Annotated in this window: 79 protein-coding genes and 1 tRNA gene (1 of these 80 cut by a window edge); 17 read left to right on the top strand and 63 right to left on the bottom strand. The window is 61.0% G+C overall.

The features are described from left to right. Together MAMT_RS05870 and MAMT_RS05865 are read right to left on the bottom strand one after the other, a co-directional pair. On the bottom strand, positions 1 to 1298 hold a 1298-nt coding region (locus tag MAMT_RS05870; protein ID WP_142660047.1), incomplete at its 3' end, for a 3-deoxy-D-manno-octulosonic acid transferase. 61 nt (positions 1299 to 1359) lie between these two features. Continuing rightward, the gene (locus MAMT_RS05865) at positions 1360 to 2367 is read right to left on the bottom strand and encodes a tyrosine recombinase XerC (protein ID WP_246186559.1); all 1008 of its coding nucleotides are present in this window, start codon (positions 2365 to 2367) and stop codon (positions 1360 to 1362) included. A 165-nt stretch (positions 2368 to 2532) separates the two neighbouring features. Between MAMT_RS05865 and ppc the strand changes: the two genes are divergently transcribed. Beyond that, on the top strand, positions 2533 to 5304 hold the full coding sequence (ppc, locus tag MAMT_RS05860; protein ID WP_142660046.1) for a phosphoenolpyruvate carboxylase: 2772 nt from the start codon (positions 2533 to 2535) through the stop codon (positions 5302 to 5304). Between the two features lie 98 nt (positions 5305 to 5402). Here the strand turns inward: ppc and MAMT_RS11335 are convergent, their stop codons facing one another. The 9 genes from MAMT_RS11335 to rsmA all read right to left on the bottom strand — a co-directional run bounded on the left by MAMT_RS11335 (position 5403) and on the right by rsmA (position 12614). Continuing rightward, positions 5403 to 5540 (bottom strand): hypothetical protein, encoded by a 138-nt coding sequence (locus tag MAMT_RS11335; protein WP_178086937.1) that lies wholly within the window; start codon positions 5538 to 5540, stop codon positions 5403 to 5405. A 252-nt stretch (positions 5541 to 5792) separates the two neighbouring features. Further along, positions 5793 to 7403: a 2-isopropylmalate synthase gene (locus tag MAMT_RS05855; RefSeq protein WP_142660045.1), complete on the bottom strand. Its 1611-nt coding sequence runs from the start codon at positions 7401 to 7403 to the stop codon at positions 5793 to 5795. Further along, positions 7404 to 8453 carry a ketol-acid reductoisomerase gene (gene ilvC / locus MAMT_RS05850; protein WP_142660044.1) on the bottom strand — a complete coding sequence of 350 codons (1050 nt, stop codon included), beginning with the start codon at positions 8451 to 8453 and terminating at the stop codon, positions 7404 to 7406. A gap of 7 nt (positions 8454 to 8460) precedes the next feature. Further along, positions 8461 to 8955: an acetolactate synthase small subunit gene (gene ilvN / locus MAMT_RS05845; protein WP_142660043.1), complete on the bottom strand. Its 495-nt coding sequence runs from the start codon at positions 8953 to 8955 to the stop codon at positions 8461 to 8463. A gap of 251 nt (positions 8956 to 9206) precedes the next feature. After that, positions 9207 to 9389, bottom strand: coding sequence for a broad-spectrum mercury transporter MerE (gene merE, locus MAMT_RS05840; RefSeq protein WP_246186560.1), 183 nt, complete (start codon positions 9387 to 9389; stop codon positions 9207 to 9209). A 53-nt stretch (positions 9390 to 9442) separates the two neighbouring features. After that, on the bottom strand, positions 9443 to 11059 hold the full coding sequence (gene merA / locus MAMT_RS05835; RefSeq protein WP_142660042.1) for a mercury(II) reductase: 1617 nt from the start codon (positions 11057 to 11059) through the stop codon (positions 9443 to 9445). Further along, positions 11056 to 11364, bottom strand: coding sequence for a mercury resistance system periplasmic binding protein MerP (gene merP, locus MAMT_RS05830; RefSeq protein ID WP_246186558.1), 309 nt, complete (start codon positions 11362 to 11364; stop codon positions 11056 to 11058). Before merP ends, merA begins: the two co-directional genes overlap by 4 nt. A gap of 7 nt (positions 11365 to 11371) precedes the next feature. Then, a complete protein-coding gene (gene merT / locus MAMT_RS05825) occupies positions 11372 to 11752 on the bottom strand; it encodes a mercuric ion transporter MerT (protein WP_142660041.1) in 381 nt (126 codons plus the stop codon). An 85-nt stretch (positions 11753 to 11837) separates the two neighbouring features. Next, positions 11838 to 12614: a 16S rRNA (adenine(1518)-N(6)/adenine(1519)-N(6))-dimethyltransferase RsmA gene (gene rsmA / locus MAMT_RS05820; protein ID WP_142660040.1), complete on the bottom strand. Its 777-nt coding sequence runs from the start codon at positions 12612 to 12614 to the stop codon at positions 11838 to 11840. A gap of 117 nt (positions 12615 to 12731) precedes the next feature. On the opposite strand from rsmA, the gene metE reads away from it, so the two are divergent. After that, positions 12732 to 15056 carry a 5-methyltetrahydropteroyltriglutamate--homocysteine S-methyltransferase gene (gene metE, locus MAMT_RS05815; protein ID WP_142660039.1) on the top strand — a complete coding sequence of 775 codons (2325 nt, stop codon included), beginning with the start codon at positions 12732 to 12734 and terminating at the stop codon, positions 15054 to 15056. Here the strand turns inward: metE and MAMT_RS05810 are convergent. Continuing rightward, on the bottom strand, positions 15045 to 15386 hold the full coding sequence (locus tag MAMT_RS05810; RefSeq protein ID WP_142660038.1) for an acylphosphatase: 342 nt from the start codon (positions 15384 to 15386) through the stop codon (positions 15045 to 15047). The genes metE and MAMT_RS05810 overlap by 12 nt on opposite strands. 69 nt (positions 15387 to 15455) lie before the next feature. Between MAMT_RS05810 and MAMT_RS05805 the strand changes: the two genes are divergently transcribed. After that, positions 15456 to 16562 carry a glycoside hydrolase family 3 N-terminal domain-containing protein gene (locus MAMT_RS05805; protein ID WP_142660037.1) on the top strand — a complete coding sequence of 369 codons (1107 nt, stop codon included), beginning with the start codon at positions 15456 to 15458 and terminating at the stop codon, positions 16560 to 16562. A gap of 151 nt (positions 16563 to 16713) precedes the next feature. Next, positions 16714 to 18843: an AMP-binding protein gene (locus tag MAMT_RS05800; protein WP_142660036.1), complete on the top strand. Its 2130-nt coding sequence runs from the start codon at positions 16714 to 16716 to the stop codon at positions 18841 to 18843. A gap of 21 nt (positions 18844 to 18864) precedes the next feature. Here MAMT_RS05800 and recO read toward each other — a convergent pair whose 3' ends face one another. The 4 genes from recO to MAMT_RS05780 form a co-directional block, all read right to left on the bottom strand. After that, positions 18865 to 19416, bottom strand: a complete 552-nt coding sequence (recO, locus tag MAMT_RS05795; protein WP_142660035.1) for a DNA repair protein RecO — start codon at positions 19414 to 19416, stop codon at positions 18865 to 18867. A 3-nt stretch (positions 19417 to 19419) separates the two neighbouring features. Then, entirely contained in the window at positions 19420 to 19719 is a 300-nt protein-coding gene (gene ybeY / locus MAMT_RS05790) for an rRNA maturation RNase YbeY (RefSeq protein ID WP_246186557.1), read from the bottom strand. A gap of 25 nt (positions 19720 to 19744) precedes the next feature. After that, a complete protein-coding gene (locus tag MAMT_RS05785; protein WP_246186556.1) occupies positions 19745 to 21322 on the bottom strand; it encodes an HD family phosphohydrolase in 1578 nt (525 codons plus the stop codon). Between the two features lie 62 nt (positions 21323 to 21384). Continuing rightward, a complete protein-coding gene (locus tag MAMT_RS05780; RefSeq protein WP_142660032.1) occupies positions 21385 to 22359 on the bottom strand; it encodes a PhoH family protein in 975 nt (324 codons plus the stop codon). 423 nt (positions 22360 to 22782) lie between these two features. On the opposite strand from MAMT_RS05780, the gene glgA reads away from it, so the two are divergent. Further along, a complete protein-coding gene (gene glgA / locus MAMT_RS05770; protein WP_142660031.1) occupies positions 22783 to 24216 on the top strand; it encodes a glycogen synthase GlgA in 1434 nt (477 codons plus the stop codon). Between the two features lie 178 nt (positions 24217 to 24394). Here the strand turns inward: glgA and MAMT_RS05760 are convergent, their stop codons facing one another. Then, positions 24395 to 24943 (bottom strand): NADPH-dependent FMN reductase, encoded by a 549-nt coding sequence (locus MAMT_RS05760; protein WP_178086936.1) that lies wholly within the window; start codon positions 24941 to 24943, stop codon positions 24395 to 24397. Positions 24944 to 25088: 145 nt separating this feature from the next. Between MAMT_RS05760 and ald the strand changes: the two genes are divergently transcribed. Next, on the top strand, positions 25089 to 26198 hold the full coding sequence (gene ald, locus MAMT_RS05755; RefSeq protein ID WP_142660029.1) for an alanine dehydrogenase: 1110 nt from the start codon (positions 25089 to 25091) through the stop codon (positions 26196 to 26198). Positions 26199 to 26264: 66 nt separating this feature from the next. On the opposite strand, the gene MAMT_RS05750 is transcribed toward ald, so the two are convergent. The 8 genes from MAMT_RS05750 to MAMT_RS05715 form a co-directional block, all read right to left on the bottom strand. Then, on the bottom strand, positions 26265 to 26963 hold the full coding sequence (locus MAMT_RS05750) for a lipoate--protein ligase family protein (protein ID WP_142660028.1): 699 nt from the start codon (positions 26961 to 26963) through the stop codon (positions 26265 to 26267). After that, entirely contained in the window at positions 26960 to 27712 is a 753-nt protein-coding gene (locus MAMT_RS05745) for a dienelactone hydrolase family protein (RefSeq protein ID WP_246186555.1), read from the bottom strand. The genes MAMT_RS05750 and MAMT_RS05745 overlap by 4 nt, the downstream gene beginning before the upstream one ends. 236 nt (positions 27713 to 27948) lie before the next feature. Beyond that, positions 27949 to 29205, bottom strand: coding sequence for a Glu/Leu/Phe/Val family dehydrogenase (locus MAMT_RS05740; protein ID WP_142660026.1), 1257 nt, complete (start codon positions 29203 to 29205; stop codon positions 27949 to 27951). A gap of 18 nt (positions 29206 to 29223) precedes the next feature. Further along, on the bottom strand, positions 29224 to 29826 hold the full coding sequence (locus MAMT_RS05735; protein ID WP_142660025.1) for an anthranilate synthase component II: 603 nt from the start codon (positions 29824 to 29826) through the stop codon (positions 29224 to 29226). An 18-nt stretch (positions 29827 to 29844) separates the two neighbouring features. Beyond that, entirely contained in the window at positions 29845 to 31326 is a 1482-nt protein-coding gene (gene trpE / locus MAMT_RS05730) for an anthranilate synthase component I (protein ID WP_142660024.1), read from the bottom strand. A 58-nt stretch (positions 31327 to 31384) separates the two neighbouring features. Then, positions 31385 to 32005, bottom strand: coding sequence for an energy transducer TonB (locus tag MAMT_RS05725; RefSeq protein WP_142660023.1), 621 nt, complete (start codon positions 32003 to 32005; stop codon positions 31385 to 31387). Then, on the bottom strand, positions 31992 to 32492 hold the full coding sequence (locus MAMT_RS05720; RefSeq protein ID WP_142660022.1) for an ExbD/TolR family protein: 501 nt from the start codon (positions 32490 to 32492) through the stop codon (positions 31992 to 31994). The genes MAMT_RS05725 and MAMT_RS05720 overlap by 14 nt, the downstream gene beginning before the upstream one ends. Positions 32493 to 32522: 30 nt before the next feature. After that, the gene (locus MAMT_RS05715) at positions 32523 to 33050 is read right to left on the bottom strand and encodes a MotA/TolQ/ExbB proton channel family protein (RefSeq protein ID WP_246186554.1); all 528 of its coding nucleotides are present in this window, start codon (positions 33048 to 33050) and stop codon (positions 32523 to 32525) included. A 7-nt stretch (positions 33051 to 33057) separates the two neighbouring features. Between MAMT_RS05715 and MAMT_RS11330 the strand changes: the two genes are divergently transcribed. Then, entirely contained in the window at positions 33058 to 33282 is a 225-nt protein-coding gene (locus MAMT_RS11330) for a hypothetical protein (protein WP_178086927.1), read from the top strand. A 215-nt stretch (positions 33283 to 33497) separates the two neighbouring features. Then, positions 33498 to 34271 carry an HAD family hydrolase gene (locus MAMT_RS05710; protein ID WP_142660020.1) on the top strand — a complete coding sequence of 258 codons (774 nt, stop codon included), beginning with the start codon at positions 33498 to 33500 and terminating at the stop codon, positions 34269 to 34271. Positions 34272 to 34284: 13 nt separating this feature from the next. Here MAMT_RS05710 and MAMT_RS05705 read toward each other — a convergent pair whose 3' ends face one another. The 4 genes from MAMT_RS05705 to MAMT_RS05690 form a co-directional block, all read right to left on the bottom strand. Beyond that, a complete protein-coding gene (locus MAMT_RS05705) occupies positions 34285 to 35433 on the bottom strand; it encodes a glycosyltransferase family 4 protein (protein WP_142660019.1) in 1149 nt (382 codons plus the stop codon). A gap of 52 nt (positions 35434 to 35485) precedes the next feature. Further along, positions 35486 to 36220 carry a class I SAM-dependent methyltransferase gene (locus MAMT_RS05700; RefSeq protein ID WP_142660018.1) on the bottom strand — a complete coding sequence of 245 codons (735 nt, stop codon included), beginning with the start codon at positions 36218 to 36220 and terminating at the stop codon, positions 35486 to 35488. Continuing rightward, positions 36217 to 36912 (bottom strand): class I SAM-dependent methyltransferase, encoded by a 696-nt coding sequence (locus tag MAMT_RS05695; protein WP_142660017.1) that lies wholly within the window; start codon positions 36910 to 36912, stop codon positions 36217 to 36219. Before MAMT_RS05695 ends, MAMT_RS05700 begins: the two co-directional genes overlap by 4 nt. 64 nt (positions 36913 to 36976) lie before the next feature. After that, on the bottom strand, positions 36977 to 38299 hold the full coding sequence (locus MAMT_RS05690) for a mechanosensitive ion channel family protein (protein ID WP_246186553.1): 1323 nt from the start codon (positions 38297 to 38299) through the stop codon (positions 36977 to 36979). Between the two features lie 299 nt (positions 38300 to 38598). Between MAMT_RS05690 and MAMT_RS05685 the strand changes: the two genes are divergently transcribed. Further along, positions 38599 to 39489 (top strand): bestrophin family protein, encoded by an 891-nt coding sequence (locus MAMT_RS05685; protein ID WP_142660016.1) that lies wholly within the window; start codon positions 38599 to 38601, stop codon positions 39487 to 39489. Between the two features lie 93 nt (positions 39490 to 39582). On the opposite strand, the gene MAMT_RS05680 is transcribed toward MAMT_RS05685, so the two are convergent. The 4 genes from MAMT_RS05680 to MAMT_RS05665 form a co-directional block, all read right to left on the bottom strand. Beyond that, a complete protein-coding gene (locus tag MAMT_RS05680; protein ID WP_142660015.1) occupies positions 39583 to 41049 on the bottom strand; it encodes a tetratricopeptide repeat protein in 1467 nt (488 codons plus the stop codon). Positions 41050 to 41106: 57 nt separating this feature from the next. Next, positions 41107 to 41182 (bottom strand) — tRNA-Lys (locus MAMT_RS05675). 82 nt (positions 41183 to 41264) lie between these two features. Further along, a complete protein-coding gene (locus tag MAMT_RS05670; RefSeq protein WP_142660014.1) occupies positions 41265 to 41843 on the bottom strand; it encodes a rhodanese-like domain-containing protein in 579 nt (192 codons plus the stop codon). After that, entirely contained in the window at positions 41840 to 42256 is a 417-nt protein-coding gene (locus MAMT_RS05665; protein WP_142660013.1) for a secondary thiamine-phosphate synthase enzyme YjbQ, read from the bottom strand. The genes MAMT_RS05670 and MAMT_RS05665 overlap by 4 nt, the downstream gene beginning before the upstream one ends. A 191-nt stretch (positions 42257 to 42447) precedes the next feature. Between MAMT_RS05665 and MAMT_RS05660 the strand changes: the two genes are divergently transcribed. Both MAMT_RS05660 and MAMT_RS05655 read left to right on the top strand, forming a co-directional pair. Further along, complete coding sequence (locus tag MAMT_RS05660) at positions 42448 to 43755, top strand: APC family permease (RefSeq protein WP_142660012.1); 1308 nt, start codon at positions 42448 to 42450, stop codon at positions 43753 to 43755. Beyond that, complete coding sequence (locus MAMT_RS05655) at positions 43752 to 44861, top strand: hypothetical protein (protein WP_142660011.1); 1110 nt, start codon at positions 43752 to 43754, stop codon at positions 44859 to 44861. Before MAMT_RS05660 ends, MAMT_RS05655 begins: the two co-directional genes overlap by 4 nt. Here the strand turns inward: MAMT_RS05655 and MAMT_RS05650 are convergent. The 9 genes from MAMT_RS05650 to dapF all read right to left on the bottom strand — a co-directional run bounded on the left by MAMT_RS05650 (position 44818) and on the right by dapF (position 52324). After that, on the bottom strand, positions 44818 to 45903 hold the full coding sequence (locus MAMT_RS05650; protein WP_246186552.1) for a serine hydrolase domain-containing protein: 1086 nt from the start codon (positions 45901 to 45903) through the stop codon (positions 44818 to 44820). The genes MAMT_RS05655 and MAMT_RS05650 overlap by 44 nt on opposite strands. A 56-nt stretch (positions 45904 to 45959) precedes the next feature. Next, on the bottom strand, positions 45960 to 46988 hold the full coding sequence (gene ruvB / locus MAMT_RS05645; protein ID WP_142660009.1) for a Holliday junction branch migration DNA helicase RuvB: 1029 nt from the start codon (positions 46986 to 46988) through the stop codon (positions 45960 to 45962). Next, positions 46985 to 47596, bottom strand: a complete 612-nt coding sequence (gene ruvA, locus MAMT_RS05640; protein ID WP_178086935.1) for a Holliday junction branch migration protein RuvA — start codon at positions 47594 to 47596, stop codon at positions 46985 to 46987. Before ruvA ends, ruvB begins: the two co-directional genes overlap by 4 nt. Then, positions 47593 to 48087, bottom strand: coding sequence for a crossover junction endodeoxyribonuclease RuvC (gene ruvC / locus MAMT_RS05635; protein WP_142660007.1), 495 nt, complete (start codon positions 48085 to 48087; stop codon positions 47593 to 47595). The genes ruvA and ruvC overlap by 4 nt, the downstream gene beginning before the upstream one ends. Before the next feature lie 66 nt (positions 48088 to 48153). Then, positions 48154 to 49386 (bottom strand): MFS transporter, encoded by a 1233-nt coding sequence (locus tag MAMT_RS05630; RefSeq protein ID WP_142660006.1) that lies wholly within the window; start codon positions 49384 to 49386, stop codon positions 48154 to 48156. A 12-nt stretch (positions 49387 to 49398) separates the two neighbouring features. Then, entirely contained in the window at positions 49399 to 49767 is a 369-nt protein-coding gene (locus MAMT_RS05625; protein ID WP_142660005.1) for a HesB/IscA family protein, read from the bottom strand. A gap of 113 nt (positions 49768 to 49880) precedes the next feature. Then, complete coding sequence (gene dapB / locus MAMT_RS05620) at positions 49881 to 50615, bottom strand: 4-hydroxy-tetrahydrodipicolinate reductase (RefSeq protein WP_142660004.1); 735 nt, start codon at positions 50613 to 50615, stop codon at positions 49881 to 49883. 15 nt (positions 50616 to 50630) lie between these two features. Next, positions 50631 to 51509, bottom strand: a complete 879-nt coding sequence (gene dapA, locus MAMT_RS05615) for a 4-hydroxy-tetrahydrodipicolinate synthase (protein WP_142660003.1) — start codon at positions 51507 to 51509, stop codon at positions 50631 to 50633. Beyond that, entirely contained in the window at positions 51506 to 52324 is an 819-nt protein-coding gene (gene dapF, locus MAMT_RS05610; protein ID WP_142660002.1) for a diaminopimelate epimerase, read from the bottom strand. Before dapF ends, dapA begins: the two co-directional genes overlap by 4 nt. Before the next feature lie 59 nt (positions 52325 to 52383). On the opposite strand from dapF, the gene hisH reads away from it, so the two are divergent. After that, positions 52384 to 53067 (top strand): imidazole glycerol phosphate synthase subunit HisH, encoded by a 684-nt coding sequence (gene hisH / locus MAMT_RS05605; RefSeq protein ID WP_246186551.1) that lies wholly within the window; start codon positions 52384 to 52386, stop codon positions 53065 to 53067. After that, on the top strand, positions 53064 to 53855 hold the full coding sequence (gene hisA / locus MAMT_RS05600) for a 1-(5-phosphoribosyl)-5-[(5-phosphoribosylamino)methylideneamino]imidazole-4-carboxamide isomerase (protein WP_142660001.1): 792 nt from the start codon (positions 53064 to 53066) through the stop codon (positions 53853 to 53855). Before hisH ends, hisA begins: the two co-directional genes overlap by 4 nt. Here the strand turns inward: hisA and MAMT_RS05595 are convergent. The 8 genes from MAMT_RS05595 to tgt all read right to left on the bottom strand — a co-directional run bounded on the left by MAMT_RS05595 (position 53807) and on the right by tgt (position 66280). Next, positions 53807 to 54997: a metallophosphoesterase gene (locus MAMT_RS05595; RefSeq protein WP_178086934.1), complete on the bottom strand. Its 1191-nt coding sequence runs from the start codon at positions 54995 to 54997 to the stop codon at positions 53807 to 53809. The two genes, hisA and MAMT_RS05595, sit on opposite strands and share 49 nt — an antisense overlap. Positions 54998 to 55016: 19 nt before the next feature. Next, a complete protein-coding gene (gene carB / locus MAMT_RS05590; RefSeq protein WP_142659999.1) occupies positions 55017 to 58250 on the bottom strand; it encodes a carbamoyl-phosphate synthase large subunit in 3234 nt (1077 codons plus the stop codon). Positions 58251 to 58304: 54 nt separating this feature from the next. After that, entirely contained in the window at positions 58305 to 59378 is a 1074-nt protein-coding gene (gene mqnC / locus MAMT_RS05585; RefSeq protein ID WP_246186550.1) for a cyclic dehypoxanthinyl futalosine synthase, read from the bottom strand. A 14-nt stretch (positions 59379 to 59392) separates the two neighbouring features. Then, positions 59393 to 60139, bottom strand: coding sequence for a menaquinone biosynthesis protein (locus MAMT_RS05580; protein WP_142659997.1), 747 nt, complete (start codon positions 60137 to 60139; stop codon positions 59393 to 59395). A 250-nt stretch (positions 60140 to 60389) separates the two neighbouring features. After that, positions 60390 to 62117: a single-stranded-DNA-specific exonuclease RecJ gene (gene recJ / locus MAMT_RS05575; RefSeq protein WP_142659996.1), complete on the bottom strand. Its 1728-nt coding sequence runs from the start codon at positions 62115 to 62117 to the stop codon at positions 60390 to 60392. 236 nt (positions 62118 to 62353) lie between these two features. Next, on the bottom strand, positions 62354 to 64648 hold the full coding sequence (secD, locus tag MAMT_RS05570) for a protein translocase subunit SecD (RefSeq protein ID WP_142659995.1): 2295 nt from the start codon (positions 64646 to 64648) through the stop codon (positions 62354 to 62356). 31 nt (positions 64649 to 64679) lie between these two features. Continuing rightward, positions 64680 to 65033 carry a preprotein translocase subunit YajC gene (gene yajC / locus MAMT_RS05565; protein WP_246186549.1) on the bottom strand — a complete coding sequence of 118 codons (354 nt, stop codon included), beginning with the start codon at positions 65031 to 65033 and terminating at the stop codon, positions 64680 to 64682. 2 nt (positions 65034 to 65035) lie between these two features. Further along, positions 65036 to 66280 (bottom strand): tRNA guanosine(34) transglycosylase Tgt, encoded by a 1245-nt coding sequence (tgt, locus tag MAMT_RS05560; RefSeq protein WP_342799824.1) that lies wholly within the window; start codon positions 66278 to 66280, stop codon positions 65036 to 65038. A gap of 90 nt (positions 66281 to 66370) precedes the next feature. On the opposite strand from tgt, the gene MAMT_RS05555 reads away from it, so the two are divergent. The 4 genes from MAMT_RS05555 to MAMT_RS05540 all read left to right on the top strand — a co-directional run bounded on the left by MAMT_RS05555 (position 66371) and on the right by MAMT_RS05540 (position 72133). Continuing rightward, positions 66371 to 67396 (top strand): galactose-1-phosphate uridylyltransferase, encoded by a 1026-nt coding sequence (locus tag MAMT_RS05555; RefSeq protein ID WP_142659993.1) that lies wholly within the window; start codon positions 66371 to 66373, stop codon positions 67394 to 67396. Between the two features lie 81 nt (positions 67397 to 67477). Further along, positions 67478 to 69637, top strand: a complete 2160-nt coding sequence (locus MAMT_RS05550; protein WP_142659992.1) for a glycoside hydrolase family 57 protein — start codon at positions 67478 to 67480, stop codon at positions 69635 to 69637. Between the two features lie 5 nt (positions 69638 to 69642). Continuing rightward, positions 69643 to 71661, top strand: coding sequence for an alpha-amylase/4-alpha-glucanotransferase domain-containing protein (locus MAMT_RS05545; RefSeq protein ID WP_178086933.1), 2019 nt, complete (start codon positions 69643 to 69645; stop codon positions 71659 to 71661). Between the two features lie 148 nt (positions 71662 to 71809). After that, positions 71810 to 72133: a hypothetical protein gene (locus tag MAMT_RS05540; RefSeq protein ID WP_246186548.1), complete on the top strand. Its 324-nt coding sequence runs from the start codon at positions 71810 to 71812 to the stop codon at positions 72131 to 72133. 536 nt (positions 72134 to 72669) lie between these two features. Here the strand turns inward: MAMT_RS05540 and MAMT_RS05530 are convergent. From MAMT_RS05530 to MAMT_RS05470, 13 genes are all read right to left on the bottom strand, one after another. Continuing rightward, positions 72670 to 73419, bottom strand: coding sequence for a cytochrome c oxidase subunit II (locus MAMT_RS05530; RefSeq protein ID WP_246186547.1), 750 nt, complete (start codon positions 73417 to 73419; stop codon positions 72670 to 72672). Between the two features lie 320 nt (positions 73420 to 73739). Further along, complete coding sequence (locus MAMT_RS05525) at positions 73740 to 74036, bottom strand: hypothetical protein (RefSeq protein WP_246186546.1); 297 nt, start codon at positions 74034 to 74036, stop codon at positions 73740 to 73742. 8 nt (positions 74037 to 74044) lie between these two features. Then, positions 74045 to 74254 carry a hypothetical protein gene (locus MAMT_RS05520; protein WP_142659987.1) on the bottom strand — a complete coding sequence of 70 codons (210 nt, stop codon included), beginning with the start codon at positions 74252 to 74254 and terminating at the stop codon, positions 74045 to 74047. Between the two features lie 7 nt (positions 74255 to 74261). Beyond that, positions 74262 to 74573, bottom strand: a complete 312-nt coding sequence (locus MAMT_RS05515) for a cytochrome C oxidase subunit IV family protein (protein WP_142659986.1) — start codon at positions 74571 to 74573, stop codon at positions 74262 to 74264. A gap of 27 nt (positions 74574 to 74600) precedes the next feature. Beyond that, positions 74601 to 75401 carry a cytochrome c oxidase subunit 3 gene (locus MAMT_RS05510; RefSeq protein ID WP_246186545.1) on the bottom strand — a complete coding sequence of 267 codons (801 nt, stop codon included), beginning with the start codon at positions 75399 to 75401 and terminating at the stop codon, positions 74601 to 74603. Positions 75402 to 75419: 18 nt separating this feature from the next. Then, positions 75420 to 77291 (bottom strand): cytochrome c oxidase subunit I, encoded by a 1872-nt coding sequence (locus tag MAMT_RS05505; RefSeq protein ID WP_178086938.1) that lies wholly within the window; start codon positions 77289 to 77291, stop codon positions 75420 to 75422. A 269-nt stretch (positions 77292 to 77560) separates the two neighbouring features. After that, a complete protein-coding gene (locus tag MAMT_RS05500; RefSeq protein WP_142659984.1) occupies positions 77561 to 78208 on the bottom strand; it encodes a c-type cytochrome in 648 nt (215 codons plus the stop codon). After that, positions 78205 to 78798: a cbb3-type cytochrome c oxidase subunit II gene (locus MAMT_RS05495; RefSeq protein WP_142659983.1), complete on the bottom strand. Its 594-nt coding sequence runs from the start codon at positions 78796 to 78798 to the stop codon at positions 78205 to 78207. The genes MAMT_RS05500 and MAMT_RS05495 overlap by 4 nt, the downstream gene beginning before the upstream one ends. Beyond that, positions 78795 to 80252, bottom strand: a complete 1458-nt coding sequence (locus tag MAMT_RS05490) for a cbb3-type cytochrome c oxidase subunit I (protein WP_178086931.1) — start codon at positions 80250 to 80252, stop codon at positions 78795 to 78797. The genes MAMT_RS05495 and MAMT_RS05490 overlap by 4 nt, the downstream gene beginning before the upstream one ends. Positions 80253 to 80272: 20 nt before the next feature. After that, positions 80273 to 80686: a hypothetical protein gene (locus MAMT_RS05485; RefSeq protein ID WP_142659981.1), complete on the bottom strand. Its 414-nt coding sequence runs from the start codon at positions 80684 to 80686 to the stop codon at positions 80273 to 80275. Positions 80687 to 80700: 14 nt separating this feature from the next. Beyond that, the gene (locus MAMT_RS05480) at positions 80701 to 81909 is read right to left on the bottom strand and encodes a hypothetical protein (protein WP_142659980.1); all 1209 of its coding nucleotides are present in this window, start codon (positions 81907 to 81909) and stop codon (positions 80701 to 80703) included. A gap of 2 nt (positions 81910 to 81911) precedes the next feature. Next, complete coding sequence (locus MAMT_RS05475) at positions 81912 to 82523, bottom strand: c-type cytochrome (RefSeq protein ID WP_142659979.1); 612 nt, start codon at positions 82521 to 82523, stop codon at positions 81912 to 81914. Positions 82524 to 82536: 13 nt separating this feature from the next. After that, positions 82537 to 83230, bottom strand: the 3' portion of a protein-coding gene (locus MAMT_RS05470) for a quinol:electron acceptor oxidoreductase subunit ActD (protein ID WP_142659978.1). 1319 nt of this gene lie beyond the right edge of the window; 694 of the gene's 2013 nt are visible here — the last part of the coding sequence; its start codon lies off the right edge, out of view; it ends in the stop codon at positions 82537 to 82539.

Genomic DNA, 83230 nt, shown 5'->3' with positions numbered 1-83230 from the left:
CCCAAGATGTCTCCCGCTGCGCGGGCGGCGGCACCCACATTCTTCGAAAAGACTGCGCGCGCTCTCTTTCCGAATTCCGATCGCATCGCCTCGGAGGTGAGAAGCTCTTCTAGGAGAGCGCCTAGCTCCGCCCGATCGCCTGCTTGGAGAATGGCTCTCTCCCGCCGGAACTCCCGAACCAGCATTTCGAAATTCTGCATGTTCGGACCGACGAGAATCGGCTTTCCGGCGGAAGCAGCCTCCAAAAAATTTTGCCCGCCGTGGGCGCGGAGGCTCTTCCCGATAAAGACAATGGTTGCTTTCTCATAGAGGAAACGTAGTTCTCCCGTCGTATCCAGAAGCAGCACGTCTGAAGGCACATCCTGCACCATGCCCTTCCCTAATTCCGTGCGCGACACGACGGATAATCCGGATTTCCGACAGAGCGCCCGGATTTCCGCACTCCTCTCCACATGTCTCGGCGCAAGAATCAGGCGCAACTTCGGATGGCGATGCCGCGACTCACGATAGAGATCGACCATGACCTCCTCTTCGCCCGGATGCGTGCTGCCCGCCAACAAAATGAGAGCGTCGACAGGCCATCCGCACCACTCCCACCAGGCGCAGGGAAGGGCCTCCCCACCACTCCCCAGGTTGGCGACATCGTACTTGAGATTGCCCGTCACAAAGATCGCCTCCGGCGGAAAACCGGCTCCGATCAAGCGATCCACGTCCTCGGGAGCCTGAGCCAATACCAAGGAAAGTCCGCGCAAAATCGGTCGGAAGATCTCAGGGAAGCGTCGATACCAACGCTCCGTCCGAGGCGAAAGCCGCGCGTTGAGTAAAAACACCGGAACTCGGCGCCTCTTCGCTTCCCAGAGATAGTTGGGCCAAACCTCTGTCTCCACGAGGATCAGAGCCCGAGGACGCAACAGCGCGAATGCCCGCCTCACGACGCCGGAGAAGTCGACTGGGCTCCAGAGAACGATGGTTCCTGGATCTGCAGCGCTCATCGCCACTCTCCGTCCCGTGATCGTCGTCACCGTCAAGGCGACTCGGAGCTCGGGAGACTTCCGCCTCAACTCCCGTAGCAGCGCAAGCGCCACAAGCACTTCTCCCACGCTCACAGCGTGGATCCAGAGGTCCACCCCACTGCCGACCATCTCTCGGGTCGAAGGCGCATAGAACGCCATCCGTTCGGAGAGCCCCTCTCGGGGGCTTCCCCGCTTGGAGAGTCGGTGGACATAATACGGACTGATTAGACCGGCAATCACCGGGAAGGTCACCCGGTAACACCAACGTAGCAGAGGAACTTTCACGAGAGTGCGTCAACCGGGCACGCTCGGCCCGCCGAGGAAAAAGGCTTGGGAGACATGTAGGCTAGGCCCGGGGATGGGCCGCTCGATAGACTTCCTGCAACCGCTGGGTGGACACCCCCGTATAAATCTGAGTCGTCGAAAGGCGTGCGTGACCCAGCAGTTCCTGCACGCTCCGCAGATCGGCTCCGTGATTGAGCAGGTGCGTGGCAAAGCTATGCCGCAGCTTGTGCGGGCTAAACTCACCCTCCAGGCCCGATTCCGTCAGATAGAGCCGAAACGCCGATTCGATAAAGCGAGGAGAGAGAGGTTTCCCCCGCCCAGAAACAAAGAGCGCATCGGCCTGATAGGGACAAAGCTCCCCATACCGGAGGATCGCCTCGGTGGCGGCGGGGCCCAGCGGGCAGAGGCGCTCCTTGCCGCCCTTTCCCAGCACGCGGACCAACTGCTGCTCTGGGTCGAAGTCCTTGCGACGCAATCCTGTCAATTCTCGGAGGCGCAGTCCGGCACCATAGAGCACCTCAAGCCAAGCCTTATCCCGCCACATCTGCCATTCCTTCCACGCCGGACCGCGAACCGATCGCCGTTGGTTTCGTTCCGCCCACTTTCTTCGCGGCGCCTCCAGAAACCACAAGACTTGCTCCTCCGTGAAGAAGATTGGCAGACGCCGGGCCAGCCGAGGGAGCCTCATCGCGCGAGCCGGGTTGTCCGCCATCTGTTTCTGTCTGACTGCTCGGGCAAAGAACGAGCGAAGCGCCGCAAACCGCACGCGGATGGAAGCCGCTCCCAGCTCCGGTCGGCGACAGAGCTCGTAAAGATAGTCGCGCAACTCCTGCGGCTCCACCGTCCACCAGGACTTCCCTTTCCGACGGCCGGCAAACTCCCGCAAGGCTTGACCGTAATTCCGAATAGTGAAGGAAGAATACCCTTTCTGGTTCCGAAGAGCGGCGAGGAAGCTCCGAATCTCCCGCTCCTCGTCCGCCGGCCACTCGGTTTCCGGTCGACCAGCCCGCCCCTCTTCGGCTCTCGTTTCGTTCCCGCTTCTGCGGAGGATCTGACCCCGTGTGTTCACTTCCCTATTGACCGGCAGTAGAGCTTACCCCTCGCTGTGGGAATCCGGCCATAAGAAAACGTCTGAGCATATCTGGATGCCCTCCGCGCAAACCGCCTGAGGAAGCAATGCTTCGGTTTGGCATGGACGAAAAAGCGTGTAGACTCCTTCGATTTCTACTGTCCCATGAGAGCGACTCCTCCGCCGTCCGACCACGATTTCGACCGCCTCTCCCGAGCGATCCACCTCCTCGGAGATGCTTTGGGCCGCGTGATTTCCAATCTGGAGGGAGAAGAGGTGCTTTCGGTCGAGGAGGAGATCCGATCCCTCGCCAAGGCGAGTCGGGCGGGAGAAACGAGCGCCTCCGACTCCCTCGCCGAGGCGGTAGGCCGACTTTCTGCGCCGCTCGCCTATGAAATCGCCATGGCTTTCACCAGCTACTTCGAACTAGTGAATCTTGCTGAGGAAGATTATCGGATTCATCTGCTACGAAGCCGCCGGCGGCGGCAGCTGGAATCCGGCGCATTCCCGCGTACCTCGATCGAGGCAGCCTTCGTAGAGCTCAAGACCAAGGGAGTCGAGCCGGAAGAGATCCAGAGGATCGTCGACAAGCTTCAGATCACCCTCGTGGTGACAGCCCACCCCACGGAAGCCAAGCGTCGCACCATCCTCGAGAAACTGAGCCGACTAGCGCGACTGCTTCGTGAGCAAGAGGAAGGCGCTCCCGCCCAAAGGGCGGATTGGTCTGCCACCCTGGAGCGAGAGATCGCCTCTCTATGGCTTACGGATCGCAACCGCACCGAACGGCCGCAGGTCCTGGACGAGGTTCGGACCGGACTCTGGTTCTTCGATTCTACGCTCTGGGAGGTTCTTCCCGATCTTCAGGCAGAGATGGAAAGATCCTTGTCGCGGCACTATCCGACCGTACGGCCGCCGCAGCACTGGATCTCGTTCGGCTCCTGGATCGGGGGAGATCGAGACGGTCACCCATCGGTCACCTTCGAGGTGACCGCGGAAAGCCTCGTTCTGCATCGCAGACTCGCTCTGGCAAAGATCGCCGATACGCTGAATCGACTCTCTCGTTTTTTGACCATTTCCACCCGGCGGGATCCGTCCGCGTCCCATCTGCTCGATCAGTTCTCGCAACGCGAACACCGCATCCTGGATCGCAGCCATCTGGCTCTCCGCTATCCGAACGAACCCTATCGCCTGCTGTTGGCGGCGCTTGGTGAGGAAGTGCTCGAGGCACGCGACCGCACCCTTCCCTCCGCCCTGCTCGATTTCTTCAGCCCCTTGCCGGAGCCCGATCTCACGCTAGGCAGCCTTTCGCGCGAATTCGACTCCATCGCCGAAACGCTCGGGAAAGGTTGCGCGCCCCTGCTGGCCGACGGCGACCTCCTGCGACTCCGCCGGGAACTCAACACTTTCGGCCTGCACACGGCACCACTCGACCTCCGGCAACACTCCCGTGTTCATGAAGAAACGCTCGACGAGCTTTTGCCACTCCTCGGCCGCGTCGAGAGCTACACCCACCTGGGCGAAGCAGAAAGGCAAGCCGTTCTCTCCTCTCTCCTCCAACGACCTCCGCCTTCCGACCTCCGAACGCTCTGGGAGCGCTGTCGCGGGGCAGGCCACGATGTCCTGGGCGCCCTTTTCACCGTCTCGCGGGCTCGGGCACTCTACGGGAAAGAGTGCATGGGCGCCTATGTGATCAGCATGACCCGAGAGCTCTCGGATGTCCTGGAAGTGCTTCTTCTCTGCCGCATCGCACAGGTCGATCTCGCCATCGCGCCTCTAGTGGAGACTCTGGATGATCTCGCCGCGGCCCCCGCGATCCTCCGGAACCTGTTTACCCATCCGGCTTATCGGTTGCACCTCGAGCAGCAGGGGAACGAGCAGATCGTGATGTTGGGCTATTCCGACAGCAACAAGGACTGCGGATATCTCGCCGCGAGCTGGGCGCTCTACAAGGCGCAGGATGCCATCATCGAAGTTTGCCACCAACATGGAGTGATCCCCGCACTCTTTCACGGTCGCGGGGGCACGATCGCCCGAGGAGGAGGGCCGGCGGCGCAAGCCATTCTTGCTCAGCCGTGCGGGCTCATTGAAGGCAAGGTTCGCATCACCGAACAAGGCGAAGTGCTCTCCACGCGCTACCACGATCCGGACATCGCCTTTCGCATCCTCCAGCAGATCTCCTACGGAGCTCTGGTCGGAACCCATGCCTCTCGGGCCCCGTCGCCTATCCCCGCTCGTTGGGTCGACGCGATGGACGAGATCGCGGCGCAAAGCGTGCTCTTTTATCACGGGCTCATACGCGAGGATCCCGATTTTCTGCAATTTTGGCGGGAGGCGACTCCGATCGACGAACTGCGTCAACTCAACCTCGGCTCCCGGCCCGCCGTTCGCTCCCGTATCGACAGCCTCGAAGAGCTGCGGGCCATTCCATGGGTTTTCTCTTGGATTCAGAGCCGCTTTGTCTTGCCCGCATGGTATGGCATGGGCGCCTTGGCCTCCTTTTGCGAGCGCTCCTCCGAGGCGCTCGGGCTGCTTCGCGAAATGTATGAGGAATGGCCTTTCTTTCGCACCACCTTGGACAATGCGCAGCAATCCCTAGCCAAGGCGGACATGAGCATTGCCGCTCGCTACGCATCGCTGGTGCGCGATTCGGAAATCCGCGAGCGAGTCTTTTCGAAGATTCGGGCCGAATACGACCGTTCCGTCTCTTCCGTACTGGCGATCTCCCAGGTCGCCACCTTGCTCGATCGCGAACCGGTGCTGCAGCGTTCGATCCGGCTGCGGAATCCCTACGTCGATCCGCTCAATTATATCCAAGTCGAGATGATCCGCCGCCTTCGCTCACTCGAGGCGGGACACGACGAAGAGGAGCATGCTCTGCGCCGGGTGATCCAACTGACGGTGAACGGGATTAGCGCCGGGCTGCGAAATACGGGATAGCCGCCGCCTCGTCGGTCCCGGAAAACTCCGCTTATGCACCGTTAAATGTCTTTGCAATTAAGTCAGGACGGTGCATTAATGGTAATATGGTGGCGAAATTACACCGCGTAAGGCCGCCAGAAATCGGCGAATCCCACGATCCGCTTCGCGCTCACCACCGCAGAGACCTGACGATGAGCCTGATCCTGATCATTGTGATCGGGTATCTGTTTCTGATGGTCTTCGTGACCTTCCACGAGCTTCTTACTCTTATGCTGCCGGAGCCTCCCCCTCCTTCCCCCATCTCCCCTTCCGTGCCTCTTTTTTAGCCTGCATCTCTCACGAAGTTGGGAGGCGCCGGCCGCGATGGACTTAGAGGCAAGGCCGGAGCGCAGGTTTTCCTCCGAAGCTGGTTGACGACAACCTGCGAAGAGAGCCAAAACGCCAGTCCCAACGAAGCAGCCGGGTCCAGTTCGCAAACCGCAGGAGAACGCTGGGGACTAGGCAGGCTAAGGAGCGGCCGCGATCGGCACGCTTGTCTTTGGATCGACGTCGCCTCCCCGGGACGAGGCAGTCTGTGCCTTCGTCGGAGCGTCACCCCGGGAGAGAAAGGAGCGGTTGACCGCATTGAGATAGGCCCGGACACTCGCCTCGACTACGTCGGTCGACGCCGCTTTCCCGGTGAGGAGCCTCCCTTCGCCGAAGTCGACCCGTACGGTCACCTCGCCGATCGCATCCTTTCCCTCGGTAACCGCTTCCACGCTATACTCGACCAGGTGTCCGTGCCGTCCGCTGATCCGATCGATCGCCTTCATCGCTGCGTCTACCGAGCCACCGCCGACACCAGCGTCGGTCAAGACCTCGTCTCCCTTGCGCAAGCGGACTGCGGCGGTGGGAACTCCGTGGAACGCCGTCGAGACGGTCCAGTAGACGAGCTCGAAGGTCTCCTGGATCCGCGTGATCTGTCCTTCAGCGAGCGCGACCAGATCATCGTCGTAGACAAATTTCTTCTTGTCTCCGATCTCCTTGAATTTCCCGAAAAGCGCTTCGATCTCCTCCCGGCTCAGCCCGAACCCAAGGGCGATGAGCCTCTTTTCCAAAGCGGCCCTTCCGCTATGCTTGGTCAGAGGCAGTTCGGTCTCGCCCCACCCGATCGCCATCGGATCCATGATCTCGTAGGTTTCCCTCTTTTTGAGCACCCCGTCCTGATGAATGCCGGCGCTATGCGCAAACGCGTTTTCTCCGACCACCGCCTTGTTCCGTTGGACGTGGAGACCCGACATGCGAGCCACCAATCGGCTGGTCCGAACGATCTCCTTGGCATGAATGCCCGTTTCGAGCCCGCCGAAAACATCACGGCGCGTCTGGAGCGCCATCACGATCTCCTCGAGCGCGGCATTGCCCGCTCGCTCTCCGATCCCGTTGATCGTTCCTTCGACCTGTCGCGCTCCGGCCTGAATCGCAGCCAGAGAATTGGCGACCGCCAAGCCGAGGTCGTCGTGGCAATGGACGCTCAATACGGCTTCCCCGAGGTTGGAAACCCCTTCCCGAAGCATCCGGATCCGCTCCGCAAACTCTCCGGGCGTCGTGTACCCCACCGTGTCGGGGATGTTGATCGTCGTCGCTCCTGCGGCGATGGCCTCCGTCACGATCCGAAGCAGAAAATCGGGCTCCGTCCGTGTCGCATCCTCCGGAGAAAATTCGACATCCTCCACAAAGCTGCGAGCATGGCGAATCGCCTCGACGGCGAGACGGATAATCTCCTCCCGGCTCTTCACCAGCTTGTGCTCGCGGTGAATGGTAGAGGTCGCCAGGAAAACATGGATCCGACCGCGCTTGCCGGCTGGCCGCAGCGCTTCTCCCGCCGCCTGGATATCTCCGGGAAGACAACGAGCCAGTCCGCAGATCTTTGGCCCGTCGATCTGCTCGGCGATTTCCCGAACCGAGGCGAAGTCGCCTTGGCTGATCACCGGAAAGCCCGCCTCGATCACATCCACGCCCAGCCGCGCCAACTGCCGCGCGACCTCGAGCTTCTGCCGAGGCGCCATGCTTGCTCCGGGACACTGCTCTCCATCCCGCAATGTCGTGTCGAAGACGATCACTCGATTGGAAGATTTCATCTAGATCGGCTTTCCGCCACCCGCCTCGAAGGCCGCCTGTGCTCCCGAGACATCCCGCTTTTTCAACCACGGCATGAGGGAGCGCATTCGCGCGCCCACCTTTTCGATCGGATGATCCGCCCCTTGTTGCAACAGTTCCTTATAACGCTTCTTCCCGCCTTCGGTCTCTGCGATCCATTCCCGCGCGAAGCTTCCGTCCTGGATGCGGCCTAGGACCTTCCGCATCGTTTCGCGCACATGCTCGTCGATGATTTGCGGACCGACCGTGACATCGCCCCACTTCGCGGTCTCGGAGATCGAGAAACGCATTCCCGAGATCCCCGCTTCCTGCATCAGGTCCACGATCAGCTTCAACTCGTGGAGGCATTCGAAGTAGGCCATTTCCGGCTGGTATCCGGCGTTGACCAGGGTTTCAAAGCCCGCCTGCACCAGCGCCGTGACTCCGCCGCAGAGCACCGCCTGCTCCCCGAAGAGATCGGTCTCCGTCTCCTCACGGAAGGTCGTCTCGATCACCCCGGCTCGCGTCGCTCCGATGCCGGCGGCCCAAGCGAGTCCAGTTGCCAACGCGTTCCCGGAGGGGTTCTGGCCGACGGCAACCAGGGCGGGAACCCCTCTCCCCAAGGTGAACTCCCGGCGCACCAAGTGGCCGGGACCCTTGGGAGCAACCAGAATGACATCCACGTTTTCCGGCGGAGCAATCGTCCGGTAGTGGACAGCAAAACCGTGAGCAAAGCCCAGCGTCTGCCCTGGGCGGAGATGCGGAGCGATCTCGGTCGCGAATAAATGGGGAATCACGAGATCGGGCGTCGCGAGGAAGAGCACGTCAGCTCTCGCTGCCACCTCTGCGCTCCGCTGGACCGCGAAACCCAGTTCCTGCGCAACACCCACTGAACGGCTCTTCTCCGGAAGACCCACGATGACCTCGACTCCGGAGTCGCGCAGATTGAGCGCATGCGCGTGGCCCTGCGATCCGAACCCAATGACCCCAAACACTCGCCCCTGCAACGGCGCGAGACTCGCCTCTTTTTCCGTATAGATCTGTGCAGCCATAAAATTCCTAAGCCCCCCCGTCGTATTTTCCTTGCCGCGGCAGAGCAATCTTGCCCGTTCGGGAGATGTCCAGAATCCCGAACGCCCCCATCAGGTAAAGAAACTTCTCCACCTTGCTCTGGTCACCGGTGATCTCAATGGTTAAATCCCCAGGCTCCACGTTCACGATCTTCGCGCGAAAGATGTCACAAATCTGCATGAGCTCGGCCCGAGAGCGCTCGGTGCTTTTGACCTTGACCAGGATCAGTTGACGATCGATGTATTCGCCCTCTCGAAAATCCTGCACCGCGATCACATCCACCAGCTTATTGAGCTGTCGGGTAACCTGATCCAAAACCTTGTCGTCCCCTTTGACGACGATCGTCATTCGCGAAACCTTCTCATCGTGTGTCGGACCGACATTCAAGGTGTCGATATTATATCCCCGTCCACTAAATAAGCCCGCGACTCGGGTCAGCACGCCGAACCGGTTCGCCACCAGCACCGAGATGGTGTGCCGCATGGATACCTCCGGTTCCTTCACGGGGACATTGGCCTGTTCCATAAACAAAAAACCCACTCAGAGAAGAGGGAGAAACGGGAAGTCGATCTGGACGCCGACGCTACCGAACCAGCACCTCCCTAGGAGGTTGCTAGCTTGCCTACTAACGTCAGCATCGTCATAACCTCACTTTTCCCATAAACCTTTGCAGGCTTAGGGTCAAACCAAAAGATTGACTCTTCGCCTGTCGCCGTTCCCCACCGGCGGAGAGATTACGATCCTCTGCGGAACGCTCGCCATGCCTGCAGCACGCAGAGCAGAAAGAGGCCGCTCAATCCGAGTGCGGCGATCCCCTCGTGATCCCAGAGAAATGCACCAAAGGTCGTTCCCGCCAAAGCAAGGGCCAGGATCGGCAAATGGCAAGGGCAGGTCATCACGGCCAGTGCCGCCCACAGCTAGCCGGTGAAGCACTGTCGTTCGGACGGATTCGCGCTCATCTTCCCCAACTTTAGCCGGCGCAGCAGGACAACTGCTTTACGTCCTGGCGAAACGCCTGCGCGGCAAGCTTCAGCCCCTCGACCATGGTCAGGTACGGGAAGAGCTGCTCCGCCAGCTCCTCCGCGGTCATTCTGTGGTGGATCGCCAGCGCCGCCGCCTGGATCAACTCCCCGGCTTCCGGCGCCACCGCTTGCACGCCGATCAGCCGGCGAGAGTCTTCCTCGATCACGAGCTTGATGAAACCCCGTGTGTCGAAGTTGACGAGGGCGCGCGGCACGTTGTCGAGGGTAAGCGTGCGGCTGTCGGTCTCGATGCCGGCGACATAAGCTTCCTGTTCGCTTAGACCCACGGTGGCGACCTGTGGATCGGTAAACACCACGACCGGCATGGCAGTGAGGTCCAGCGACGCGTCCCCACCCGTCATATGGATCGCCGCGCGGGTTCCGGCGGCGGCCGCCACGTAGACGAACTGCGGCCGGTCGGTGCAGTCGCCGGCCGCGTAGATGCCTGGGGCACTGGTGCGCATGCTGGCATCGATGACGATGGCCGCTTGTGAATTCCGAGCCACGCCGGCCGCCTCCAGGTTGAGCCTCTCTGTGTTCGGTTTGCGGCCGGTCGTGATCAGCAGCCGGTCAGCGACCAGTTCGCCATCGGGAAGCGTGAGCACGAACTCGTCGTTCCTATAGGCAACCTGGCTCGCCTGGGTATGCTCCCGCACCTCGATGCCTTCGTCTCGGAAAACGGCGCTCAGCGCCTCGCCGATGGCCGGGTCCTCACGAAAGAGCAGCGTGTGGCGAGCAAGGATGGTCACCCGGCTACCCAAACGGGCAAAGGCTTGAGCCAACTCCACCGCCACCACCGACGAGCCGATTATGGCCAGACGCTCGGGGAAGGTGTCGGTCGCCAGCGCCTCGGTCGAGGTCCAGTACGGTGTGTCCCGGAGGCCGGGGATGGGCGGCACCGCTGGACTCGCCCCGGTGGCGATCAGGCAGCGATCGAACGTCACCATCTGCTCACCGCCTTCGTTGAGTCGAACGATCAAGCTGTGACCGTCCTGGAAGCGCGCTTCGCCATGCAGCACCCGGATGGCCGGATTGTCGGCCAGGATGCTTTCGTATTTGGCGTGGCGCAGTTCCTCGACCCGCCCTTGCTGTTGAGCCAGCAGCCGTTCTCGCATGACCACCGCCGGGGTGGGTGGCAGGCCCTCGTCAAACGGGCTTTCGCGGCGGACGTGAGCGATCCGGGCGGTCTGAATCATAATCTTCGAAGGCACGCAGCCAATGTTGACGCAGGTGCCGCCGATGGTGGCGCGCTCAATCAGCGTGACGTGCGCCCCTCGCTCGACCGCTTTCCGAGCCGCCGCCATCGCCGCGCTCCCGCTTCCGATCACTGCCACGCTCAAAGTTCCCGCCCGGTATCCGAGGCTGGCCACTGCGGCCATCAATGCTTGCCGAGTCTCCGCTCCATCCGCCACAACTTCCGCCCGTTGCTGCGGATAGGAGACCGACACCGAGCGGACACCAGGCACCTTTTCCAAAGCCTGCCGTATCCGCTCGGCACACAAGTCGCAACTCATCCCTTCGATTGGGAGGGTGAGGCGGAGGGAAGGAGCCACCGAGTCGGTCATTTCTTCTCCGTGTCGGCGGCAGGGTAACCTGCATTCTTGGCCGCTCGTTTCAGCCCGTCCACGTTAGTCTTTTGATCGTCGTAGGTGACGGTCACGCTCTTTTTAGCTGGATCGACGGCCACTTTTTCCACGCCGGGCACCCGTTTGAGAGCGGTACGCACTGTCGTCGGGCAGGCCCCGCAGGACATCCCGGGGATATACATCGTCGTGCTCTGCGTCGACGCCCAGGCCAGGGAAATCATGACTACGGCCAAGGAGGCGATGGCGATCAGCATTTTCTTATTCATTTCGAGGTTCATCTTCATCTCCTTTTCATGGAAGGAGCGGCAGAACGTAAGGAAACCCGAGGGCAACCAAAACAAGGGCGGCCACGAGCCAAAAGAGGATCTTGTAGACCTTAGTGGCACGCGGTGCCGCGCAAACTTCCTCGGCCTTACAGGAGGCTCCCGAACCGAAGATGGCCCGCCAGGCAAAGAAAAGCGCCACCAGAGCCATGCCGATGAAGATCGGCCGATACGGCTCCAGCACGGTCAAGTTGCCGATCCAGGCACTGGAGAAACCAAGCGCCACCAGCACCAGCGGTCCAAGGCAGCAGCCCGAGGCGAGGAGGGCGGCGAGGCCCGCCGCCGCCAACGCACCGCGACCTCTCTTCTCTTCCGAAACGGCTTTCTCCTTTCCGGCCTCCTTCCTCATCCTCTCAACCCTAACTCCGTACTCAACTACGGCGTCAAGGATCATGGAGTCGGATGCGGAGGGACTGAGGACCGAGCTTCACCCTTCAGCCTCGAAGCGATTGCCAGATCTCCACCCATTCGTCGACACCCAATTCCTCCGGACGCCTTCTCTCCTCGTATCCCAACTTCTTCCCTAAGCATTTCCGACGATGCAAAAAGCCCCGGCGCACGAAGGCACAGAACCCTTCTCGATCCTCCCCGGACACCAGCACCGTCTCGAGCGGCTCCAGGCAGACGACCGCAGAGTCGACCTTCGGCATGGGATAGAATACCGACGGAGGTAATCGCTTTCGGATCTCTATGCGAAAAGAGGTCTGTCCCATGACGGAAAGGCTGCCGAAGGAGGAGTGCCCCGGAGTGGCCACGAGCCGCTCGGCTACCTCTAGCTGGAGCGTCACCACGATGCGCCGGAAGGAAGCCCGACGGCGGAAGAGGGAAGCGAGAAACGGTCCGGAAATCGAATAAGGAAGATTGCCGACCAGCACCCAGTCCAAGGCGGGTTCCGGCCATTCCGCCCGGAGTACATCCCCTTCGAAGAGATGAAAGCGATCCTCCCCCCGGAAGCGATCGCGCAGGATTCCCGCAAGGCCCCGGTCGATTTCGATCGCTCGCACCTCCGCCCCTTTCCCCAGGAGAAGCTGCGTTAAAACCCCCAAACCAGGCCCGACCTCCCAAATGTGCCAAGGGAAAGAGAGTCCTCCAAGGGCGGAGTCGACGATCCAACGGGCCATGTTCCGGTCGTGGAGAAAATTCTGACCAAGCCGCCGAAGCGGCCGCAACCCTTCCCGAGCCAGTATCTCCCGGATCTCCCGAATGCTCATCGTTCCTCGCGCCTCCGATTTCCCGGGAGGACCATGCTTTCCTTCGCGCTTCTTCCCGCCCAAAGAAACGAAAACCTTCCTTGCGCTTCTCCACCCGCTCTGTTAAGGGCCATCCTCATGGAGCTGTGTACCCACAACTTAGGTTATCCCAGGATCGGTCCCAACCGCGAGCTCAAGCGGGCGCTCGAGTCGTACTGGAAAGGAGAGGCGACGCTCGATGCCCTCTTGCAGACGGCCTCCGACCTTCGCCGGCAGGCATGGACCCGACAAAAGGCCGCGGGGATCCGTTGGATCCCGACCGGCGACTTCAGCCTCTACGACCATGTCCTGGACACCTCGGCGCTCCTCGGGGCGGTTCCTCCCCGATTCGGCTCCTTCGGCGAAGAGGTTCCCGTCGATCTGCTTTTCGCCATGGCGCGCGGCCTGCTGGAACGCGAGCATGGGCACGGCTCCCATGGCCTGGCTCCCATGGAGATGACGAAGTGGTTCGACACGAACTACCACTATATCGTGCCGGAACTCAAACCGGGTCAGAGCTTCCATCTTTCCTCTCAAAAACCATTCACCGAATTCCTCGAGGCCCGGCAGGCCGGATTTTCGGCGAAGCCGGTCTTGCTGGGACCGATCAGCTTCCTGCGGCTTTCCAAGGTCGAAGGGAACGGGGATGCCGCAACCCTCCTTCCCGCCCTTCTCCCAGTCTATCAGGAAATCCTCCGCCGATTTGCCGAGTTGGGATGTGAATGGCTTCAAATCGATGAACCCGCGCTGGTTCTCGATCTCTCACCTTCCTTCCAGAAAGCTCTGACCGTTGCCTACCAGGAACTCCGGTCGGCGGCCCCGAATCTCAAGCTGCTTTTAGCCACCTACTTCGGCCCGCTGCGGGATAACCTCGAGGCAGCCTTCTCCCTGCCGGTCGACGCCCTGCACTGGGACGCAACGCGGGGGGGCTCGGAGCTGGAAAGCGTCCTGAACACGATTCCACCCAACATGATCTTGTCGTTGGGAGTCGTCGACGGCCGAAACGTCTGGCGAAACAACTTTTCCGAATCACTCCGCTCCCTCGAGCGCGCTCTCGCCGCCGTAGGTCCGGACCGCCTCTGGGTCGCACCGTCTTGCTCCCTGCTTCACGTCCCCGTGAGCCTGGAAGGAGAAAAGCGCCTCGATCCGGAATTGCGTAGCTGGCTTGCCTTCGCTTACGAAAAACTGCGCGAAGTCGACCTTTTGGCCCGGCTCGCCCTTCGAGATCCAGTCGCCTTGCCGGCTCTCGAAGAAAACCGGCAGGCCCTGGAGTCTCGTCGACAGAGCAGTCGGGTACACGATTCCGCCGTCGCGCAGCGGGTGAGTTCGGTAGGCCCCCTGGATCTCCAGCGGAAGAGCGCCTATCCGGCGCGAAGAAAGGCGCAGCGAACCCGAAATCCGCTGCCCCTGCTTCCCACCACCACGATCGGTTCTTTCCCCCAGACCGCCGAAGTGCGGAAGGCCCGAGCGCGATGGCGAGCAGGCGGGCTGACGACGGCGGAATACGAGTCCTTCCTGGAAGGAGAGATCCGGCGAGTCGTCGATCTGCAGGAAGAGGTCGGTCTCGACGTTCTCGTGCATGGCGAATTCGAGCGCAACGACATGGTGGAATACTTCGGAGAGCAGTTGGCCGGTTTCGCCTTCACGGAGGGCGGATGGGTTCAGAGCTATGGTTCGCGCTGCACCAAGCCGCCCATTATCTTCGGCGACGTTTCCCGTCCGAAGCCGATGACCGTCCGCTGGTCGCAGTTTGCTCAGTCGCTGACGCAAAAACCGATGAAGGGAATGCTGACCGGACCGATCACGATTCTCCAATGGAGTTTCGTTCGCGACGATCAGCCCCGTGCGACCACGGCCCGGCAGATCGCTCTTGCCATTCGCGACGAGGTTGCCGATTTGGAAAAAGCCGGCCTTTCGGCCATTCAAATCGACGAACCGGCCCTGCGGGAAGGGCTTCCGCTGCGACGGGCCGATTGGCCCTCCTATCTCACCTGGGCGGTCGAGGCCTTCCGCCTTAGCGCGAGCGTCGTCGCCGACTCGACGACCATCCACACGCACATGTGCTATTCGGAGTTCAACGACATCATCGATGCAATCGCCGCTTTGGATGCCGACGTGATTTCGATCGAGGCCAGCCGCTCCAGCATGGAGCTGCTCCACGCCTTCGTTCACTTCCGTTATCCCAACGAGATCGGGCCTGGGGTCTGGGACATCCATTCTCCGCGCATTCCCTCGGTGGAGGAGCTCGTCGAAGGGATTCGGCGTGCCTTGACGGTACTTCCCGCCGCTGCCCTTTGGGTCAATCCCGACTGTGGACTCAAGACGAGGAATGCCGCGGAAGTGGTCCCCTCCTTGCGTCACATGGTGGAAGCGGCCAGGAGGGTCCGGAAAGAGTTGTCGGAAAAGGGGGAATCAGCCTCCTGAGAGGAACTCTTCCTCCAAGTGGATGACAAAGCCGCGAAGCTTTCCCGTGGGCTCTTCCCAAGCAGAGTCGAACGATTCGATTCGCGGAGCAAGGTGAGTCGCCCTTATCTCCTCGAGCAGTTGCGTAATCGCACTTTCCTCTCCCTCGACGACCAGTTCTACTCGGCCATCCCGCCGGTTCCAGACCGCCCCTTCCACGGGAAGGTTTCTTGCGAGATGAGCCACCGTCGCTCGGAACCCGACACCTTGAACCCTACCGGAGTAGATGATGCGCAACCGTTTCCTCATACCGGAAAAGCCGAGGCGGACGACAGCCTCCTGGCGAACCACGCTTCGTCCTCCAATCTATCGCCCTGGATGCGCAAAGAGCAATGTTTCCCATAGGAGGATCAACAGCCCATGCCTCATTCGTTAGCCGACGGGGGGAAGTTTCTCGTCCTGGGGATACCAGGCCCGGAAGTCGATTTGGCCACGCGGGAACTCATCGAGGCCGTTCGGCCTTCGGGTTTTATTCTTTTCGCCCGGAATCTCCGCTCTGCCGAACAGCTCCGTGCTCTCCTCGACGAACTGCGTGGGCTTTCCTCCTTTCCTCCCTTCCTCGCGATGGATCAGGAAGGAGGACGCGTCTCGCGGCTGCGGCGGATCGGAAACGAACCACCCAGTGCTCGCGATCTGCGCGAACGAGGGGATTCCTCGCTCATTCTTCGGCACGGGACCCTTACGGGTCAGCTCTTCCGGCTTTTCGGACTCAACTGGAACCTCGCGCCGGTTCTGGATCTCGCCGTCGACGAAGAGGCGGACAACTCCCTCCGCAATCGATGCTATGGCCGGAGTCCCGATGAAGTATCCCGCTTTGCCTCCGCGTTCTTGGAAGGCATGCAGGCTGAGGGAATTCTCTCCTGCGGCAAGCATTTTCCTGGATATACCTTCGTGCATGTCGATCCGCACCAAACTCTCCCCACTCTGGACCGGACTCTTCGTGAACTCGAGGCGACGGAGTGGAAGCCCTTTCGCGAGCTTCTTGCGGCGTGCGACTCGCTCATGGTCGGCCACGTGCGCTGTCCGAACCTTGATTCTTCCGGTGCTCCCAGCTCTCTTTCCCCGGCTGTCGTGGAGGGGATTCTCCGCCGGAAGTGGGGCTATTCCGGACTTGTGGTGACCGATGACCTCGATATGGGCGCGATCGCCAATCAATACTCTCTGCCGGAAGCAGCCGAGCTCGCCCTTCGCGCCGGCAACGATCTCTTGCTCGTCTGCCACCGGCCTTCGCTCGCTAGGGAAGCAGCCGAGCGCTTGGCCCGCTTGCCCGATGCCGTCCGTGCACCGGCCGAAAGACGAATTGAAACCCTGCGCCGGCGGCTGGCTGCTCCACTCCCCTTTTCTTTCGAACGGTTCGTCGACCTCGACGTCCAAGTTGCCAGACTACGAGTCGACTCCCTCTCGCCCCAGAGAGCCAGCGAACCGACCCGGGATCACGCCAAGCACTCCCCGGTCGAAACCTTTTGAAGAGAAGGCTCCGTCTCTCCTCTTCCCAAAGCTCCGTTGTCCCGGCGCCGCTCACCCGACTTTCTCGCCGGTTGGGGTGCGAACTTTTTTAAGAAATGCAGGCTAAGCAGTTGCCATTAGCAACCTTCTAGCGCATTTTCACTCCTTTCGAATGTCGACTTCCCGCTGGCTCGGAAAAGAATGGCTCCCTCCGACCGGGTGTCTCTTAGCCTTTGCCGGTGCGCCGAAGGAGTCTCTTCTCTCCCTGGTCGACGACTCTCCCCGACCGATCCTCCTGGCAGTTCCGGAAACCGGTCTTTCTCGCGAAGAGGTGGCGGAGTTGCAGCGCAGGGGAGTCAATGTTTTCGGAGAAGAGGAGGCTCCCCGAATCGCGCAGCGGCTCCTCGAGTGCACAGAGTCCGGTCAACTCGTCGCATTGATGGATGAGATCCGGTCGGACCCCGATCACGCGGTTCACCCTCCGAATCCGGTCTTCCAAAAGGTCTTCGAGGCCTATTCAGGGCCGGTTTGCCCCGCATGGATCGATCTACTGTGGATCCTGCTCTTGCGTCGCTGGGCTCTCGAGTCCGCTGCCCCGAAAGAATCTTCTCTCATCCATATCGGACCTCCCCGTTCCGTCCCGACCCTCTCTCTCGATTGGCTCGTCAAGAGTTGGTACGACCTCGGGGAGCGCTCGCTTTCCAGCAGGCCGGAGATCGAGGGAAACCTTGCCTTGGCCTGTTTCCTGGCGTTGCGCGAGGCGCGTTCTCGCGCCGTTCTCACCGACGGTTTCCAGGAAAGCCGAACCCTGAGCGGAGCGAAGCTGCTCGCTTTGGGCTTGCGCCTCGCCCGATGGCTGCGCCGCTCCGTTCCCGAACCGCGGGTGGGGCTCGTCTTGCCCCATGGGATCGGCGCTGCCGCAGCCAATCTGGCCTGTCTCTTCGCGGGGAAGGCCCCCGTCAACCTCAACTTTACGGCCGGGCGAACAATGAACACCGTCGCCATCCGAAACGCCGGGCTCCGAACGATCCTCACCGCCGAAGCCATCCAGGCGAAGCTTGGCGATTTCCCCTGGACGGATCGGACGGTCGACCTGCGAAAGCTCCTATCGGGTTTTTCTCGTCTCTCTCTCCTCCGTGATCTCTTTCTGACCTCGTACCTCCCTACCAGACTCGCCCTCCGCGTGACCGGCATTCCTCTATCCGGCGGGAACCGGGAGGCTTCGCTCCTCTTTACGAGCGGCACGGCCGGCGACCCCAAGGGAGTGTCTCTTTCCCACCGCAATCTCCTTGCGAACGTGGGCCAGATCGAGGCGATTCTGGGTCAGATCCAGGTTGAGCGCGTCTTGGCCTGCCTGCCGGTCTTTCACAGCTTCGGAGCCACCGCCACCCTCTGGTGGCCACTCATGGGCGGACCTCATGCGATCACCTACGTGAGCCCGATGGAGGCCGAGAAGCTTGCTCAACTGATTGAGACCCACCGGATCGACCTTCTCATCACGGCGCCTACCTTTCTGAGAACGCTTTTGCGGAAGGCCGAGCGGAATCAGATGCGCAGCCTTCGCCTGGTGATCGTCGGATCCGAAAGGCTTCCCCAAGCGTTGAGGGCGGAGTTTGAAGCGAAGTTCGGTACTCCGGTCTGCGAAGGCTACGGCCTGACCGAGGCCTCTCCGGTTGTTTCCACAAACCTCATGGATCTCCGTTATCCGGTGGATAGTTCCGCTTACCGCGCACGAAACCGTCCGGGAACCGTCGGTCGCATTGCTCCGGGGATCAGCGTGCGGGTCCGGCACCCGGACACCGGGGCCGATCTTTCTCTTTCCGAGCGCGGCATCCTCTGCTTCCGAGGAGCCAATATCTTCCGCGGTTATCTTGACGATCCGCTCCGCACGCAAGGGGCCCTCTCCGAAGGCTGGCTCTTGAGTGGCGATGTGGGACGCGTGGACGAAGCCGGCTTTCTCCAGATCGAAGGACGGATCAGCCGGTTTTCCAAGCTCGCCGGGGAGATGGTGCCCCACGGAACCGTGGAAGAAACCATCCTTCGCTCTTTCGGCCCGGAACTGGGGGAAGGCTTCGAAGTCGCCGTTGTGGGCATTCCGCATGGGAAGCGAGGGGAAGAGCTCGTCCTTTTTTCCAATCGCCCGCTGACCACATCGTCACTTCGCCGGAAGTTCGTCGCGCAGGGGCTCTCCTCGCTCTGGAGCCCACGAAAGGTGATCGTGCGGCCGGAGATTCCCAAGACCCCGCTGGGCAAGGTTGATTTCCGAAGCCTTCGCGAGATCGCGCTCACCGAGGAAGAGTAATTCCGCCTGTGGGATGGCAAGTCAGGCGCCGGATAGGACCGCTTCGGTTAGGCTTTTCCTGGACGCAAAAATCCGAGAAGCACTGCTCCCCAGGAGCTCATCCAAAGCAGCGAAGCCACCTCCCCTCAACCCGCTCGCCTCCAGAAGGCGACGTTCATAGCGCTCGATGAGGATAAGGGAGGGCGGATGCGTTTCCAAATAGGTGAGTGCCTTGCGCAGTAAGTCGTAGAGTTCCGGGAAAGGAGTTCCCCGCTCCACGGAGCCCCCCAAGAGTTCGCCGAAATATTGCGCACAGGAGAAGGTGGCCCAGCTTCTTCGAAGTGCTAAAAATGGATTTCTTACTCGCGCCTCCTTGAAGAGATGGAGATCTCCCGTCCGAGGGGCAAGCACCGCAATCTCGCAGAGATAAAAAAGATCAAGAGGTCCGCGGTGGGAACCTGTCCATCTTTTTGCGCCCTTTGCCAGAGTCTGGATCCAGCCCAGGTCGGCCGTCATCCAGCCAAGAATCCAACTGCTCTCGGAATAGGAATGCCGACGCAGAAGGATGGCTTCCGTTTGCCGCTCCCGATCCATTGTTCAGGGTTCCCGTGCGGCATTCCCGGGATTCGAACGAGGGACGGCTCCCCGAGCCAGCGCAAAAAGACGCCCTTGCTCCGCCACCATCGCCACGCGATCCGCACGCGATTTGTCGTCCCATCCGGTTAGATGAAGAAACCCATGGATCCCGTAAAGAAGCAGTTCCTCTTCCGTGGTCAGATTATGCCGAGGCGCTTCCTTTTCGGCGACCCAAGGACAAACGATCACCTCTCCGTAATCGAAGGAGAGGACGTCGGTCGGCCCCGGCTCCCGGAGCCATTTAACATGCAGCGCCGCCATGGCTCGCGAAGAGACCAGGGAGAGCTCAATGCTCGGCGGTAATGGTTGACCTCGCGTCTTGATCCGTCGAAGAGCCATCTGCCACTGGAGGAGCAAAGCCCGACAGGAGAGGAGTACCTGCCGTTGACGGTTGAAGACGGAGAGCTTCGGCATCATCGGGTTCTTTCTGCGGATATCGGAGACGACTGTGCAACATCGTCTTCAAGGTAAAGCTCAGACTTTCTTCGATCGAATGCAACTCCTGGAGCGTGAGATGGCATTCGTCGAGTTGATGGCTGGCCAGCTTCCGCCAAACCAGTTCGCGCACCATCTGCTCGATCCGTTGCGCAGTCGGCCTCTCCAGGCTGCGAGAGGCGCTTTCCACGATATCGGCAAGCATCAGAATCCCCGCTTCCCGGCTCTGCGGCTTTGGCCCAGGATAGTGAAACTGGCTCTCGTCGAATCGGGGCACATCCTTCTCCGAGGCTCCCAAAATGCGGACGCCTGCCTTGAAGTCTTCGACCGTTCGAAGCGCCCGTTGATAAAAATAGTATACGAGGGAATCGCCATGATGTTGCTCGATGCCATCCAGAATGGGCCGTTTCAAATGATAGCGCTGAGCCAGCTCCATCCCATCCTTGACGTGAGAGACGATCACCAAGGCGCTCAACGAAGGCGAGAGTCTGTCGTGCGGGTTCTCTGCGCCATCGATGTTTTCCGCAAAATATTGCGGGTTCACCAGCTTTCCGACGTCATGAAAATAGGCCATCACCCGGCAGAGAGAGAAGTTGGCTCCTACAGTCTGCGCCGCCGCTTCCGCAAGATTCGCGACCATGAGGCTGTGGTGATAAGTCCCGGGAGCCTCGCTCGCAAGACGCCGCAGCAACGGATGATTCAGGTCGGAGAGCTCAAGCCAGGTGAAATCGGTGTTCACGCAAAAGAGCTCCTCCATGAAGGGCAAGATTGCGTTGACGAGGACTCCGGTCAGGAAACCAAGAATTACGCTCCAGGCACCCTGCTCGATGAGCACATCGCTTTCCGTTTCGCCCACATAGCCGAACGCCATGGCGCACACGAGGCTCACTACGCCCACCGCCATTCCCGCCTGAATGATGTCCCGGCGACGACGGACCCTCTGGGTCATGTAAACGCCCACGAATCCCGATACGAGATTGTTCACCAGAAGAGGAATGCTCTGGTTGATCAGAACCGCGCTGAAAAGCGAGGAAGCAAAAACGGTAAAGAGCCCGGGAAAGGCCCCGAGAAGCGAGGTCGTCAGCAGAGGGGCGAGCGCGGTGGGAACATAAAAGTAGAGAGCATGAAACTCCGCCCCCGGTTGATGCATCGACCAGAGGTAGACCGCTTTGCTGACAAACAGGTTGATCAGAATGGCCACCAACACGAGCGCAAGCTTGGAATTGCTCTGGAAGAGCTCGGGAAGCCCGATTCGCATCGGGATGAAGATTCCTACCGACAAAACGACCGTCAACAGGGCGACCGCGTAGGTGGGATGGGCGTGAGACCAGGTGCCGCAGGCGATGCTTAGTGCCGTAAAGAGAAAGAAGAGAAACCCACGGACTCGCTGGTCCTTCTCCAGCATCTCCCGCCATTTGGAACAACTCATCGTTCTTCGGGACCGACCGCAGGCCAGTCCCTTGCGCTTCAACCGCCAGTGCTCGAACAAGCTCATGAGTTCGCTAACCGACCGGTCCGTTCCCGATGCACGCGGTAGGCTCCCAGGATTCGCCGCACCAGATCGTGGCGAAGCACATCCCCTTCCCCGAACTCGCAGATCGAGATCCCCTGCTGCTCCCGTAGCGCGGCGATCGCCTCCAACAAGCCCGATTGGCGACCGCGGGGAAGGTCGATCTGCGTGGGATCTCCAGTGACCGCGCAGCGAGAACCCGGGCCCATGCGCGTGAGAAGCATGAACATCTGCTCCGGCGTGGTGTTCTGCGCTTCGTCCAGAATCACGAAGCAGTGCGCCAAGGTCCGACCTCGCATGAACGCAAGAGGAGCAATCTCGATCCAGCCACGGCTTAGGTAACGCTGCAACTCTTCCGCAGGGAGCATCTCGTCGAGGGCGTCGTAAAGAGGCCGCAGATAGGGAAGGACCTTCTCCTCCACCTGTCCGGGGAGGAAGCCCAAGGCCTCTCCCGCCTCCACCGCAGGCCGTGTGAGCACGATCCGCTCTACCTCCTGCGCCCGGTGTGCCGCGACCGCGGCGGCTACCGCCAAGTAGGTCTTACCGGTTCCGGCCGGCCCGACCCCAAAGACCAGCTCATGAGAGCGCAACGCCTCTACGTAGGCGCGCTGGCTGGGAGTACGTGCCACGATCGATGCCCCGTTCCTCGACGGACGCAGGCCCTGACGATGCAACGTCGCCAAATCGACTCCATCCCCCCGTCCTATGACATCCACGGTATATCGCAGCTCCTGTTTCCCAATATTGACTCCCCGATGGCGAGCATCCTCGAGCTGTCGGAAGGCTCGTGTCGCCTTCGCCACGCCGTCTGCTTCGCCCTCGATGCGGATCCACCCTTCCCGGGTGATCACTTTCACCGAAAAAGCCTCTTCGAGAATGCGCACATTCTTGGATTCATTCCCGAGGATTGCCGCCACATCTCTCGGTCCGCTGAATGCGAGCGTTTCCTGTGTCATCGTCCCTGCGCGCTAGACACTCTGCAAGACATGAGTTCAACCGCCCTGCTGGATCTCGTCGAATAGAACGAGACAGGGAAATGATAGTCGCGGATTTGCCGAGCCAAGGCGCAAGCCTTTGACATTTCGATTCGATCTTTTTATCCAAAAGTAGCCTATCTTCAAGTCCGCACTCGTGCAAATCGAAATCGCTTGTACCCTCCCGCTCCGCCCGACACGGCCGCCGGTGACCTAACCGCCATTTCGCACAAATTTCGTGGCCGAGGCGCCGCAAATGGGTTTGGATGCGAGGCGCGGCGCCGGTTTTCCACCGGGGCTGTATGAGGACATACTGCAAGGATGGAAAACCAAGCCCAACAAAGCAGACAAGCCCATTGTGCAAGCCGCAGGAGAAAGCTTGTGGGAAATGGCGGTTAAGCCCGAATGAATCTCCTCTTTGCCGCAACCGAGCTTTCCCCCTATGCAAAGACGGGCGGACTTGCCGATGTGCTGGCCGCCCTCCCCGTTGCCCTGCGCCGGCGAGGGCACTCCGTTGCCTGCGTGCTCCCTCTCTTCCGGTCGATCCGTGAAACCATCCCGGAGCTAAGGCCCACCGACCTCGTCCTTCACGCCCCCTTGGGTCCTGGCCTGCAGAGCGCCCGCATCTGGGAAGGTCGGACCGACCGGGAGATTCGCCTTTTCCTCGTCGAAAAGGACGAGTTCTTCGACCGGACCTATCTTTATGGTCCTCCGGGTAAGGATTACACGGATAATGCCAGCCGCTTCTTTTTCTTCTCGAAAATCATTCCGCTGCTCGCTCCCCACGTGCGGCCGACGCCGGAGATTCTTCATCTCCACGATTGGCACACCGGCCTGGCTCCCGCGTTCGTTCGCGCCGGACGCCTCCCTTTCCGGACGCTTTTCACGATTCACAACCTCGCCTACCAGGGCAACTTTTGGGGTTTGGATTTTCCCTTGACCAATCTGCCGTCCGACTACTTTTCTCCCGCCGGAATCGAGTTTCACCAGCACATCAACTGCCTGAAGGCGGCGATCGTCTTTTCCGACCGGCTGACTACCGTGAGTCCGCGCTATGCCCGGGAAATACAAACGCCCGAGTTCGGCTGCGGGCTCGCCGAGGTCCTGCGCGAAAGAAGATACAAGCTTTCCGGAATCCTCAACGGCGCCGATTACAGCCGATGGGATCCACGCAGCGACCCTGCTTTGCCCGCCCCCTATTCCGAGCACAACACGGGCGCCAAGCAGCTCTCCAAGGATCTGGTTGCCAAGCAGGTCGGGTGGGAGCCGTCCGGCGCTCCCCTCTTTTGCGTGATCTCCCGGCTCACCGCGCAAAAAGGGATTCCGCTTCTGATCGAAATCATCGACGAGATCCGGAAGGAAGAAGGCCGCCTCGTCGTGCTGGGAGAAGGCGATCCCTATTTGCAGGAGAGCCTGCTGGGCTTGGCCCGAGAGTTTCCGAAGAGCATCGCGGTCCAGATCGGATTCGACGAGGCTTTTGCCCGCCTTCTCCTGGCCGGCGCCGACTTCCTGCTCATGCCCTCCCTCTTCGAGCCGTGCGGCCTCACCCAACTCTACGCCCTACGTTACGGAACTCTTCCGATCGCCCGCGAAACCGGAGGGTTGGCGGATACCGTTGCCTCCTGGGATCCGGCTACGGGACAAGGAACGGGGTTTCTCTTCCAGGCTCCTGTCGTAAGCGCCTTTGCCGAGGCCGTTCAGCGGGCAAAAGCAGTCTATCGCGACCCTCCCTCTCTCCAAGCGATGCGCCAGGAGGCGATGCGCCAAGAGTTTTCCTGGGACCGAAGCGCAGCGGCCTACGAAGAGATCTACCAGCGACTACTCGGCAGGCCGGGGTAGCCGCCATTTCTCACAAGCTTTCTCCTGCGGCTTGCACAACGGGCTTGCCTGCTTCGTTGGGCTTGGTTCTCCCTCCTCGCAGTATGTCGTCATACAACTCCGGGGGAAAACCTGCGCCACGTCTCGCATCCAAGCCCATTTGCGGCGCCTCGGCTACGAAATTTGCGAGAAATGGCGGCTAACCTTTTTCCGGGGCAAGGCTCGCTACGAAGCCCAAAAATCCTTCCGCCTGCGCGCGCAGCCGTTTGATCGTCGCGGGATCTTCGATCCTCGCAGTTTTTGCCAGCAGCATCTCGACGTCCGAAAGCAGAACGGAATAGGGGTAGGGATGGGATCTGCGGTAGAGCAGATGATTCTGCATCTGCTCGACGGCTCGCAGGCCGCCGAAGCGGCCGCTCGCCGCGCCCACCAGGCAGATCGGCTTGCCTTCCAAAGGGCTGGGATGCGGCAAAAGATCCAGAAAGAGCTTCAGGATGCCCGGAAAGCTCCCATTGTATTCCGGAAGAACGACGACAATACCCCGTGCCTCTCCCAAAAGCGCGGCAAACCGGCTCACTTCCGCCGGCCTGTCGGCGTAAGCACGCGGGCTGCCGACCTCGATCGGTAGGAGTCCGAGGTCGATCGGACGAGCTTCCTCTCCCAGTTCGTGATAGAGACGGACCAACTGGGCCCCAACGAGCCTCGTCCGGCTTCCCAATCGATTCGTTCCGATCAAGATCGCAATCACGGCACGGTTATCGTGAGGGAGTTCTTTGCGGAAAGGCAAGCCAAGCTTCCCAAGCCCGGCCCTTCTCTCAAGGGAAAATCGGCAAAAAGACTTGTCGGCAGACGACCGCACTGCTTTGTTGCCCTCAATCGAAAGGACCGCAACCATGCGTATCGGCGTCCCAAAGGAACGGAAACAAGGAGAAAATCGAGTGGCCCTGACGCCTGCCGGCGCTCACGCGCTCGTGCAGGCCGGTCACGCGGTGACGGTCGAAACGGAAGCGGGGCTCTCGAGCGGCTTCTCCGATGCGGAGTACAACCGAGCGGGGGCAAAAATCGGCGATTGGGAAAGCTGCTGGCTCTCGGAGCTCGTCGTAAAGGTTAAAGAGCCCATCGAGTCGGAGATCCCGTTTTTTCGTAAAGGTCTCCTTCTCTTTTCCTACCTCCATCTGGCCGCCACTCGGTCATTGACGGAAGCCCTTGTCTCCCAAGAAGTCACCGCACTCGCTTACGAGACCTTGCAGCTTCCCGACGGGAGCCTACCCCTGCTCATTCCCATGAGCGAGGTCGCGGGAAGGGTTGCCGTCCAAGCCGGAGCGCACTTCCTGGAAAATGCGCAAGGGGGGTCCGGGATCCTGCTCGGCGGGGTGCCCGGCGTCCCGCCCGGGCGAGTCATCATTGTCGGAGGCGGCACGGTGGGCACGCAGGCGGCGCGGATCGCTTCGGGCATGGGAGCAGAAGTTCTCCTTTTCGATCAGAACGCCGTTCGTCTGCGATTTCTCGACGATCTCTTTGGAGGCCGTATCCGAACTGCGGTCGTCACCCCCTATTATCTGGAAGAGGAGTTCCAGCGTGCGGACCTCGTGGTCGGAGCGGTCCTCGTACCGGGGGCTCGAGCACCAAAGTTGCTCTCCCGCCAAATCATTCAGCGAATGAGGCGAGGATCCGTCGTCATGGATATCTCCATCGATCAGGGCGGCTGCGTCGAAACCGTGACCCATCCCACCACCCACGACAATCCGGTCTTTTCCGTGGACGGCATCCTCCATTATGCCGTGACCAACATTCCCGCGGCTGTCCCTCGAACCTCCACGATTGCGCTGACGAACGCGACTCTCCCTTGGATCCTCATCCTCGCTTCGGCAGGCGCCGCCGCCGCGAAAACCAATCCGGACCTCTGCTCCGCAATCAACACCATCGGCGGCGAAGTCAGTTGCCCAGGTGTCGCCGAGGCCTTCGGCCGGAAGGCGGTCGATCCCAAGAAGATCCTTCGCTGATCGAGCGACCGTTTCCCACAAAGTTCGTACCGAGGTGCCGCGAATGAGCCTGGAGGCAACCCGGCTTCACCGCCCTCGGTTCCACTGGTCTGTCGCGTAACGCTCCCGCTCAAGCTGCCGGGCAAGCCGAAGCTCCTCCTCGGAAAGGCGATCCGGCACGAGGTCGGCTTCCATGACTTCCGCGAACCCCTGGGGAAGAGCGGAAGCGATTCGGGAGCGATCGGCCGCTGTGGGCCAGAGGATGCTGCCCTGGTGAAGGAGCCCGTCACGAGTCCGCCTCTGGGCGCCGCCGGCAACCTTCTTCCCGTCGGCCATCACATCGAAACGGACCGGGCGGGCAAAGCAACGGGCCGAAGATCCAGGCTCGCTCGCGGTGGTCAATTCCGCAGAAAACCCGAGCGAGAGCAGGGCTTGGCAAACGGCGGCATGGAAAAGCCGGTACGCATCCGAGATCGAGAGGGAGGCGACGGGATGACTTCTCGGGACGATGACCGTGTAGGTCACGTCCGCCGCATGGTCGACCAGCCCCCCACCGGTCCACCGACGGACAAATGGTCTCTCCTCCGGCACTTCCTCCCAACTCTGAAAGTAGCCGATGCTTACGGCTTTGCCTTCCCATTCGTAGATTCGAAGGAGGGGAGTCGAAGAGGACCGCAGCAGAGCTTCATCGAGAGCCATATTCCAAGCGCGTCCGCCGGGACCATGCCGGAGGAGCCGCCAGCGAGACCGCACTCCGCCGGCCGAGGAAGGAAAGGGCTCCGTCATTTCTTTTCGCTTATGCGAAAGAGATCGCGCCAACCTCCGTCTTTTTTTCCCCCTTGCGCAAGCTGGCGACCGAGAAAGTTTGCCGCGATGTTCCACGCCGCCTCCGCGCTGACCGGATCGAAGCTCGGACTATGCGGATCCGCAAAACTCGTGCCCGCGGGGAAAACATGCAGGTCGAAGGGCTTGTGCTCCTCCTCGACGATCTTGCTGAACCGGAGCAGCTCCTCCTTGGGAATCGATGGGTCGCGATCTCCATAGATCCCACAGACCGGAACCTTGAGCTTTGCCATCTTCCCCCGATCGAGTTCGAGCGGACCATAGTACAAGACTCCCGCATCGATCCCCTTTGCCGTGAGGAGCATCTCGAGCACGAAGCCCGCCCCGATCTCCCAGCCCATCAACGCCACCCGGTCCGTCCGGAACCGCGGACTCTCTCGAACGAACCGGAGGCCCGCTTCGATGACGCGGAAGGACGATTCTCCGCGAAGGCTCCGTTCCAAATCGGTGGCGATGCGCACGTCCGACGGCACCTGTCCGTTGAAAAGATCTACGGCGAGAGCCACGAATCCCTGCCGTGCCAGACGGTCGGCGCAGAGCTTGATTCGATCGTCCAATCCCCACATCCCCGGTACCAGAACCACTGCCGCAATCGGAGGACTATCGGGAATCGACAGATAGGCCACGTCATCCGTCCCGAAATCGCTCAATCGAACCATCGCTCCACGAAGCGCAGGCTTGGCTGTTTCCACGACTTGAGAAGAGGGAGCCTCCGGAAGGGCCGCGGGCGCTAGGGGAGGCGCTTGTCCCGTTCCGCCCGGGGGTATCCCTCGATCTGCTGCTCTGTCCTGGCCAAAAGCGGCGATCGAGAAGAGAACGCTAACGAAGACAAAAAGGGATAGACCACGCACGGCCAAGAGAGTCACGCTGGAACGCGAAGTTCTTTAAGAATCCCATGATGTGGCTCTTGCGCAAGCAAAAAGAGAAATCAGGGGAAGAGGCCTCGAAGCCTCTTGGCCTCCGCCACCCGCTCGATCCCGATCATCAGGGCGGCCATTCGCATGGAGCTCTTTTGCTTCCCCACGCGCTTGAGAATCGTTGAAAGCGCCTCCTCGAGGATGCGGTAGAGCGCGTCGTACACCTCCCGCTCTGACCAGAAAAAACTTTGCAGATCCTGCACCCACTCGAAGTAGCTGGTGACGACTCCGCCGGCGTTGCAAAGAATATCCGGCAAGAGAAAGATCTCGGGGCGCTCCGCCAACACCTTGTCCGCTTCCGGCGTGGTGGGGCCGTTGGCCCCTTCCGCCAGAATGCGGCATTGAATTTTCCCGGCGATCTCCCCGGTGATCACCCGTTCCACGGCAGCCGGGATGAGAACATCGCACGGCTGAAGCAGGATCTCCCGGTCGTCGATCGGATCGGCTTCCGGAAATCCTCGGACTCCTCCATGGCGAGCCGCATGCTGCTGCAACGCGGCAAGATCGATCCCGTCCGTACGATGAATCGCTCCGGTTCGATCGGAAACGCCCACGACTCTCGCTCCGGTCCGAGCCAACTCGAGCGCGGCATGGGAACCCACATTGCCGAAGCCTTGCACGATCACACGCAGGGATGAGGGAAGCTTGCAGAGCTCGGCTGCCCGGTTGACCAGAAAAGCAACCCCCCTTCCAGTCGCTTCCCGTCGCCCGAGAGACCCGCCGATCGGGACCGGTTTCCCGGTGACGATCTCCGGCACGGCAAAGCCGGCATGGGTGGAATAGGTGTCCATCATCCATGCCATGACCTGTTCATCGGTTCCCAGGTCCGGAGCGGGAATGTCCGATCGGGCGCCGATAAAGGAGATGAGCTCTTGGGTGTACCGCCGCGTCAATGCCTCGCATTCCCGCCGGCTCAACTGTCCCGGATCGCAAGCGACTCCCCCTTTGGCTCCTCCGTACGGAAGCTGCATCAGGGCGCACTTCCAGCTCATCCACATCGCCAGTGCCGCGACTTCCCCCAGGTCGACGCTGGGAGCATAGCGAATTCCCCCTTTGGTCGGCCCCAAGGAGAGATGGTGCTGCACCCGGTATCCGCTAAAAACGAAAACCTCCCCTGAATCCATCCGCACCGGAACGGCAACCGTCACGAGGCGTTTCGGCCACTTCGTCCTCTCTCTTAAGTCCTGCGGAAGCTCGAGGAGATCGGCGGCCTGGTCGAACTGCTGGCAGGCCATCGCAAAGATAGGGTTATCCAGAAGAAAACGCATGCCAAGACCAACTTTCCCCTAGCCCGCCTTTGCCTGCCGGAGGGCGCGGGCTTCCGGACGTAGGGAGAGAAAGTTCTCCAGAATTCGTTTCCCTTCCCGAGTCAGAATCGATTCGGGATGAAATTGGACGCCGTAGATCGGCAGGGTGCGATGCTGCAACCCCATGATCTCCCCTTGGTCGCTTTCCGCGGTGATCCTCAGGCATTCGGGGAGGCTCTCCCGCTCCACCAGAAGCGAGTGATATCGGGTCGCCTCGAAGGGAGAGGGAATTCCAGAAAAGATTCCCTCGCCCCGATGGAGGATCGGTGAAGTCTTGCCGTGCATCAATCGGGGAGCGCGAACGACACGCCCTCCGAAGACTTCCCCGATACACTGATGCCCTAGGCAGACCCCGAGGATGGGGATCCGGGCCCCGAGCAATCGGATCACCTCGCAGCAGATGCCTGCTTCCCTCGGGGTCTTCGGCCCCGGGGAAAGAACGATCCAATCGGGAGCCAAGCCGGCGACGCCTTCGGCCTCCAGGGCGTCGTGGCGAACGACAACGGGATCCTCTCCCAGCTCTCCGAAGTACTGGACGAGGTTGTAGGTGAATGAGTCGTAATTATCGATCACCAAGAGCATCTTTGCCAACGATCGACGCTAACGAAGAGCGTCTGCTAGAGCAAGGGCCTTTAGCCCCGCCTTCGCTTTGCTTAACGATTCGCGATATTCCCCCCACGGCGTGGAGTCCGCGACAAGGCCTCCGCCCGCCTGAAGAAACGCTTTCCCTTTCTGGAGAAGGACGGTCCGGATCGCAATGCACGAGTCGAGAGTTCCCGAAAATCCGAAGTAGCCGACCACGCCCGCATACGGTCCCCGCTCGGTGGGCTCGAGCTCCGCAATGATCTGCATCGCCCGAACTTTCGGGGCACCCGTGACGGTCCCGGCCGGAAAAGTGGCACGGAGCACGTCGAAAGGATCCTTCCCCGGACGAAGTCGGCCTTCCACGCTGGAAACGATATGCAGAACATGACTATACCTCTCCACGACGAGAAAATCGGCCACCCGTACGGAAGCATAGGAACAGACGCGACCCAAGTCGTTGCGCGCTAAATCCAAGAGCATCACATGCTCGGCCCGCTCCTTGGGATCGGTCAGCAGCTCTTCGATGACGGCTTCTTCCTCTCGCGGATCCTCCGGCCGAGGACGGGTTCCCGCAATCGGGCGCATCAACGCCTTCCCCTCCCGGCACCGAACATGCACTTCGGGTGAGGAGCCGACTAAAGCAAGCTCCCCGAGACGCAGGCAAAACATATAGGGAGAGGGATTGACTAGGCGCAAGGCCCGGTAAAGATCGAGGGGGTCGCCCGCGAAGTCGATCTCCAGTCGCTGGGAAGGAACGACCTGAAAGATATCCCCCGCGCGAATATACTCGGCCATCTTCTCCGCCATCCGAACATACTCCTCCGGCTCCATGTTCGCCGTGAAGGGGAGGTCTGCCACCGTCCCCGGACGAAGAAGAGAAGGCCGACGCACTCCTTGGCTGAGTGCGTCTTGCATTGAGTCGATACGCCGCACCGCTTCGGCATAGGCCTCCTCGGGATCGCCCTGGAGCCACGCATAGGCGATCAGCTTGATCTTCCTTTCCTGGTGATCGAAGACCATCACCGTATCCGCCAGGAGAAAGAGGAGATCCGGGGTGCCAAGATCCGCGCGACGGGCGCGAGGGATCGTCGGTTCGAAGTAGGTCGCTCCCTCGTATCCGAGGAATCCGACCGCTCCTCCGCTAAAGAGGGGGAGTTCCTCGAGGCAGACGGGTTGAAACCGGCCCATCACCCGTTCCAGCTCACGCAGAGGATCGTCCCGGCACTCCGCCTCTTCCCTCCGGCCATCCCGGTGGTCGATGCGCGTCCGCCCTGCCTGGACCGTCAGCACAAGGAGTGGATCGACCCCGAGGAAAGAGTAGCGGTCAAAACGCCCCGCCTCCGCCGATTCCAGGAGGAAGGCAAAGGGCCGGTCCGCACCCAGCTTGGCGAAGGCCGAAACCGGGGTGTCCAGATCGGCAACGATCTCCCGGTAGACCGGGATAAGGTTACCCCTCTTCGCCAGCTCTAGGAACGCCTTCCTGCCCGGGGTGACCACAGACCAACGCTACCCACGCACGCTCTGAAGCACAAGGCCCGCGATGCGACGACCCACCCTATTTTTTGAGGACGAAGTTGACCGGCACATCCACATTGATCGGCACCGCGACCGGTCCCATCCGGGCCGGACGGAACCTCCAGCGGCGCACCGCATTGACCGCTGACCCGTCCAACTCGCTGTAGCCGGAACTCTGGAGAAGGTCGACCGACTCGGCCCTGCCGTCCGCAGTGACATGGACCCGCAGGATTACTCGTCCTTGGTGACCCGCCGATTTTGCGGAGGCCGGATACAAAGGGGGAGGATTCCGCAAATAATCGGGAACAGCCATCTGGACTCCCTTGGAGGGCACTCCGGGGACACCGGGCGCCGCCGCCGACTTCCGTGCTATCGGCCTCGGCTTGAGCACAGGCGGCTTAGGAGGAGCCGGCTTCACCTCCGGAGTGGGAAGAGCCATTTCCTCCGGGGGCGGAGGCGGCGGCGGAGTAGGCTCTTGCGGGGGAGGCTCCGGCGCGGGGGGTTCCGGGGACGGAGGCTCGGTAAGATCGACTTCCGTCGGGGCATTCCCGGCCTGCATCCCATACTCCATCCGCTGGATGAAGAAGAGGCCCACCACAAACAGGAGCGTGGCGTGGAAAAGAACGGAAAAGAGATAGCCGAACCAGTCATTTCTTTCCATTGTTCACCCCCTCTCCTGCACGATGCTGTTGAGGCTGTGCTGTTTGGCCGGCTGGTGCGGCAGTACCTGGTTGTCCAGTTGGTTTCGGCTTAGTCGTCTGAATGGCGATCCGGCTGATTCCGAGCCTGCGCCCCTCGTCAACCACCTGAATCACCCGCTCGAAAGGAGCGTCCGACTCCCCCGTGACAAAAACCTTGGGATCCGGATTCGCCGCCTTCAGCGCCGCGAGCTTCTTGCCGATGTCGTCCGCGGGTACCTTGTCCTTTCCGATCGAATAATCCCCGTTGGCCAGGACCGTCACGATCATCTGATCGTTGGGATTCTGGACCACCGTGGTCGTTCCTTGGGGCAGACGAATCGAGATGGCCTCGTTCTTGGTCATCGAAAGCGAGACGATCATGAACGTAGCCAAGAGAAAGAACATCACGTCGATGAACGGGATGATCTCAAGTCTCGGCCGATGGCGATCCTGTAGGACGACGCGCATGGGGCAATCTTCTTCCTTGGAACCGCCTCCCTAGGCAACCTGATCCAGCACCATGGCTTCCGACCCCTTCCGGGCCATCAGCATCTCGAGCCGCGTCGCGGAAGCCTCGACCTGCCTGCGCACACGCTCCGACCGAGCATTGAGAAAGTTGAGAGGCACGATCGCCGCGATCGCAACCCCCAAGCCGAAACAGACCGCCAGAAGCGATTCGGCAACCCCGCCGGTGATGGCCGCCTGCTTTCCGGCAAGCTCCCCTCCTCCGACGAGACTAAAGGCTCGCATCATTCCCGTCACCGTACCTAAGAGACCGAGCAGCGGTCCAAGGGTGACTGCCGTGTCGAGCACGACCAACCCCCGGTGAAAGCGATGGAGTACCGCATTCGCGCCTTCGGACAGAGCTTCGGTGAGCGAGGTGTCGCGATGACGCAATCCTTCTCCCAAGACCTGGGCGACCAGATCCTTGGAGCGGCTTGCCACGGAGACGGCTTCGTCAAGAGACCCTTGTTCCACCAACTCGAAGACGGTGCGTACCGCCTTGGGATCTTTTCGGAGGCTCATCTGAAAGATGAATATACCCCTCTCCACTAGAACGATCGCCGTCACCACGGCAAGGACCGCGATCGGCCACATGATCGGTCCACCCTTAGAGAAAAGCTCCATCAACATGTTCGTCTCCTTGCTTGTTTTCCTGCTCTACGGCCGCTTGCCGGCATTGCGGGTGTCGACGCCGTTCGCCGCTGTTGCGCTGCAAATCATTCTGCGGATTAAGTCGCTCGACTTGCTAATTTAGCGCAGGGGAGGCGAAAACCATTGTTACAATTGCGTGACATTTTTTGTCGGTCGTAATCCATTCCTGACGTGTGCGTTGCCTACTACCGATCGGACGAATCCGGCCGCAGAACCCGCATTTGAGCTCTTTCGATCGCCTCGTGAAGGACCTTTTGCACGCCATCCGGCTTGTGCTAAGAATCAGTGTGCGGCCGGCGCCTCTCGCTGGTGCGACTTATGATCCTACGGCTTGTCTGCACCGACTTCGACGGCACGCTCCTTCCCATTTCGGAGGAAGTCGACCGCTCCGTTTGTCCCGCCTTTTTTGCTCGCCTGCATCAACTCCGAGAGCAGAGAGGTGTGGTCTGGGTCATCAATACCGGCCGGTCGTGGGAAAGTCTGCAGCGCGAGCTCGAGCGACAACACTTCCCTTGCTGGCCGGACTGGGTCGTGCTCGGCGAGCGAGAAGTGTATCGGATCGACCGTCATCTTCCCATTCCCCACCGATCCTGGAACCAGCGCTGCTCGGATCTCCACCAGGAGCTTTTTACAGCCACCGCCCCTCTTTGGGAAGGGATGCGCGACTTTCTCCAGCACCAGACGCGTGCGATCTACCAGAGCGCCGAATGGTCGCCCGTGGAAATCTTGGCTTCGAATGCGACGGAAGCCGACCGGATCCATGAGAAGATCCGTGATTGGATCCGCCCGTTTCCCGAACTCTCCCTCCAACGCAACTGCGAGGGCTTTCGTTTTTCCCACCGGGACATTCATAAAGGCAGCGCTCTGGAAGCCGTGCAAAAGGAGATCGGCCTGGATGCTTCCGCCACCCTCGCCGCGGGCGACCACCACAACGATCTGCCCATGCTCGATCGCCGCTACGCCGCTTTCTTGACCTGTCCCTTCAACGCCATTCCCGAAGTAAAGGCTCGTGTGAGCAGTCAGGGCGGGTTCCTCGCGAGCCTTCCTGCCTCCGAGGGGATCGCTGAGGCGCTCACCCAGTTCGAGGCGTGAGAAGACACCCGCGTTACCCCCTTTTTCGGGTCAAGCAGTCTCGATAAACCGCGGCCGTCTTCTCGGCCGCCGTTTCCCACGTATAGGTCCTGGCGACTTCCACCGCTTGGGAGGCGAGCTTCTCCCTCGCCGCGGAGTTTCGGATCCATGCCTCCATCGCCTGGCTCGCCCCGAAGGCGTCCATCGGATCCTCGATCACGCTCCCGCCGTCCGGAGGAAGAATCTCCCGGGCCGGAACCCGGCTACTCAGGATGACCGGCAGCCCGGAAGCCACGGCCTCCAGGACCACGGTCCCGAAACTTTCGAAGCGGGAAAGGAGGACCAGGAAGTCCGCGGCCTTGAAATAGGCTTCCCTCCCCTCGGCGACCTCTCCGAGAAAGGCAACATCCTCTGTTTTCACGCCCAAGTCGGCCATCTCCGAAAGCCATCTTTCTTTTCTCCGGTCGTTCCCCATCACCAGAAGCCTGACCGGGCAGTTCTTCTTCCGAAGAACCCGAAGGGCGCGCAACGCGGTTCCCAAGCCCTTGTGTTCCCAGTAATTTCCCACAAAAAGGCCAACCGGGTCCGAGGCCTTCCAGCCGAAACGCCCCGCATGCCGCGCTCGGCTCGACTCTCGCTCGTCCCGGCTGGGAGGGGCAAACCGCCGAAGATCGACTCCCGGGTAGAGCGTCTCCACCCCTACCGGCCGCCCGGCCAACTCTGGGTATTCCGCCCTCAACCAGCGTACCGATTGATTCGAGTTCGCCAGGATCCACCGGAGCCGATCGGAGAGGAGCAGGCGTCTTTCGACACGACGATCGACCACCGTTCGCAGCGGCACCCCTTTCTTCCCTTGAATCTTTGGCCAGAGGGCGACCGGAGCGCCGAAGGTGACCACATCGGCAACGTCGAGCAATTCATGGGTGTGGATCAGGTCGAAGCCCTCCTCGACCGCCATCTTCCGGATCGAGAGAGAGAGAGAGAGGAGGGATCGCGGCCACTTTCGGAAGTCGATGCGGTGAAATGTAATCTTTCCCGTCCTATCTCTCCAGCGGGTGGCCAGGACGTGGACGTCAAATTCCCCGGATTCCGCCAGCCGATCGGTCACCTCGCTCGCAAAGAGCTCCGCACCTCCGGATTCCCCATAAAAGAGGCTGACGACGGCGATTCGAGATCGCTTCATCTTGCCGTGGATGTTGCGCGGTTTCCCGGTCTCGAGCTGGAACGCCTTCCCATCAGGCGGGCTTCGTTGCCCAGACAATGCATGTTCTGCCGACGAGGAGCGGCACCGAATTCACCGCCTTCACATGCGATTGGTTGCCGGCATCGATGGTGTGATGACGCTGCACCTCTCTCGAATAGGCGGCTCCCCCGAGAAGCCGCACCGGGAGATAGAGAAGGACCAGAGAGAGAAGAGAGGAGCGCTGCCAGCGGTCTACCGTGACGCCGATCTCCGTGAATCCCGCTTCCTCAAGGGCGTGGGCAAGATAGAAATAGTGCACGGGCGTGACGTGTCCATCGGTGTCGACGCGAATCCTCCGGGAGAAGGGGAGCGGACCAAAGAGGTTCCAAAAACCGAACCAGAGGAACCGGAGCCGCGACTTGAGGTTGAGAATGTTCGGGGTCGACAGGACGAGGATTCCTCCCGGCCGAAGCACCCGAAAGATCTCTCGAAGAAGCCGGCGATAGTCGTCGAGATGCTCGACCACCTCCGTGCAGCTCACCGCGTCGAAAAAGCCGTTTTCGTAGGGAAGCGGATCCTGATTGAGGTCGGCGACGTCCACCGTCTGCCCCGGGAGTTTCATCCATTCGGAAGTATAGTCGCAGCCGAAGCTCAACCCCTTCCATCCGGCCCGTAGCCGCCGAATGAGCTCTCCGGAGCCGCTCCCCACATCGAGATGGCGCCCATCCGGAGGGAGGTGGGATCGCAGCAGGGGAAGCACGGCCCGATAGATCGCCTCCGTACTCATCCCGATCGCCCCACGCCTTTTCTTGCGAGCACGATCAGGGTACTTCCGCCGAAGAGCACCGGAGCCGACTCCGTTTCCCTCCAGCAATACTTCTCTCTGCGCGCCCGACTCTGAAGCCTGCCGAAGCCCCAGAGGAGCAGACCGAGCGGGCCCAGAAAGAGGAGCTGCCTCCACTTGATCTTGTCGCGGAAGAGCCCGAGCAGGGAAAAGCCGTTCCAATCGAGTAGCTGACGGATCTCCACCCAGGTCATGAGATTTTGATGATCGAAGCCGCTGCCCTGTTCTGCGAAGGCCCGAGCTGAAATATAGCGGTAAAAGGCTCCTCGAACCAGGAAGTTCAACCGTTCTTCCAGATTGCAGATGTTCGGGGTGGAGAGAAGAAGATAGCCTCCCGGACGGCAGACGCGGCCGACTTCCCGGAGAAATTGGAATGGATTTTCGAGATGCTCGATGCCCTCGAGCGAAACCACCAGGTCGAAGAACTGGTCCGGAAAAGGCAGAATTCCATTTAGGTCGACCCGCTCCCGCCGGATCGATGGGTGGAGCCCGTCGGATTGCGCCAAGTCGAGATCGGCTCCCCAGACAGCCAATCCGTCGCGCTGCAACTGCTCGGCCATCGCCCCGGGCCCAAGGGGCAGATCCAGCACGCGCGCGCCGCTCGGTAACGCCAAGCGGCGTAGGAGCTTACGCACCTTGCGGTGGATTTCCGGTCGTGCCCGAGGCGCCAGCGGCCTTGTCTGCTGCTGGTCCCCCGGCCTATCCATCGAGAAGTTCGCTCCTGCTTTCCTTTGCGAGAGCTTCCCACTCCGCGCGGATTTTGGGAAGACATTCCGGATATCGCTCGCGGACAAATGCGATCATCTGCTCCCGAACCGCACAGCGCAGATCCCACGCTTTCGAGGAGTCTTGCGCGCTCACCAGCAGGCGAACGTTCATGGTTCGCTCGGTCGCCTGGGTGACCTGCGTCACCGCCACGCGCCCGTCCCAGAGCGGATTCTTCCGGCAGATTTCGATGAGGTATTTCCGCATCTCCTCCACCGGCATCGTGTAGTCGACGTAGACGTGGACGATCCCCAAGAGCTCGCTTGCGTTTCGAGTCCAGTTCTGGAACGGCTGATCGATCAAATAGGTAATCGGAAGAATCAGCCGGATCTGATTCCAGACGGCGACCACGACGTAGGTCAGGGTGATCTCCTCGATCGTCCCCCACTGTCCTTCCACGACCACCACGTCCCCCAGGCGCACTGGTTGAGACCAAGCGATCTGCAACCCCGCGAAGATGTTGCCGATCGTCCTCTGCGCGGCGAGTCCGCCGATCACACCGATGATGCCGGCCGAGGCAAGCAGGCTCGCGCCCAGATGGCGAACCTCAGAAAAGAGCATCAGCACCCAGGAGAACGTCAACAGCCCGATCACGAAGTAGAGCACCCGGGTGGCCACGCGCACTTGGGTGTGAAGCTTGCGCGAACGCAAATCGGCGGCCGGATCCACGCTGCGCGGGTGGTGACGCAGAATCCAGTCGCCCACTGCCGCCACGCCCTGCCCGCCGGCGAGGCCGACCAGACCAATGGCATAAATAGCCAAAACCCTATGAAGAATAAGCCGATAGAAGTGGTGGATCGGGAAGCTTTCGACGGCAATCAGTCCGATCGCGGGAGCAAGGAAATGGACAAATCGGGCAAGCCTGGGGAAGAGCACGACGGCCCACTCCCCGCGACCAATGCCGGTTTTCCGGCGGAGCCAAGTCAAGCCGATTGCCACAAACCGTGCGAGAAACCACCAGAAAGCTAAGGACCAGATGGCCTCTACCCCGACCACGATCGAGAGACGGGGCAACCCATGCCCGGTGAAATGGCGAAGATAGTTGGATGCCGCCAAGAGGATCATGACGGCAGAGGTCCCCCAGAGGCCCACCTCGACCGGGGGGAAGAGGGAGCTTAGGATTCCCTCCCGCCATCCCTCCGGCTCCTCGGGCGTCCGCCAGCGAATCGGCTTCCCCTGCCAACGCCCGACCAGCCCTCGCAGAAGCCCGCCCAGAACCAGCAGCGCCAGGGCGGCCGACAACTCGCCCAGAGGCATTTGTTGCCAATAATACCTTGGAGCGTAGGCTACGGCAGTCATGCAGGAAGCGGAAAACCGGAACGACAAAAAACGAAACCAGCGAAGCGAACGGAAGCAGATCGTCTTATCCGTTCAACTCGAATTAAGTTAATCTTCTCTACTTTGTGCCTGTCAAATGGTTTTGACGACCTCTCCGCGGACCGCTCGCTGAGGACTTTCCCGCTCCTGGTCCCGCGGGTATCCTTACGCGTCCATGTGCCTCCGGCAAGAGCCAGGCGATTGCATCCTTTCCCCAAACGGCGGACCGACGGGTGACCATGCTCAGCGAATTCGATCGCATCTGGCGGCGTAGTCTTTCCCCGATCCGCAAGCCGCTCTTCCTGATCCTGGTCCTCTCGGTTCTCGCCTATTTGGCCGATCTCCGAACCCGGGTCCTGAGATCCATCGCCATGCCGGACCAGCCGCTTGCCCTCATGGGAGCCTTGATCGGAGTAGTTCTCGCCTTTCGGACGAACCTGGCCTATGCCCGCTGGTGGGAAGCACGCATCCTCTGGGGTCAGCTCGTAAATGCGTCGAGAACCTGGCTGCGCCAAGTCAGGAGTTTTCTGGGCAGGGCCGATCCTCACGGCGTGGAGGACAGCCAGAGAGAGCTCATCCTGCTTCAGATCGCCTTCATTCGCGCTCTCCGTAGGGAACTGCACGGAGAAAAAGAGTGGACCGAGATTCTCCCCTTACTCCCTTCTCCGGAACTCGGGAAGAAGTTGGCCGGAGAACCAAAGGCGAGTTCTTTCGTCCTCACTCTGCTAAGCCGCCGCATATCGGAGAATTGCGCGGAGAAAGCCATTTCCGACTTCCAGTTCCTTGCCCTCGATCAGACCCTGACCCGGATGACGGATGTGCAGGGGGGCTGCGAGCGCCTCCGAAACACGCCCTTTCCTCGCCAATATGACCGCTTCTTGGAAATCCTGACCTACACCTACAGTTTCCTCCTCCCCTTCGGGATTGCCGACGAGACCGGAGCATGGGGCGTCGTCATCTCCCCGTTCGTCGCGCTCATCCTGCTGATGTTGAATCAAATCGGACGCAATCTAGAAAACCCGTTCGAAGACAAGCTCGACTCCATTCCCCTCACAGCCCTTTCCCACGATCTCGAACGGGAGCTCCTCCATGCATTCGAGAACCCGGATGCTGCGCGGCGGACAACGTAGGTTTCGCGCAAGCTCCTGGATGCTTTTCTGACCGGCCTCTCCCACGGATTTGCCCACTTAACGCGCAAGTCGGCAAACTCCTCGTTGATCTCTTTACCTCGTCTTCAGAGCCTGCACCAACTCCGTTCCTAGATCGGGATCCAGCACGAAAAGCTTGGGGAGAATCTCCTGGGCCCGTTCCATGCGGCCAAGCTCGACCGAAGTAAGACCAAGGTCCAGCCAAGCCCGTGCATCCCCTGGGTTGCGGTCGACCGCCCTCTGGAACGCCGTTGCCGCATCCTCCGGCCTACCAAGCCGGGAATAGACCTCTCCGATCCCCCGCCAGATCGCCGTATCGGCTGGATCGCTCACCTGCACTCGGCCCAGAGCCGCCAGCACCTCTTGCCGCCTTTCCAGGGCGAGATTGGCAGCCGCAACTCCCAGCCAGGCACGAGCGTCTTGCGGTTGGAGCCGGACCGCCCGCTCAAAAGAACCGGCCGCTTCCCGATATCGCTTCCGCTCTAAATCGACTCTCCCTAACTCGCACCACGCCTGCCCGCTCGAAGGACTAAGAGCGACTGCTTGCCGGAAGGCGGCGCTCGCCTCCTCCGTTTGTCCGAGATGCTGTTTCGCCAAGCCGAACCCGAGCCAGGCGCGAGCGTCGGACGACCTCCGGCGGAGCGCCTGCTCGAAAGCCGCAGCAGCTTTCTCGTAATTCCCGTGCTGCAGGAGGGCCCAGGCGACTCCCTTCTCGCCTCCCGTTTCCCTAGGGGAGAGAGGAATCAGTTCCTGAACCGCTTGTCCTGCCCCGGGAGTCTTTAAAGCCTTTCCGACGTCGACGATGGGCGTCGCCCCTGCTCTTTCCGTGGCAGTCTGGAGTGGCGCGACGGCTCCTTGCTTGGGAGACCCGGCGGCCGGCAGCACCGTGAGCTTTCCGATCGTTGCCACAGGAATGAGCAACTGACCCGGCTTAGCGCGCGATCTTGTCGTCGCCACTCCCAGGACTTGCCCTTCGCTTCCCACCACAGGGGCGCCAGGGTAGAGGCGCGCGACGGCCTCAGTCGCCACGAGCAAACGGCTCGGACCAAAAAGACTCTGCTCGGCGAAAGCCGTGCCGAGAGAGACGGCGTTTCTGCCCGCAAAACGACTCGGGATGATCGCAAGGAGTTCCCCCGGATGAACGGAAACGGAAGCGGCGACGAGAAGGAACGGAAGCCCCTCTGCGGCGAGTTGCAGCAGCTCCCGATCGTGCGCAGGGTCTCGCTCCAAAATACTCTGGACGCGCAAAACTCGCCCATCCGCCGCCTGCGCCGATAAGTCTTCGGCCTTCTTGCTTCCGTGGTCGTTGGTCACCAGCTTCCCGTCCGCCGAGACAAGAAAGCCCGACCCCGTGGCTACGACTTTCCCGGAAGACTCCTTCTCCAAGACCAGCAGCACGGACGGCTGCACCTTCTTCGCGAGGGCGATGGGGTCGAGGATCTGCCCAAAGGAGGATGCGGGCAGGATCAGAGAAAAGAGAAAAGAGTAGAGACCGAGCCTCCCGAGTTTCCACCCCTTGCTCCCGTCGCAGAGCGCAACCATGGCTCAACTGATACAAACCCCTCGCCTTCGTGAGGTTTCCCTCCCTCGTCCTGCTCTTGGTGCCCCGGGTAGGACTCGAACCTACGACCAAGTGATTAAGAGTCACCTGCTCTACCAACTGAGCTACCGAGGCAGATGGGATGGCGCTGTCGCAAATGAACACCTAGCCGAGAGGCCGCGCAAAAACAACTCTCTTTTGCACCCACCCGCGATCTTCAAAAGACGGGGCCACTCAAATCAAAAAGGGAAACGGAACGCCGATCCTTCTTCAGCAGTTGACCCCAGTAGGAATCGGAAGGATGTACGACGGTGACCGGCTTCTCGCCCCGGTAGAGGGGTCTTCCTTGGTTCGCCCACTTGAAGATCCCGCCTTCCAAATACTTCGCTTCCGTGTACCCGGCCTGCTGGAGCCGCCGCGTGAAGGAAGCCGCCCGAAAGCCGACGGAATCGTACACCACGATCCGTTGATCTTTCCGAAGCTCGTGCGAGAAGGATCCCACGCGCTCATTGGGAGAAACCCGAATTGCTCCCTTGAGATGGCTTACGTCATATTCATCGACCGTCCGCACATCGAGCAAGACAGGGCGCTCCTGGCGAGATCCGTCGAGCTCTTTGGCCAACTCTTCGGTGGAAATCGTCGGAACATCGGGGAAGCGGTCGCGGATCGCGGGCAATACCCGCTCCCAAGAAAGCTCGGGCGGAGGAGCAACCAGGCTGCAGCCGCACAGGATCATGCCAAGAACAAACCAGACCGCACGGAAAAGAAACGCTTGCGGTGGAATTTTCGCGCTCACTCCCCCACGATCTTTACGAGGACGCGCTTGCGCCGTTTCCCATCGAACTCGCCATAGAATACCTGTTCCCATGGCCCAAGATCGAGCCGACCTCCGGTGACCGCGACCACCACTTCCCGGCCCATGATTGTCCGTTTGAGGTGGGCATCCGCGTTGTCTTCGCCCACATTGTGTCGGTACTGGGAGTGGGGCTTCTCCGGAGCCAGCTTCTCCAGCCAGCGCTCCAAATCGTCGTGGAGCCCCTGCTCGTCATCGTTGATGAAGACGCTCGCCGTGATGTGCATCGCATTACAGAGGAGAAGACCCTCTTGGATACCGCTCTTTTGGAGACAGCTTTCCAGCCGTCCGGTGACGTTGACGAAGCCTCGCCGGGCCGGCAACTCGAACCATAGTTCCTCGCGAAAGCTTTTCATCCGACGGCAATCGGCTGCTTCACCGTCCGCTGAGCAGCCTGGAAGAGAAGCGCCGATTGGAAGTCTCCTTTTACCAGCGTTTTCGGCCTTTGCAAGCCCATCGGGAGCTTCCCATTGGCTTTGGATTGACTATCAGCCGCTTCTGCTTCTTTCCTGGAAATGGCCACTTGGCCAATAAGAGATGCCAGGGCATGGGACGCATTCCCCTTCTCACCACCGTCTTTCTTGTCGTCGGCAACATGGTTGGGACCGGCGTCTTCACCAGCCTTGGATTTCAACTGGAGAAGCTGTCGACCGGCTTCTCGATTGCTTTCCTCTGGCTTCTCGGCGGGATCGCGAGCCTCTGCGGAGCGCTCTCCTACGGAGAACTCTCGGCCGCCATCCCCCGTTCCGGAGGCGAATACAGCCTTCTGCGCCGGATCTATCATCCGGTGGTCGGTTTCCTGGCCGCCTTCCTTTCGTCGACGGTCGGCTTCGGGGCTCCTATCGCCCTTGCTTCCATGGCCTTCGGTGCCTACGCGTCCGCCGCCTTTCCCGGCTCCTCGCCAAGCGGGCTTGCCTGGGCGATCGCCACGTTGCTCACCTTGTTGCAACTAGGCCGCGTCGATCTCCGGGCTCGTTTTCAAGAAGCGGCAACCGGCCTCAAGGTTCTCTTGATCCTCCTGCTTTCCGCTTCGAGCTTCCTGCTCACCCAGGGTCAACCCATCTCCTTTGCTCCCACAGGGCCGGCGCTGCACGAAATGACCGGAGCTTCTTTCGCTGCAAGCCTCGTCTACGTCATGTACTCCTATTCCGGGTGGAATGCCTCGGTTTACATCGCCGAGGAGGTGCGCAACCCGCAACGAACCGTTCCCCTTTCGCTGGCGATCGGCTCGACGATCGTCATCGTCCTCTACGTGGCCCTCAACGTCGCCTTCCTCCATGCAGCGCCGATCACCCAGATGCGAGGGATCATCGAAGTCGGAATGATCGCCGGGCGCCACATCTTCGGAGAATCCGGAGGTCGGATCGTCGCCGGCGCGATCTCACTCGGCCTCCTCTCCTCGATCGCCGCCATGACCTGGATGGGACCGCGCGTCGCCATGGCGGTAGGAGAGGACTATCCTGCTCTCCGCTGGTTCGCTCATCGCAACCGGGAAGGCGTGCCCTCCCGCGCCCTTCTCTTCCAGTACGGCGTTGTCGTCTTACTCCTAGCGACAGGAACCTTTTCCCAAATCCTCACCTACATCCAGTTCACCCTCACCCTCTCCTGGTTTGCCACGGTTCTTGGTGTCTTTGTTCTCCGTTGGAGAGAGCCCCTCTTGCCCCGACCCTACCGCGCCTGGGGCTACCCATGGACATCCCTCTTCTTCCTCGCCGTCTGCCTCTGGATGCTCTGGGATCTTTTCTGGGCAATGCCCAAGGAATCTTTAGCCGGACTCGGCACTCTTCTCCTCGGATTACCGATTTACGCCCTGGTTCGGCGGAGCGCCCCGCCGAATTCCCCCACCTCGCCATGAAACCACCCTTGCGCCTGCCGTCCCTCGCACTTGTCCTGATCCTATGCTCGATTTCCACGCGTCACTCCTCCGGACAACCCCTGGCAGAGCCTACTGAGTTGGACGAAGCCGCTCGCTTCGTCGCCGGGCTTCCTCCCGGCCCCGGATCGCCCTTGGAGAACCTCGCCGCGCAGCCATCCTGGCAGGAGCATGCCAAGGAGATGGACAAGCTCTGGGAGTATTTCCGCCATTTCCAGCTCGACCCGATCCGCGAGTGGTCCGCCGAGTTCCTCGGGGCGGCTTCCTCGTCCACCAACCCGGTCTTCTATCCCTTTAGCGGACCCGATGCCATCTACCCGCGCTGCTTTTTCCCTCACGCCTCGACCTATGTCCTCGCTTCCCGGGAGGAAGCCGGGCTTCCCCCCTCCTTCTCGCGCCTGCAGTCGGCAAATCTCGCTCTGGAGCTGCCGCGCATCCGCCAATCCCTCCAATGGCTTCTCCAATGGAGCTTTTCCATCACCAAGGAGACGCGCCGGCTGACGGCCTCGTCCGTGCTGGGAGGGATCCTTCCGCTCTATTCGGTACTCCTGGTTCGGGACGGCTGTCGCCTCCTCTCGATCGAGCAGGGTTCCGCCGGACGCAGAAGCTGCCTGCTGTTCCAGGGAACGGAAGGGGAAGAGCATCGGCTCTACTACTTTCCGGTCAACCTGGAAGACGGTTCGCTCGCCGCTTCCGGACTCCCCCGCTACTTGGGGAGCATTCCCGGAGGACCGACCTTGATCAAGGCCGCTTCCTATCTACTGCACGGGAGTGCCTTCTCCGAGTTGCGCCGGCTGGTGCTCACCCGCAGCACGCTGGTCCTCCAAGACGATTCGGGGATCCCCGTCCGCTTCTTCCGCTCTGGATGGAATCTCCGCTTTTTCGGCCTCTACCGCGGTCCCATCTCTCTTTTCCGCGAGTTTTACCAGCCGGACTTGGCGGCGGCGACCGCACACGCCAATCCCTCGCCGCTTCCCTTTGGCTTCGGGTACCGATGGAAGCCGGAGGAAGCCTCCCTTGTCGTCGCCACCCGCACCCCGCGGCCTACCGAGCCGAAGAAGACGGCAAATCGGACTCCCCCGCGGTGATCGGCCGGGCTTCATAGATTCCCGGCAGCAACAGACGTAAGAAATCCGCGTCCGCAAACGAATCGCTATATCCTTGTCGGACCACGATCAATCCCTGGGATGGGATCGCATAGAGGCGCTGACCGTGCGAGCCGACTGCCGCCACCAGATCCGTCGGACCTCCGCGCCAAAGACAGGCATTTCGCCAATCCTGACTTCGCCAGGGGCGAGAAAGCATCGCCTCCACATTGACCTCACGGGCTCCGGGCCAGGCTGCGGCGCGATTGTTCCAAAACCCCATTCCAAAGGCCGAATTGACCGGCGAGCCCCGAAGCGCCTCCTCCAGAATCTCCGGAGGAACAATCGGCGCGCCGTGATGCACGAGGACGTCGCCGATGGCGGCCCATTGCCGCGCTCGCAGAAGAAAACCGGTCGCCAGGAGCGGATTCCCGGCGCCGTCTTCTAGATAACGTTGCCGGCCGAGACCCATGGGACGGAGCACGCGGGTTTCCAGGAAATGAGTCGGGTTCTCCTGGCGCGGCAGCAGGCGCCTTCGAAAAAACTCGTGAAAAACCTGGAGAGAAGCCGGCCCGTAGAGGAAGACTTGGCCGGGACGAGCCAGAAGCGGCAAGAACAAGGCTCGGGTGTTTCGATTTTCGATGGCATCGGTGTGCAGGAAAAAGGCAGGCTCAAGCCCGCTGGTGAAGTTCAAGAGCTCCCGGACGGTAATCCGCCGCTTGGCAGGATCGCTCCGCCACTCGACCAGCGTATCCGAAACCGGGGTGTCGAGGGACAAGATCCCCTCCTGGACGGCCCGTAACGCCGCCAGGATCCAGAAGCCCTTTGTGCCGCTGAAGATCCGCCGTGTGCCACCCCCAGGAGCGCCGCCGGCCTCATCCTCCCAACGGATTCTGCCCTTCTCCCACACGAGGAGAGCCGACCCGCCATGACGGGCGGAATAGGCCGATGCGGCCGCATATCCCCGGCCTTCCCCGCCGTAACCGGCTTCGGCGGACCGCAAGCCGAGTGCTGCCGCCGCAAGGAGCAGAAGCGACGCGCGCAAGAGGGGAAGCCGCTGCGAACGGCGGATCGATCCGCTGCAAGATAGTCTGCCGGCTTTCAGAAAAGCTCCGATTGATCGTTTTTTCCTCTTTCTGCGGACAGGCCCAGCTTTTCGTAAGCCCTCCGCGTCGCCACGCGTCCTTGCGGGGTGCGCTGCAGAAAGCCTTCCAGAATCAAATAAGGCTCGTGCACCTCCTCGATCGTTCCCGCATCCTCTCCGACGGCGACGGCCAGAGTACCCAAGCCCACGGGTCCTCCCTCGAACTTGTAGATGATGGTTTCCAAGAGCTTCTTGTCCATCTCATCCAGGCCGTCCGCGTCGATATCGAGCATCTCCAAGGCATGGTGCACCACGGACTCCGAGATCTCCTCGCCGGCCGCCCGAACGGCGGCATAGTCTCGAACCCAGCGAATCAAGTTATTGGCCAGCCTAGGGGTGCCACGAGAGCGACGGGCGATCTCCCAGGCACCCGACTCCACCGTTTCCACCCCCAAGATCCGCGAAGAGCGCCGAACCACCCGGACGAGATCCTCGGCGCCGTAATACTCGACCCGATTGACGAGTCCGAAGCGACCCCGCAGAGGGGCCGTCAACATCCCCGCCCGGGTGGTTGCCCCGAAGAGGCTGAAATGGGGGAGGCTCAGGCAGACGCTGCGGGCGGCGGGACCCTGGTCGATCACGATGTCGATTCGGAAATCTTCCATCGCCGGGTAGAGGTACTCTTCGACCGCCCGGCTCAGACGATGGATCTCGTCGACAAAGAGGATGTCTCCCGGCTCGAGACCACTGAGCAGGCCGGCCAGATCCGCCGCCCTCTCCAGCGTCGGGCCCGAGGTCAGCCGAAGATTAGCCCCCATCTCCTTGGCCAGGATATGGGCAAGAGTCGTCTTTCCCAGTCCCGGCGGACCGCTGAAGAGGAGATGCGGCAGGGGCTCCTGCCTCCGCTGCGCGGCTTCCACCAGGACCGCCAGCCTCTCCTTGATCCGTGGTTGTCCGACGAAGGCCTCAAGCGTGGAAGGGCGCAGGACCTCCTCCAGCCGCTCGTCCCGCTGCCCACGAACCGTCGCCTCTGGGCTCTCTTTCACCGGGCCGCCTTTCCTCCCGATCCCCGCAGGGCCTCTCGAATGAGCTCCTCCACGCCTGCGACCGGCAACCGCTCGCGCGCCTGGCGGACCGCCTTTTCCGCCTCGGCCTCTCGATAGCCCAGAGCAAGCAGAGCGAGCCGGGCGTCTTTCCCGATGGAATCCTCGCCCAACGGCTTCCGGACCGTGCCAAGGTCGGCGTCCACCTCCGGGAAACGATCGCGGAGCTCCACGATGAGCCTCTCCGCCGTCTTCTTTCCCACGCCTTTAATGCGTGAAAGCCACGCCTGATCCCCGCGCGCGACCGCCCCGCGCAACTCTTCCGGAGAGGCCGCCCCGAGAACCGAAAGCGCCGTTCTCGGCCCGATGCCGGGAACATGATCGACGAGCAGGCTGAAAAGGGCTCGCTCCTCTTCCCCGGCAAACCCGTAGAGCTCGATCCCCTTCTCCTGAACCTGGATGCGGGTAAAGAGCTGGACCTCCGCCGGAGGAGCGGGAAGCCTTTGATAGGAACTCAAAGAGACGAAGAGCTCGAAGCCCAACCCCTGAACCTCGAGGCAAACCTTGGCGGGGGAGGAGCGAATCAGCTGACCCCGCAGGTATCCGATCACAGAGATCTCCGCGAGGCGAGGGCACGTCTTCGCGCGGCGGCATGCGCCAGAGCCACGGCCACTGCGTCGGCGGAATCGGGCGGAAGGTTCTGCTGCAGGCCGAGAATGCTGCGGATCATGAACCCCACTTGGGCCTTCCGGCTGGCTCCATAGCCAGTCGCCGCCGTCTTTGCTCGGCGCGGGGGATATTCAAAGACCGGCACGCCGGCATTCGCCGCAGCCAGGAGGGCGACTCCCCGCGCGGCGCCCAACAGGATCGCAGTCCGGTGGTTCTGCACGTAGATCACCGTCTCGATCGCAACCTCTTCGGCCTTCTGCTCCACGAGAACTTGGCTGATGCGCCCATAAATCTCCCGAAGGCATTCGAGCTCGGACCTTTTCGCGCCCACGGCGATAACCCCGAAATCGAGCAACCGCTCACTTCCCGGAAGCAACTCGAGTACGCCGTAGCCCGTTCGTCGTAGGGAAGGATCGATTCCCAGGATCCGCACGTGATCCTCGTATTGAAGGGCACTCTTCGTAAAGGGTCAAGGAATCCTTCGGAAGACTCCCCCGTCTTATCCAATTCTCCCTCGGACAATCTGCTCCGCGGCAAATTGTCTCTGGGTTCGCACCAGGAGGGGAAGGGAAAGGAGCTGACATCCGCAAGAAAAGGCGACCAGCAAAACCGGCGAACGGTCGTAAAGGAGACCCATGAGCGCGCTCCCGCCGAACCAAGCAAAGCCGTAGGCCATGTTGAAAAGCCCGTATCCGGTGCCCTGGCGCCGATCCGGCACCAACTCCGCCACCGCCGCTCGAATCACCGACTCCTGGACACCCATCCCGACTCCCCAAAAGAGCACTCCCACCAAAACGGGTCCAATCCCATGCCCCAGGAAGAGCAGCGGAGCCGCCAGAGCCCCTAAGACCACCAGACCTCGTAGGGATGCAAACCCTTTGCGATCAAAGAGCCGCCCGGCCCAAAAGGCCGCCCCGGCGTCGATCCCCATCGCAAGAGCATAGAGCAAGGGCACTCCTTGCGGAGCGACCACTCCGGTCTTTGCCGCGTGAAAGGCGATCAGGGCGAAGTCGGCGTAGCCCGCCGCGACGCAGCCGACCGCGGCCAGATAGCTCCAGAAAGCGGAAGGCAAGTGTCGCGAGCCGTTTTCCTCCTCTTCTCCCGCTCCCTCGGGCATCCCTCGGGAGTTTTGCCATCTGCCGTAAGAACCACGGGCCAACCCGAGAGCCGCAAAGGAGAAGAGAGCGGGCAGGGCAAGCAACAGGAAGCCCGTCCTGTACCCTCCCTGGCAGGCCAGGACCAGCGCGACCGTCAAGGGACCCAGGACCGCACCGATCTGGTCCATCGCTTCATGCAGGCCGAAGGCGCGTCCCCGCCCGAAATCCTTCGTTGCCGCTGCGAGCAGGACGTCCCGCGCCGGCGTTCGAATCGCCTTCCCTAGCCGCTCGGCAACCACGAGCGCCGCCGCCGCGGGCCATCCCGAAACAAGCCCCAAGAGCGGCACAGCCAAGAGATTCACGCCATAGCCTGAAAACGTGAGCCGCCAGAAGGAGCGCGTTCGGTCCGCCAGAACGCCGGAAAAAAGCCGAAGCCCGTAGCCGGCAAGCTCTCCCATGCCGGCGACGAGGCCGACCGCCGCCCCACTCGCACCCAAGCTACCCAAAAAAGGACCGAGAATCGAACGCGCCCCCTCGTAGGTCATGTCCGCGAAGAGACTAACGGCACCGAAGAGCAGGATGATGCGCAGAACGGCGCTTTCGGAACGGCTCTGCCTTCGGCCGCCTTCACTCATGAGGCCGGCAGGCTAAACCGAAAAGCTCTTCCCGCAAGAGCAGTGAGAAGATGCATTCGGATTCTTCACGACAAAGCCCCGATTCTGAAGGTCATCCGAGTAATCCAAGATGGACCCGGCGAGAAAGAGGGCGCTCTTTGGGTCGACAACCAGCCGCACCCCAGCCGCTTCGACCAAGATGTCCTTTTCCCGGAGCCGATCGACCAGATCCATCTGGTACTGCAGCCCCGAGCAGCCACCTCCCACCACGGCGATCCGAAGGGCTCCGCCCGCCTTGTCGGAATCCTGAAGAAGGCGGGAGAGCTCGCGGGCTGCCTCGCTCGTGATCTGGCAAAGCTTCTCGTTGCCCACCGTGTAAGAAACCAAAGACGCTCCTTCCATTGTCTCTCCGCCGGCTCGAATGTTCCCCCTCTCCTCCTACCCGGTCAACCGCCATTTCTCATGCAGGCCGACCGTCTCTCCTCCTACCAGAGGGCAAGCAACCCGCTTCGCCTCTACGTCAACCCGAGAACATCCTCCATCGAATAGACTCCCGGAGGCTTTCCCACCACCCAGCGCGCCGCCCGAAGAGCCCCGAGCGCGAAGGTGTCCCTTGTCTCGGCCCGGTGCGTGAGCTCCAGAACTTCTCCGGGTCCGCCGAAGAGCACGGTATGAAGTCCGACGATCTGCCCTGCGCGGATCGCATGAATCCCGATTTCCTCCGGCTTTCGCGGCCCGGGTTCCCCCGACCTTCCGTGTCGTGCGACCTGCTCCAGCGAGAGCCCGCGCACCTCGGCAATGATTTCCGCCAAGCGGCGCGCGGTTCCACTGGGCGCATCCCGTTTCCCTCGATGGTGCGCTTCCACGATCTCCGAATCAAACTCGCCTCCGAGAACCGCAGTCGCCTTCCGCACGAGATAAAAGAGCAGATTGACCCCAGTGGAAAAGTTGGGCGCCCAAACAATGGGAATCCTCTCCCCGGCCCGGCGCACCCGAGAGGCCTCCTCGGGGAAGTGGCCCGTCGTCCCGACCACCAGCGGCTTGCCTTCTTCGGCACTCGCTTCGGCGATGAGGGTGGAAAACGCGTGCGCGCTAAAGTCGATCGCCACGTCGCTCCGCGCGAGCGCCGGCTTCGGAGGATCCCCTTGGTCGATTTCTCCTGCAATCTCCCAGTCGCCCGCCCGAAGCGCCTGCTCGAGAACCGCCCTCCCCATGCGCCCCTTAGCACCCACCACGGCCAGCCGAATCATTCCTTCCCCTTTTTTCTACTCCATTCCCACGAGCGAGAGCGTCTTCTCCAGTCGAGCCCGGTTGCTCGGCTGCAGGGGGACCAGCGGCAACCGGACATCGGGTGCCATCCAACCTTGAAGCGAGAGAGCCGTCTTGATCGGCACCGGGTTGGTCTCCACGAAAAGATCGCGGAAGAGCGGGTAAAGGCGCCGATGAAGGCGTTCGGCTTCCTGGAGGTTGCCGGACAGAAAGGCGTGAACCAAGCCGACGACCGCCTTGGGCAAGAGGTTCGAGGCAACGCTGATTACCCCGACCGCACCCACGCTCAAAAAGGGCAACGTCAACGAATCGTCGCCGCTCAAAAGGGCAAAGTCCTCAGGGAGCACTTGACGAAGCTGGCTGAGCCGATCGACCGAACCGCCCGCTTCCTTCAGGCCGATGATGGTCTTGTGCGCCTGCGAGAGAGCAAGCACGGTCTCGACCGCGATCTCGACACCGCACCGCCCAGGAATGCTGTAGAGGACCAGAGGCAGCCGCGTACTTCGGGCAATAGCGGAAAAATGGGCGTAGAGCCCGGCTTGGCTCGGCTTGTTATAATAGGGAGTGACCAGAAGGGCTCCGTCGGCTCCTGCCTTTTCCGCCGCCTGCGTGAGTTCAATCGCCTCGACTGTGCTGTTGGAGCCTGTGCCGGCCAAAACCGTCACCCTTCCCGCCGCAAACTCGACCGTTTTGGCAATGACCCGAATATGCTCCTCCAGGGTCAGTGTCGGCGATTCTCCCGTCGTTCCCACGGGAACCAACCCGGCGATCCCCCCTTCGATTTGCTCCTTCACCAGATGCTCTAAGGCCTCATCATCCACGGCATCGCCGCGAAACGGAGTGACCAGTGCCGTATATGCTCCTGAAAGCTTCATTTTCTTACCTCCACCTCTCCCGTGAACACCATGATCGCGGGACCTTGGAGTCTGACCCCGCGAAATCCATCGCCCGTGGGCTCGAATCGGACGCCGAGGCAGTCCCCGCTCCGGACGAGAACCGAGACGGGGGAGACCAGCCCCTTGACCAGATGAGACACAAGAGCCGAAGCGGTGACCCCGGTTCCACACGCAAGTGTCTCCGCCTCGACTCCTCGTTCGTAGGTCCGTACCGCGATCCGGTCGGAGCCCAGGAGCTCGACGAAATCGGCATTCGCTCCTTCGGGAGCGAAGTCGGGCAGCCATCGCAACTCTCGCCCCAGCTCCTCCACGTCAATCCCCTCGACGCTCTGCACGAAGACTACCAAGTGAGGCACTCCGGTATGAATCCAATGCACCTCCAGCGGTCCATGCCGAGTGGCAACCAGCTGCCGGAGGCGCGCCGCGCCCGGATCGGGCATCGAGATCGAGACTTCTTCTCCGGAAAACCATGCATCCACGGGCCCAGCACCGGTTAAAAAAGAGACCCGATCCCCCTCTTTCCCTTTCAAGAGAGACTGCAGGAAACGGGCGAAGCAGCGGGCGCCATTCCCGCAAAGCGAGGCCTCTCCGCCGTCCGAGTTATAATAACGCATCCGTATGCGGTCTTCCGCCCCGTCCTTTTCTGCGACAAGCATCCCGTCGGCACCGATGCCGAAGTGACGATCGCAGAGCCGCGCGATCTCTTCCGGGCGGAACGGAAAGCGGCCATCCCGGTTGTCGACGAGGACAAAGTCATTGCCGGCCCCGGTCATTTTCGTAAAATGGAGCTTCATTCGTGACTGCAAAGTTTTGATCGAATCCGATCTTTTGCAAACGATTTACACAAAAAACGTTGGACTCCCCTTCTCCTGAACCTGCTAGCGCCGGCTCCCGACCTCTTCTCGGCGTCGTCGATTACGGCATGGGCAATCTCCGGAGCGTAGAAAAGGCGCTCGCGTTCGTCGGCGCCGTTCCCCGGCGCGTCACGAAGCCCGAGGATCTGACCGATCTGGCCGCCATCGTACTTCCCGGAGTGGGGGCCTTCGGCGACTGTGCTGCCCAGTTGGCGCAAACCGGATTGTGGGATCCGCTGCGGGAGTGGGCCGCGAGCGGCAAGCCCTTCCTCGGCATCTGCCTGGGCTATCAGCTCCTCTTCGAAGGAAGCGCCGAAAGCCCGGGAGTGGCTGGATTGGGAGTCATTCCCGGCAAGTCGGTCCGTTTCCCCGAGGAAGTCGGCAAGGTACCCCACATCGGCTGGAACACGATCCGGATCCTCCGCCAGAGCGAGTTCACCCGGGAGATCCGCTCGGGCGATTTCGTCTACTTCGTTCACAGCTACGTTCCGGTTCCCGAAGATCCGGAATGGATCGCGCTCGAAACCGAATACGGAGTGCGCTTCGCCAGCGGTGTCTGCCGAGGCGCCCTCTTCGCGGTCCAGTTCCATCCGGAAAAGAGCCAGCGGGTGGGGTTGCAACTCTTGCGGGCTTTCGTGGAAGTCGCCGCATGCCGCGAGAGACCCACTCGATCCGCTCCATGAAACTATTCGCCGCCATCGACCTGCTCGGAGGCAAAGTTGTGCGTCTCCGGCAAGGAAAACGGGAGTCCGCCACCGTCTATTCAGACGATCCGGTGGCGGCAGCCCTCCATTGGGAGAGGGAAGGGGCGGACGGCCTGCACATCGTCGACCTGGAGGGAGCATTCTCCGGCGCCTCTTCCTCTCTGCCCTGGGTCGAGGCGATCGCAAAGCGAGTCCGGATTCCCATCCAGCTCGGCGGAGGCCTCCGCACCGAAGAAGCCGTGGAAGAAGCCCTCGCACGCGGAGCCTCCCGGGTCGTCATAGGAACGCGCGCATGGGAAGAGCCCGAATTCCTTCCCAAGCTCGCCGCCCGTGTTGGACCAGAGCGGATCGTCGTCGCCCTCGATGCCCGTAACGGGGAGGTCCGGATCGCCGGCTGGGAGCGGGGTACGGGGAAGAAGCTGATCGATGCCGCCCGGCACGCCCAGACTCAGGGAGCCGGTTTCCTTCTCTACACCGATGTCTCGGTCGATGGGATGCTCTCCGGTCCGGACCTGGAGAGAACCCGGGAGCTGGTCCAAACCGTCCCGCTCCCGATCTTTGCCTCCGGAGGGATCGGCAAGCCCGAAGATCTACGCTCGCTGGAGCGGATCCCGCGGCTCTACGGCGCGGTCCTCGGTCGCGCGATCTACGAAAAGACGGTCTCCTTCCACGATGGGCGGGCGGAGGTCGGCGGAGAAGGGTCTTTTAGCCGCCTGTCTCACAAGCGTTCTTCTGCAGCCGGCGAAATGGACCCGGAAGCAAGGTGAAGGGTGATTCGGAAGATTTCCGAGCACTGCCCAATGCGGATCGGAGGACCCCAGGTGCCGGCGCCGCGAGTGACGACGATGTGGGTCTTCCCCCGGCGCGCATAGCCGTAGGCAAGCGGGTAGAGCCGGGAGACGATATGGTTGATGGGCCAAAACTGGCCGTTATGGGTATGGCCGCAGACGAGGAGATCGGCGCCGCAATCGGCTGCTTCGTCCAGCGCAGAGGGGCGATGGTCTAGGACCAAGAGTGGTAGGCGCGGATTGCTCTTTTCCAGGAGCCGACGAAGCGGCTCGCGTGGACGACCGTCGCCCAGCACCATTTTGGCTCGATCATCCCTGCCGGCGATTCGGAGGACGCCCCCGACCTCCACGCACCGGTCGCGCAGAACGGTAATCCCGTTTTCGCCCAGAAAGGCAACCGCCCCATCGGCACCGCTATAGTACTCGTGGTTTCCCAGACACGCAAAGACCCCCAAGGGAGCGGAAAGAGAGCGGAAGAGCGGCCCCACGCCAGCCTTCTCCAGCACGGGCGCGGAAGCATCGACCAGATCTCCGGATAGCAGGACGAGATCGGGCGAGGTCGACCGGATTGCCTTGGCGATGCGGGCGAGTCTCCTTGCGCCAAAGGTTCCGGTAATATGGAGGTCGGCGGCGACGGCGATCGTCAGACCAGGGAGAAACGAAGAAGGAGGCGGGGACGAATCGAGGAAAAGGTCGAGCTCTTGGACCAAGATCCGGCGCGCGTTGACGGTCCCTCGGAGGAGCAGGAGCACGACCAGAGCGATCAAGCCCACCGGAGGAGCCCAGGGAGGAAGGAGGCTTTCCTCCAGCTTTGCCGCACCCGGTAGGAGCTGCAGCAGGTCCCAAGCGGAGATTCCGAGAAAAAGATAGAGCACCGAAGGGATCCAGAGGGAGGAGAGGAGGACAGCCCAATCCGCGACCGGGGAGGGGTTCCTCTCCTGCCAGCGCCGTGCCGCGGGATAGCCGAAAACACAAGCGGCCGCGAGACAGAGGTAACCGATCCGCGGGAAGGGGGAAGGAGGGACGACGGCCCACCCGCGAAGGACCACGTAAAGTCCGAGGGCCAGGTAACCGCCAATCAGGAGAGCCGAGAGAGAGATCCCCGGGATCCGGCGTGCCACGGTGCCCTCCGATCGGCTCCTATTCGATCGATGCCAAAGTCGCGTGATGCTCTTGCAGCGCCTTGACCCGGAATTCCTTATGCTGCAGGGAGCGGATTGCTTGCACCGTCGCCCAGGCAGCCGCCATCGTCGTCATGACGGGGACTCCGGCGTAGAGAGCCGTCGTTCGAATCTGGATCTCATCCTGCCGCGCGGTTCGTCCTCCGGGGCAGTTGATCACGAGCGCGATCTCCTCGTTCTTGAGCATATCCAGGATATTGGGGCGCCCTTCCGAGAGCTTGTGCAGGCGATGACAAGGGACGCCCGCTTCGGCAAGCGCTCGGCCGGTTCCCGCCGTGCTGTAGAGGGTAAAACCAAGTTCCTGAAGGACGCGGGCGATCCGGGCCCCCTCTTGCTTATCCTGATCTCGAACGCTCAGAAAGACGTTGCCCCGGAGCGGGAGGCTCGGCGAGGCGGCCGTCTGCGTCTTGGCGTAGGCCAGACCCAGATCCTCGTCGATCCCCATCACCTCGCCCGTCGACTTCATCTCGGGGCCCAGGAGGATATCGACACCAGGGAATCGACGGAAAGGGAAGACCGCCTCCTTGACGCAATAATAGCTCGGGATGACTTCCCGCGTAAACCCAAGTTCGGCCAACGTCTTCCCAGCCATCACCTTCGCTGCGATCTTCGCCAGCGGGACGCCGACGGCTTTGCTGACGAAGGGAACCGTCCGGGAAGCCCGGGGGTTGACCTCCAGGACGTAGAGCCCGTCGCCCTTAACCGCAAATTGAACGTTCATCAGCCCCTTGACCTCGAGTTCCAGCGCCAAGGCTCGGACCGCTTCCCGGATCTCTTTCTGAATGGCGTCCGAGAGGGTGGGAGCGGGGATCACGCAAGCGCTGTCGCCGGAATGGACCCCGGCCTGCTCGATGTGCTCCATGATCGCGCCCACGACGACGGCCCGCCCATCGCAAAGGCAGTCGACGTCTACTTCCGTCGCGTCTTCCAGAAACCGATCGATCAGGATTGGCCTCTCCGGAGAGACGAGCAGCGCCTCCCGGACGTAACGTCGCAAGTCCTCTTCTGTATAGACGATCTGCATCGCCCTTCCTCCGAGGACAAAGGACGGTCGGACGAGGATCGGATAGCCGATCTTAGCCGCCCCGGCCGCTGCCTCTTCCTCGCTCCGCGCGGTCACGCTCAGCGGCTGACGCAAACCGAGCTTGGCCACCAGATCGGTGAAGAGCTCCCGATCCTCCGCCCGCTCGATCGAGCGCACGGTCGTCCCCAGGATGCTCACTCCCGCACGCTCCAAGGAGGCAGCAAGGTTGAGCGGCGTCTGTCCGCCGAATTGGACGATGGCCCCGGAGGCTTGAGTCGCCTCGTACACATTGAGCACGTCCTCCTGCGTGAGCGGCTCGAAGAAGAGCAGATCGCTGCAATCATAGTCGGTAGAGACGGTCTCCGGATTGGAGTTGACCATGATCGCCTCCATTCCCATCTCCCGCAGAGCGATCGCCGCGTGGACGCAGCAGTAGTCGAACTCGATTCCTTGCCCGATTCGATTCGGACCGCCGCCGAGAACCAGAATCCGCTTCTTTTCGCCGAGCGGCGGCAGTTCCCGGCATCCGTCCTCGTAGCTGGAATAGTAATAAGGGGTATAGGCCGTGAATTCCCCGGCGCAAGTGTCCACAAGCCGGTAGGAGGGACGAAGATTCCGCTCGCTCCGCAGGGAGCGGACCTCTTCTTCCGAGAGCCGCCAGAGGTGGGCCAACTGCCGGTCCGAAAATCCTTTTCGTTTGGCCCGTGCGAGCGCCCTCAAGTCTTTCGGTGCCTGCGAAAGCCTCTCCTCCTCTTCGGTCAGATCTCGAATCTGCTCGAGAAACCAGGGGTCGATACCCGAGAGCTCGGCAATCTCCTCAAGCTTCATCCCCGCCCGGAAGGCGTGGCGGATATAGAAGATCCGTTCCGCCCGAGGAGTGACCAGATAGTGACGAATCGTCTCCATCGATGGGTCGGAATCGGACTCCGCACCTCCCGCTCCCAAGCCCCAGGCTCCCACCTCCAGAGAGCGAAGCCCCTTCTGGAGCGACTCCTGGAAGGTCCTCCCCATCGCCATCGCCTCGCCGACGCTCTTCATCGAGGAGGTCAGCGTCGGATCGGAAGCCGAAAACTTTTCGAAGGTGAAGCGCGGCAGCTTCGTCACGACGTAGTCGATCGTCGGCTCGAAACTCGCCGGGGTCACCTGGGTAATGTCGTTGCGCAGCTCATCCAGGGTGTACCCGATCGCCAGCTTTGCGGCGATCTTGGCGATCGGATAGCCCGTCGCCTTCGAGGCAAGCGCTGAAGAGCGGGAGACCCGGGGATTCATTTCGATAACAAGCTGCCGCCCGGTCTTCGGATCGACCGCAAATTGAATGTTCGACCCGCCCGTGTCGACACCGATCTCCCGGATCACGGCGAATGCCGCATCGCGCATCCTCTGAACCTCCCGATCGGAAAGCGTCTGGATCGGCGCGACGGTGATGCTGTCTCCGGTATGCACCCCCATGGGATCGAAATTCTCGATCGAGCAGATGACGACACAGTTGTCCGCCCGGTCGCGCATGACCTCGATTTCGAACTCTTTCCAGCCGAGCAGGCACTCTTCGATGAGAACTTCTCCGATGGGGGAGGTCGCCAAGCCTCCCGTCACAATCCGCTCGAACTCCTCGCGGTTGTAGGCGATCCCTCCTCCCATGCCGCCAAGGGTAAATGCGGGCCGGATGATCAACGGAAACCGTCCGATCGCCTCGGCAATGCTCCGGGCCCCCTCGGCGCTCCGCGCCGTTCCCGAATTGGGAACGCTTAGCCCGATTCGCAGCATCGCCTCTTTGAAGAGCTGTCGATTCTCGGCTTTCTTGATGGCCTCGGGCTGGGCACCAATCATCCGAACGCCGTAGCGCTCTAAAAGGCCCGCGTCGGCCGCTGCCGTGGCCACATTGAGCGCGGTCTGCCCTCCCAGGGTGGGAAGAAGTGCGTCGGGCCTCTCCCTCTCAAGGATCTTTGCCAGAACCTCGACCGAGATCGGCTCCAAATAGGTGCGATCCGAAAACTCCGGATCGGTCATGATGGTCGCCGGATTGCTATTCAGGAGGATAACGCGATAACCCTCCTCCTTGAGGGCTTTGCAGGCCTGCACCCCGGAATAGTCAAATTCGCAGGCCTGACCGATCACGATCGGTCCGCTGCCGATCAGCAAAACCGAATGGAGATCATCCCGCCTGGGCATAGTCTAACCGCCATTTCTCACAAGCTTTCTCCCACGGCTTGCAAAATGGTCCCTTCATGACAAAAGACCATACCAGTTGTTCCGACGCCTCGGTTCGAATCCCGCCTCCCGGATGAAGCTTTCGATCTCCTTCTCGGTCATGCGAAAGGTCGTACCCGCCGCCGAGACGACATTCTCCTCCATCATGACGCTTCCGAAGTCATTGGCTCCAAATCGTAAAGCCACCTGTCCGATTTCCGGGCCCTGGGTCACCCACGAAGCCTGGATATTCTCGACGTTGTCGAGAAAGATCCGTGAGAGGGCCTGCATGCGCAGATATTCGGAGGGTCCGAGCTTTCGAGCGGGAAGTGCCGTATTCTCGGGCTGAAAGGTCCAGCAGATGAAAGCGGTGAAGCCGCCGGTCTCATCCTGAAGCTCGCGAAGACGACGGAGATGCTCGATCCGGTCCGCAAGACTTTCGACATGCCCGAACATCATGGTGGCGCTCGATCGCAACCCCAACCGATGCGCGGTCCGCATCACTTCGAGCCACTGGTCGGCCGTGCATTTCCGCGCCGCGATGCGCTTGCGGACCTCGTCGACCAGGATTTCGGCGCCCCCTCCAGGCACCGAGCCCAAGCCGGCGTCTCGAAACCGGCGCAGCACTTCTTCAAGCGGCATTTCGAAGGTTTGGGAGAAATGAATGAACTCCGGCGGAGAAAACCCATGGATGTTGATGCCCGGATGCTTCTCTTTCAGATACTGGAGAAGTTCCAAGTAGTAGTCGATGCCCAGGTCCGGATGGTGTCCGCCTTGCATGAGGATCTGGGTTCCGCCAATGGCTTCCAGCTCGGCGACCTTCTCGCTGATCTTCTCCGGACTGAGGACGTAGTGGTCCGGATCCCTCTTTCGCCGGTAGAAGGCGCAGAACTTGCACCCGACGTTGCAGACGTTGGTGTAGTTGATATTCCGATCGACGATGTAGGTGACGATCCTCTCGCCGGCCCCTTCGTAGGCAGCCTTCTTTTTTCCCCTACGCCGCACATCGGCTAAGATCCCAAGCTCCGGCAGAGGAAGAGAGTAGAGGGCACGCGCCTCTTCGGGCGAGATCCTCTCCCCGGCCAGAACCTTTGCCTCAGCTCTCTTCACGCCGTTTCCGTTGCTCAAATCCACAACAGCTCCTTTCCAACGACCGCTTTCTCCCCCAGGACCCGCAGTTCATCACAAAAGCGTGCCACGCCCGCCTTCTCCCGCTCCCCCACCTCGTATCGGATATAGCGAGTCAAGTACTCCCACTCGCTTTTGTCTTTGGCAATGGACCCTCGTGCCGCAAGACCGAGCCTCTTCGCCTCCCGAAAGAGGGCTGCGATTTCCTTGCCCTTCGCTTCCGACCGCCGGACCGTCCAAACCGCGAAAACGAAGGGAAGCTCCGTCCGATCCCGCCACGCTTCACCCAGATCCAGGAGCGTCACCCTTGGATTTTCCTTTCGATACGCGAGCGCCCGATCTCCGATCAAAAGCCGTGACGCGCTCCGCTCGGAAAAAGGAACGTAGTTCGGACGGAAACCAAGAAAATTCTCTAAAAGCACCCGAAGCAGCAGGAAGGAAGATCGCGTATGGGGGTCGATGGCAATGCTCCGAATTTCAGAAAGCGGCGCATCGTGGGCAAGAATGACGCTTTTCACCGGCCCATCCGCTACGATTCCAACACCATCCACTAGGGCAAACTCTTCGGACAAGGAGGCGCCCAATGGAGCAAGCGCCGCGTCGACCTCACCCGAGCGAAGCCGTTCGGGCAGTTCCGCGGGCGGGAAGAACAATGCCTGCTTCTCCAGTCCGTAGATCAGGGGCTTGGCATTGAGATAGGGGGCACAGCCGATGCGAAAAGGACTCATTTGCGTTGGTCTCACCGCCTTTCTAGCCGATCGACCGCTTCTGGTTCAATCGTTCCGCTACGCAAGCCCGCATATCCTGGCCTCAGCCGCCATTTCTCACCAATTTCGTAGCCGAGGCGCCGCAAATGGGCTTGGATGCGAGGCGCGGCGCCGGTTTTCCACCGGAGCTGTATGAGGACATACTGCCAAGGATGGAAAACCAAGTCCAACGAAGCAGACAAGCCCATTTTGCAAGCCGTAGGAGAAAGCTTGTGTGAAATAGCGGTTAACCCTGTTCCGCTCTCCAATCGACGATCCGCACCCGCACCCGCTTGCCCAGCGAGTCCCAGTCGAGGTGGCCCGCAATTTGAAAGCGGCCTGCGATCACGCCGTTCACCGGGAGGTCGAACCCGAAGGCCTCGCGCCGGGCATCGCCGGAACGAAGAGAGATCCGAGTGCACCCTCGTGCTTGAATGGGCACCCCCTCTAAGAAAAGGCTGGGAAAGGCGAAGAGCGGCCGGGCATTCCCCGCCCCGAAGGGGGCCAGCCGCTCCAACTCCTCGTAGAGCGGGAGGCCCGCCGCGGAGAGCGGAAGCTCCCCGGCGATTCTGAGCCGTTTACGGAAGATCTCCGGCGAGCCTGCGCGGCTCGCCCATTGTACCAAGCTCGCACGAAACGCAGACAGGTTTTCCTCTCGAAGGGAAAAGCCCGCCGCCAGATCGTGTCCGCCAAATTTCTCCAGGTGAGCGGCACTGGCCCGCAACCCCTCCACGATCGACATCCCGGGAATCCCACGTGCGCTCCCCTTCCCTTCTCCCCGTTCATCAAAGGCGACGACGGCGACCAGCCGGTGAAACCGGCGCAAGAGACGCGAGGCCACGATTCCTACCACTCCCGCATGCCACCCCCTCTTTCCGACCACGATCGCCCCGCCGGTGAAAACCGCAGGCTCTTTCTCCAAGGTACCGAGAGCGTCCTCGAGCATCTCCCGCTCGACGAGCCGTCGTTGCAGGTTCTTCCGATGCAACGAAAGGGCGCCCTGCTCCGCTTCGGTGGGCGAGTCGGTCAGAAGGAGGCGCACCGATTCCATCGCGTCGTCGAGCCTCCCGCTCGCATTGAGCCGAGGGGCAAGCCGAAAAGCGACATCCTCCACTGTCGGCTTCTCGCCCATCTTCGAAACACTCGCCAGTGCCCGTAAACCGGGCAACCGGCGGCGGCCGAGTTGCTCCAGGCCTCGGGCGACGAAAATCCGATTGTCACCGGTCAACGGGACGATATCGGCAATGGTTCCCAGGGCAACCAGATCCAGTTCCTCCCGTAGCCGCAGCCGCTCGCGATAGGCCGGTTCCAGCTTGAGGAGCCCGTGGAGCAGCTTAAAAACAAGACCCGCGCTCGCAAAATGGCTGCCCCGGCCGTCCCGGTGAGGGTTGAGGATCGCGCAAGCCGGTGGCCAGCAGCCGGCGGGCCGATGGTGGTCCACGACAATGGCCTCTACGCCCTTCTCCGCGAGCCAAGACAACTCCTCGATCGAGGTCGTGCCGCAGTCGACGGCCACCACGAGATCGGGCAGCTGTTTCTGCCCGGGGTCATGATTCCCTCTCTCCTCGCAGAAAAGACGGAACGCCCGCTCCAGGCCCTTCCGAGTGAGCCCGTAGCCCTCCGATGCCCGCTCAGGAATGAACGCCGACGCCGAGGCCCCGAGCAACCGGAGGGCTCGGACCAAAAGAGCCGTGGAGCTTACTCCGTCGACGTCGTAATCGCCGTAAACCAGAATCCGCTGCCTTTCGACAATGGCCTGCCGCAACCGCTCGGCCGCCTGCCGCAAGCCGCTCAACTGAAAAGGATCTTCCAGTGCGGACAGCTTGGGGTTGAGGAAGCGGGAGGCCTCCTCCGGATCGCGATGTCCTCGCTCCACGAGAAGCCCCCCGAGCAAGGGAGAGACGCCGAGTTCCCGTCCGAGGGTTTCGGCTTCTTCCCCAGGAGAATCGATCTCCCAGATAGGACTAGCCTGCATATCTCACAAAGTTCGTACCCGAGGCGCGGCGAATGGGTCTGGATGCAAGGCGGGGCGCAGGTTTTCCCTGAAGTTGTATGACGACATACTGCGAGAGGGAAAACCAAGTCCCAACGAAGCAGACAGGTACATTTCGCAAGCCGCAGGAGAACGCTTGCGAGATATGCAGGCTAACTTCTCGTTGCTCTTGGTCGCCTGCCTCGGCTTCCCCCATGGCACTCCCTTCCCCCGCCCCGCTAGGCACTCTGGGGTTCCGGGTGCTGCGTCACTCGGCCGCGTTTTTCTCGAAGCTCATGAAACCAATAAATCAGCGCCGGCGTGAGAAAGTGAGAGGAAAACATGCCGCCCAGTACGCCGATGAGAATCGCCAAAGCGAAGGGGGAGATGACGGGACCTCCGAGCAGCAGCATGGAAAGAGTGGCCAGAAGAACGGTGCCGCCCGTGATCAACGTACGAGCCAGAGTCAGATTGACCCCGCTATTGATATGATCCCAAAAGGTACCGGCGAGGCGCAGCCGGCCCGCCTCTCGAACACGATCGGAAATGACGATCTTCTCGTTGATCGAGTAGCCGAGAATCGTCAGGAAAGCGCCGACCAGCGGCATCGTGAATTCTTGACCCAGGATCGCCATGACCCCCACGGCAAGCAAAACGTCGTGCAGCTGTCCAATGGCAGCCGCGGCCGCAAACGACCACTGGTAACGCAGGGTCACGTAGAGCAGAATCGCCGCCAGCCCGAGGGAGAGAGCCAGCATCGCCCGTCCTTTCAGTTCCTCTCCCACCACAGGGCCCACACTGTCGAGCCTGGCATTGGCGAACCCGGCCGACGGGAGCTTTTGCTGGAGGACCGTTAACGCACGCGCACCCTCGCCGTATCGGGTCTCGAGCGAGAGTTGCCGGAATTCCCGCGCATATTGCATCATGCTCGGATGAATGCCCGCCCCTTCCAGGGCCGCCCGCACTTCCTGGACCGGGGCCTCCTGCTGGTATCCGACCGTAAGGGAGTCTCCCCCTACGAAATCGACTCCCAGGAGCTTATTGCTGCGGAGAAAGAAGGTCGTCAGCCCTGCGGCGAGCAGAACCAGAGCCAGCCAGCACGCCACCCGGCGCCAGGCCAGGAAAGGAAAGTTCGGATGCGTCAAGATCCGCATCATGGAAAGACGCTGCAACCAGCCGCTCGCCAGGAGCCATTCGAAGGCATTCCGAGTCACCACAAGGGCGGCGAAGAGATTCGCCACGATACCCAACACGAGGGTGACGGCGAATCCCTGTAGCGGTCCGCTCCCCAGCCACATCAGGATCACGGCCACCAGGATGACGGTGACGTTAGAGTCGAAGATGGCGCTGAAGGCTCGTTCAAAACCGGTGGTCACTGCCTGACGGATCGGCTTCCCTGCGTCGATCTCGTCGCGCATTCGCTCATAGACCAGGACGTTGGCATCTACGGCCATACCGATCGTCAGGATGACTCCGGCAAGCCCGGGAAGGGTCAAGGTGAAATGGAATTGCGCCAAAAATCCGAAGAGAAGAAAAAGATTCACCCCCAGGGCGAGCACAGCCACTACCCCGGCTGCGCGGTAATACGCCACCATGAAGACCACAACGAGGGCTAAAGCCACCCATCCCGCTCTTGCTCCGCTCAAGATCGAGTCGCGGCCTAGAGAAGGATCGATCCCACGCTCCTCCAGCAACTTGACCGGCATCTCCAGGGGATTTTCCAGGACGCTCGCCAGATCTTCCGCCTCCTTGGGGCTCATGTTGCCCCCTGAAATGATCGCGCTTCGAAAGATCGCCGACTGAATCACGGGGGCACTACGCACCTCTCCATCCAACACGATGGCGAGCTGCCTCCCGATGTTGGCGCTGGTCAGCGCCCCAAAGCGGCGCGATCCCTCTTCGCTGAATTCGATCACCACGGTGGGACGGCCGACTTCGTCGAACCCTCGAAAAGCCCGACGGACATGCTTCCCTCCCATCTCCGCTCGACGTTTCACCAAGATCTGACGCAATCCGGTAGACCGTCCTTCCTCCGGGGCAAAGGAAAGCAGCTCGTAATCGGCGGGGATACGGCCCTGGCCCGCCTGAACCTCCGCGAGGAGTTGGCCGTTCTGCGGGTGGACCAGCTTGAACTCGAGCTTGGCCACTTTGGAAAGCTGTTGCCGGGCGGCGTTTTTTTCGGCTTCGGCAAGCCCGGGGATCTGAACGCTGATTCGGTTGCGGCCCACCGGCTGGATGATCGGCTCGGACAAGCCGAATTTATCCACCCGCTTCCGGATCACTGCCGTGGCCTGCTGCAACGCCCCCGGGGAAGGCTGGCCTTCCAACTCCAAGAGAAAGGCCGTCCCTCCCTTGAGATCAAGGCCGAGCCGAATCCCCCGGTCTAGAGGAAAGAGCGAAAGACCGGCATTCGCCAGGAGCATCACGATGCAGAAGAGGCCCACCCAGCGGCGCACCCGTTCCTCCGTCGCGGTGAAATACCAGATCAGCGCGATGAGGAAGAAGAGGGCCGTGACAAAGGACCAGAGCAGCATGGCGTTTTCTCTCTCCGCTTCCGTTGGCTTCCTACTTTGTTTCCGCTTCCGCCTTCGTGACCGCAGTCAGGTTCGTTTTGAGCACCTCGACCTTGACATTCTCCGCTACCCGGATCACCACCGTCTTCTCCTTCACGTTGGTCACCGTTCCCAACAACCCGCCGCTGGTGACCACATGATCACCCGTTTTTACGCCCGCAATGAGTCGCTCCTGCTCCTTCCGAGCTTTCTGTTGCGGCCGGATCAACAAAAAGTAGAACACCCCGAAGATCGCCGCCATTGTGACCAGAGACGAAAAAGCCGGGACCCCCTCCGCCGCCCCACCGCCCTGACCTGCCGCAGCGGCCGGTTGCGCCGCCACGATCCATAAAAGTGCTATGCCCATGGTCATCCTCCTTCTTCAAATTCCTCTCGACGTTTCCTCTTCTCTGCCAGGAATGCTTCCCAGCATCCTCTCTCCAGAGCCGTTCGCATTTCCTTCATCAGGCAGAGATAGAAATATAGGTTATGCAGCGTGAGCAGCATGAGGCCAAGAATTTCCTCCGATTTCAGCAGATGGCGCAAGTAGGCGCGGGAAAAATTCCGACAGGTGTAGCAGCCGCATTCCGAGGAGATCGGCGCCGGATCGAGACGAAACGACGAATTCCGGAGCGAAATTCGTCCCATTCCTGTGTAGGCGACCCCATGTCGCGCCAGCCTGGTTGGAAGGACGCAATCAAAGAGATCGACCCCGAGATTGACCATCTCGACCATCTGCCAAGGTTCGCCTACACCCATGACATAGCGAGGCCGTGCCGGGTCGAGATGCACCACCGTCTCCGCCACTGCGCGCAACCCCTCTTCGGGAGGCTCCCCCACGCTGACCCCCCCGATCGCAAAGCCATCGAATCCGATCGCTCCCAGTTCTTCCGCACAGAGTGCCCGGAGCCGGGCGTCTCCTCCGCCCTGGACGATGCCGAAAAGCCCTGCTTCCGGCGTAGGGAAAGAGGCATGGGAATCCTGAAGTCGCTCCCATGCCTCTTTCCCTCTAGCGGCCCAGAGCACCGTTCTTCGGACCGCCTGGTCGAGCTCGCTTGGGGATGCGGGCCAGGGCGGGCACTCGTCCAGACTCATGATCAGATCACTGCCGGCGATGAGCTGGAACTCGACCGCCAGTTCGGGAGACAGAAAGAGAGGACTCCCGTCCAGATGGGAACGAAAAACCACTCCGTGATCGTCGACCCTACGGAGGGAGGAGAGGCTGAAAACTTGATAGCCTCCGCTATCCGTGAGGATCGCCCCGGGCCAGCCAAGGAATCGATGCAGCCCGCCCAGATCGCGCAGCAGGTCGATTCCGGGACGGAGCAGAAGATGGTAGGTGTTGCAGAGAATCACCTGAGCACCCAGGTCGAGAAGATCGCGCGGAAAGACTCCTTTCACCGTCCCTCGCGTGCCCACGGGCATGAACGCCGGGGTGCGAACCAAGCCGTGGCCCGTGTTCAATTCTCCGACCCGGGCTTGATCCGCCGCCGAGCCTATCACGCGAAACTTCATCTCGATCTCGAGTCGGTTTCGATCGGGCGTCAGTGGGCTGCGAAGAAGGAAGTGATCATCTGCTCTGCTCTGCCGGCGATTTCGGTTGAGCGGGATCACTCTTTCTCATAGAAGAGAAGTCTCGCAACCTTTTTCAGCTCGCGGGACGACGCCGAGCTGCATGGAGAGGAAGCGTCCGATCATCGCGATATGCCGCAATTGCGCCGAGAACCGCTTTTCCCCAAACGATGGGTTGTCTTTGCGCCGGAGCGCAAGCAGCGTCCGATGGACTATCCTCCTCTGCCCGAGGCGCCGAACTCACTCTGTCCCTTCATGGCGGGCAACGAGAGCCTCACCCCCCACGAGGTCTTCGCCATTCGGCCAAAGGGAGGAGCCCCAAACTCTCCCGGATGGACGGTTCGCGTCGTCCCCAACCGTTTCCCGGCGCTTCGCATCGAGGGAGAGCTTTTCCCGGAAGGGGTCGGCATCTACGATCAGATCAATGGGATCGGCGCTCACGAAGTGATCATCGAGACGCCGGATCCGGATCAGGAGCTCGAGGATCAACCCCTAGGGGCCATCACCGACGTGCTTCGGGCCTATCGGGCTCGGATCATCGACTTGGTTCAAGACATCCGCTTCCGCTACATCTTCGTTTTCAAGAACGTCGGCATGCTCGCGGGAGCTTCCCTGCGCCACCCCCATTCTCAACTGATCGCACTCCCGATCGTTCCTCGCGCGGTCGAAGAGCAGATAGAGACCGCCCGCGCCCACTTCGAGCTCAAGGAGCGAAGTCTCTTCGCCGATGTCTTGCAGGCAGAGATAAGATCGGGGGATCGGCTGGTCTACGAAAACTCGGCGTTCGCCTCCTTTTGTCCTTGGGCTAGCCGCTTCGCTTTCGAAACATGGATCATGCCGAAGTTTCCCGCCGCCCACTTCCACACCCTCGACGATTATCACCTAGGCTTGCTTGCGGAGGCACTCCGCCACGTCCTTCGCCGAATCCGAAAAGGTCTCCAGAAGCCCGCCTATAACCTGATCCTTCAGACAGCACCCTTTCACCAGGCGCGGGTCCGGGAGTTGGTCCCCGCGGAAATGGAGTTTCGCTGGCATATCGAAATCCTTCCCCGGTTGGCGCAGGCCGCCGGGTTTGAATACGGCACGGGGTTCTACATCAACACCACCTTCCCTGAGGAGGCTGCGAGCTTCCTCCGTCGGGTTCGTGAGGAAACATAGGATGGGGCTTTTGCACTTCTCGCAAAGCAGCGGAAACCCATCCTGGGGCTTTCCCCAGGATGCGTCCAAAGGGGCGTCACCATGAATGTCGTTCTCCTCTGGCATATGCACCAGCCGGACTACGTCGATCGGCAGACCGGAAAGGCCCGCACGCCTTGGGTCCGTCTCCATGCGGTGCACAGCTATCTCGATATGATCGAGATGGTCGAGCGATTTCCCACGCTGAAGGTCGCGTTCAACTTCACCCCCGTCCTGCTCGAGCAGCTGGTCGAGATCGGGGCAGGCGAGGTGATCGACGACTGCGAAGCCTGGAGCCGCATCCGGGCTGAGAACCTCGGTCAGGGGGAGAAAGAAAAGATCCTCGAGCACTTCTTCCGTGCCAATTTCGATACCCTCATCCGTCCTCTGCCGCGCTTTTGGGACCTCTTGAATCAACGCGGCCGCATGGTCGACTTTCAGAACCTGGCGGAAGTGACCAACCTCTTCTCCGCCCAAGACTATCGCGATCTGCAGACTCTCTACAATTTGGCCTGGTGCGGCTTTGCGGCTTACCAGGCCTACCCCTTGCTCCGGGAACTGCGCGCACAGGGGCGGGACTTCACCGAAGACCAGAAGAGCCAACTGCTCGATCTCCACCGGGAGATCGTCCGGACGGTGCTCTCCCGTTACCGGGCGGCGATCGAACGAGGTCAGGTCGAGATCACGACCTCTCCCTATTGCCATCCGATCCTGCCGCTGCTCCTGGACACCAATCTTGCCCGTCGGTCGATGCCTCACGTCAATCTTCCTCCCCAATTCTGCGCTCCGGAAGACGTGCGGAGCCATCTGGTCCTCGCCCAGAAAAGGATGCGGGAGGTTTTCGGAGCACCGGCCCGAGGGCTCTGGCCCTCGGAAGGGTCCGTCGCTCCCGAACTCATTCCCTTCTTTCGCGAGGCGGGTTTTGATTATTTCTTCACGGACGAGGCGATTCTTTTCCGAAGCTTGGAACTGGATCCGCGCTGGCGCGGCAGGGGCGTCGATCACATGGTTCTCTTCCAAGGATGGACGGTGAGTTGGGGAGGGACCACCGTGGACGCCCTGTTCCGCGAAAGGCCTCTTTCGGATTTCGTCGGCTTTCGAGCCTCGCAGAATCCCCCGGATCAAGCGGCCAATTTTCTCCTCCACCATTTCGAGAATATCTGCCAGGTGGCGTCCTCCGAAGAGGCGGCCGTCTTGATCGCCCTGGATGGCGAAAACGCCTGGGAGGCCTTTCCGGACGGAGGAGAACGTTTTCTCTCTTCCCTCTACCAAGGTCTCACGACCCACAGCCGCCTTCGGACCTCGCGGCCGGGCGACTACTTCGACGCCTACCGTCCGAAAGTCGAACTGGGCGCACTGCATACGGGCTCCTGGATCAACGCCGATTTTGACATCTGGATCGGCGATCCCGAGGAAAACCGTGCCTGGGAATGGTTAGGACGAACCCGCCAGTTCTTGCGCCGGATCGGAGAAGACCGGTCGCTACCCGCGGAAAAGACGGCGGCGGCGATGCGCTCCCTCTACGCGGCCGAGGGAAGCGACTGGTTCTGGTGGTACGGGCCCGATTTCTCGACCGACTCCGATCTCCTCTTCGACGAGATCTTTCGCACACATCTGCGGAACGTCTATCTGGCACTTGGATTTTCTCCTCCTCCCTATCTCGACTTCCCGATCTGCGCCCCCACGGTTCCCACGCCCTATGCGATTCCGCGCCTCTACATTCACCCGCAGCTTACGGGCCGATTGGACAACTTCTTCGATTGGGTGGGAGCCGGTACCGTGGACGCCCTTGTCCAACAGACGGCCATGTTTCAACCGAACCGGTTGGGCCAGAAGCTCTATTTCGGCTTTGACGAAGAACACTTCTATCTGCGGATCGACTTTGTCGGCGCCCCGGAGGAAATCGAGGTGGAGTTCCTCTCCCCACAGATCCGTCGCGTGACGGCGTCCGTTCTGCCGAACGGCTCGTGGAAGGTCCGCACCGAACATTCCGAAGATGCGGTTCTCTTCTCCGTCGCCGACGAACGGGGCGCAGCCGCCTGGGAGGACTTCTTTGTCCTGATGGTGCCGGTCGCAGCGCTCGGATGGAAGGAGAAGGATCCGGTCAGCTTTTTCGTTCGCCTGCTGCGCGAAAAGCTCGTTCTGGAACGATATCCGGAGCGGGGAACGATCGACTTCCGTTTTCCGTCCCGGGATTTCGAAGCTCGTCAATGGTTCGTCTAGACTCCATGCAGTTGGTTTGGGTTGTCCACTTTCATCAACCTTTGGGCAACTTTCCGGAAACCTACTGCCGCTTCCTGGAACGTGTCTGTCGCCCTTTTCTAGCTGCCTTGGAACGCCATCCGCGCATTCGCATGGGGCTCCACTTTTCGGGCGGATTCTTTTCCTATCTGGAACACGAGGAGCCCGGACTCCTGGAGCAGATCCGCCGGATCGTAGCCCGCAGTCAGGTGGAGCTATTGGGCGGCGGCTTCTACGAACCCATCTTAAGCATGATTCCTCGGGAAGACGCCCTGGCGCAGCTCCGGAAAACCGTCGTCTGGATCCAGGAGCATTTTGGCGTGACCCCGCGCGGCGCCTGGCTGCCCGAATCGGTCTGGGAACCGTACTTTCCGGCTCTCCTGGCGGAAGGAGGCTACGACTACGTACTGCTGGAAGACAATCTGCTGGAACGAGCGGGCATAGAGCGAGCCGCGCTCTGCCATCCCTTTTTGACCAGCCACCTGTCTTCTACCATTTCCCTCCTGCCGATCTCTTCCCGCCTTTCGGCGGAGATCCCTTTCCGTCCGCTCCGGGACATTCATGCCTCCCTCGTTCAGCTCTGGCACCGGCCGGAGCCGCAGATGTTGATTCTGGCGCAGCGTGCGGAGGCTTATGGCTTTTGGCCTTCCACCTTCCATCGATTTTATGAGGAAGCGGTTCTCGAAGAGTGGCTGACCTACCTGGAGAGCCAGTCAGAGCGGCTTACCATGCCCCTGCCGGCCGAAACCACGGTCGGGCGCTGGCCCCGCGTTTTTTTGCCATCCGGTGCGCGGACCGACCTGGAGGGATATGCGCTTCCTACAACCGCATGCCGTTCCTACTTTGCTGTCCGGGAAGACCTATCGCACCGCTTCGATGCGGATCGCTTTTTCCGCTTTCTCCATGGCGGAGCTTGGCAGGAGTTTCTCGAAAAGTATTCCGAGGCGAACTGGATGCACAGCAAGATGCTCTCGCTCACCCGACGACTCCATGGGATCGCGAATGCAGACTCCCTGACCTGTCGGGATCGCCTGCTCGCAGCCCAGGAACATACTCCTTATTGGCACGCGCTCAGTGGCGGCCTTTTTGCCAACTACTTGCGGGATGCCGTCTATCGTTTGCTCCTCCAAGCCGAAGAGGAGATCGATCGGATCACTCCTCCTCCGGCGACCGAGATGACGGATCTCGATGGGGATCGCGAGCCGGAAGTCGTCCTGCGCACCCAAATCTGCCGCGCGATCGTGGATCCGGATTACGGCGGCTCTCTTGTAGAGATGGCCTTTCTGCCGTCGCATTACAATGTCTCCAACACCTTGCGGCGGCATTCCCAGGTCTATCCCGACCTTCCTCCCGGAGAGCTGGTCGAGGACTGGCATCGTCGTCATCTCTTCCAGGAACACTTCGTCCCGGGCGGAACGTCCCTCTCCCAATTCGAGAAGGAGTCCTACATCGAGCACGGAGACTTCGTAAACCTGCCGTATCGCATTGTTTCGCTTGCGGAGGACGGGGGCGTGCGGCGACTACTCCTCGAACGGGAGGGAGGGATCTATCTCGACCAGGAACGAAGAGCACTCCGCTGCCAAAAGCTCTTCGAGCTCGAGGAGCCCGATGCCCTTCGGATTCGATACACGATCAGCAACGAGAGCGAACTCCCGCTCGAACTCCTCTTTCTCTGTGAAGCAAACTACAGCTTTCTCGCCCCCGAGGGGAACCGATTTGTCTCCGTCGAGGGGGAGCAGCTTCCCTGCGGCCTCCTTTTTGAAAAATCCGGGATCCAGTCTTGGGACCTGGTCGACGAAATCCGTTTCTTGCGTTGGTCCTGGACGCTGCCCGAGGGGCCCTGCACGCTCTGGCATCACCCAGTCTATACCATCGGCTATGCCAACGGAGAGTTTGAGCACAATTATCAGGGTGCGGCTCTCGGAATCGTCTGGCCCCTGCACCTTGCTTCGCAGGAAAGGCAAGTGTTTACGATTTTCACCCGATTTCAACATCTCCAAGGTTGATCTCCGTGAGGCTTCTCTCTACTCTCCTGCGCAAGGGATGAAAAAGATCTTTCTGGTTTCGTTAAGCTTCAGTTTCTTTGTCCTCGGTTGTGCATCTCCGTCAAAGAAAGTAAAGAGCGGTGAGGCCGCAGGCGCCAGTTCGGGCTCGATGCCCCAGCCGGCCAACCAGCCGGAATCGGCTGCTGCGAATCAACCGGCCGGCACTTCTCCCTCTTCTTCCACGCCGTCGGGCGCCCCCGCGAGTCAGACACCGGCAACCGGCCAGTACAAGCCGTGGGGCCAAGAAGGTCAGTCTTCCGGGGGACCGTCCACCGCGGCCACAAGGTATCCCAAGGGCGTTGCCGTCGACGGGAAACCGGGTTACGTAAAAAGCCCCTACGCACCTGAAGCGGGGCTCGTCGATGTTCGCGGCTTCCCGCCGGGAACGGAGGTGCGTTGCCCTTACACGGGCAAGATCTTCGTCGTACCGTAAGTCCGCGGGCTCCCCACCCTTCCGGGCTCTACTTGCTCCATGGAAGGAGCGCATCGCTGACCCAGCATGCTGGTAAACAGCCATCCTGCCCCTTCCCCCCCCAGGCAGTGCCGCTGGAAGCCCTCACCCTCGCTGCCGAGGAGCGACATCCGCAACTAGCCGCCATTTGTCGCAAATGTCGTAGCCGAGGCGCCGCAAATGGGCTTGGATGCAAGGCGCGGCGCAGGTTTTCCACCGGAGTGGTATGACGACATACTGCAAGGATGGAAAACCAAGCCCAACGAAGCAGACAAACCCATTGTGCAAGCCGCAGGAGAAAGCTTGTGAGAAATGGCGGCCAGCCTTCCTGTCTCACCACAAGGCCACGTACTCGAGGCGCGGGGCGGATGGCCATGGATGCAAGAAGGGGCGCAGGTTTTCCCCCGGAGTGGTATGACGACATCCCACGAACGAGGACCAAACACCCAAGTCTTCTCAACGAAGCAGACGACTCCCCTTCGTAAGCCGTAGGAGAACGCTTCTGAGACAGGCAGACGTTACTGCCGCGCGATGACCTTCTCGCCGGTCGGTGGTGCGACCTGCGAAAGCTGACTCATATCCTTGAGCCAAGCCTCGTAGTCGCTCTGGGTATCGACAACGAGAAATCCTTTCATCGCAAAATGGCCGACCCCGCAAAGTTGGCCGCAGGCGATTTCGAAACGGCCCGTGTGCGTCGGCGTGAACCAGACCGGAATGGTCAGGCCGGGAACTGCGTCACGCTGAATGCGCATCTGAATGACGTAGTAATTATGAACGACGTCCCGGGACCCCAGATAAATTAAGACGGGTTTGCCGACGGGCACGTGCATCTCGTTCATCGTGATGATGTCATCCTTGGAAGCCGGGTCGGTCTTGTCGAGGCCGATCGGATTCATCCCGTCCGCCAAGCGCATGTCACGGCGGCCCAACCTGCCATCCGGTCCCGGGTAGTGGAAGATCCAGCCGAATTGCTGCGCGACCGCTTCCAGCGTCACGGCTTCTCCCGGGCCAGGAGGATCAAGCACCCGGTTTCCCCAAAGCGGCACCGAAAACCCGAAGAGGAGCACCATTTCCACAAAAACGATGCTCCACTCCAAATGCTTGGGCCAATCCGCCTTGAGCCCCTCGTAGCTGGCCTTCGGGCTCTTGTCCGCCCGGAACCGATAGAGGGCATAGACGAAAAAGCTGAACCAGATCGCGAAAAGAATGAGCGAGAACCAGAGGATCGCTTCCATGAATTCATCAATCTGCCGCCCATGCTGGGACATGCAGCGTGAAATTCCCGTAAGCTCAAGAAGAAGTGCGAACACGATCTAACCCTCCCGATTGATGTTTTGACCGATTAGCCCGAATAAAAAAACGAATGAAGGCACCGAACACAATCCCCAACAATACCAGCATCAGCACCACGGCCGGCAAGATCCCCCGGGTTGCCGCAGACTTGGGCACTCCGCAAACGGCGCACGCCCAACTCTCGACAGGGACTGAACAGGCAAGCCCGATGAGCAAAACCCGCACATTGCCCCAGCGATTCATCTGCCGTTTCCTCCGATCCTCATTCCCTCGCCGTCGAATGATGGGCAATGCCCTATCGATATCGCGCCTCTCCAGCCGCATCCACTTCTTCCCCATTCGCCTCTTCCAGAAACTCCGCGTAAGCTGGCGGAGGCTTCCGAGACCGCCGATAGAGCGTCCTGATCAGCAGTACCACGCTTCCCAGTGGGATCAAGACGATCGCCACCAGCGCCCAGGCCGCGGCGTCTCCGGGCTCGTGACCCACCGCAGGGATATTCAGCGAGGACCCAAAGAAGGCATCCCCGATCGCGACGAACCCAAGTGCCCCGAGGAAGAGGAGACCTCCGCCCACGGACAGCAACTTGCTCATTCGCGATTTCATTCCACAAGTCCCATCCGCCGGGTCTTTCGCAGGAACCAAGCCCCGTAAACGACTACCAACAACGCGGCCGCAAAAGAGCCCGCGCCTAACCAGAGAAGCAGTCCTCCTTGATGACTGTAGTAACCTTTCAGCGACCAGGCTCCCAGTCCAAGAAAAAGGCAGGTGACGATGCTTACGAAGAGGAGGTGAAACTGCCGAAGCGACATATTTGATCTACTTTACAGGGGTGACGGAGTTGAGCTGATCCGCATAGCAGCAGACGAATATGACAAGTAACGCCACCACCGAAGCAATCGCAAGGGCCATGAGGTGATGCACGGTCTTCTTTTCCGAAAAAAAGTGCATCAGGATCCCCAGAGCGAGGATCGCCTGCGCTCCGGCAACCAGCAACCCCACCCCGATGTTTCCTCCGCCGAGCGGGAGGTAGGAGGCGGCAACATTGATTACGGCGAGCAGCAGGAGCAAGCCGAACACCTTGACATAAGCGGGAACCTGCTTCCTGGGATCATGGATTTCTTCGCTCATTGCTTGTCTCCGTTAAAAACAATCGTCCTACAAAAGATAGAGGGTGGGGAAGAGAAAGATCCAGACCAAGTCGACGAAGTGCCAGAAGAGCCCGGCGACCTCGACACGATTGGCCAAATGCTCAGGGTTGGTCCGGTAGAGCTTTGCCCCCGGCCCCCAGAAGAAGCCGAGCACCAACAGTCCCCCGATAATATGGAGGCCGTGAAGCCCCGTCATCGTAAAGTAGGTCGCGAGGTAGGTGCTATACCGCGGCGTGAAATTCGACCACCACTGGATATCGCTCTTCGGGATCTCGAGCACCTTTTCCTCGCCCGCAGCCGGGCGGCCGAAGATCGACCGGAGTTGATAACCAAAGCTGCCAGCGTCTTCCGCATCCGGCAGGATCCGAAGCGTCGAGCTCTTCATCGCTTCGGCGGGAGTCATTTCCAGATGCCCCGTGATCTCCTGCCCATTGTTAAGGATCACCCCGTAATGATGGAACTTGTCCTTGTACTCCATCGACTTGATCCCCAGGAAGACGACGCCGCAAACCAGGGTCGCTGCAAGCCAGCGCCGATAGCTCTGAAACTGCCGCATCTTCAGTGCAGTCCAGGCCATCACCATCGTAATGCTGGAGGTGATCAGCACGAAGGTGTTGAAGAGCCCCATGGGCACGTTCAGCAGGTGGTGCGGCCAATGGGTCGCCCCCATCCGGAGGAAGATGTAGGCTGAGAAGAAGCCACCAAAGAGCATGACCTCCGAGGCCAAGAAGAGCCAGATGCCGATCTTCGCGTTATATGAGCCCGTATCCGGCCGTGCGGTAACGGTATAGGGAATTTCCAATTCCATCTCTTGCTTCCTTTTTCGTTATACGGAGGAAAGTTTCGGTTCCGCGACTCTGCTTTCTTCCTGCTCCCACTGTGGCAGAAAGTCACGAGCGGCTCCGGGAGCGCTATACTCATAGGGACCACGATAGACCGCGACGGGATGGAGGAAATTCCCATGTCCCGGAGGCGTCGGGGTGGCCCACTCGAGGGTGGTCGCTTGCCACGGATTGTCGGAAGTCACCTTCTTCCCGCGCCAGATGCTCCAGAAGAAGTTGATGATAAATGGGATCTGTCCGAGCGCAAGAATCCAGGCCGAGACGGACATTACCTGGTTGAGCCAGAGCACAGGCTGCGCCATCTGCCAGCCGGCCCCGCCATCGTACCAGCGGCGATGTACTCCGTTGAACCCTTGGATCAGCATCGGGAAAAAGACCCCGTTGAAGAAGATGATGGTCATCCAGAAGTGCACCTTTCCCCAAAAGTCGTTCATCATCCGCCCGGTTGCCTTGGGGAACCAGTAGTAGAGCCCGGCAAAAAGCCCCATGATCGAAGCCGGCGCCATCATGTAGTGGAAGTGGCCGATCACGTAGTAGGTGTCGTGGAGCACCATGTCCGAAGGCGTCCACCCGAGCGGCAGGCCGGTCAATCCGCCGATTCCGAACATCGGCAGCCAAGCAAGGGCAAAGAGCATGGGGGTTGGGAGCCGGATCGATCCACCCCAAAGGGAAAGGAGAAGAACGGTTCCCAAAAGAACCGACGGCATCGAAATCACGGTCGTGAAGATCTGAAAGAAGGTGGTAATGCTCTGCCCCATGCCCGTCATGTACATGTGATGAGCCCAAACGACCATGGAGAGGAAACCGATCGACAGCAGGGAATAGACGAAAATCTTGTAGCTCCACAAGGGCTTCCGCGTGTTGTTCGCGAACACCTCCCCCACGATTCCCATGGTGGGCAGAATCTGCACATAGACCTCGGGATGGCCGAGGAACCAGAAAAGATGCTGCCAGAGCAGGGCCGAGCCGCCCCCGCTCGCCGGCCAGTGGCGGCCTCCGATGATAAGGCCGTCGGGCGAAAAGAAGCTGGTTCCGAATAGCCGGTCCATCAGCTGCATGATCGCCGCCGATTCGAGCGGCGGAAACGCCAGGAGCAAGAGAAAAGCCGTGACCAGCTCGGACCAGACGAAGACGGGCAGCCGCATCCATTGCAGGCCGGGGGCACGCAGCTGAATGATCGTGGCAATGATATTGATCGAGCCGAGGAGCGATCCAGTAATGTTGAAGGCCATGCCGATCAGCCAGAGAGTCTGCCCGTTGAGAATCGGTTCGAAGCCCATTCCCGTGTCGGCGATATCGGCCAGGGGCGGATAGGAGGTCCAACCCGACTTCGCCGCTCCTCCGGGAACCAGAAAGCTCCCGAGCATGATCACGACACCCACGAAGAAGCTCCAAAAGCTCGCCATGTTGAGGCGAGGAAAAGCCATGTCTGGGGCACCGAGCTGCAAGGGGACGACGAAGTTGCCGAAGCCGGCGAAGAGTGCCGGAACGATCGCCATGAAGATCATCATCGTTCCGTGGATGGCTCCGAAGGAGTTGTAGAGATTCGGGGTCATCACGCCGCCTGGGGCCAGGTTGGCGCCGAACACCGCAGTCAAGAGCGGACCGATGACCGGCACGGGCTTGCCCGGGAACGAGAGCTGCCAGCGCATCACCACCATCAGCCCGAAACCGAAGAGGGCAACGAGCAGAGAGGTGATCATGTACTGGATGCCGATCACCTTGTGGTCGGTGGAAAAGACGTAATGTCTCCACCACGATAGCTCAATCTGGTGTTCGTGATGGCCGGCTCCGTGCGCGGCCGTTCCGCTCCCGCCGCCGTGCGGCCCTCCCGTCGCAACCCCCTGCTCGTTCATTTCCTGCGGCACTCCCGTTTCTTCCTTCATGGCTTTTAGAACGCTAAATTCTATCGTCGCTTCCTTATATTACAACTGAATCGTTTCCGCGCACGCTGACAAGATTTTTCTACTCCGCTTGTCCTAACAAGTTCGCACACAAGCTTCTCCAATGCCTGGCGCCTTTCCATCGGCTCAGACGGCTTTGGGAGGATTCTTGCCTAGGGGTTCGCCCGAGGGTACGTGCTTCCCCCAGAGGAAACAGGCCAGGCGGACGTGCCTTTTTCGTTCTATTTTGCTTCTTTCCCCGCACTCTTGCCGAGTGTCTCTACCTCCTCGACCTTCCAGGGCGCCGCATGGTTTGCCGTCTCCGCTCGGACCGACTTCACCTGGTCTTCTTCGACGGCGGAACCGTGATTGCCCCACGACTGACGCAGAAAGGTCAGGACCGCCGCGATCTTGGCATCGTTGAGCACCGTCTTCCAAGCCGGCATCATCCCGTTGTATTCCGCTCCCGCAACCCGAACGGGTCCCTGTAAGCCGCCAAGGACCATTGCCGCCAGCACCCGCGGATCCCCATTGACCCAGTCCGAGCCGGCGACCGGAGGAAACTGGCCGCTCATCCCCTGACCGGTGGGCTGATGGCAGGCGGCGCAGTTCGCTTGGTAGACGTCCTGGCCAACTTGGATCGGATTGACCGCCGCAGGCTTTTGCGCCGGCCCGCCCGCGAGCACAGCGCTGGTCGCAGTCGGCCGGGGAAGACCGGCAAGATACCCGCTTGCGTCATAGACGTCCCAGCGCAAGCCCCCGCTATACCGGAGGAAAAAGCCCCCCGCAAAGAGCACGATGACGGTCGAAAACACTAGAAAGAAACAGGGGAGGCGTTCTTTCGAAGAGATCTCCTGGCCCCTTCTCTCGGGCTGATCTTCGCAATTCATGGCGTCTTGCCCGTCTCCCCGGGCGGCACTCTTTTAAGGGATAGCAGATAGGCCACCAGGGCCCGAGCCTCCGGTCCGGGCACGACCTGGAACCCTGGCCGGGGCGCATCTCGGCCGGAGAGGGGAAGAGAGTCGGGCAGCGGGGTTCCCAACAGCGGGACGCGCGCGAAAAGGTATCGGTAGGACGGCATGACCGTGCCTGGATAAATGACCCGAGGATCGTACAAAAAGCGATAGTACCAGCGGGGATCGGTGCGGCGCTCTCCCACGTCGGAAAGATCGGGCCCTAGACGAAGCACCCCCAAGGGGATGACATGCTCCTCTCGATAATCCGACGGCAGCGTCCGACGCGCCCCCCAACCCCGGGCAATATCAGAACCTAGATTCGGCGGCCGAACAACCTGCGTGTGACAGGAGGCGCATCCGTTGGCCGCGTAGACCTCGCCGCCAAGGGCCGCACGTCCGAAGGGTGCTCCATCGGCCGACGCGCCGGCAGGCCCGAGCTTTCGCAGAGGCAGCCAGGCGAGCAGCAGCCATCCCACCCCTGTCGCCAGGAGGATGCCCAGAAGAACTCGTTTCTGCTCCGTCACGGCGTGCGAACTCCTTCGATATCGGCGTGCGCAAGTGCCGTTTCTTCGTCCCCACGGCGGCTCGAACCGCTTTCCAGGATCAGCCAAAGGAGATGCAACCCGAAAACCGCGTGACCGGCTAACAAGGCCGTCGCCGGCGCTGCTGCGCTGCGCAGAAAGGGGAGCAGCAAGACGATGACGTCATGAACGGGGAGGTCGGGCTCGTCGAGCCCCACGCCCTGAAAGAGTCCGCCGACGGCCAGCAGGCCCACCAGAAAACTGATTCCATAGCTGCTGAGCCAGAAGTGGACCTTCGACAAGGTCGGCGACGGCCAGGGACGACCCAGCAGCTGCGGCAAGAGGGCGTAGAGCAGAGAAAAGAAAGTCATACCCAAAAAGCCGTACAGGAAGAGAACGAGCTGAGCCTCTTCCAGAACGGTGTAGTGCACATATCGGCTCCAAGCCGGCAGGACGAGCAGCGCCCCCAGTCCCGCAGCGACCAAAAAAGAGCTCATGCCGAACCGGAGGAAATGCCAACTCGGATCCCATTCTCTCTTCTCCGCCGGCAGCCTGCGGGCCGCGACCCAAAATCCCACCCCGACCGCAACGGCTGCCACCCAGAGCAGAAAGCGAGAGGAGACGCCCAAAGAAACCATCCAGAGAGGGAAAGGCCCGCCCACCAGATGCGCCGTCCCGGCAAGATTGGCAAAGAGAGCCCAAGTCCAAAAGGCTAAGCGGCCGAGTCCGGAAAAAGCGAGAGGGCGACCCAGAGAGGAGGGAGCAAGGAGATAGACGATGCCGAGCGCGAATGCCCCTAAGCCCGCATAGAGCAGACCGTCGTTGAACCACCATTCGAGCGAACCCATGGCCACCCCGCGCACCGCCGGATCGTGCAGCATGAGCGCCGCAGCGCCTCCCGCCCACGGAATCCAGACCAACCCCAGAAGGAGAAAACGCAACGCGAGCGACGCTTCCTCCCATCGGCTCACGAGAGCAGCGACCAACCAACCCGCCGACAAAAGGTAGCCTAACCCCAGGGACGGGAGGGAGAAGGTCGGCAATCCAAGCCAGGAGAGAGATCGGCTCTCCCCAGCGAGTACTCCGGTGATTCCGCCCCACAATCCCACGTTCCAAAGGAAGGAAGAGGCAAGGCACCATCGCCGCCCGAGAAGCGGAAGCCGCCCTCCCTTCGTGACGGCCCAGAGAGCCGCGCTCAGTCCCACCGGAATGCCGAATCCGTAGACAAAGCTCAGGAAAGCGGCCGGGCTGATCCTTCCGAAGGTGAGCCAACCCCACGTACCCAGGAAGCGAGGATCGACGAGCTTGAGACTGCCGAGCAGAGCCAGGATGGTCGCCACCGAGAGCCAAACGGCTGCCGGCCCAAGAAGCCATAGGAAAGGAGCCCGCAGCGACGGGTCAACTTCGCCGGAGGACACCTTCACCGGGGTCTCCTTGGATTCCAAAGTTTCTGCCATGGTTGCCGTTCTCCTCTCGTTCATGGTTTCGGCGCGGAGGGAGGGGGGGGCTGCCGCAGCAGCGCGCCAGGAAGAAGGACCGCCGATGGGCCGACCGGCTTGCTTTTCAGTTTCTCCTCTTCCAACTCCATCGCTCGCTCGATGGGAAGCGCTATGACCCCTTTGTCGCGGTCGATCCACCGGTAACTGCCGAGTGCTTCGCGATCCGCCTTTCGCAAGGCTTCCAGCCGGGTGACCCTCTCGGCCAGTCCCAGTTTGGCAGCCTCTTCCTCCGCCTGCGCCAGACTCCGGGTGAGGAAGGAGACACCCATCGACGGCAAGACCAGAAGAAGCAGGACCCACACGAACGTCGTCGCGCTCGGAGCGACTCCCGTTCCCGCGCTGGGTCGATCTTCCTTCGCTGCGGTTCGGGCGTAATCCTTTTCGATCGGCATCCCCAATCCTCCTCCTAGCTGATCACCTCCACCGATTCCTGCAAGCGCGGGTCATGTAAAGGATAGAGCTCGCACGAGAGGAGCCGTCGCAGGAATGCACCCGCCATGAGACATCCCATTCCGGCCCACACTGCGATCTCGAGCCATCCGATGGCAACCGCCTTTTCGAAAACTCCCGGAAGAATCAGCCAGTAGAGCTCGACTGCCTGCATCCAGAGAACCCAACCGGCGGCCAGAGCGAGGGTCCGCGGGTTGCGCTTGGTCCATTGCGGCAGCAGAAGCAGAAACGGCACGAAGAAACGGCCGAGAACCAGTCCGATCGCCAACCAGTTCCAGCTTCCGAAGTTGCGCCGAATGAAGAAATAGGTCTCCTCAGGGACGTTGGCATACCAGATGAGCATATACTGACTGAAGGCGAAGTAGGCCCAGAGGGCGGTGAAGGCGAATAGAAGCTTGCCCATGAGATGGAGATGCTCCTCGTTCACCTGCGGAAGGTGATGCCTTTCCCGCAGCCAGAGGATGATGAGAATCCAGAGAGCAAGGCTTGCTCCCGCCGCCGCCACGAGGACGAAGCCGCCCCAGAGCGTCGAGCTCCACCGGAAGTCGAGACCCATCAGCCAGTCGATCGCGGCAAAGGTCATGCAAGCGCCGTAGACCACAAGCAGCCCGTAGGAAAACTTTTGCATCCGGACCGTGCGCCACGGGTCCCGGTCGCTGTCCTGGAGTCGTGAACTATTCCAAAAAAAGCGCGCCGCAAGGATCCAAAAGGCAAAATAGAAGATCGCTCGGATACCGAAAAACGGGAGATTCAGATACGCGGATTTCGCAAGAAGGGCCGGATCATGGGCAAGGGCCGGGCTCGTCCACTCGTAGAGATGGTGGCCCCGGAATGCGTCCCAAAGGATCGGCAGGAAGAAGAGGGCGACCCATGGAAAGAGACTGGCGAGGTTTTCCGCTTGCCGGCGGACGACGACTCCCCATCCCGCATTGGTCACGTAGTGCAGCAGCACCCAGAAGAGGGCGCCGGAGCAGAGGCTAAAGAAGAAAAAGAAGGAAAAGAGCCAGCTATGAAAGAATTCCTTCGGGTGCCACCAGGCCCCGGCAAAGGAGCCGGCGAGAAACAGAATGCCCACTCCTTGAAGGAGAACGGCGAGCCTTTTCCACTTTCCTGCCGGAAGCGGAACGGCCTCGCGCACCTCTGACGCAGGTTCGGTGTGACCCATCGCTATTTCCCTTCGAGCTGCTGCCGCTCCGCAATCGGCACGTCCGCAAGCGTCGCACTCTGACTGAGCTGCAAAGCGCGGATGTAGGCGACGATGGCCCAGCGTTCCTCAACGCTCAGATTGGCGCCATACCCGAGCATCAGTCCTTGTCCGTGAGTGATCACGTAGAAGATCTGGCCATCCGGCATCTGCCGGGCATGCTCGGCATGATAATTGGGCACTCCGACAAGGCCATATTGGGTCGCAATGCCGTTTCCGGATCCCGTCGCTCCGTGACAAGCGGTGCAAAAGATTCCGAAACGCTCTTTCCCGGATCTCAGGGTTTCCGCGGTCAGGGCAATGGGAATGCCCTCGCCCCAGTGGTCCCCGATCATTCCGGTGTTCCGATAGGGATCGTCCACGGCATCGCCCCTCGACACCGTTCCGGAGACAGGGTAACGGCTGGCCCGTTGATCCGGAAAGAAGAAGCTGGAAGCCTGCTCCTTCACTTTTGCCTGTCGGACCATGTCGGGAAAGATCTCGATGGGGTTTCTCGTCGTCATGGTGCCGCGGAATCCCGTCACGCTGACGATCGCAAAAACAAGGCAAGCGAGCAGCAAAAGGAAGGTACGCATGATTCCCGGACGCCTATCGAGGAATAAAGGTGAGCCGTCTTCCGCCCAAGCTCTCCAGGAATTTGCGACTCTCTGCGGGAGAGAACGCAGGATCCCTGGCTTCGATGACGAGGAATAGACCGTCGTCGGTTGCCCGCCGCGAGAGTTCTCCCCAGTTCCAGACCGGATGATGCGGCCGCGGGAGCCGGGCGAGAAAAACCACGGCCAGAAAGCCGCTGAAGGCCGCGAAGAGGATGGTGAGCTCCAGCAGCACAGGGACAAAAGCGGGAAGGCTGAAGTACGGCTTGCCCTGAACGACGGTCGCGTAGAAGAGGCCCTGCAGCTGACCTGTGGTGAGGCTCTGGAGAAGCTGGGGCCTTGGGATCGAGGTGGCCGTCACCATAGCGATCCCGATGAACAGACCGAGCAGACCTCCCATCAGCACGAAGAAGGAGACGCGAGACTTGGAAAGCCGCATGGCCCGTTCCATGCCGTGAATGGGATAGGGAGCGTAGGCATCCCACCAGACGTATCCTTTCTTTCTCGTCTCTTCGCTCGCCCTCCGTAACTCCTCTTCCGAAGAAAATTCGGCACCCAAGCCGTAGATCTCCTTGCCCGGCGGAAACCCGTACTCTTGCGCCGCCACTTCCAGAGTTCGCTGCCTCTTCGGCTTCGCCAGCAGCGTCTTGATCTCGGCGACCGAGATGGAGGGCAAGACGCGCAGAAAG

The sequence above is a fragment of the Methylacidimicrobium tartarophylax genome, from assembly GCF_902143375.2.
GTDB classification, from domain to species: Bacteria; Verrucomicrobiota; Verrucomicrobiia; order Methylacidiphilales; family Methylacidiphilaceae; genus Methylacidimicrobium; species Methylacidimicrobium tartarophylax.
This window is presented reverse-complemented; position numbering and strand designations above follow the sequence as displayed.

What these genes read in the sequence shown, in the direction of transcription:
- ppc (WP_142660046.1), top strand. Translation starts at nt 2,533, where the DNA reads ATGAGAGCGACTCCTCCGCCGTCCGACCACGATTTCGACCGCCTCTCC.
- MAMT_RS05855 (WP_142660045.1), bottom strand. Translation starts at nt 7,403, where the DNA reads ATGAAATCTTCCAATCGAGTGATCGTCTTCGACACGACATTGCGGGAT.
- ilvC (WP_142660044.1), bottom strand. Translation starts at nt 8,453, where the DNA reads ATGGCTGCACAGATCTATACGGAAAAAGAGGCGAGTCTCGCGCCGTTG.
- ilvN (WP_142660043.1), bottom strand. Translation starts at nt 8,955, where the DNA reads ATGCGGCACACCATCTCGGTGCTGGTGGCGAACCGGTTCGGCGTGCTG.
- merA (WP_142660042.1), bottom strand. Translation starts at nt 11,059, where the DNA reads ATGACCGACTCGGTGGCTCCTTCCCTCCGCCTCACCCTCCCAATCGAA.
- merP (WP_246186558.1), bottom strand. Translation starts at nt 11,364, where the DNA reads ATGAAGATGAACCTCGAAATGAATAAGAAAATGCTGATCGCCATCGCC.
- merT (WP_142660041.1), bottom strand. Translation starts at nt 11,752, where the DNA reads ATGAGGAAGGAGGCCGGAAAGGAGAAAGCCGTTTCGGAAGAGAAGAGA.
- rsmA (WP_142660040.1), bottom strand. Translation starts at nt 12,614, where the DNA reads ATGAGCATTCGGGAGATCCGGGAGATACTGGCTCGGGAAGGGTTGCGG.
- metE (WP_142660039.1), top strand. Translation starts at nt 12,732, where the DNA reads ATGGAGCTGTGTACCCACAACTTAGGTTATCCCAGGATCGGTCCCAAC.
- MAMT_RS05805 (WP_142660037.1), top strand. Translation starts at nt 15,456, where the DNA reads ATGCCTCATTCGTTAGCCGACGGGGGGAAGTTTCTCGTCCTGGGGATA.
- MAMT_RS05800 (WP_142660036.1), top strand. Translation starts at nt 16,714, where the DNA reads ATGTCGACTTCCCGCTGGCTCGGAAAAGAATGGCTCCCTCCGACCGGG.
- recO (WP_142660035.1), bottom strand. Translation starts at nt 19,416, where the DNA reads ATGGATCGGGAGCGGCAAACGGAAGCCATCCTTCTGCGTCGGCATTCC.
- ybeY (WP_246186557.1), bottom strand. Translation starts at nt 19,719, where the DNA reads ATGGCGGCGCTGCATGTTAAATGGCTCCGGGAGCCGGGGCCGACCGAC.
- MAMT_RS05785 (WP_246186556.1), bottom strand. Translation starts at nt 21,322, where the DNA reads ATGAGTTGTTCCAAATGGCGGGAGATGCTGGAGAAGGACCAGCGAGTC.
- MAMT_RS05780 (WP_142660032.1), bottom strand. Translation starts at nt 22,359, where the DNA reads ATGACACAGGAAACGCTCGCATTCAGCGGACCGAGAGATGTGGCGGCA.
- glgA (WP_142660031.1), top strand. Translation starts at nt 22,783, where the DNA reads ATGAATCTCCTCTTTGCCGCAACCGAGCTTTCCCCCTATGCAAAGACG.
- ald (WP_142660029.1), top strand. Translation starts at nt 25,089, where the DNA reads ATGCGTATCGGCGTCCCAAAGGAACGGAAACAAGGAGAAAATCGAGTG.
- MAMT_RS05750 (WP_142660028.1), bottom strand. Translation starts at nt 26,963, where the DNA reads ATGACGGAGCCCTTTCCTTCCTCGGCCGGCGGAGTGCGGTCTCGCTGG.
- MAMT_RS05740 (WP_142660026.1), bottom strand. Translation starts at nt 29,205, where the DNA reads ATGCGTTTTCTTCTGGATAACCCTATCTTTGCGATGGCCTGCCAGCAG.
- MAMT_RS05735 (WP_142660025.1), bottom strand. Translation starts at nt 29,826, where the DNA reads ATGCTCTTGGTGATCGATAATTACGACTCATTCACCTACAACCTCGTC.
- MAMT_RS05725 (WP_142660023.1), bottom strand. Translation starts at nt 32,005, where the DNA reads ATGGAAAGAAATGACTGGTTCGGCTATCTCTTTTCCGTTCTTTTCCAC.
- MAMT_RS05720 (WP_142660022.1), bottom strand. Translation starts at nt 32,492, where the DNA reads ATGCGCGTCGTCCTACAGGATCGCCATCGGCCGAGACTTGAGATCATC.
- MAMT_RS05715 (WP_246186554.1), bottom strand. Translation starts at nt 33,050, where the DNA reads ATGAGCCTCCGAAAAGATCCCAAGGCGGTACGCACCGTCTTCGAGTTG.
- MAMT_RS11330 (WP_178086927.1), top strand. Translation starts at nt 33,058, where the DNA reads ATGAATATACCCCTCTCCACTAGAACGATCGCCGTCACCACGGCAAGG.
- MAMT_RS05710 (WP_142660020.1), top strand. Translation starts at nt 33,498, where the DNA reads ATGATCCTACGGCTTGTCTGCACCGACTTCGACGGCACGCTCCTTCCC.
- MAMT_RS05705 (WP_142660019.1), bottom strand. Translation starts at nt 35,433, where the DNA reads ATGAAGCGATCTCGAATCGCCGTCGTCAGCCTCTTTTATGGGGAATCC.
- MAMT_RS05700 (WP_142660018.1), bottom strand. Translation starts at nt 36,220, where the DNA reads ATGAGTACGGAGGCGATCTATCGGGCCGTGCTTCCCCTGCTGCGATCC.
- MAMT_RS05690 (WP_246186553.1), bottom strand. Translation starts at nt 38,299, where the DNA reads ATGCCTCTGGGCGAGTTGTCGGCCGCCCTGGCGCTGCTGGTTCTGGGC.
- MAMT_RS05685 (WP_142660016.1), top strand. Translation starts at nt 38,599, where the DNA reads ATGCTCAGCGAATTCGATCGCATCTGGCGGCGTAGTCTTTCCCCGATC.
- MAMT_RS05680 (WP_142660015.1), bottom strand. Translation starts at nt 41,049, where the DNA reads ATGGTTGCGCTCTGCGACGGGAGCAAGGGGTGGAAACTCGGGAGGCTC.
- MAMT_RS05665 (WP_142660013.1), bottom strand. Translation starts at nt 42,256, where the DNA reads ATGAAAAGCTTTCGCGAGGAACTATGGTTCGAGTTGCCGGCCCGGCGA.
- MAMT_RS05660 (WP_142660012.1), top strand. Translation starts at nt 42,448, where the DNA reads ATGGGACGCATTCCCCTTCTCACCACCGTCTTTCTTGTCGTCGGCAAC.
- MAMT_RS05655 (WP_142660011.1), top strand. Translation starts at nt 43,752, where the DNA reads ATGAAACCACCCTTGCGCCTGCCGTCCCTCGCACTTGTCCTGATCCTA.
- MAMT_RS05630 (WP_142660006.1), bottom strand. Translation starts at nt 49,386, where the DNA reads ATGAGTGAAGGCGGCCGAAGGCAGAGCCGTTCCGAAAGCGCCGTTCTG.
- MAMT_RS05625 (WP_142660005.1), bottom strand. Translation starts at nt 49,767, where the DNA reads ATGGAAGGAGCGTCTTTGGTTTCTTACACGGTGGGCAACGAGAAGCTT.
- dapB (WP_142660004.1), bottom strand. Translation starts at nt 50,615, where the DNA reads ATGATTCGGCTGGCCGTGGTGGGTGCTAAGGGGCGCATGGGGAGGGCG.
- dapA (WP_142660003.1), bottom strand. Translation starts at nt 51,509, where the DNA reads ATGAAGCTTTCAGGAGCATATACGGCACTGGTCACTCCGTTTCGCGGC.
- dapF (WP_142660002.1), bottom strand. Translation starts at nt 52,324, where the DNA reads ATGAAGCTCCATTTTACGAAAATGACCGGGGCCGGCAATGACTTTGTC.
- hisA (WP_142660001.1), top strand. Translation starts at nt 53,064, where the DNA reads ATGAAACTATTCGCCGCCATCGACCTGCTCGGAGGCAAAGTTGTGCGT.
- carB (WP_142659999.1), bottom strand. Translation starts at nt 58,250, where the DNA reads ATGCCCAGGCGGGATGATCTCCATTCGGTTTTGCTGATCGGCAGCGGA.
- recJ (WP_142659996.1), bottom strand. Translation starts at nt 62,117, where the DNA reads ATGCAGGCTAGTCCTATCTGGGAGATCGATTCTCCTGGGGAAGAAGCC.
- secD (WP_142659995.1), bottom strand. Translation starts at nt 64,648, where the DNA reads ATGCTGCTCTGGTCCTTTGTCACGGCCCTCTTCTTCCTCATCGCGCTG.
- yajC (WP_246186549.1), bottom strand. Translation starts at nt 65,033, where the DNA reads ATGGGCATAGCACTTTTATGGATCGTGGCGGCGCAACCGGCCGCTGCG.
- MAMT_RS05555 (WP_142659993.1), top strand. Translation starts at nt 66,371, where the DNA reads ATGCCGCAATTGCGCCGAGAACCGCTTTTCCCCAAACGATGGGTTGTC.
- MAMT_RS05550 (WP_142659992.1), top strand. Translation starts at nt 67,478, where the DNA reads ATGAATGTCGTTCTCCTCTGGCATATGCACCAGCCGGACTACGTCGAT.
- MAMT_RS05545 (WP_178086933.1), top strand. Translation starts at nt 69,643, where the DNA reads ATGCAGTTGGTTTGGGTTGTCCACTTTCATCAACCTTTGGGCAACTTT.
- MAMT_RS05540 (WP_246186548.1), top strand. Translation starts at nt 71,810, where the DNA reads ATGCCCCAGCCGGCCAACCAGCCGGAATCGGCTGCTGCGAATCAACCG.
- MAMT_RS05530 (WP_246186547.1), bottom strand. Translation starts at nt 73,419, where the DNA reads ATGTCCCAGCATGGGCGGCAGATTGATGAATTCATGGAAGCGATCCTC.
- MAMT_RS05525 (WP_246186546.1), bottom strand. Translation starts at nt 74,036, where the DNA reads ATGAGCAAGTTGCTGTCCGTGGGCGGAGGTCTCCTCTTCCTCGGGGCA.
- MAMT_RS05520 (WP_142659987.1), bottom strand. Translation starts at nt 74,254, where the DNA reads ATGTCGCTTCGGCAGTTTCACCTCCTCTTCGTAAGCATCGTCACCTGC.
- MAMT_RS05515 (WP_142659986.1), bottom strand. Translation starts at nt 74,573, where the DNA reads ATGAGCGAAGAAATCCATGATCCCAGGAAGCAGGTTCCCGCTTATGTC.
- MAMT_RS05510 (WP_246186545.1), bottom strand. Translation starts at nt 75,401, where the DNA reads ATGGAATTGGAAATTCCCTATACCGTTACCGCACGGCCGGATACGGGC.
- MAMT_RS05505 (WP_178086938.1), bottom strand. Translation starts at nt 77,291, where the DNA reads ATGAACGAGCAGGGGGTTGCGACGGGAGGGCCGCACGGCGGCGGGAGC.
- MAMT_RS05500 (WP_142659984.1), bottom strand. Translation starts at nt 78,208, where the DNA reads ATGAATTGCGAAGATCAGCCCGAGAGAAGGGGCCAGGAGATCTCTTCG.
- MAMT_RS05490 (WP_178086931.1), bottom strand. Translation starts at nt 80,252, where the DNA reads ATGGCAGAAACTTTGGAATCCAAGGAGACCCCGGTGAAGGTGTCCTCC.
- MAMT_RS05485 (WP_142659981.1), bottom strand. Translation starts at nt 80,686, where the DNA reads ATGCCGATCGAAAAGGATTACGCCCGAACCGCAGCGAAGGAAGATCGA.
- MAMT_RS05480 (WP_142659980.1), bottom strand. Translation starts at nt 81,909, where the DNA reads ATGGGTCACACCGAACCTGCGTCAGAGGTGCGCGAGGCCGTTCCGCTT.
- MAMT_RS05475 (WP_142659979.1), bottom strand. Translation starts at nt 82,523, where the DNA reads ATGCGTACCTTCCTTTTGCTGCTCGCTTGCCTTGTTTTTGCGATCGTC.